Origin of the sequence: Pseudonocardia xishanensis (genome assembly GCF_039541715.1) — a bacterium.
Taxonomy (GTDB): Bacteria; Actinomycetota; Actinomycetes; order Mycobacteriales; family Pseudonocardiaceae; genus Pseudonocardia; species Pseudonocardia xishanensis.
Genome location: NZ_BAABGT010000075.1, coordinates 224,079 through 309,221, shown reverse-complemented (window position 1 = coordinate 309,221; position 85,143 = coordinate 224,079). Strand labels below are relative to the sequence as shown.

68 protein-coding genes and 1 riboswitch (1 of these 69 cut by a window edge) are annotated in these 85,143 nt (G+C 74.9%); of the genes, 34 read left to right on the top strand and 34 right to left on the bottom strand.

Going from position 1 to position 85,143, the window contains the following annotated elements:
- Nucleotides 1–103 precede the first annotated feature (103 nt).
- From ABD993_RS25010 to ABD993_RS24985, 6 genes are all read left to right on the top strand, one after another.
- The gene (locus ABD993_RS25010; RefSeq protein ID WP_345423243.1) at nucleotides 104–3,535 is read left to right on the top strand and encodes an ATP-binding cassette domain-containing protein; all 3,432 of its coding nucleotides are present in this window, start codon (nucleotides 104–106) and stop codon (nucleotides 3,533–3,535) included.
- Nucleotides 3,536–3,730: 195 nt separating this feature from the next.
- Complete coding sequence (locus ABD993_RS25005) at nucleotides 3,731–4,717, top strand: class I SAM-dependent methyltransferase (protein ID WP_345423240.1); 987 nt, start codon at nucleotides 3,731–3,733, stop codon at nucleotides 4,715–4,717.
- Between the two features lie 23 nt (nucleotides 4,718–4,740).
- Entirely contained in the window at nucleotides 4,741–5,901 is a 1,161-nt protein-coding gene (locus tag ABD993_RS25000; RefSeq protein ID WP_345423237.1) for an MFS transporter, read from the top strand.
- Between the two features lie 10 nt (nucleotides 5,902–5,911).
- A complete protein-coding gene (locus ABD993_RS24995) occupies nucleotides 5,912–6,952 on the top strand; it encodes a tartrate dehydrogenase (RefSeq protein ID WP_345423234.1) in 1,041 nt (346 codons plus the stop codon).
- Between the two features lie 29 nt (nucleotides 6,953–6,981).
- Nucleotides 6,982–8,355, top strand: a complete 1,374-nt coding sequence (locus tag ABD993_RS24990) for an MFS transporter (RefSeq protein ID WP_345423231.1) — start codon at nucleotides 6,982–6,984, stop codon at nucleotides 8,353–8,355.
- Nucleotides 8,356–8,414: 59 nt separating this feature from the next.
- Nucleotides 8,415–9,896, top strand: a complete 1,482-nt coding sequence (locus ABD993_RS24985; RefSeq protein WP_345423228.1) for an MFS transporter — start codon at nucleotides 8,415–8,417, stop codon at nucleotides 9,894–9,896.
- A gap of 13 nt (nucleotides 9,897–9,909) precedes the next feature.
- Here ABD993_RS24985 and ABD993_RS24980 read toward each other — a convergent pair whose 3' ends face one another.
- The 3 genes from ABD993_RS24980 to cobN all read right to left on the bottom strand — a co-directional run bounded on the left by ABD993_RS24980 (nucleotide 9,910) and on the right by cobN (nucleotide 14,568).
- Nucleotides 9,910–10,086: a hypothetical protein gene (locus ABD993_RS24980; protein WP_345423225.1), complete on the bottom strand. Its 177-nt coding sequence runs from the start codon at nucleotides 10,084–10,086 to the stop codon at nucleotides 9,910–9,912.
- Nucleotides 10,087–10,256: 170 nt separating this feature from the next.
- On the bottom strand, nucleotides 10,257–10,847 hold the full coding sequence (locus ABD993_RS24975) for a DUF4232 domain-containing protein (RefSeq protein ID WP_345423222.1): 591 nt from the start codon (nucleotides 10,845–10,847) through the stop codon (nucleotides 10,257–10,259).
- A 55-nt stretch (nucleotides 10,848–10,902) separates the two neighbouring features.
- A complete protein-coding gene (gene cobN, locus ABD993_RS24970) occupies nucleotides 10,903–14,568 on the bottom strand; it encodes a cobaltochelatase subunit CobN (RefSeq protein ID WP_345423219.1) in 3,666 nt (1,221 codons plus the stop codon).
- Between the two features lie 58 nt (nucleotides 14,569–14,626).
- A riboswitch (cobalamin riboswitch) is annotated at nucleotides 14,627–14,746 on the bottom strand.
- Nucleotides 14,747–14,878: 132 nt separating this feature from the next.
- Here cobN and ABD993_RS24965 point away from each other — a divergent pair.
- From ABD993_RS24965 to ABD993_RS24955, 3 genes are read left to right on the top strand one after another with little or no spacing between them, the layout of a single operon-like run.
- Nucleotides 14,879–16,138 (top strand): precorrin-3B synthase, encoded by a 1,260-nt coding sequence (locus ABD993_RS24965; protein WP_345423216.1) that lies wholly within the window; start codon nucleotides 14,879–14,881, stop codon nucleotides 16,136–16,138.
- Nucleotides 16,135–16,764 carry a precorrin-8X methylmutase gene (locus ABD993_RS24960; protein WP_345423213.1) on the top strand — a complete coding sequence of 210 codons (630 nt, stop codon included), beginning with the start codon at nucleotides 16,135–16,137 and terminating at the stop codon, nucleotides 16,762–16,764. Before ABD993_RS24965 ends, ABD993_RS24960 begins: the two co-directional genes overlap by 4 nt.
- A 1-nt stretch (nucleotide 16,765) precedes the next feature.
- Complete coding sequence (locus ABD993_RS24955; protein WP_345423210.1) at nucleotides 16,766–18,283, top strand: precorrin-2 C(20)-methyltransferase; 1,518 nt, start codon at nucleotides 16,766–16,768, stop codon at nucleotides 18,281–18,283.
- Here ABD993_RS24955 and ABD993_RS24950 read toward each other — a convergent pair.
- The 14 genes from ABD993_RS24950 to ABD993_RS24885 all read right to left on the bottom strand — a co-directional run bounded on the left by ABD993_RS24950 (nucleotide 18,280) and on the right by ABD993_RS24885 (nucleotide 33,007).
- Entirely contained in the window at nucleotides 18,280–18,990 is a 711-nt protein-coding gene (locus ABD993_RS24950; protein WP_345423207.1) for a cobalt-precorrin-6A reductase, read from the bottom strand. The genes ABD993_RS24955 and ABD993_RS24950 overlap by 4 nt on opposite strands.
- The gene (gene cobM / locus ABD993_RS24945; protein ID WP_345423204.1) at nucleotides 18,972–19,712 is read right to left on the bottom strand and encodes a precorrin-4 C(11)-methyltransferase; all 741 of its coding nucleotides are present in this window, start codon (nucleotides 19,710–19,712) and stop codon (nucleotides 18,972–18,974) included. The genes ABD993_RS24950 and cobM overlap by 19 nt, the downstream gene beginning before the upstream one ends.
- Nucleotides 19,709–20,941, bottom strand: a complete 1,233-nt coding sequence (cbiE, locus tag ABD993_RS24940) for a precorrin-6y C5,15-methyltransferase (decarboxylating) subunit CbiE (RefSeq protein ID WP_345423201.1) — start codon at nucleotides 20,939–20,941, stop codon at nucleotides 19,709–19,711. Before cbiE ends, cobM begins: the two co-directional genes overlap by 4 nt.
- Before the next feature lie 79 nt (nucleotides 20,942–21,020).
- The gene (locus ABD993_RS24935) at nucleotides 21,021–21,239 is read right to left on the bottom strand and encodes a hypothetical protein (protein ID WP_345423198.1); all 219 of its coding nucleotides are present in this window, start codon (nucleotides 21,237–21,239) and stop codon (nucleotides 21,021–21,023) included.
- A gap of 3 nt (nucleotides 21,240–21,242) precedes the next feature.
- Nucleotides 21,243–21,953 (bottom strand): ABC transporter ATP-binding protein, encoded by a 711-nt coding sequence (locus ABD993_RS24930; protein WP_345423195.1) that lies wholly within the window; start codon nucleotides 21,951–21,953, stop codon nucleotides 21,243–21,245.
- Entirely contained in the window at nucleotides 21,950–22,768 is an 819-nt protein-coding gene (locus tag ABD993_RS24925; RefSeq protein WP_345423192.1) for an ABC transporter permease, read from the bottom strand. The genes ABD993_RS24930 and ABD993_RS24925 overlap by 4 nt, the downstream gene beginning before the upstream one ends.
- Entirely contained in the window at nucleotides 22,765–23,766 is a 1,002-nt protein-coding gene (locus ABD993_RS24920) for an ABC transporter substrate-binding protein (protein WP_345423189.1), read from the bottom strand. The genes ABD993_RS24925 and ABD993_RS24920 overlap by 4 nt, the downstream gene beginning before the upstream one ends.
- Nucleotides 23,767–23,964: 198 nt before the next feature.
- The gene (locus ABD993_RS24915; protein WP_345423186.1) at nucleotides 23,965–25,098 is read right to left on the bottom strand and encodes a GAF domain-containing protein; all 1,134 of its coding nucleotides are present in this window, start codon (nucleotides 25,096–25,098) and stop codon (nucleotides 23,965–23,967) included.
- A 245-nt stretch (nucleotides 25,099–25,343) separates the two neighbouring features.
- Nucleotides 25,344–26,339 (bottom strand): Ldh family oxidoreductase, encoded by a 996-nt coding sequence (locus ABD993_RS24910; protein WP_345423183.1) that lies wholly within the window; start codon nucleotides 26,337–26,339, stop codon nucleotides 25,344–25,346.
- Between the two features lie 780 nt (nucleotides 26,340–27,119).
- On the bottom strand, nucleotides 27,120–28,277 hold the full coding sequence (locus ABD993_RS24905) for an ROK family protein (protein WP_345423180.1): 1,158 nt from the start codon (nucleotides 28,275–28,277) through the stop codon (nucleotides 27,120–27,122).
- Entirely contained in the window at nucleotides 28,274–29,722 is a 1,449-nt protein-coding gene (locus ABD993_RS24900) for a sugar ABC transporter permease (protein WP_345423177.1), read from the bottom strand. The genes ABD993_RS24905 and ABD993_RS24900 overlap by 4 nt, the downstream gene beginning before the upstream one ends.
- Nucleotides 29,719–30,495: an ATP-binding cassette domain-containing protein gene (locus ABD993_RS24895; protein ID WP_345423174.1), complete on the bottom strand. Its 777-nt coding sequence runs from the start codon at nucleotides 30,493–30,495 to the stop codon at nucleotides 29,719–29,721. Before ABD993_RS24895 ends, ABD993_RS24900 begins: the two co-directional genes overlap by 4 nt.
- A 64-nt stretch (nucleotides 30,496–30,559) precedes the next feature.
- Nucleotides 30,560–31,681 (bottom strand): sugar ABC transporter substrate-binding protein, encoded by a 1,122-nt coding sequence (locus ABD993_RS24890; protein ID WP_345423171.1) that lies wholly within the window; start codon nucleotides 31,679–31,681, stop codon nucleotides 30,560–30,562.
- A gap of 420 nt (nucleotides 31,682–32,101) precedes the next feature.
- Nucleotides 32,102–33,007 (bottom strand): EamA family transporter, encoded by a 906-nt coding sequence (locus ABD993_RS24885; RefSeq protein WP_345423169.1) that lies wholly within the window; start codon nucleotides 33,005–33,007, stop codon nucleotides 32,102–32,104.
- A 308-nt stretch (nucleotides 33,008–33,315) separates the two neighbouring features.
- Between ABD993_RS24885 and ABD993_RS24880 the strand changes: the two genes are divergently transcribed.
- Entirely contained in the window at nucleotides 33,316–33,498 is a 183-nt protein-coding gene (locus tag ABD993_RS24880; RefSeq protein WP_246393840.1) for a DUF7455 domain-containing protein, read from the top strand.
- Between the two features lie 202 nt (nucleotides 33,499–33,700).
- Here ABD993_RS24880 and ABD993_RS24875 read toward each other — a convergent pair whose 3' ends face one another.
- Complete coding sequence (locus ABD993_RS24875) at nucleotides 33,701–35,431, bottom strand: DEAD/DEAH box helicase (RefSeq protein ID WP_345423159.1); 1,731 nt, start codon at nucleotides 35,429–35,431, stop codon at nucleotides 33,701–33,703.
- A 123-nt stretch (nucleotides 35,432–35,554) separates the two neighbouring features.
- Between ABD993_RS24875 and ABD993_RS24870 the strand changes: the two genes are divergently transcribed.
- Nucleotides 35,555–37,138, top strand: coding sequence for a hypothetical protein (locus ABD993_RS24870; RefSeq protein ID WP_345423156.1), 1,584 nt, complete (start codon nucleotides 35,555–35,557; stop codon nucleotides 37,136–37,138).
- Here the strand turns inward: ABD993_RS24870 and ABD993_RS24865 are convergent.
- The 3 genes from ABD993_RS24865 to ABD993_RS24855 all read right to left on the bottom strand — a co-directional run bounded on the left by ABD993_RS24865 (nucleotide 37,122) and on the right by ABD993_RS24855 (nucleotide 39,350).
- On the bottom strand, nucleotides 37,122–37,571 hold the full coding sequence (locus tag ABD993_RS24865; protein WP_345423153.1) for a universal stress protein: 450 nt from the start codon (nucleotides 37,569–37,571) through the stop codon (nucleotides 37,122–37,124). The two genes, ABD993_RS24870 and ABD993_RS24865, sit on opposite strands and share 17 nt — an antisense overlap.
- Nucleotides 37,568–38,839, bottom strand: coding sequence for an MFS transporter (locus tag ABD993_RS24860; RefSeq protein WP_345423150.1), 1,272 nt, complete (start codon nucleotides 38,837–38,839; stop codon nucleotides 37,568–37,570). The genes ABD993_RS24865 and ABD993_RS24860 overlap by 4 nt, the downstream gene beginning before the upstream one ends.
- A 70-nt stretch (nucleotides 38,840–38,909) precedes the next feature.
- Complete coding sequence (locus tag ABD993_RS24855) at nucleotides 38,910–39,350, bottom strand: MarR family winged helix-turn-helix transcriptional regulator (RefSeq protein ID WP_345423147.1); 441 nt, start codon at nucleotides 39,348–39,350, stop codon at nucleotides 38,910–38,912.
- A 122-nt stretch (nucleotides 39,351–39,472) separates the two neighbouring features.
- Here ABD993_RS24855 and ABD993_RS24850 point away from each other — a divergent pair, with 122 nt between their 5' ends.
- The 11 genes from ABD993_RS24850 to ABD993_RS24800 all read left to right on the top strand — a co-directional run bounded on the left by ABD993_RS24850 (nucleotide 39,473) and on the right by ABD993_RS24800 (nucleotide 56,773).
- Nucleotides 39,473–39,925 (top strand): DUF6319 family protein, encoded by a 453-nt coding sequence (locus tag ABD993_RS24850; protein ID WP_345423144.1) that lies wholly within the window; start codon nucleotides 39,473–39,475, stop codon nucleotides 39,923–39,925.
- Complete coding sequence (locus ABD993_RS24845) at nucleotides 39,922–41,478, top strand: SDR family NAD(P)-dependent oxidoreductase (RefSeq protein ID WP_345423141.1); 1,557 nt, start codon at nucleotides 39,922–39,924, stop codon at nucleotides 41,476–41,478. Before ABD993_RS24850 ends, ABD993_RS24845 begins: the two co-directional genes overlap by 4 nt.
- Before the next feature lie 105 nt (nucleotides 41,479–41,583).
- Complete coding sequence (gene recC, locus ABD993_RS24840; RefSeq protein ID WP_345423137.1) at nucleotides 41,584–44,901, top strand: exodeoxyribonuclease V subunit gamma; 3,318 nt, start codon at nucleotides 41,584–41,586, stop codon at nucleotides 44,899–44,901.
- 13 nt (nucleotides 44,902–44,914) lie between these two features.
- Nucleotides 44,915–48,559 carry a UvrD-helicase domain-containing protein gene (locus tag ABD993_RS24835; RefSeq protein WP_345423135.1) on the top strand — a complete coding sequence of 1,215 codons (3,645 nt, stop codon included), beginning with the start codon at nucleotides 44,915–44,917 and terminating at the stop codon, nucleotides 48,557–48,559.
- Nucleotides 48,556–50,589, top strand: a complete 2,034-nt coding sequence (gene recD, locus ABD993_RS24830) for an exodeoxyribonuclease V subunit alpha (protein WP_345423133.1) — start codon at nucleotides 48,556–48,558, stop codon at nucleotides 50,587–50,589. Before ABD993_RS24835 ends, recD begins: the two co-directional genes overlap by 4 nt.
- 57 nt (nucleotides 50,590–50,646) lie before the next feature.
- The gene (locus ABD993_RS24825) at nucleotides 50,647–52,344 is read left to right on the top strand and encodes an NAD(P)/FAD-dependent oxidoreductase (protein ID WP_345423130.1); all 1,698 of its coding nucleotides are present in this window, start codon (nucleotides 50,647–50,649) and stop codon (nucleotides 52,342–52,344) included.
- The gene (locus tag ABD993_RS24820) at nucleotides 52,344–53,765 is read left to right on the top strand and encodes an ATP-binding protein (protein ID WP_345423128.1); all 1,422 of its coding nucleotides are present in this window, start codon (nucleotides 52,344–52,346) and stop codon (nucleotides 53,763–53,765) included. Before ABD993_RS24825 ends, ABD993_RS24820 begins: the two co-directional genes overlap by 1 nt.
- The gene (locus ABD993_RS24815; RefSeq protein ID WP_345423126.1) at nucleotides 53,762–54,094 is read left to right on the top strand and encodes a UBP-type zinc finger domain-containing protein; all 333 of its coding nucleotides are present in this window, start codon (nucleotides 53,762–53,764) and stop codon (nucleotides 54,092–54,094) included. The genes ABD993_RS24820 and ABD993_RS24815 overlap by 4 nt, the downstream gene beginning before the upstream one ends.
- Before the next feature lie 15 nt (nucleotides 54,095–54,109).
- A complete protein-coding gene (locus tag ABD993_RS24810) occupies nucleotides 54,110–54,601 on the top strand; it encodes an NUDIX hydrolase (RefSeq protein ID WP_345423335.1) in 492 nt (163 codons plus the stop codon).
- A gap of 189 nt (nucleotides 54,602–54,790) precedes the next feature.
- The gene (locus ABD993_RS24805; protein ID WP_345423123.1) at nucleotides 54,791–56,419 is read left to right on the top strand and encodes an MFS transporter; all 1,629 of its coding nucleotides are present in this window, start codon (nucleotides 54,791–54,793) and stop codon (nucleotides 56,417–56,419) included.
- 96 nt (nucleotides 56,420–56,515) lie between these two features.
- Nucleotides 56,516–56,773, top strand: coding sequence for a DUF7218 family protein (locus tag ABD993_RS24800; RefSeq protein ID WP_345423120.1), 258 nt, complete (start codon nucleotides 56,516–56,518; stop codon nucleotides 56,771–56,773).
- Between the two features lie 82 nt (nucleotides 56,774–56,855).
- Here ABD993_RS24800 and ABD993_RS24795 read toward each other — a convergent pair whose 3' ends face one another.
- A complete protein-coding gene (locus ABD993_RS24795; protein WP_345423117.1) occupies nucleotides 56,856–59,129 on the bottom strand; it encodes a molybdopterin-dependent oxidoreductase in 2,274 nt (757 codons plus the stop codon).
- Between the two features lie 81 nt (nucleotides 59,130–59,210).
- Between ABD993_RS24795 and ABD993_RS24790 the strand changes: the two genes are divergently transcribed.
- A complete protein-coding gene (locus ABD993_RS24790) occupies nucleotides 59,211–59,981 on the top strand; it encodes a 5-formyltetrahydrofolate cyclo-ligase (protein ID WP_345423114.1) in 771 nt (256 codons plus the stop codon).
- Complete coding sequence (locus ABD993_RS24785; protein ID WP_345423111.1) at nucleotides 59,978–60,481, top strand: O-acetyl-ADP-ribose deacetylase; 504 nt, start codon at nucleotides 59,978–59,980, stop codon at nucleotides 60,479–60,481. Before ABD993_RS24790 ends, ABD993_RS24785 begins: the two co-directional genes overlap by 4 nt.
- 63 nt (nucleotides 60,482–60,544) lie before the next feature.
- On the opposite strand, the gene ABD993_RS24780 is transcribed toward ABD993_RS24785, so the two are convergent.
- From ABD993_RS24780 to ABD993_RS24760, 5 genes are read right to left on the bottom strand one after another with little or no spacing between them, the layout of a single operon-like run.
- The gene (locus tag ABD993_RS24780) at nucleotides 60,545–61,576 is read right to left on the bottom strand and encodes a phosphotransferase family protein (protein WP_345423332.1); all 1,032 of its coding nucleotides are present in this window, start codon (nucleotides 61,574–61,576) and stop codon (nucleotides 60,545–60,547) included.
- A gap of 4 nt (nucleotides 61,577–61,580) precedes the next feature.
- Nucleotides 61,581–62,270, bottom strand: coding sequence for a TetR/AcrR family transcriptional regulator (locus ABD993_RS24775; protein ID WP_345423108.1), 690 nt, complete (start codon nucleotides 62,268–62,270; stop codon nucleotides 61,581–61,583).
- On the bottom strand, nucleotides 62,267–63,013 hold the full coding sequence (locus ABD993_RS24770) for an SDR family NAD(P)-dependent oxidoreductase (protein ID WP_345423105.1): 747 nt from the start codon (nucleotides 63,011–63,013) through the stop codon (nucleotides 62,267–62,269). The genes ABD993_RS24775 and ABD993_RS24770 overlap by 4 nt, the downstream gene beginning before the upstream one ends.
- Before the next feature lie 47 nt (nucleotides 63,014–63,060).
- Nucleotides 63,061–63,255 carry a hypothetical protein gene (locus ABD993_RS24765; RefSeq protein ID WP_345423104.1) on the bottom strand — a complete coding sequence of 65 codons (195 nt, stop codon included), beginning with the start codon at nucleotides 63,253–63,255 and terminating at the stop codon, nucleotides 63,061–63,063.
- 14 nt (nucleotides 63,256–63,269) lie between these two features.
- Nucleotides 63,270–63,830: a TetR family transcriptional regulator gene (locus ABD993_RS24760; RefSeq protein WP_345423102.1), complete on the bottom strand. Its 561-nt coding sequence runs from the start codon at nucleotides 63,828–63,830 to the stop codon at nucleotides 63,270–63,272.
- Between the two features lie 76 nt (nucleotides 63,831–63,906).
- On the opposite strand from ABD993_RS24760, the gene ABD993_RS24755 reads away from it, so the two are divergent.
- Complete coding sequence (locus ABD993_RS24755) at nucleotides 63,907–65,337, top strand: cytochrome P450 (protein ID WP_345423100.1); 1,431 nt, start codon at nucleotides 63,907–63,909, stop codon at nucleotides 65,335–65,337.
- Here the strand turns inward: ABD993_RS24755 and ABD993_RS24750 are convergent.
- Nucleotides 65,312–66,268: an Lrp/AsnC family transcriptional regulator gene (locus tag ABD993_RS24750; protein ID WP_345423098.1), complete on the bottom strand. Its 957-nt coding sequence runs from the start codon at nucleotides 66,266–66,268 to the stop codon at nucleotides 65,312–65,314. The two genes, ABD993_RS24755 and ABD993_RS24750, sit on opposite strands and share 26 nt — an antisense overlap.
- Before the next feature lie 80 nt (nucleotides 66,269–66,348).
- On the opposite strand from ABD993_RS24750, the gene ABD993_RS24745 reads away from it, so the two are divergent.
- The 3 genes from ABD993_RS24745 (at nucleotide 66,349) to ABD993_RS24735 (ending at nucleotide 71,087) form a co-directional block, all read left to right on the top strand.
- Entirely contained in the window at nucleotides 66,349–67,827 is a 1,479-nt protein-coding gene (locus ABD993_RS24745; RefSeq protein ID WP_345423096.1) for an MFS transporter, read from the top strand.
- A gap of 154 nt (nucleotides 67,828–67,981) precedes the next feature.
- Nucleotides 67,982–69,478, top strand: a complete 1,497-nt coding sequence (locus ABD993_RS24740; protein WP_345423094.1) for a deoxyguanosinetriphosphate triphosphohydrolase family protein — start codon at nucleotides 67,982–67,984, stop codon at nucleotides 69,476–69,478.
- A gap of 214 nt (nucleotides 69,479–69,692) precedes the next feature.
- Nucleotides 69,693–71,087, top strand: coding sequence for a xylulokinase (locus tag ABD993_RS24735; protein ID WP_425569130.1), 1,395 nt, complete (start codon nucleotides 69,693–69,695; stop codon nucleotides 71,085–71,087).
- Nucleotides 71,088–71,162: 75 nt separating this feature from the next.
- Here ABD993_RS24735 and ABD993_RS24730 read toward each other — a convergent pair whose 3' ends face one another.
- The 3 genes from ABD993_RS24730 to ABD993_RS24720 are packed head-to-tail and all read right to left on the bottom strand — an operon-like array spanning nucleotide 71,163 to nucleotide 77,825.
- Entirely contained in the window at nucleotides 71,163–75,605 is a 4,443-nt protein-coding gene (locus ABD993_RS24730; RefSeq protein ID WP_345423090.1) for a coiled-coil domain-containing protein, read from the bottom strand.
- Nucleotides 75,602–76,330: a hypothetical protein gene (locus tag ABD993_RS24725; protein ID WP_345423088.1), complete on the bottom strand. Its 729-nt coding sequence runs from the start codon at nucleotides 76,328–76,330 to the stop codon at nucleotides 75,602–75,604. Before ABD993_RS24725 ends, ABD993_RS24730 begins: the two co-directional genes overlap by 4 nt.
- Nucleotides 76,323–77,825, bottom strand: coding sequence for a hypothetical protein (locus tag ABD993_RS24720; protein ID WP_345423086.1), 1,503 nt, complete (start codon nucleotides 77,823–77,825; stop codon nucleotides 76,323–76,325). The genes ABD993_RS24725 and ABD993_RS24720 overlap by 8 nt, the downstream gene beginning before the upstream one ends.
- Nucleotides 77,826–78,079: 254 nt before the next feature.
- Here ABD993_RS24720 and ABD993_RS24715 point away from each other — a divergent pair, with 254 nt between their 5' ends.
- From ABD993_RS24715 to ABD993_RS24705, 3 genes are all read left to right on the top strand, one after another.
- Entirely contained in the window at nucleotides 78,080–78,364 is a 285-nt protein-coding gene (locus ABD993_RS24715) for a YggT family protein (RefSeq protein WP_345423084.1), read from the top strand.
- Nucleotides 78,365–78,445: 81 nt separating this feature from the next.
- Nucleotides 78,446–79,447, top strand: a complete 1,002-nt coding sequence (locus ABD993_RS24710; protein ID WP_345423082.1) for a pseudouridine synthase — start codon at nucleotides 78,446–78,448, stop codon at nucleotides 79,445–79,447.
- Nucleotides 79,448–79,676: 229 nt separating this feature from the next.
- Complete coding sequence (locus ABD993_RS24705; protein ID WP_345423080.1) at nucleotides 79,677–80,282, top strand: COG4315 family predicted lipoprotein; 606 nt, start codon at nucleotides 79,677–79,679, stop codon at nucleotides 80,280–80,282.
- Here ABD993_RS24705 and ABD993_RS24700 read toward each other — a convergent pair.
- Nucleotides 80,266–81,501, bottom strand: a complete 1,236-nt coding sequence (locus ABD993_RS24700) for a cytochrome P450 family protein (RefSeq protein ID WP_345423077.1) — start codon at nucleotides 81,499–81,501, stop codon at nucleotides 80,266–80,268. The genes ABD993_RS24705 and ABD993_RS24700 overlap by 17 nt on opposite strands.
- A gap of 24 nt (nucleotides 81,502–81,525) precedes the next feature.
- Here ABD993_RS24700 and ABD993_RS24695 point away from each other — a divergent pair, with 24 nt between their 5' ends.
- Nucleotides 81,526–81,789: a hypothetical protein gene (locus tag ABD993_RS24695; RefSeq protein WP_345423074.1), complete on the top strand. Its 264-nt coding sequence runs from the start codon at nucleotides 81,526–81,528 to the stop codon at nucleotides 81,787–81,789.
- A 36-nt stretch (nucleotides 81,790–81,825) separates the two neighbouring features.
- Here the strand turns inward: ABD993_RS24695 and ABD993_RS24690 are convergent, their stop codons facing one another.
- Entirely contained in the window at nucleotides 81,826–83,289 is a 1,464-nt protein-coding gene (locus ABD993_RS24690; RefSeq protein WP_345423071.1) for an ATP-binding protein, read from the bottom strand.
- A 377-nt stretch (nucleotides 83,290–83,666) separates the two neighbouring features.
- Nucleotides 83,667–84,287, bottom strand: coding sequence for an L-threonylcarbamoyladenylate synthase (locus ABD993_RS24685; RefSeq protein ID WP_345423068.1), 621 nt, complete (start codon nucleotides 84,285–84,287; stop codon nucleotides 83,667–83,669).
- 24 nt (nucleotides 84,288–84,311) lie between these two features.
- Between ABD993_RS24685 and ABD993_RS24680 the strand changes: the two genes are divergently transcribed.
- Complete coding sequence (locus ABD993_RS24680; protein WP_345423065.1) at nucleotides 84,312–84,815, top strand: mycothiol transferase; 504 nt, start codon at nucleotides 84,312–84,314, stop codon at nucleotides 84,813–84,815.
- Nucleotides 84,815–85,143, top strand: the 5' end (the start) of a protein-coding gene (locus ABD993_RS24675) for an SDR family NAD(P)-dependent oxidoreductase (protein ID WP_345423062.1). It continues 463 nt past the right edge of the window; the window shows 329 of its 792 coding nt (coding positions 1–329); it begins with the start codon at nucleotides 84,815–84,817; its stop codon lies beyond the right edge, outside the window. Before ABD993_RS24680 ends, ABD993_RS24675 begins: the two co-directional genes overlap by 1 nt.

Genomic DNA, 85,143 nt, shown 5'->3' with positions numbered 1-85,143 from the left:
CCGGGGCCCGCCGTCGTCCGTGCCCCTCGCCGGTGCGGAAAAGCGGAGGCGGCGGGTGATCCCCGGCGGCTACCGTCCTCACCGACTTCGGGAGGTGGGCGGCGTGCGGCCGTTGACGTGGCGACGGCTGGGCGGCGTGCCGACCGCGCTCGCGGTGTCCGCGGCGGTCGTGGCCGCCGCGGGCGAGGCGGTGGCCGCCACCGTCGTCGGACGGGTGGCGGCGGGCCCCACGGTCGAGCTCGTCGGCCTGCTCGCCGTACTGGTGCTCGGGGCGGCGGTGCTGGACACCGTCGGTCGCGTGGTGTTCTCCGGTGTCGTGGGGCGCGCGGAGGGTCGGCTGCGCGGTGACCTAGTCGACGCCGCGCTGGCCCAGCCCGTCGCGCGGCTGGAGGACCAGGCCGTCGGCGAGCTGCTGGACCGGGTGGACGACGACGCCCGCGAGATCGGCACCCTGTTCCGCCGGATCGGCTGGGAGAGCGCCGCCGCGGTGCTGCGCTCGGCCGCGGCGTGGATCGCCGCCGGGGTGCTCTTCTGGCCGGCCTGGATCGCGTTCCCGCTGGTCGCGGTGCTCACGGTGACGGTGGCCCGGCCGCTGACCGCCCGGATCGCACGCTGCACGGTCGCCGAGGAGGAGGCCTGGTCGGAGCACGCGGCGCAGCTGGAGGAGGCCGTCGCCGGGCAGGACGACATCCGGACCTCCCTGGGCCAGCCGCACGTCGTGCGCGGGTACGCCGCGCGGGCGGCCGTGGTGATGGCGCGGGTGAGGGCCACCCGCGTGGCCACGACCGCGGTCACGTTCCGCACGGGACTGGTGACCCACGGCCTGCTCGGGGCGGTGCTGCTCGGCGGGGTGTGGCTGGTGTCGGGCTCGGGGGCCGCAGGCGTCGCCGGGCTCGTCGCGCTGTGGCTGCTGGCCTCGGCGTTCGTGGCGCAGGTCGACGAGATCGCCAACCAGCTGCCGGAGATCCAGGCCGGGCTGGGCGCCCTCACCCGGGTCTCGACCCTGCTCACCGCCCCGCGCGAGCCCGCGGACGGCGACCCGGTCCCCGCAGGCCCACTGGCTGTGTCGCTGACGGGCCTGACCGCCGGGTACGAGGGCGGGTTCCGCCTCGCGGGCGTCTCGCTGACCGTGCCCGCCGGGACCACGTGCGCGCTCGTGGGCCGCACCGGATCCGGCAAGTCGACGGTTGCGAAGGTCCTCTCCCGGGCCGTGGAACCGCCGCCGGGCCAGGTCCGGCTGGGCGGTCGGGACGTGACGCACCTGCAGCTCGGCGCGGTGCGTCGGGCGGTGGGGGTGGTCACCCAGCGCACGGAGCTGCTGTCCGCCACGCTCGCCGAGAACGTCGCCCTCCACCAGCCCGTGCCCCGCGCCGCGATCGAGGCGGCCTTCACCGCGCTGGGTCTGGACGACTGGGTGGCCGCCCTCCCCGCGGGCCTGGACACCCGGCTCGGCTCCGGCGGCACGACGCTGTCGGCGGGCGAGCAGCAGCTCGTCGCGTTCGCGCGGCTGCTGGTCCGCGACGTCGGGCTCGTGGTGCTGGACGAGGCGACCGCCCGGATGGACCCGCGGACCGAGGAACGGGTCACCCGCGCGACCCGCTCGCTGCTGGCGGGGCGCACCGGGATCGTGATCGCCCACCGCCTCTCGACGGTCCGGCACGCGGACTCCGTCGCGGTGCTGGAGGACGGGGTCCTGGTCCAGTCGGGCCCCCGAGCGCAGGTCGAGCGGGAGCCGGGGCTGTTCGCGGAGCTGCTGGCCGCGGGCACCGACCCCACCTCCGCGGACCCCGACCACACTCCGACCCTGCTCCGCGCGGGTCGCCGGGCCACCCCGCCGAGCCGCACCGTGCCGAGCACCACTCCCCCGCTGCGCCGGGCGGTGCCGCGGCTGGTGTTCGCCCACCCGCGCTGGGGTCTGGCCGGGGCCGCCCTGTTCACCCTCGCCGTGGCGTGCGGCGCCACCGGCGTGGCCACCGGCGCGCTGTGGGGCTCGGTCGCGGGCGCGTTGCAGGCGGGCGGGTCGCCCTGGCCCGCCGCCGTCGCACTGACCGTGGTCCTGCTGTCGTTCCCGTTGTGGATCGCGCTGGCCTACCGCACGTACACGCTGTGGTGGACCGCTGTCACGCTGCGGCTGCGGCTCGCGGTGCTCCGCGGCCAGACCATGTCCCGCAGGCCCGCCCGCACGCCCACGGGCGAGGTCGTCGCGCGCGCGCTGGACTCCGAGCGCATGGTGATCTACCTGGACAACTGGGTGGACGTGACGATGGCCGCCATCATGGTCGGGCTCGCCGGGCTCGCGGCGTGGGACGTCCGGGCCGCGCTGGTCGTGGCCGGGATGCTCGGGCTCTGCATGGCGGCCGCGTCGCTCGGCGCGCCGTTCGTCGGGCGGGCCGGACGGGCCGCCGCGGACGCCCGCGGCCGGTTCGGCGCGGAGCTCGCCTCCGTGCTGGAGGCGGTGCGCACGATCAAGCTGGCCGCCGCCACCGACGCGGTCCGCGCCCACCTCGCGGCCGTCGACGGCACCCGGGTCCGGATGATCATCCGCGAGCAGCGCCTGCAGACCCTGTTCGAGGGCCTGCCCGGCGTGCTCGTGCAGGGCGGCATCGTGCTGACCTGGACCCTGCACCTGGCCGGGGTCTGGGACCTGGCGACCGCCCTGCTGGTCAGCACGGTCCTCGCGGGGTCCGGGTACTTCGGCCAGGTCGGCGCCACCGTCGTCACCGAGGCACCGGCCACTCGGCGCTGGCTGGCGGACGTCGGCGCGCTGGCCGCGCCCGCGGACCCGACGCGGCTGCCCGAGGGTGTCGACCTGACCGCCGGGACGGCGCCGGCGGCCGACCCCGCGCCGCCCGCCCCGCTGGAGCGGCTGGTGTGCGAGAAGCTCGCCGCGATCCACGACGACGGGACGATCGGCGTCGAGGCCGTGGACCTGGAGATCGGGGCGGGGGAGCTCGTCCTGGTCACCGGCGAGGTGGGGTCGGGCAAGTCCAGCCTGCTGGCCGCGCTCGCGGGACTGGTGAGCACCGAGGGCGTGGTGCGCTGGAACGGCGAGGTGGTGGCGGAGACCGACCTGCGCCCTGGGCGGGTGGCGTACGTCGCGCAGGTGCCGCGGGTGCTGTCCGGCACGTTCACCGACAACATCACGCTCAGCAGGCCCGCCGGCGGGCTCGCCGAGGCGGTCGAGGCCGCCCGGCTGACCCACGACGTCGCCGTCGCGGGCGGGGCGGACACCGCGGTCGGACACCGGGGCATCCGGCTCTCCGGCGGGCAGGTGCAGCGGCTGGCGATGGCCAGGGCGCTGGCCACCGGCGCCTCGCTGGTCATCGCGGACGACGTGTCCTCCGCACTCGACGCGCGCACCGAGCTCGAGCTCTGGTCGGCCCTACGGACGCGCGGCACCACGGTGCTCGGGGCGAGCACCACCCGGGTCGCCCTGGAGCGGGCGGACCGCGTGGTGGTGGTGGAGGCGGGCCGGATCGTCGACGAGGGCCCGTGGCCCACCCTGGCCCCCCGCTGGTCCCACCTGGCAGGCTGAGCCGCCGGGAGCGCCGTCGCGCCGGGTTCGCGGACTGGCACGACCGATCCCCGCGATCCCGGCGGGCACCGAGCCTGCGGCTCACCCCGTGGCGGCGACGGCACGCGCCATGCGTCGGGTGCGGCGGTGGACCCCACCGGCTCCGGGCCCCGCGAGCTGCTCCGCGTCTGCGGGCGGGGCCCGTAGGGTGCCCCCATGACCGCCGCGCCCGCCCGTCGCCGCCGGGGGCCGGAGCTGGAGGCGGCCATCCGGCGCGCGGTGCTCGCGCCGGTGATCCGGCACGGGCCCGCCGGGGTCACGATGGAGGCGGTCGCGGCCGAGGCGGGCACGAGTGCTCGCGGCCGTGCGCCCGAGCCCGGAGGAGACACCATGATCGAGACCGCCCCCGGCAACGACGCCCAGCTCGCCGCCTGGGACGGCGCCCAGGGCACCGTCTGGGCCACCCACGCCGCGGTCCTCGAGCGGACCGCCGCCGGCTACGACCCCGCGTTCCTCGACGCGGCCCGGCTCGGCCCGGGACGGCACGTCCTCGACGTCGGGTGCGGGACGGGCGCCACCGTCCGCGCCGCCGCCGAACGGTGTCCGGGCGGGACCGTGCTCGGGGTCGACCTGTCCGCCGCGATGCTCGCCCGGGCCCGGCGGGACGCCCCGCCCGGCACCACGTTCCTGCAGGCCGACGCCCAGATCCACCCGTTCCCCGACGCCGCGTTCGACCGCGTGCTGAGCCGGACCGGCGCGATGTTCTTCGCCGATCCGGACGCCGCCTTCGCGAACCTGGCCCGGGCGCTGCGACCCGGCGGCCGGATGACGCTGCTGACCTGGCAGGCGTACGCGGAGAACCCGTGGCTGCGGGAGCTCGCGCGGGCGATGAGCGGCGCCGAGCCGCCCGTCCCGCCGCCGGGGCCAGGCCCGTTCGGGCTGTCCGACCCCGACCGGATCCACACGCTGCTGACCGGCGCCGGGCTCGTCGACGTCCGGATCACCGGGCTGCGGGCCCCGCACGTCCTCGGCCGCGACCCGGCCGAGGCGGAGGCCGTCGTCACGGACCTGATGGGGTGGCTGCGCCCCGCGGACCGCCCCCTCGACGACCTGCGGGACCTGCTGCGCGCCCGCACCGGGCCGGACGGCGTCGCGTTCGGTTCGGCCGCCTGGCTCGTCACCGCCGACCGGCCCGCGGCGTAGTCCGCGCCGTACGCTGGCCGCCGATGGCCAGCACGGAGCAACGGGCACGGGTCGCGGTCGCGGCGGTCTTCCTCACCAACGGGGCGGTCTTCGCGAACCTGCTGCCCCGCTACCCGGAGATCAAGGACTCCCTGGCGCTGAGCAACGCCGAGCTGGGCACGGCGGTCGCCGCGTTCCCGTTCGGCGCCCTGCTGGCGGGCCTGACGGCGTCCGCGCTGGTCCGTCGGTTCCGCTCGTCCCGCGTGGCGAGCATCGGGATGGTCGCGGTCGCGGTCGGCATCCTGCTGGCGGGCCTCGCCCCGAACGCCGCGCTGCTCGCCGCGGCGCTGTTCCTCGCGGGGGCCTGCGACGCCGTCGTCGACGTGGCGCAGAACGCCCACGCCCTGCGCGTCCAGCGCCGGTACGGGCGGTCGATCCTCAACTCCTTCCACGCCACCTGGAGCGCGGGCGCGGTGCTCGGCGGGCTGATGGGATCGGCCGCCGCCGGGCTGGCGATCCCGCTGCCGCTGCACCTCGGGATCTCGGCGGCGCTGTTCGTCGTGGTCGCGCTGGTCGCCCTGCGGTTCCTGCTACCCGGGCCGGAGGAGGCGGATCGCGAGGCCGCCGAGCCGATCCGGTTCCGCTCCCGCGCCGCGGGCCGCGCGGGGCTGGTCCTGCTGGTCCTGGGCGTGATCGCCTCGGCGGGCGCGCTGATCGAGGACTCCGGGGCCTCCTGGGGCGCGGTCTACCTGACCGGACTGGGCGCGGCGGCCGGGCTCGCCGGGCTCGGCTTCGTGGCCCTGCAGGCGATGGAGTTCCTCGGCAGGCTGATCGGCGACCGGGTGGTCGACCGGCTCGGCCAGCGCGCGACGGCCCGCGGCGGCGCCGCGATCGTGGTGGCGGGCATGGGCCTGTCCCTGGCGTTCCCGTCCGTCCCGCTGACGATCGTGGGGTTCGGGCTGGCCGGGTTCGGCGTCGCGACGCTCATCCCCGCCGCGATGCACGCCGCCGACGAGCTGCCCGGCCTCCCGCCCGGGATGGGCCTGACCGTGGTGAGCTGGCTGCTGCGGATCGGGTTCCTGGTCTCGCCCCCGGTCGTCGGGCTGGTCGCGGACGCCACCACCCTGCGCATCGGCCTGCTGATCGTGCCGCTCGCGGGCCTGGTCGTCCTGCTCGGGGCGGCCGCCCTGCCCCGCCGACCGTAGGGTCGGACCCATGAGCACGACCCACCGCATCGCCCTGATCCCCGGAGACGGCATCGGGCAGGAGGTGATCCCGCCCGCCACCGCGGTGCTCGACGCCGTCGGGCGGCGGCACGGGATCTCCTTCGCCTACGACTCCTTCGACTGGTCCTGCGAGCGCTACGCCGCCGAGGGCGCCATGATGCCCGCGGACGGCCTCGACCGGATCGCCGCGCACGACGCGATCCTGCTCGGCGCCGTCGGCTGGCCGGGCGTCCCGGACCACGTCTCGCTCTGGGGCCTGCTCATCCCCATCCGCCGCCGCTTCGCCCAGTACGTCAACCTCCGCCCGATCGCCGTGTTCGACGGCGTGCGCTCCCCCCTGCGCGCGGCCGACGGCGTGGACCTCGTGGTCGTCCGGGAGAACTCGGAGGGCGAGTACTCCGAGGTCGGCGGCCGGGTCGGGAACGACCTCGCCCTGCAGGAGGCCGTGTTCACCCGCACCGGCGTCTCCCGGATCGCGGACTACGCCTTCACCCTCGCCGAGCAACGCCGCCACCACGTCGTCTCCGCCACCAAGTCCAACGGGATCATCCACTCGATGCCCTTCTGGGACGAGGTCGTCGCCGAGCGGGCGGCGCTGCATCCCGGCGTCGAGTGGCGCAGCGAGCACATCGACGCCCTCGCGGCGAAGCTCGTGCTGGACCCTCAGGGCTTCGACGTGATCGTCGCGTCCAACCTGTTCGGCGACATCCTGTCCGACCTCGCCGCGGCCGTCGCGGGCTCCATCGGGATCGCGCCGTCCGGCAACCTCAACCCCGAGCGCGCGTTCCCGTCGATGTTCGAGCCGGTGCACGGCTCGGCCCCGGACATCGCGGGCAGGGACCTCGCGAACCCGTTGGGCGCCATCTGGTCCGCGGCCATGCTGCTGGAGCACCTCGGCCACCCCGAGGCCGCGGCGGAGGTCACCGCCGCCATGCGCGCCCAGCTGGCGGGGGGCAGCCGCACGCGGGACCTCGGCGGGGACGCGGGGACCGCCCGGTTCACCACCGAGCTGCTGGCCCGCTTGACCTGAACCCCGGTCGAGGTCGCATGCTCTGGTCCATGAGCGTGCGCGAGGACCTGTTCGGGCGGTCCCGGCGGTCGGTGACCGTCGGGATCCTGCTGTTGATCAGCCTCATCGCCTTCGAGCAGATGGGCGTGGGCACCGCCATGCCCGCCGTCGTCGCCGACCTCGCCCGGGTGGAGGACTACGCCTGGCCGTTCGTCGCCTTCATCGCGACGACGGTCGTCGGCACCGTCCTCGGCGGCCGCTGGTGCGACGTCCGCGGCCCCCGCCTGGCCCTGCTGGTCGCCCCGGCGGTCTTCGGCGCCGGGCTGCTGGTGGCGGGCACCGCGGACACGTTCGCCCAGCTCCTGGTCGGGCGGCTGCTGCAGGGCCTCGGCGCGGGCGCCCAGGGCGTCGCGGTCTACGTGCTGATCGCGCAGGTCTACGCGGAGCGGTCCCGGCCCGCGGTGTTCGGGCTGGTCTCGTCGGCGTGGGTGGTGCCGTCGCTGGTCGGGCCGCCGGTCGCGGGCGTGGTGACCGAGCAGCTGTCCTGGCACTGGGTCTTCCTCGGGCTGCTGCCGCTGGTCGCGGTCGCGGTGCTGCTGGTGCTCCCGGCGGTCCGCGGGCTCACGCCGCCCGCCGAGAGCCTGCCCCGGCGCGGGCTCGTGCCCGCCGCGGTCGCCGCGGCACTCGGGGTCGCCGGGCTGAGCTGGGCCGGGCAGCACACGGACGTCCCGGGGGCGGTGACCGCGGTCGTCTCGCTGGCCGTGCTCGTCCCCGCGCTGCGCAGGTTGGTGCCGCCCGGGACGTTCGCGGCGCGGCGGGGCATCGCCGCCGTCGTCGCCGGGCGGGGGTTGATCGCGGGCGCCTTCTTCACCACCACCGCGTTCCTGCCGCTGATGCTCACCGCCACCCACGGCTGGTCGCTGTCCGCGGCGGGAGTGCCGCTGATCGCGGGCTCGCTGGGCTGGTCGTCCGCCGCGGCCTGGCAGGGCAGGCGCCCGGAGCTGTCCCGGCCGCGGCTGCTGCGGATCGGCATGCTCGGCGTCGCCGCGGGGGCCGCGGGGCTGCTTCTGGTCGCGCCCGCCTGGGGTGTGGCGTGGCTGGCGCTGCCGTTCTGGCTGGTCGCGGGCGTCGGGATGGGGCTGGGGTTCTCGTCGCTGTCCGCCCTGCTGCTCGCCGAGTCCGCGGCCGCATCGACGGTCGGCTCCGCAGGCTCCGCCTCCGCCCAAGTCGGCTACCACTCGTCCGCCGCGCAGCTGGCCGACCAGCTCGCCCAGGCGACGTTCGTGGGTCTCGGTGGCGCGCTCCTCGCCCTGCTCACCACGCCCGCCGTCGCCCTCACGGTGCTGCTCGTCGTGCTCGTGGCGATGGCCCTCTGCGGGGCCTGGATCGCGCCCCGGACCGGATCACGCGAGGTCGTTGCATGAACTAACGATTGCGTGGGTACACGGAGCCGTCAGTGCCGTGTCGGCTCCCTGGAGGACCCATGACCCTCGCGCCCGGCGGCGTCCGCAGTCTCATCCCCGCCCGCATCGACCGCCTCCCGTGGTCGCCGTTCCACACGAGGATGGTGATCGCGCTCGGCGTCGCCTGGATCCTCGACGGGCTCGAGATCACCGTCGCCAGCTCGATCACCGACCTGCTGACCACACCGGACACCCTCGGCCTGTCGTCGGCCGCCGCGGGCGCGATCGCGTCGGTCTACCTGGCCGGTGAGGTCGTCGGCGCGCTGTTCTTCGGCAGGCTCAGCGACAAGCTCGGCCGCCGGAACCTGTTCATGATCACGCTCGCCGTCTACATGGTCGGCAGCGGCCTGACCGCGCTGACCCTCGGCGCGGGCCCCGGCCGGCTCGCCTTCCTGTACCTGACCCGCTTCGTCGCGGGCATGGGCATCGGCGGCGAGTACGCCGCGATCAACTCCGCGATCGACGAGCTCGTCCCGGCGAGGTACCGCGGCCGCGTCGACATCGCCGTCAACGGCACCTACTGGGCGGGCTCGGTGATCGGCACCCTGGGCACCCTGCTGCTGCTCGACGTCGTCGAGGTCGGCATCGCCTGGCGGATCGGCTTCCTCATCGGCCCGGTCCTCGGGCTGGTCATCCTGGTCGTGCGGCGACACCTGCCCGAGAGCCCGCGCTGGCAGATCATGAACGGCAGGGAGCGCGAGGCGGAGGAGTCGATCTCCTTCATCGAGCACGAGGTCGAGTCCGGCGGCCGGACGCTGCCGTCGGTCGACGACTCGAAGGCCATCGAGCTGCGGCCCACGACCGACATCGGCTACTTCCGGCTGCTGCGCGTGCTGTTCCGCGAGTACCCCACCCGCTCGGTCCTCGGCGCCTCGCTGATGATCACGCAGTCCTTCCTCTACAACGCGATCTTCTTCACCTACACCCTCGTGCTGGGCAAGTTCTTCGGCGTCCCGTCGGAGTCCACGCCGATCTACCTGATCGCCTTCGCCGTGGGGAACCTGGTGGGCCCCCTGGCGCTGGGGCACCTGTTCGACACCGTCGGCCGCAAGAAGATGATCTCCGGGACCTACGTGCTCTCCGGGCTCCTGCTACTGGTCAGCGCTTGGCTGTTCGAGGCGGGGGTGTTCACCGCGGTCACCCAGACCATCGCGTGGGCGGTGATCTTCTTCTTCGCCTCGGCGGGCGCGAGCTCGGCCTACCTCACGGTCAGCGAGATGTTCCCGCTCGAGGTACGCGCCAAGGCGATCGCGGTGTTCTTCGCGATCGCGCAGTGCTTCGGCGCGCTCGGCCCGGTGATCTACGGCGCCCTCATCGGCGACGGCTCGGAGCCGACCCGGCTGTTCTGGGGCTACGTCCTCGGCGCCGCCGTCATGGTGGTCGGCGGCATCGTGGCGTGGTTCTTCGCCGTCGACGCCGAGGGCCGCTCGCTGGAGGACGTCGCCAGCCCGCTGTCCGCCCGCCCCGCCCACGTCCGCGCCCAGGGCTCGGCGGAGCCGTGATCCGCGGCCGCCCTCAGTGGCGGGCGGCCAGCGCGTCGTCGAGCAGCCGGTCGTAGGCGTCCCCGAGGTCGGTGAGGGCGCCGACGGTGTCGCCCCGGAACACCGGCCCGTGCATCAGCCCCAGCGCCGTCGGTCGCAGGTCGGCCGCACCGCCGGACCGGTCCCCCGGGGTCAGGGCCGTGGCGCGCACCTTCGCCTCGGTGGACAGGGCGGGCCCGACGACGTCGGACTCCGTCGTCGCGGGCGCCGTGCCGAAAGCGGTGAACAGGTCCCCGCACAGCAGCGTGCCGCTCGTCTCCTCCTACAGCAGTCCGGACTCCCACGCTTGCGGAACGTGGGAGGTTCCGACCCCCGGGCCCTCTAGCCCTCCGCCCCCGCTCCCACCGGGCCGAGGAACGTGCCGGGGTGGGTCGCGCCGTCCTGGCGCAGCACCGCGCCGCCCGGCCAGGGGAGCTCGGCGGAGCGGGTCTCGTCCGGCGGGGTGACGAGCATCCCGGTCGGGGTCCAGCCCGACCCGTCCTGCGGGGGCAGCCAGGTGATCACCGTGTGCGCCGCGGCGCCCGCGGCGAGCCGGACGGTCGTGGGCTGCTCGGCCGCGCGCGGCAGCGAGTAGGTCGGCCCGAACGTGGGGTCCGCGGGTCCCTTGAGGTCGACCCCACCGAAGCCCGTCATCGTGCACGGCGCCTTCGAGGTGTTGGTCCAGACGATCGTGGTGTGCCGCTGCCCGGCCTCCCCCGTCGTCCGCCCGACCGAGGCCTCCAGCGTGTCGAGGGTGCACTTCGGCGCGGCCTGCGAGACCGGCGAGGACGGCGAGGTCGCCACGCTCGTCGGGGCGGGCGGCGTGGCGCTCACCGACGCGACGGACGGCGGCGGCGTGGCCGCCCCGGAGCAACCGGCCAGGACCAGGGCCCCGGCGAGGACCGCGGCGGCACGCAACGAACGAGCGATCATGGAGCCAGGCTGGACCCTCGGGCGGCCCGGCGCCATCCCGGCCGCCCGATCGTGGTCACTCCTGCTCGAGATCGCCCTCGGTCTCCAGATAGGCCTGGCGCAGCGCGTCGAGCGTGGCCTGCTCCGGGGCCTCCCACAGCTTCCGCTCGACGGCTTCGAGGAGCCGCTCCGCCATGCCGTGCAGAGCCCACGGGTTCGACTCGGACAGGAACTTGCGGTTGTCCGGGTCCAGCACGTAGGTCTCGGTGAGCGTCTCGTACTGCCAGTCCGCGACGACACCGGTCGTCGCGTCCCAGCCGAACAGGTAGTCCACCGTGGCGGCCATCTCGAAGGCGCCCTTGTACCCGTGGCGGCGCATCGCCTCGATCCAGCGCGGGTTCACCACGCGGGCACGGAAGACGCGGGCGGTCTCCTCGTGCAGCGTCCGGGTCTTGACGGACTCGGGCCGGGTCGAGTCCCCGATGTAGGCCTCGGGCGCGGTGCCGGTCAGCGCGCGCACGGTCGCGACCATCCCGCCGTGGTACTGGTAGTAGTCGTCCGAGTCGGCGATGTCGTGCTCGCGGGTGTCGGTGTTCTTGGCCGCCACCGCGATCCGCCGGTAGGCCGTCTCCATGTCGTCCCGGGCGGGGGCGCCGTCGAGGCCGCGGCCGTAGGCGTAGCCGCCCCAGGTCGTGTAGACCTCGGCGAGGTCCGCGTCGTCTCGCCAGTTCCTCGAGTCGACGAGCTGCAGCAGGCCCGCGCCGTAGGTCCCCGGCTTGGAGCCGAAGATCCGGGTGGTGGCGCGGCGCCGGTCCCCCGTGCGCTGTTCGTCGGCGAGCACATGGGCCTTGACGAAGTTCTGCTCGGCGGGCTCGTCCAGGTCGCTGACCATCTGGACCGCGTCGTCGAGCAGCGCCAGGACGTGCGGGAACGCGTCCCGGAAGAAGCCGGAGATGCGCACGGTGACGTCGATCCGGGGCCTGCCCAGCTCGTCGAGGTCGATCACCTCGAGCCGGGTGACGCGCCGGGACATCTCGTCCCACACGGGCCGGACGCCGAGCAGCGCGAAGACCTCCGCGACGTCGTCCCCGCTGGTCCGCATGGCGGAGGTGCCCCAGACGCTGAGCCCGACGGACCGCGGGTACTCGCCGTCGTGGTCGCGCCGGTAGCGGTCCACGAGCGACTCGGCCATCGCCTGCCCGGTCTCCCAGGCGAGCTTCGACGGCACCGCCTTCGGGTCGACGGAGTAGAAGTTCCGCCCGGTCGGCAGCACGTTGATCAGCCCGCGCAGCGGCGACCCCGACGGCCCGGCGGGGATGAACCCGCCGTCGAGCGCGTGCAGCACCCGGTCGATCTCGTGCGCCGTCTCCGCCAGCCGCGGCACCACCTCGACCGCCGCGAACCGCAGGATCCGCTCGACGGTCTCGGCGGACGGTCCGCTCGGCACGCCCCCGTGTCCGCCTCGCGCATCGGAGGTGGGGGACTCGCGCGTCGTGAGTGGCCCGCGAGTCCCCCACTCCCCGCCCTCGAGCCGGACATCCACGATCCCCGCGGCCGCGTCCGGGTCCCAGCCCGCGGCCTCCATGTCGGCGACCAGCCCGTGGGCCAGGGCCTCGACCTCGTCGACCGTCACCCGCGCCTCGGAGCCGTCCTCGACCAGGCCCAACGCCTCGCGCAGCCCCGGCACGCTCTGCTCGCCGCCCCACATCTGCCGGGCGCGGAGCATCGCCAGCACCAGGTCCACGCGCACCGAGCCCTCGGGAGCCGCGGCGAGCACGTGCAGGCCGTCCCGGATCTGGACGTCCTTGATCTCGCAGAGCCAGCCGTCGACGTGCAGCAGGAAGTCGTCGAACTCGGCCTCGTGCGGGCGCTCCTCCAGGCCGAGGTCGTGGTCGAGCTTCGCGGCCTGCATCAGCGTCCAGATCTGCTGGCGGATCGCGGGCAGCTTGGCGGGGTCGAGGGCGGAGACGTTGGCGTGCTCGTCGAGCAGCTGCTCCAGCCGGGAGATGTCGCCGTAGGTCTCCGCGCGGGCCATCGGCGGGATCAGGTGGTCGACGAGCGTGGCGTGCGCCCGGCGCTTGGCCTGCGTGCCCTCGCCGGGGTCGTTGACCAGGAAGGGGTAGATCAGCGGGAGGTCGCCGAGCGCCGCGTCCACCCCGCAGCTCGCGGACATCCCGAGGGTCTTGCCCGGGAGCCACTCCAGGTTCCCGTGCTTGCCGATGTGGACGATCGCGTGGGCGCCGAAGCTCTCCGCCACCCACCGGTACGCGGCCAGGTAGTGGTGCGACGGCGGCAGGTCGGGATCGTGGTAGATCGCGACCGGGTTCTCCCCGAAGCCGCGGGGCGGCTGCACCATCAGCGTGACGTTCCCGCTGCGCAGCGCCGCGACGACGATGTCCCCGTTCTGGACGTACTGCTCACCGGGCGGCGGGCCCCAGTGCTCGGTCACGGCGTCGCGGAGGTCCTGGGGCAGGGTGTCGAACCAGGCCCGGTACTGCTCGGCCGAGATGCGGATCGGGTTGCCCGCCAGCTTCTCCTCGGTCAGCCAGTCCGGGTCCTGTCCGCCCGCCTCGATCAGGGCGTGGATCAGCGCGTCGCCGTCGCCTGCGGCGACCCCGGGGAGGTCACCGGCGTCGTACCCGGCCTCGGCCATGGCCCTCAGCAGCGCGACGGTCGACGCCGGCGTGTCCAGCCCGACGGCGTTCCCGATCCGCGCGTGCTTCGTCGGGTAGGCGCTCAACATGAGCACGATCTTCTTGTCCGCGTTGGGGATCCGGCGCAGCTCGGCGTGCCGCACCGCGATCCCGGCGACCCGCGCGGCCCGCTCGGGGTCCGGGACGTAGGTGGAGAGCCCGTCCGCGTCGATCTCCTTGAAGGAGAACGGGACGGTGATCAGCCTGCCGTCGAACTCGGGGACGGCGACCTGGGTGGCGACGTCCAGCGGGGAGAGCCCGTCGTCGTTGGACTCCCAGGTGGCGCGGCTCGAGGTCAGGCACAGGCCCTGCAGGATCGGGACGTCCAGCGCGGCGAGCTCGGTGACGTCCCACTCCTCGTCCTCGCCGCCCGCCTGCGCGGTGGCGGGCTTGGTGCCGCCCGCGGCGAGCACGGTGACGATCATGGCGTCGGCGGCCCTGAGGGTCTCCAGCAGCGCGGCCGGGGCCTGGCGCAGGGAGGCGCAGAAGATCGGCAGCGGGGTGGCGCCCTTCGCCTCGATGGCCTGGCAGAGCGCCTCGATGTACGCGACGTTCCCGGCGATCTGCTGGGCGCGGTAGTACAGCACCGCGACCGTCGGGCCCGGCCGGTCGGCCGACTCCCGTTCCAGCACTCCCCATTCGGGCAGGGCGATCGGGGGCGCGAAACCCTCGCCGGTGAGCAGCACCGTGTCGGAGAGGAACGCGTGCAGCTGGCGGAGGTTCTCCGTGCCGCCCTGCGCGAAGTAGGTGTGCGCCTCGGCCGCGACGCCCGCCGGGACGCTGGAGAGCTCCATCATCTCGGCGTCCGGGGCCATCTCGCCGCCCAACGCGACCAGCGGGGTCTCGCCGGCCCGCAGCAGGTCGAGCCCGTCCTCCCAGTACCGGTAGCCGCCGAGCACCCGCACCACCACGACGTCCGCCTCCGCCGCCATGGCGGGCAGGTCCGCGAGCAGCACGCGGTTGGGGTTGGCCAGGACGAAGTCCGCACCGGAGGCCCTGGCGGACAACAGGTCCGTGTCCGACGTCGACAACAGCAGGACACGGGTCATCGAGATTCCCCTCCTCGGGATCCTCGTCCCGGGTCAGACGTGCAGGTCGGCGTGCGGGCAGTGTCCTGGCTCCCGGATCGTCGCTCGCCCCGGCCTTCCGGGTCTCCCCGTGGCCTGTGGCGGGGTCTGCTCCCCGGTGACAGTGGCGGGACCGCGCCGGACTCGCACCGGCTTCCTGGCCCACTCGCCGTTCTTCGGTTGTGGGGCCCACTCTCCGCAACCGGGTGGGTCCGCGTCAACCGGGCCGGTGCGCGTCTCGACGGGCGGGAGGCGCCACCGCGGACCCGCCCGCCATGCCTACAGTGTCGCGGTGACCGCCCCCCGCACCCGCGCCGACGCCTGCCCCGGCGTCCTCGCCCCGCACGACGCGGCGGACGGCGCACTGGCCCGTGTGCGGCTGCCGGGCGGCGTGGTCACGGCCGCCCAGCTGCGGGTGCTCGCCGGGTGCGCCGAGGACCTCGGAGACGGCGCGGTGCACCTCACCTCGCGAGGGAACCTGCAGCTCAGGGGCCTGGACCGGGCGGACCCGCGGCTCGGGTCGCGGCTCGTCTCGGCGGGTCTGCTGCCGTCGACCACCCACGAGCGGGTGCGCAACATCGTGGCCTCTCCGCTGTCCGGTGTGGACGGTGGAGTGGCGGACGTCCGGGGCCTCGCCGCCGTGGTCGACGCCCTGCTCTGCGCCACCCCGGAGCTGTCCGCCCTCCCCGGCCGCTTCCTCGTCGCCCTCGACGACGGGCGCGGGGACGTCGCCGCCGAGGAACCCGATCTGTGCTGGTTCGCGACGGCCGCGGACCGGGGATCCCTGCTGGTCGCGGGCGTGCCGACGGGTCTGGGGTGCGCACCGCGGGACGCGCCGTCCCTCCTCGTCGCGGCCGCTGAGGCGTTCCTCACGCTGCGCACCGAGGACACCGGGTGCACGAGCGCCTGGCGCGCCGCCGAGATCGACGACGCCCCGGCCCGCATCGCCGCCGCCCTCGCCCGGATTGGCACTCCCTCGGACGGTGATCCACACCTCGGGAGCGCGGCGGTCGCTCAGCGACCGCTCCGTTCCACGGGAGTGGATCTCGTGGGGGTGCTGGGGGGCCGCGCGGTCGGGGTGGCTCCGGTGCTCGGCGAGCTGTCCGCCGCCCAGCTGCGGGCGCTGGCGCACTCCGCGCCCGAGGTGCTCGTCACCCCCTGGCGCACCCTGCTCCTGCCCGACCCCGAACCCGGCGCCGCGGACCGGCTGCGCGCGGCGGGCCTGGTGACCGAACCCGGCGACCCGGCTCTGCAGATCAGCGCCTGCGCCGGGCGGCCGGGCTGCGCGAAGTCCCTCGCCGACGTGCGCGGGGACGTGCGTGCGCTCCTCGCCGACCTCCGCCACGACACCCGCGGACCCGCCGACAGCTCGGACAGCGCCGACACCGGCTCCCGGGGCGTCACGACCGCCCGCGCCCACGTCGTCGGCTGTGGGCGGCGGTGCGGGGCGCCGCACGGCCCGCACCGCGACGTCGTGGCCCGACCCGACGGCACCTACGAGATCGACGGCCTGCAGGCCGGCCTCCGAGCACTCCTGGAGAGTCCCGCATGACCAGCGACTACATCCGCGACGGCGCGGAGATCTACCGGCGCAGCTTCGCCACGATCCGAGCGGAGGCGGACCTGTCCGGGTTCCCGGCGGACGTCGGGTACGTGGCCGTCCGGATGATCCACGCCTGCGGCCAGGTCGACCTGACCCGCGACATCGCCTACTCCCCCGGCGTCGTCACCGCCGCCCGCGACGCCCTGCGCGCGGGCGCCCCGATCCTGTGCGACGCCATGATGGTCGCCTCCGGCGTCACGCGGTCGCGGCTGCCGAAGGACAACGAGGTCGTCTGCACGCTGCGGGAGCCGGAGGTCCCGGGAATCGCGTCGGCCCTCGGGAACACGCGCTCGGCGGCGGCGATGGAGCTCTGGGGCGACCGGCTCGCGGGCGCCGTCGTCGCGATCGGCAACGCCCCCACGGCTCTGTTCCACCTCCTCGACATGATCGACGCAGGCGCCCCGCGCCCCGCCGCGGTCATCGGGATCCCGGTGGGGTTCATCGGCGCCGCGGAGTCCAAGGCGGCGCTCGCCGCCCGCACCGACCTCGAGTACCTGGTGGTGCACGGCCGTCGCGGCGGCTCGGCGATCACCGCTGCCGCGCTGAACGCGCTGGCCACCGAGCAGGAGATCTGAGATGGCGGGCACCCTGTACGGCGTCGGGCTGGGCCCCGGCGACCCGGAGCTGGTCACGATCAAGGCGGCCCGGTTGATCGGCGCCGCGGACGTCGTCGCCTACCACTCCGCGCGGCACGGCCGCTCCATCGCGCGCGGGATCGCCGAGCCGTACCTGCGCGGTGACCAGATCGAGGAGCAGCTCGTCTACCCGGTCACCACCGAGACCGTGGACGACTACCAGCGCGCGATCGACGTGTTCTACGCCGAGGCCGCCGAGCGGCTGGCCGTGCACCTCGCGGCGGGCCGGGACGTCGTGCTGCTCGCCGAGGGCGACCCGCTCTTCTACGGCTCGTACATGCACATGCACAAGCGGCTCTCGGGCCGGTTCCGGGCCGAGGTCGTCCCGGGGGTGACGTCCGTGAGCGGCGCCGCCGCCGCGCTCGGCCAGCCGCTCGTCGAGCGGGACGAGATCCTCACCGTGCTGCCCGGCACCCTGCCCCGCGAGGTGCTGGCGGAGCGGTTGCGCGCCACGGACTCCGCCGCCGTCATGAAGCTCGGCCGGACCTTCGGGAACGTCCGCGGCGCCTTCGCGGACGCGGGCAAGCTCGACCGCGCGCAGTTCGTGGAGCGGGCGACGATGGCGGGGCAGCGCACCGGCGCCCTCGCGGACGTCGACCCGGAGTCGGTGCCGTACTTCTCGCTCGCGATCCTGCCGGGCGAGGTCGCGGCGAGCGTGCCGGAGGAGGTGCTCGACGCCCCCCGTGCCGCCGAGGAGGCGGTGCGGCTGCGCGGGAGCGGCGGCGTGACGGTCGTCGGGACCGGGCCCGCGGGGCGGGACTGGTTGACCCCGCAGACCGCGGCCGCGCTCGCCGCCGCGGACGATCTCGTCGGGTACGGGCCGTACCTGGACCGGGTGCCGCCGAACCCGCGGCAGACGCGGCACGCGAGCGACAACCGCGTCGAGGCCGACCGGGCCGCGCACGCCCTGGACCTGGCCGCCTCCGGGCGCGAGGTCGTGGTGGTGAGCGCCGGTGACCCAGGGGTGTTCGCGATGGCGACCGCGGTGTTGGAGGTCGCGTCGCAGCCGAAGTACCTCGAGGTGCCGGTGCTGGTCCTGCCGGGGCTGACCGCCGCCCAGGCCGTCGCGGCGTCGGTGGGCGCACCGCTGGGGCACGACTTCGCGATGATCTCGCTGTCGGACCGGCTCAAGCCGTGGGAGACCGTCGTCGACCGGCTGGTCCACGCGGCACTGGCGGACCTGGCGATCGCGATCTACAACCCGCGGTCGAAGGCCCGGCCGTGGCAGGTCGGCGCGGCGCGGGACGCGCTGCTGGAGCACCGCGCCCCCGAGACCCCCGTCGTGCTGGGGCGAGACGTCGGCGGGGCGGGTGAGCGGATCACCGTCACGACCCTGGGCGAGCTGGATCCCGAGCTGGTGGACATGCGCACCCTGGTGATCATCGGCTCCTCGACGACCAGGGTCGTCGTCCGGGGCGGCGTCCCCACCGTCTTCACCCCGCGGCACTACGGCGGCTAGCCGAGAGCCGCCGCCTCCTCCGGCGTGCGAACCACCGGGACACCCGGCGGCAGCGGGGGGCGGTCCACCATGATCACCGGCACCCCCAGCTCGCGGGCCGCCGTGAGCTTCGCGCCCGTCGGGCCGCCGGAGTCCTTGGTCACCAGCAGGTCGATCGCGTGCTCGCGCAGGAGTGCCCGCTCCCCTTCGACGGTGAACGGCCCACGGTCTAGCAGGGACAGCATCCGGTGCGGCACAGGCGGATCGGGCGGGTCCACCGAGCGGACGAGGAACCACGGGTCCAGCCCGGCGAACGTCGCGAGGTCCTGGCGACCCGTCGTCAGGAAGACGCGGGAGCCGAGACGCGGCACCAGGTCCGCGGCGGCAGGCAGCGACGGCACCCGGATCCAGCGATCGCCCGGGACCGACGACCAGCCCGGCCGCCGCAGGATCACGAGCGGCACGCCGGTGGCCGCACAGGCCTCGGCCGCGTGCGCGGTCATCCGCGCCGCGAAGGGGTGCGTCGCGTCGACGACGTGGGTGATCCGCTCCGCACGGAGGTAGTCGACCAGCCCGTCGATCCCGCCGAAGCCGCCGACCCGCACCTCCCCGGGCGGGAGCACCGGCGCGCGCACGCGGCCCGCGAGGGAGGACACCGCGCCGGGCAGCAACCCGGCCAGTGCGCGGGCGTCCGACGTGCCGCCGAGGATCAGGACCCGCCGCGGCACCGGGTGTCCGAGTAGAGGTGGCTGTCCGGGAACTGCTCCGCGGCCAGCGCCCGCCCCACGATCACCACCGCGGTGCGCTGGATGCCCGCCTCGTGCACCGCGTGGGCGATGTCGTCCAGCCGCCCGCGCAGCACGATCTCGTGCTCGCGGCTCGCGTACGCCACCACCGCGGCGGGGCAGTCCGAGCCGTGGATCGGCACGAGCTCCTTCACCACCTCGTCGATCCGGTGCACGGCCAGGTGCAGCACGACCGTGCCGGTCGCCGTCTCCAGCGACTCCCCCGACGGCATCGGGGTGGCTCGCGCCGCGATCCGGGTCAGCGTGACGGTCTGGGCGACCGTCGGCACCGTCAGCTCGCGCTTCAGCGCGGCCGCGGCGGCGGCGTAGGCGGGCACCCCCGGCGTGACGTCGTACGGCACACCCGCCGCGTCCAGCCGCCGCATCTGCTCGGCCATCGCCGAGAACACGGACGGGTCCCCGCTGGCCAGCCGCGCGACGTCCAGCCCGTGCTCGTGGGCCCGCACCATCTCCTCGACGATCTCGGCGAGCGTCATCAGCGCCGTGTCGACCGTCCGCGCGTCCGGCGGGCAGATCTCCAGCATCTCCCGCGGCACCAGCGACCCCGCGTAGAGGCACACCGGCGAGGCCGCGATCAGGTCGCGCGCCCGGATGGTGAGCAGGTCCACCGCGCCCGGACCCGCCCCGATGAAGTGCACGGTCACTTCGAGGCACTCCAGATCGTCACCGACATGCCGGGGCGCCAGCCGAGGAACCCGCCGACCGGCTCGGCCCGCGAGACCTGCAGGCGCACCAGCGACCCACCGAACCGCCGCTGCGCCACGGCCAGCGCGGACTCCGACTCCACCGTCACCCCGTTCGCGACCATCCGACCGCCCGGAGGCAGTGCGGCCCAACAGGTGTCCAGCACACCCTCGCGGGTGATCCCGCCGCCGACGAAGATCGCGTCCGGTGCGGGCAGGTCGGCGAGCGCCTCGGGCGCCGGGCCCGCGACGACCCGCAGCGCGGGCACACCCAGGGAGCCTGCGTTGCGCACGATCCGTTGGGCCCGAACGGGATCGGACTCGACGGCCACCGCCCAGCAGGAGGGGTGCGCGCGCATCCACTCGATCCCGATGCTGCCCGCGCCCGCCCCGACGTCCCACAGCGTCTCGCCCGGGCGGGGGGCCAGGTGGGCGAGGGTGACGGCCCGGACCTCGCGCTTGGTGAGCTGGCCGTCGTGCTCGTAGGCCTCGTCCGGCAGGCCGGTGACCTCGCCGAACACCCGCGCGCCGGGGACGGCGACGCACTCGACCGCGACGACGTTGAGCGCGTCCCCCTCGGGGTGCAGCCAGTCCCGCGCGATCCCGGAGTGGAGCCGCTCGCCCGGCCCGCCGAGCTGCTCGAGGACGGTGAGCCTGCTGGGGCCGAAGCCGTCCGCGGTGAGCTGCGCGGCGATCTGCGCGGGCGAGGTGGCACCCGCGGAGAGCACGAGGACCCGACGCCCGGGCGCGACCACGCGCCGCAGCCGCTCGACGGGCCTGCCCACGACGCTGACCACGTCCACGTCCTCGGTCGGCCAGCCCAGCCGCGCGCACGCGAGCGTGGTCGACGACGGGTGCGCGATCACGTGCATGTGCCGCGCGCCGACGGTGCGGGCCAGCGTGGCCCCGAGGCCGAAGAACATGGGATCACCGGACGCGAGCGCGCACAGCCTGCGCCCCGCGTACCGGGCCAGCAGCCCGGGCAGGGCGGGGACGAGCGGCGACGGCCACGCGACCAGCTCGGCGGAGACCTTGCCCGCCACCAGGTCGAGCTGGCGGGGGCCGCCCAGGATCACCTCGGCCGCGGCCAGGGTCTCCTGCGCGTTGCCCGCGAGCCCCGACCAGCCGTCCGCACCGATCCCGACCACGACCACCGCCGGGCCCGCCTGCTCGCTGGAACCACCGCTCACGTTTCCACCTCTCGACGACCGCGCACGACCCTACGTGGTCGGGCGTCCCCCGAGGGGGTGAGTGCGGCCACCGAAAAGGTCATTCCGGGCGCAGGTGATCGTAGTTCTTGGGCCGCAGCCGCATCGCGTGGACCACCCGGTCCCCCTCGACCACCACCTCCAGCAGGTCCCGCGCGGCGTCCACACCGATCACCAGGGTCCGCTCACCCTGCGGCACGGTGCGCAGCGGCGCGGCGAGCACGGAGCGGATGGTCGCCTCCGGGATCCCGTGCTTGAGCGCACCGCTGGTGATCAGCACGGCTCACCGCGAGCGCAGGACCGCGAGCAGCTCGGCCTCGGCCGCCGCGAACCCCGGGTCCGTGATCGTCTCCAGGCTGCGCGGCCTCGGCAGGTCGACCGCGAGGTCCGCGCGGACCGTCGCGGGCCGCGGCGAGAGGACGACTACCCGGTCGGACAGGAAGACGGCCTCCCGGACGTCGTGCGTGATGAGCAGGACGGTCCAGCCGAAGCGGGCGCGCACCTCCTCGAGCCACTCCTGCATCGCGGTGCGGGTCAGCGAGTCCAGGGCCCCGAAGGGCTCGTCGAGCAGCAGCACCTCGCGATCCTGCACGACGGTGCGCAGCAGCGCGGCGCGCTGGCGCATCCCGCCGGAGATCTCCTCGGGGCGGGCGTGCTCGAACCCCCGCAGGCCGAAGGGCTCGAACAGCTCCAGCGCGCGGGCGCGGGCCTCGCGCCGCCGCATCCCGCCGACCTCGAGACCGAGGGAGGTGTTGTCCAGGACGCTGCGCCAGGGGAACAGCAGGTCCTTCTGCGGCATGTAGGCGACGCTGCCGGTGGCGACCTCGCCCGCGTCCGGCACGAGCAGGCCCGCGAGCACCCCGAAGAGCGTGGACTTGCCCGATCCGCTGGGCCCGAGGACCGAGACGAACTCCCCCGGGGCCACGTCGAGGGACACGCCGTCGAGCACGCGGAGGTCGCCGAAGGACACCTCCAGGTCGCGGACGGCGATCATCGCCGGACCCAGGGCGCGACGAGCCGCTGCACCAGGAAGGTCAGGGCGAACAACGCGAGCGTGACCAGCGCCGACACCCCCACCGCGGCCAGCACGAGATCGGTGCGGAAGGAGTTCTTCTGCTGGTTCATGTAGATCCCGAGCCCGGACCGCGCGCCGACGTACTCGGCGAAGATCGCCCCGGTCACGGCGTAGGTGATCGCGATCCGCAGCGCCGTGAAGAAGGACGGCATGGCCCCCGGCAGCCGGACGTAGCGGAACTCCGCCCACCGGCTCGCGCCCATACTGCGCAACAGGTTCGACGCCTCCCGGTCGGTCCGGGCGAACCCCTCCACCAGCCCGACGGCGACGGGGAAGAACGTCACCAACGCGATGACCAGCACCTTCGGCAACAGCCCGAAGCCGAACCAGAGGATCATCAGCGGGGCGATCGCGATGATCGGCAGCGTCTGCGAGGCGACCATCAGGGGCAGCAGCGCGCGGCGCAGCCACGGCGAGAAGTCCACGACGACGGCCAGCACCCACGCCACCGCGAGCGACACCCCGAACCCGACCGCGGTCACCTGCAGGGTCGGGAGGGTGTTGTCCCACAACGCCTCCCGGTTCGCCCAGCCCTGCTCCACCACTCGCAGCGGCGAGGGCAGGACCTGCGGGGCGAGGGCGAACAGCGACGCCGCCAGCTGCCACGCGGCGAGCAGGACGGCGACCACGACGACCGGGGGCAGCACGCGTCGGGCGGCGGTGGGCCGCACCACGACCTCCCGCCGGACGGCCGTCCGCGCGGCGGTCCCGGGGCGTTCGGCCGCGCGGGTCATGCGGGGGGCGCCAGGTACTCGTCGGTGAACCAGGTCGAGAAGTCCGGACGCGTGGTGACCGGCTTCCCGGCGCCGTCGACCACCGCGCCCGAGTCGACGAGGAACCCGGAGAAGCCCTGCCAGCGATCCAGGGTCTGGGTGCCCACGCGGCCGCGGTCGTCCTTCAGGTACTGCGCGGCGAGCATCGCCTGGCTGCGCGTGACGAGCGTGGGCTCGGTGAAGGTGCCGGGGTTGGCGTCCTGCAGCAGCTGTGCGGCGCGGGCGGGGTCGTCCGCGGCGAGCTGGTAGCCGCGCTGCGCGGCCTGGACGAACCTCGCCGCGAGGTCGGGGTGCCCGGCCAGCCAGGGCGAGTTGCCGATGAGCAGGACGTTGTAGGCGTCGGGGAAGCCGTAGTCGGTGTAGCGGAAGGTCTTGAGCGGCTCGTTGCGCAGCTCGGCCTCGATGCCCTCCCAGGCCACGAACGGCTCGGTGAAGTCGACCTGCCCGGCGTAGAGGGCTTCGTAGGCGCTGGTCCCGAGCGTGACGGACTGGAAGTCCCCCCGGCCGCCCGCGTCCCGGATGACCTGGCGCATCTTCGGTTCCTCGCCCGGGCCGCCGAAGCCGCCGTAGGTCTTGCCGTCGAGGTCGCGCGGGGAGGTGATGTCGGCGCGGTCGGCCTTCACCGCGACCTCGGTCGCCCAGTGCTGCAGCACCGCCATGACGCTGGTGATGTCCGCGCCCGCAGCCTTGGAGAAGGTGAACGAGTCCTGGAACGAGATCCCGAACTCGGCGGCGCCGGAGCTGACGAGGGTGTCCGGCGAGGTGCTGTTGTACGGCAGGAACTCGACGTCCAGTCCCGCGTCGCGGAACCAGCCCTCCTGCTGGGCGACGTAGAGCCCCGTGTGGTTGGTGTTGGGGGTCCAGTCCAGGGCGATGCGGATCTTCTGGGTGTCGGCCTGGGCGCTGCAGCCTGCGAGGACCAGGACGGCACTGATCAGGACTGTCACGAGAGCACGCACGACGTTTCCTCCCTACGCCGGTGCTAACCGGGTCAGGTGCGAACGGTCGACGGCCGGTCCTGCCGCCCTCTCAGCCTCGGTACGTGAGTGCTCCCGCGGGTCGGGCGAAACCCTACGTGCCGCGGCGGCGCGATGCCATGCGGCCTCCCTCACCCCGTCCGGCCTCGACCAGACGTGATCATCAGACCCCGAGGACGGTCAGCCGATGTCGGCGCGACGGTGCCGGGCCCGGCCCTCGGACGGGGGCGGCGGGCTCTGCGGATCGGGCTCGGGGCGGCGCCTGCGGCAGGCGAGCGGCTGTCCGTGCAGGTCATGGGGCTGCGGCTGGGGTGCGCGGTCGAGCCGGTCCCCTGCTGGGGCGGGGTCGAAGTCCGGCCTCGCGGCGCCGCGGGGATCGGCGGCGGTTCGCGGGTCCACAGGAGTACGCGGGTCGAGGGGGCCGCGGAGGTCGGGCCGAGGGTCCGCAGGGGCGGGCCGGGCGGACACCCCGCGCAGCTCCGCGGGGTGTCGCGGATCGGGTGCGGAGCGGCGGCCTGCCGACGGCGCGGCGCCGGGGCGGGGGCCCGGGACCCGGCCGTGCGGCGCCTCCTCCTGCGCCCCGCGCGGCGTGGGGATCCCGGGCGTGACCCGCCGCAGGGCAGTCGTCGGGGCCTCCTGCACGTCCGTACGCTCCAGCACCGTGCGGGCCGCCTCGGTGATCGGGGTCCCGGTGTTGCGCGCCATGCTGTCGAGGAAGCGGGCGGCCTCCTCGGGATCGGTCCGGTACCGCTCCGCGAGCATCCCGACCGCGTACGCGACCGGCATCGACGCCTCGTGCTCGGCCGTCAGCCGCGCGACCGTGCCGGTCAGCCTGCGCAGCGCGCAGACATCGCTCAGTCGGGCCGACAGCACGTCGGCGAGCCCGGCGAGGGCGTCGACGTGCCCGTCCCCGACCGGCCGACCGGGGTGGCCGAACAGCTGCAGCCCGCCGACGGGTTCGCCGTTCACCCGCAGCGGGACGACGACGGAGCAGGTCAGCCCGGTGTCCGCGGCCGCGGCGGCGAGCTCCGGCGGCCCGATCCGGGTGAGGTCGGGTGTGACCATCGCGCGTCCGGACCGGACGGCACCCTGCACCGGCCCGGTACCCGCCCGCAGCTCCATCTCACCGAGCCACCCGGGATCCGGGCCCGACGCGGTGACGCCGGCGAGCTGGGTGTCCGGCAGGTCCACCAGGACGATCGCGGCCGCGGGTACACCGAGCGTGCCGGGGAGCGTGGAGCAGATCCGCTGCAACAGCGGCCCGAGATCGGCACCCGCGACGGCCGTACGACCGATCTCCGCCGTCAACCCCATGATTCCGGGATCGTCAGGATGCACCGAACCACCTCCGCCGCGCCGTACAACGGCGGGTAGTCAACCACCGCCCACCCGCGTCCTCGTGCGGACGATCATCGGCTGAGCCGAACGGAGCAGCCCCGGGATCGCACGTTTCGTGCTGTCAGCGCTGCTTGATCGCGAATGAGGTGTCGTCAGGGCGGTCGACACCGCGCTGCGCGCACCCTACTGATCGGTACCCCGGGGGCTGGTCGGTCACCTCGTCAGAGCGCGGTGACCTCGGCCCAGGTCCCCGGGTCGACGGGGACGCCGTCGGCGAGGTTCGCCGCACGCGTCGCACGGGCCCGGTCGCCCGGGATCTGGACGCCGGACGAGCCAGGGGCGGGAGCGAGGCCGCGCAGCTCGTCGAGGAACGGGGTGAGCGCCGTACCCCCGCCGAACGCCGCCGGGTCGAACGCGATCAGCAGGTCGCCCTTCGTCACCGGGTCGGTCGTGTCGAGCGTGCCGCGTACGTCGCGGCCCAGCGCCGTGCCGGTCAGCGACGCGACCAGCAGCTCCAGGGCCAGCGACAACGCGTAGCCCTTGGGCCCGCCGACCGGCGAGATCGCACCGTCGAGGGCTGCGGTGGCGTCGGTGGTGGGGCGGCCCTCGGCGTCGACCGCGGCGCCGTCCGGCAGCGGGGCCCCGCGCTGGGCGTGGTCCAGGACCTTGCCGCGCGAGATCTGCCCGGTGGCCATGTCGAGGACGACGGGCTCGCCGCCCGTCGGTACCGCGGCGGCGATCGGGTTGGTGCCGAGCATCGCAGGCGCGGCCCCCCAGGGATGGACGAGCGCCTCGCTGGTGGTGGTCGCGACGCCGCAGAGACCCGCCGCCGCCAACCGTTCGACGTACGGCGCGAGCATCCCGAGATGACCCGCCCGGCGGATCGCCGCGACCGCGATGCCGGTCTCGGCCACCCGCTCGAGCAGCGCGTCGACCGCGCGGTGCGCGACGGGCGGCCCCAGCCCGGTGTGCCCGTCGACGACGAGCACCGACGACGTGGACCAGCGCAGCTCGGGTTCCGCGCCAGGCGCGCACACCCCGTTGCGGATCCGCCCGGCCAGGACCGGCAGCCGCCGGATGCCGTGCGAGGCGTGCCCGCGGAGATCCCCCTCGAGCAGCATCGCCGCCTGCTCGCGCGCGGGCCGCTCCGGCGCGCCGAGCGCGGAGAGCACCCGGATCGTGACGGCGAGATGATCGTCGGCGGGCACCCGGAGCACGGCCGGACCCTACCGGCCCGACCATGACGACCGGTTCCGCGCGCTCGGCAGTCTTGACGATCCCGCCGCCCTCCGTGGGGACCCGCGCCCTCCGGTGGCCTCACTCCGGGGGTGGCTCGGGTGGCGCTCCGGGGGCTGCGCAGGCTCCTCGGGACTGGGGCGCCCCCGGTGTGGAGGAACTGCGCCCTCCGGGGGGCCTCACTCCGGAGGTGGTCGCCACCGCCGACCTTTCGGCCCCGGAGGGCAGCACGGTCTCCACCCGGGCCACCGGCTTGCTGTCGTCGGGCGGTGGCGGTGGGGTGCGGGGCGGCGGCCCGGGCGGAGCCCGTGCCGGGCTGCGCCGCCGAAACGACGGAGGTGGCTCGGGGGTGGCGCCTCGGGGTCTGCGCAGGCCTGCGGGATCGGCACCCGTGGTCTGGGCCCGCGGTACCGGAGAGCGGAGGCGGTGAGGTCGGATTCGGGGCGCGGTGAGGTCGGGCGCGGGGAGGTCGGGCGCGGTGAGGCAGGGCACGACGAGGCACGGCATGCCGGGGCTCCTCTCCGACGAGTGCGTCGATGCTCAGCCGTTCCGTGTTCGCCAGGGTGGTGTCGCCTCGGTGGCCCCCGGAGGGCGCAGTCCCTCACCAAGGACCAGCGCCCACCTGTCGAGCGAGCGCTCCCGGGAGTGCGCCAGCTCATGATCGCCGGTTGTGTGCTCTCACCGCTGCCCGGGCAACGCTGAGCGCACACAACCGGCGATCTTGCCGCGCCGACAGCACGAAACGCGCGACCGGCAGGAGCTCAGACCATCCCCAACACCGGCTCGAACGCCAGCTCCGCGGCACCGACGAGCTTCCCGTCCCGCCCCAGCGGCGAGACCTCGATCCGCGTCCCCCCACCGGCTCGGGAGACCAGACTCCGGGAATGCACCTCGTCGCGCACCCGATCGACCAACGCGTCGGGCAGGACGGCGAAGAGGTCCCCCAACACCACCATCTCCGGGGCGAGCAGGTTCACCGCCGTGACCAGGCCCGTGACCAGCCAGTCCCCCACCTCGGTGAGCAGGTCGATCCGGGACAGGCCGCGGAGCTCGGCGACCAGGACCCCGCGCGGGGTGTCCTCCGGGAGCCCCAGCGCACGGCAGAGCGCGGGCTCGCCGACCTCGGTCTCCCAGCAGCCCTGCTCGCCGCAGAAGCACGCCCGCCCGCCCGGCTTGACGATCATGTGCCCGATCTCGCCGACGTACCCGGTGCTCCCCCGCCACGGCATCCCGCCGACGATCACACCCCCGCCGACCCCCACGTCCGCGGACAGGTACAGCAGGTCCGAGACGTCCCGGGCCGCGCCGCGGACGTGCTCGGCGAGGGCGCCCAAGTCGCCGTCGTTGCCCACGGTCACCGGGCTGCCGAGGACCGCGGAGAGCCGGGCGCCGAGCGCGACCTCGCGCCAGCCGAGGTTGGGCGCCTCGTGGACGAGCCCGTCGGCGCGGCGGACGACGCCCGGCACCGACAGGCCCACCGACTGCTCGCGCACCGCCAGCTCGTCTCGCAGCAGCTGCGCGGACTCGGCGACGTGCGTGATCACCTCACCCGGCAGCCGGGTGGTGCGGTGCAGGTTCCAGCTGTGGCGGCCCAGGATCTGGCCGCCGATCCCGACCATCGCCATGGACACCTGGTCCACTCGGACGTCCACGGCCAACACGACCGCCGCGGACGCCTCGGGCAGTACCAGCAGCGACGGCCGCCCCGCACCCGAGCGCTGCGCGGGGACGGCCTCGGTCACCACCCCGGACTCGGCGAGCCCGTCGACGACCGCCTTGATCGTGCTGCGGTTGAGCCCCAGCTCGGTGGCCAGGGTCGCGCGGGTGCACGGCCCGTCCACGTGCAGCCTGCGCAGCAGCGCGGTGCGGTTGTGGCGACGGGCGTCGTCCGGCCGGGTCCCCGAGGTCGGAGCGGTCACCTGCCGGCGGCCGCCGACTTCCGACGGGACAGCACGTCCACCCCGGCAGCCAGCAGCAGGACCAGGCCGGTGATCACGAACACCACCGCCGCGGGCTGCTTGAGCAGACCCAGCCCGTTCTCGACGGTCGCGAGCACCGCGCCGCCGATCACCGCGTTGGACACCCGTCCCCGGCCGCCGAACAGCGACGTCCCGCCGATCACGGCCGCGCCGACCGCGAACAGCAGCGTGTTGCCGCCACCGGCCGCGGGCGAGACCGACCCGACCTTCGACGAGTAGACGATCGCGCCGATCGCCGCGAAGGCGGAGCTGATCACGAACACCGCCGCCCGGATCTTCACGACGTCGATGCCCGCCCGACGAGCCGCCTCGCGGTTGCCGCCGACGGCGTAGACGTGCCGCCCGAACCGCGTCCGGTCGAGGACGTAGGTCCCCAGCACCATGAGGACGAGGACGATCGGCACGACATAAGGAATACCCGAGATGCTGATCACCCCGGGACTCCGGTCCTGGGTGAGCAGGAACGTGGCCACCGCCCCGAGCACGACGACGGCGCCCACCTTCATCAGCACCAGCCCCGTCGGCTGCGCCACGAGCCCTTTGCTGAGCCGGTTGCGCTGCTGCGTCAGAGCGACGAGCGCGTACCCGCCCGCGGCCACGACGAACAGCAGCCAGGAGCCGAGGGTCGACAGGTTGCCGTTGGCCACCGCGTTGATCACCGGGTCGCGCAGGCCGAGCGTGCCGCCGTCCCCGATGAGCTGCAGGATCACGCCCTGCCAGGCGATGAACAGCGCCAGCGTGACGACGAAGCTCGGCATCCCGGTCCGCGCCACCAGGAACCCGGTGAGGCAGCCGACCGCGATGCCGACGCAGACCGCGAGCAGCATCTCGATCCACGGGTTCGCGGGCGTGCCTATCAACAACAGCAGGGCCCCCAAGGCGGCTCCCACCGTCCCCGGCCAGACCTTCACCCACGCCGCGAGCGCCGCGCAGATCAGCAGCCCCACGATGAAGAGCACGAACACGAAGCCGCCCATTGCCCCGAGCAGGTTCCCGCCGCTCACCAGGTGCAGCGCCATCAGCGCCGCCGCGAGGCCGGACGCGGTGCCCGCGGCGAGGTCGATCTCGCCGGTGAGCAGCACGAACACCAGGCCCATCGCGATGATGGTCCGGCCTGCGCCCTGCTGCAGCAGGTTCGCCAGGTTCAGCAGGCTGGGGAAGGTGCCGCCGGAGTCGAGGAGGGTGAACAGCACGAACAGCGCGGCCAGGCCGAGCAGTGCGGGCAGCGAGCCGAGCTCGCCGTTGCGGATGCCCTGGACGTAGGCGCGCAGCGCCTCGCTCGTGGTCCGGGCGGTGGTGTCGATGCCGAAGTCGGCGGAGCGGTTCCCCGGGTTCGCCTTCTCGGCGGCGGACTTCTCGGCTGCGGGCTTCTCTGGAGCGGTCACGCGCCCACGACCCCTTCCGGACGGGCGAGGCCCAGGTCCCCGGACCGGCCTGCGGTGATGAGCTCGACGACCTGGGAGTGCGTGACGTCGCGGGTGGGCACCTCGGCCACCATCCGGCCGAGGTAGAGGGTGGCGATCCGGTCGGCGACCTCGAAGACGTCCGCCATGTTGTGGCTGATCAGGACCACGCCGATGCCCTGTTCGGCGAGCCTGCGCACCAGGTCGAGCACCTGCCGGGTCTGGGCGACGCCCAGAGCCGCGGTGGGCTCGTCCAGCAGCACGACCCGGGAGTCCCAGAGCACCGCCTTGGCGATCGCGACGGTCTGCCGCTGCCCGCCGGAGAGCGACGCCACCGGGGTCCGCACGGAGGTGACCGTGCGGACCGACAGCGAGGCCAGGGTGCGCCGGGCGGCCTGCTCCATGTCCGCCTCGTCGAGCAGCCACGGCTTGCCGCGCTCCCGGCCGAGGAACATGTTCTGGACGATGTCGAGGTTGTCGGCCAGTGCGAGGTCCTGGTAGACGACCTCGATCCCGTGCTTCGCGGCGTCGGCGGGCGAGGTCATCGCCGTCGGCTCGCCGTCGAAGTAGATCTCGCCGCCGTCGATCGGGTGGATCCCGGCGACGCACTTGACCAGCGTCGACTTCCCCGCGCCGTTGTCGCCGACGAGGGCGGTCACCTCACCGGCGCGGACGGTGAGGTCGACGTCGTGCAGCACCTGGACCGCGCCGAAGCTCTTCGACACCTTCCGGAGCTGGAGGATGGGTTCGGACATGGGCCCCTCCAGGGGCGGGCGCGCGGCCTCCGAGGGTGGAAGGCCGCGCGCCCGGGATCGGGTGTTACTTGATGCCGGCCGCGTCGCAGGCGGCCTGCGTGGCGGCCACGCAGATCTCGCTCGCCTTGACGTAGCCCGCGTCCGTGACGACCTTGACGTTGTCCTTGGTCACCAGCTGCGGGGTGAGCAGCACGGACTTGACCTGGCGGTTGCCCTTCGGGTCGTCCACCTTCTGCGTGGCGGTCGAGTCCGCCGAGGCGGTGTCGCCCTTGGCGAGCGCGGCGGCCAGCTTGGCCGTGGCGTCCGCCTCCTCCTGGATCGGCTTGAACACCGTCATGTACTGGTCGCCGCGCAGGATGGCCTGCAGGCCGTCCGCCGTGGCGTCCTGGCCGGTGACCGCGACCTTGCCGTTGAGCCCGTACTTGGTGAGCACGGTCACCACGGCGCCCGCGAGGCCGTCGTTGGCCGCCACCACGCCGTTGACCTGCCCGCCGTTGCCGGTGAGCAGCTGCTCGAAGGTCGTGCCGCCGACCTGGTTGTCCCACTTGTCGATCTTCTGGGTGGCGACCAGCTTCAGCGCCCCGGAGTCGTACATCGGCTTCAGCACGGTCTGCTGGCCGTTGTAGAACAGCGTGGCGTTGTTGTCGGTCGGGGCGCCCTCGATCTCGATGACCTGCGCGCCCTGCTGCCCGGTGAGCGCCTGGGCCAGCCCCTGGCCCTGCAGCGCGCCGACCTTCACGTTGTCGAACGACACGTAGTAGTCGCTGGTGCCGCCGAGGTTGAGCCGGTCGTAGTCGATGACCGGGATGCCCTGGGCCTTCGCCTTGGCGGCGACGGCCGAGCCGCCGTCGCTGCTGATCGACGCGATGACCAGCACCTTCACCCCGGACGAGATCATCCCGTCGGCGAGGGTGGAGAACTTCTGCTCGTCGCCCTGCGCGTTCTGGATGTCCGGGTCCAGCCCGGCCGCGCGCATGGCCTTGTCGAGCATGGGCTTGTCGAAGCCCTCCCAGCGGGCCGAGCTGTCGGTCTCGGGCAGGATGACCCCGACCTTCACCCCGCCGCTCGTGCTCCCCGCGGTCGGCGCGGTGCCGCCGCTCGATCCGCCCGAGCTGTTCGCCCCGCATCCGGTCAGGGTGAGGGCGAGCCCCAGCCCGACCGCGACCGCAGCCTTCTGAATACGCATCCGCTCTCCCACGTCACTGTGGCCCGACGCGTTGAGCGCCGGATGAATGTTGTGGGCGACAACGTATGTCCCGGATCGCTGTGAGGTGAAGCATTCTGGATCGTGAAAGTTGCGGGACGATCATCACGATTCAGTCACGGAGCCGAGGGTTTGTTGCGAGCCCCGGCACCGGAAGCGCTTCTGACGGTCGCTCGGCCCGGCCGTGACCCGTCCGGTCACTGCGCCACTCGGCCGCGCGCCGAGCGGGTGAGCCTGGCCGGTGACTCCCGCGAACCCCGCGCCCGCGGCCTCCCCGGCGGGAGTGGGCCGCTCGGGGGAGTGCGCGCGGCCGCACTCGACCCCCGCGATGAACACGTTGCGAGCAGGCTCCACCCACCCGGGCGATCATCACTCGACCGCGTCGAGGTCGATCACTCAGCGTCACTCGGGCGGGTGGTGACCCTCCGTGACCTCGTTTCGGCGGACCGGGGTGCGGGCGACCTCCGGTGGCACGTCGCCGTCCCGGGTGCGCAGCAGCACGGCGACGACCACGAGCGCGATCCCGACCCCCTCGGCGGGCCCCGGGAGCTGCGCCAGCAGGAGCAGCCCGATCACGGTCGCGGTGGCCGGCAGCAGGGCCAGGAGCACGGCGAACCGGGCCCGCCCGACCCGGCGGAGCACCACCTGGTCCAGGCCGTACGGGACCACGCTGGACAGCACCCCGACCCCGACGGCGAGCAGTAGCACCCCCGGGTCGGCGAGCGGTGTGAGCCCCGCCGCACCCCGGAGGAACAGCACCGGGGAGCACAGCACGGCGGCCACGGTGAAGCCCACCGCCATGTCCTCGGCTCCGTTCCCGGCCGTCGCGACCCGCTTGCCGAGCACGATGTACGCGGCCCACATCGCCGCGGCCGCGAGCGCCCACAACACCCCCGACGGACTACCTGACCAGCGCACATCCGCGATGAGCGCCACCCCGCCGGCGGCCAGGACCACCGCCGCGACGTCCCGCGGGCGGCGGCTCGCCACGGCCGCCACCGCGACCGGCCCGCAGAACTCCAGCGCGACCGCCGTGCCGAGCGGGAGCCGGGCGATGGCCTCGTAGAACGCCGCGTTCATCAGGGCCGTGGCCACCCCGAACGGGACCGACCGACGCAGCCGTCGGTGACTCCATGCGATCTTCGGGGGGCGTACGGCCAGAAGGAGCAACACCCCTGCGCCCAAGATCCGTAACACCGCGACCGCGGCAGGCGACAACCGGTCGAACAGGCCGACCGCGAGGGCCGCCCCGACGTACATCGAGGCACCCCCGACGACGAAGAGGACGGGCGCCGGGACCCGGCGCATCACCTCTCCATACACGACTGCGCTCCGTAGTCGACAGGACCCGACTGTTTACACACGACACCTTGCGGTGTCACAAGGGGCACCGCATCATTCACTCGTAGTCAACTGAATCCGTGTTCGTCATCGGACCGCCACCAACGCGACGGTCACTCGTCCCACAGGGGTCGAAACGTGATTGTCGTCGCGACACGGGACGGGAACACGTGCAGGGGTGTCGAACGTCTGCAAGAGTGGGCGCACCGCGCGAGCGGTCGTCACAGCTAGCGGCACCGGGGACACCCGGTGTCAGACGGAGGGAGACCGCAGCTATGCAGCCTGGAACCCTGACCCGGCCCGAGTTGACCCTCGCCGACCGCTGTGACCGCTGTGGAGCGGCCGCAAAGGTTCGCGCCGTACTTCCGCGCGGTGGCGAGCTCCTGTTCTGCGGGCACCACGCCCGTGCCCACGCGGACAAGCTGCGTGAGCTCGAGGTGGACGTGCAGCAGGGCTGACGGGCCCCGGCCACTCCCCTGGCCGGATTCGAGAGCTTCATCGAGAGGGCGGGCGCCGGGAGGCGCCCGCCCTCTCGTGTGTCCGGGCCCCCGCTCCCACCGCACGAAAGTGCCGTTCGTGCAGGTCCAGGGGCTCACGCACAAAAGTGCCGTTTGTGCGGACCTACCGCACGAAAGTGCCGTTCGTGCAGGTCCGGGGGGGCTACCGCCAGCTGCGGATCGTCGCGATCCGCTCCTCCAGCTGCTCGATGCTCGCCATCGCAGTGGGCGGGCCGCCGCACTGCTTGCGGAGCTCGTTGTGGATCATGCCGTGCGGCTTCTTGGTGCGGTGGTTCTGCAGCGCGACCAGCGTGTTCAGCTCCTTGCGGAGCTTCTGGATGCGTTCGCGGACCGACATCTCGCGCGGCGCCTCGGGCACCGGGGGCGGGGTGGCGCGGGCGGCCGCGCCGGAGCGCGGGGAGCCCCGGTCCACCCAGTCCTGCTGGCGCTGCTGCAGCAGCGACCTGACCTGGTCCGGCTCCAGCAGGCCGGGCAGCCCGATGTAGTCCTCCTCGTCCGCGGAGAAGGAGGCACCGTCGTAGATGAGCTGGTCCAGCTCGGCGTCCGCGTGCAGGGCCGTGAAGGACTTCTCGTCCTCGCCCGGCTCGTCCTCCTGCCGGTTGGCGAGCATCAGCTCCTGGTCGTTCCACTCCTCCTTGGGCCGGTGCGGGGCTCCGAGGACGTGGTCGCGCTGCGCCTCCAGCTCGCTGGCCAGCCCCAGCAGCACGGGGACCGACGGCACGAACACCGACGCCGTCTCCCCCTGTCGCCGCGACCGCACGAACCGGCCGATGGCCTGCGCGAAGTACAGCGGGGTGGCGGCCGAGGTGGCGTAGACGCCCACGGCCAGCCGCGGCACGTCCACCCCCTCGGACACCATCCGGACCGCCACCATCCAGCGTTCCCTCGACTTCGAGAAGGCCTCGATCCGGTCCGACGAGCCGTGCTCGTCCGAGAGGATCAGCGCGGGCGGCGTCCCGGTGATCGTGGTGAGCAGGGCGGCGTACGCCCGGGCCGCGGTCTGGTCGGTGGCGATGACCAGCCCGCCCGCGTCGTCCATGCCGCCGTTGCGGTGGGCGGAGAGCCGCTTGTCGGCCGCGGCGAGCACGGCGGGCATCCACTCCCCCGCCGGGTCCAGCGCGGTGCGCCAGGCCATTCCCGTCTGTTCCTTGGTCATCGGCTCGCCGAGCCGGGCGCTGATCTCCTCGCCCGCGCTGGTGCGCCAGCTGGACGTGCCGGAGTAGGCCAGGAAGACCACCGGACGCACCACGCTGTCCGCGAGCGCGTCCGCGTAGCCGTAGGAGTGGTCCGAGCGGGACCGCAGTGCCCCCTCGGCGTCTCGCTGGTACTCGACGAACGGGATCGGGTTGTCGTCCGACCGGAAGGGCGTCCCGGTCAGCGCCAGGCGGCGCTCCGCGGGCTCGAACGCCAGCGCGATGCCCTCGCCCCAGGACTTCGCGTCCCCGGCGTGGTGGATCTCGTCCAGGATCACCAGCGTGCGCCGGTTCTCGGTGCGCGCGCGGTGTCGGGCCGGGTGGGTGGCCACACCGGCGTAGGTGATCGCGATCCCGTGGTAGTCCCGGGAGGTGCCGCCGAAGGAGGTGCGGAAGTCCGGGTCCAGCGCGATCCCGACGGCCGCCGCGGCCTGCGCCCACTGGTACTTCAGGTGCTCGGTCGGGGTGACGACCGTGATCGCCTCGATCGTCCGGTCCGCCAGCAGCTCGGCGGCCACACGCAGCGCGAAGGTGGTCTTCCCCGCGCCCGGGGTCGCGACCGCGAGGAAGTCCTGCGGCTTGGCGGCGAGGTACCGGGCGAGCGCCGACCGCTGCCAGGCACGCAGCGGGCGGGACGCCGGCGACAGTCCCTGAATCGGTACGGATTCCGCTTGCGTCACACGTCTCCCTGATGCCGATCCTCGTCCGAGGGCCGCCGATCAGGGTATCCGGCCCTCCGCCGTCGGCCTCCCGTGACCCGCCGCCTGCCGGCGCCGCCGGGACCTACCTGGGACGATCGCGGGGTGACCAGTCGCGCGGACGACGCCGCCCTCCCCCTCGACGAGCTCCTCGTCGACGGTTCGCTCGGATCCCGCGAGCGGCTGCTGCCCGTCGGACCCGCCGCCCGGGCGGCGTGGGCGGCGCTGCGCTCCCCCGCGGTCGCCGTCGGCCGTGCCGCCGGGCTGGCCGCCGACCTGGGCCGCATCACCCTCGGTGCCCGCCCCGCGGTCGCACGGGGGGACGATCCCCGCCACGCCGACGACGTCTGGGCGGACGACCCGCTGCTCTCCCGCCTGCTGCGGGCCCACCGCAGCGCCCGCGACACCGCGCTCGAGCTGGTCGACGACCTCGCGTCCGGGGCGGGTGGGTTCGACGACGCCGACGCCGACCGGCTGCGTTTCGCCGTCACCCGGCTGGCGGACCTGCTCGCCCCCGGAACGAACCCGTTCCTGCAGCCCAAGGCCCTGCGCGAGACCGCGCAGACCGGCGGGGTGAGCGCGGTCCGCACGCTGCGCGCCCTCGTCGAGGACCTGCGGTCCTCCCCCCGGGTGCCCGAGGGCAGGCCGCGGACGGTGGCCGGTGTCGACACGGCGACCGCGCCCGGCGCCGTCGTGCTGCGGACCCCGCGGTTCGAGCTGATCCAGTACCTGCCGACCACCGAGCGGGTGGACGAGGTCCCCGTGCTGGTCGTCCCGGGGTTCGTCAACCGCTTCCACCTGGTGGACCTGGCGCCGGACCACAGCCTGGTCCGACGGCTGGTGGCCGAGGGGCGCCAGGTGTTCGCCCTGTCCTGGGCCCCGGCGGAGGGCGGCCTGGAGCAGCACGCGGAGGCCCTGGCCGAGGCCGTGCGGGCCTGCACCCGGATCTGCCGGACCGACCGCGTCGTGCTGTTCGGACTGTCGACGGGCGGGCTGCTCGCCTCCGCCGTCGCCGCCCGCATCGACGGTGTCGCGGGCCTGGTGCTCGCGGGCACCACGCTGGGCCGCACGGGCCCCGCGGGGCGGGGTCCGGTGTCGGGCGACTCGCTGGTCGAGCTGCACGCGCTGCTCTGCCCGGAGGAGCTCGTCTGGCCCGCGTGGGAGCGCCGCTACCTGGACGCGCCGGGGTCGGTCGACCCGCTGCGGGCCTGGAACGTCGACGTGCGGGATGTCTCCGCCGCCCTGCACCGCGACCTCGGCCGCCTGCCGGAGCTGCGCGTGCTGGACGGCCCCGTCGACCCGGGCGCGGTGGCGGCCGAGGCGTACGTCGTCACCGGCACGACGGACCGGGTCGGCAGCTGGCAGGCGGTGTACCGGACCACCCAGCTGCTCGGCGGCAAGAGCCGGTTCGTGCTGGTCCCCGGCAGCACCGCGGCGGCGGTGGGCTACGACACGGCCTCGTTCCGCGTCGCCGACTCGGCCGTGTCGGCGGGCAACCCGGCGGACGCCGAGCGCTGGCGCGCGGCCTCGTCGGTCGTGCGCGGGGGCTGGTGGGCCGATCTGTCCGAGTGGCTCGGCGACCGCACCGGCGGGCGGGTCGACGCGCCCCCGGAGCTGGGTGGGCGGGGCTTCTACGCCCTCCACCCCGCCCCGGGGACCCATCTCCAGGGCACTACGGCACCACGGTGACCGGCCAGCGGCCCAGCTTCACCATCCGGGTCGCGACCGAGCCGTAGAGCCTGTGGCCCGCCTGGACGCTCGCCCCGACCAGCACCGCGTCCGCCCGCTCCCGTTCGGCGACCTGGGCCAGGATCGTGACCGGGTCGCCCGCCACCGACTCGAAGGCCGCGTCCACGCCGTGGTCGAGGGCGAGCCGCTCCACCTCGGTGCGCAGCTCCTCGAGCAGGGCGTCGGTCGCCGGGTCGACGACGGCGGTGGCCGCCAGGGGCATGGCCGTGGCGAAGGCCAGCGACGGGAGCCGGTCGGCGTACACCGCCACCACCCGGCCGCCCTGCCTGCGGGCCTGCCCGACGGCGTAGTGCAGGGCGTGCCAGGCGGTGTCCGACCCGTCGATCCCGACGACGATCGCCCGCGGCCCGTCGACGCCGTACTCGAAGCTCACCGCTGCACCCCGTGTCGCAGGGCGTCCTCGGCGAGGATCGCCTCCTCCTCGACCGCGGGGACCTCGGTGACAGCCTCCTCCGCCGCGGCGGAGGAGGCGGTCGCGTCGGCCTGCTCCAGGTCGCGGTGCACGGTCGTCAGCAACGCGACGCCCGCCAGCACGACCACCGCGGCGATCCAGAACGGCACGTGCACGTTCAGCCCGGCGGCCAGCAGCCCTGCGACGAACGGGGCGAGCCCGCCGCCGATGAACCGGACGAAGCCGTAGGTGGCGCTGGCGACGTTCCGCGGGACCGGCGAGATGCTCATGACCGCGGTCGTGACCAGCGTGTTGTTCAGCCCGACGAACGCGCCGGAGGCGATCACCGCGGCGATCACGGTGGGCACCGAGCCGGAGAACGTGCCGATCACCGCGAGGATGACCGCGATGCAGAGCAGCGAGCCGTAGAGCGTGCGGGCGGTGCCGAAGCGCCCCTTGAGCCAGGTCGCGCCGAACACCGCGAACAACGCCACGAGCAGGCCCCAGGCGAAGAAGACCGCCCCGAGCCGCAGCGCGGACAGGTTCATCAGGAACGGGGCGTACCCGAGCAGGGTGAAGAAGCCCCAGTTGTAGAGCAGCCCGACCAGGCTGGTGGTGCGCAGGCTGCGGTGCCTCAGCGCGGTCAGCGGCTCCGCGAGCCTGCTCTTCTCCGCGGGCGGTGGCGTCGTGTCGACGAACACGGCCGTGGCGACCAGCGCGACCAGCATCAGGACCGAGACCCCGAAGAACGGGCCGCGCCACGAGAGGGTGCCGAGGAGCCCGCCGAGCACCGGGCCGGTCGCGATGCCGATGCCCAACGCCGTCTCGTACAGCACGATCGCCCCGCCGAACCCGCCGCTGGCGGACCCGACGATCACGGCCAGACTGGTGGCGATGAACAGGGCGTTGCCGAGTCCCCAGCCCGCCCGGAACCCGACGATGCCGCCGATCCCGCCCGCGGCCCCCGCCGCCGCGGCGAAGACCACGATCAGCACCAGACCCGCGACCAGGGTGCGCTTGGGGCCGATGCGGCTGGACACCCAGCCGGTGACCAGCATCGCCAGCGCGGTGACCACGAGGTAGCTGGTGAACAGCAGCTCGACCTGGGTGTGGCCGGCGTCGAGCTGCTCGGCGAGGGCGGGCAGGATCGGGTCGACCAGGCCGATCCCCATGAAGGAGATCACACAGGCGAAGGCCACCGCCCAGACGGCCTTCGGTTGGCGGAACGTGCCTGCGGACGTGCTACTCACCGCTCTCCCTCGCTTCGCTCGGTCGGCGCTGCGCTCGGGCGCTGCGCTGATGGTTCGCTCGCAAGCTCGCTCACGGGAGGTTCCCCTCGGAGGTGGTGAGGGCGGCCAGGGCGCGCGTCGCGGCGAGCAGCGCGCGTCGGTCGTCGTCGGACAAGGTGGTGATGCGGTCGGCGACCAGGGCGGCGCGCCGGGCGTGCCGTTCGGTGATGTAGGCGCGGCCCTCGGGGGTGGCCGAGACGAGCGTGGCCCGCCCGTCCGCCGGATCCGGGGCCCGCCCCACGAGCCCGGCCGCCTCGAGCCGCCCGACGATCCCCGTCATCCCCGGCTGTGACGTGCGTTCCAGCGCGGCCAGCTCGGTGACCCGACGGGGCCCGTTGCGGTCCAGCTCGTCCAGGACGGACAGGGCGACGGTGTTCCACTCCGCGGTCCGCACCGACCGCCGGAGCCAGCTGGTCGTGCGCTCCAGCACCTCGGCGAGCTCGGCGACGTCCGCCGTGATCGTTCCGTTCACGCCGCCATTACATCACACACTTATATAAGTTTCCGATGTTCACCCGGTCCCGACAGGATCGAACACATGTTCTACAGTCACTCTTGAAGACCCGAGACCCGAGACGCGAGAAGAGGGAGTACGTGACCGCACCGACCCCGGACACCGCCGCCGCTCTGGACTCCGCCGTGCCCGCGGACACCGCCCGGCCCGCCGTCGCGGCGGACGGGACCCCCGTGACCTTCTCGGAGGCCGCCGCGACCGGTGAGCCCTCGCCCGAGAAGCGCAAGCGCGGGCGGCCGAAGGGCTCGACCTCGACCGCGCGCACCACCCGGGTCGTCGAGCTGACCCTCACGGTCAGCGGCAGCGCGGACGGCGAGTGGCAGGCCGAGCTCAAGCGCGGCGCGTCGTGGCTGGCCCGCGGCCTGCCGGTGTCGGTGGGCGCGGTGCTCAAAGCCGCCGCCGAGCTGCACCCGGAGATCAGCGGGCCGATCGAGGAGGTCGTCGCCGAGGCGCGTGCGGTCCGCGAGGCCAAGGTCGCCGAGCTGGAGGCCCAGCTGGAGCAGGCCAAGAAGGCCCTCGCCGAGCTCGAATGAGCGAGGTCACCACGCAGCGCGCGGACGAGGACGCGGTGAGCGGGATCGACCCGGCCGAGCTGGCCGTCGCCCTCAAGGTGCTCGCCCAGGTGGACGCGCTGGACCCCGAGCACCCGGACGCCGTCGCCGTCCGACGGGCCACCGCGCGCGTCTGGAAGTCGGTCAAGGCGCGGCGCAGGAGCGACCGCAGGCGGGCGGTGTCCGAGGCGGACGCCGCGGTGTTCGCCGCGACCGCCACCGCGGCCCCCGGACGGATCGACGACGAGACCGCGGGCATCCCGCTGGCCTCCGCCGCCGCCGGGGCGGTCGCGGGCACCCTGCTGCGCGCCCGCTCCTGCTACATGTGCAAGCAGCGCTACACCGTGGTGGACGCGTTCCACCACAACCTCTGTCCCTCGTGCGCGACCTCGAACCGCTCGCACCGAGACGCCCGCGCGGACCTCACCGGCCGCCGCGCGCTGCTCACCGGCGGCCGGGCGAAGATCGGGATGTACATCGCGCTGCGGCTGCTGCGAGACGGCGCGCACACCACGATCACCACCCGCTTCCCGCACGACGCCGTGCGCCGGTTCTCCGCGGTCCCGGACAGCGCCGACTGGCTGCACCGGCTGCGGGTCGTGGGCCTGGACCTGCGCGATCCCGCCCAGGTCGCCGCGCTGGCGGACGACGTCGCGGCGCAGGGCCCGCTGGACGTCCTGATCAACAACGCGGCGCAGACCGTGCGGCGCGCGGCCGGGTCGTACGCGGCGCTCGTCGAGGCCGAGCAGGAGCCGCTGCCCGCGGACACGGTCCCCGAGGTACTGGTGTTCTCGCACGCGAGCGACGCGCACCCGGCGGCGCTGGCCGGGGCGGTCCCGGCGCTCGGGGCAGTGGTGGCGACCGAGGAGGGCTCCGCGGTCGGGGTCCCGTCCGCCGCGGACCCGGCGGGCGTCCCGATCGCGGGTACGCCCGCCGAGCGGCTCGCCGCGCTGGCGATGACCGCCCGCAGCGCCTCGCCGGAGCGGATCGCGGCAGGCCTCGCGGTGGACGCGGGCGGGCTGCTGCCGGACACGGCGACGGTGAACAGCTGGGTGGCGAACGTCGAGGGCGTGGACCCGTTGGAGCTGCTCGAGGTCCAGCTCTGCAACCAGACGGCCCCGTTCATCCTGATCAGCAGGCTGCGGGCGATGTTGGCGGCGGGGGCGGCGCGCGCGGCGTCGCAGCGCTCGTACGTGGTGAACGTCAGCGCGATGGAGGGGGTGTTCGGGCGCGGGTACAAGGCGCCGGGGCACCCGCACACCAACATGGCGAAGGCCGCGCTGAACATGCTCACCCGCACGAGCGCGCAGGAGATGTTCGACGAGGACCGGATCCTGATGACCGCGGTGGACACGGGCTGGATCACCGACGAGCGCCCACACCACACCAAGCTCCGGCTCGCCGAGGAGGGCTTCCACGCCCCCCTCGACCTCGCCGACGGCGCCGCCCGGGTCTACGACCCCGTGGTCCGCGGCGAACGGGGCGAGGACCTCTACGGCGTCTTCCTCAAGGACTTCCACGTCTCGAGCTGGTGACCGGCCTCGGTCGCCGAGCCCCGACCACCCGAGTGACCCGGCGCCTGTGGACAACTCGGGAGGGGTGTCCCGGTCCTGTCGGAGCACGCGGCTAAGTTCACGATCGTGCTCCTGATCCACCGCGCCGAGCGGGCCGACGTGCTCGCCGCAGCCCTCGCCGAGGTCGTCGGCGGACCTGCGGCGGACCCGTTCGAGCCCGTGGTCGTCGCGGTCCCGGAGCGCGGCGTCGAGCGCTGGCTCCAGCACCGCCTCGCGCTGCGCCTCGGCACCACCACCAGCACCGACGGGGTGTGCGCGAACGTCCACTTCCCCTCCCCCGGCCAGATCCTCGCCGAGGCCGTGGACCAGGCGACCGGCACCGACCCGGACGCGGACCCCTGGCACCCCGCCCGCGCGGTCTGGCCCCTCCTCGAGGAGGTCGTCGCGGCCGTCGCGCACCCCGGCGCCACCTTCGCCGCCCTCGCCGCCCACCTCGGCGAGAGCTCCACCCGCACCTACGCCGTGGCCCGCAGGCTCTCGGACCTGTTCGCGAGCTACGCCGTGCACCGCCCGGACATGCTCCGCGCCTGGCACGCGGGCGAGGCTCACGACACCCCCGCGGACCTCCACTGGCAGGTCGAGCTGTGGCGCCGCCTCCGCGCCCGCATCGGCGTCCCCGGCCCGGCGGAGCGCCTCGCCGAGGCCGACCGCATCCTCCGCGCGGAGCCGCACCGCGCGGACCTCCCGCAGTCGCTGAGCGTCTTCGGCCCCACCCGGCTCGCGGCCGAACACCTCGCGGTCCTCGAGGCCCTGGCCGTGCACCGCGAGGTGCACCTCTGGCTCCCGCATCCCTCCCCCGCCCTCTGGGAGTCCCTGACGTGCGGCGGCGCGGCGATCCCGCGGGACGAGGACCGCTCCGCCGAGCTCGTCCGCAACCCACTGCTGGGCTCACTGGGGCGAGACGTCCGCGAGCTGCAGCTCCGCCTGCCCGCCGGCGCCGCGAGCGTCCACCACCCCGGTCCGCCTCCTCCGCCCACCCTGCTCGGCAGGCTCCAGGAGAACCTGCGCACCGACCGCGCCCCCGGCGGCGTCCTCCCCGAGCTGGACCCCGCGGACCGCAGCGTCGCGGTCCACGCCTGCCACGGGCCGGACCGCCAGGTCGAGGTGCTCCGCGAGATCGTGCTGGGCCTGCTCGCGGCGGACCCCACCCTCGAGCCGCGGGACGTCATCGTCATGTGCCCGGACATCGAGGCCTTCGCCCCGCTCATCTCCGCCTCCTTCGGCCTGGCCACCGACATCGAGGACGAGACCCACCCGGGGCACCGGCTGCGCGTCCGGCTGGCGGACCGCGCGCTGCGGCAGGCGAACCCGCTGCTGGGCACCGTGTCCGCGCTGCTGGAGCTGGCGGACTCGCGGGTCTCGTCGTCCCAGGTCCTGGACCTGGTGGGGTCGGGCCCGGTCCGCCGCCGCTTCCGCCTGGACGACGACGCGCTGGACCGCATCGGCGAGCTCGTCGTCCGCTCCGGCGTGCGCTGGGGGCTGGACGGCGACCACCGCCGCCCCTTCCGGCTGGACGGGTTCCCGCAGAACACCTGGGCGGCGGGCCTGGACCGGATGCTGCTCGGGGTGGCGATGGCGGAGCGGCCGGGCGAGCAGGGCTGGCTCGGCACCGCGCTCCCGCTGGACGACGTGGACTCGTCGGACGTCGACCTCGTCGGGTCGCTGGCCGAGATCCTCGACCGCCTCCGTACCGCGCTGGAGTCCCTCACCGGGCCCCAGCCGCTCACCGCCTGGGTGGACGCCCTGTCGGAGGGCCTGTCGGCGCTCACCGCGACCACCCTCACGGACGCCTGGCAGGACTCGCAGGCCCGCGCCGAGCTGGCCGAGGTGGTCCGGTCCGCCGGGCCGCAGGCGAGCACGGTGCCGCTGAGCCTGTCGGACGTGCGGGGCCTGCTCGCCGACCGGCTGCGCGGCCGCCCGAGCCGGGCGAACTTCCGCACCGGCACGCTGACCGTCGCCACCCTGGTGCCGATGCGCTCGGTCCCGCACCGGGTCGTCTGCCTGCTCGGGGTGGACGACGGTGTGTTCCCCCGCACCGGCGCGCCGGACGGGGACGACGTACTGGCCCGGGCCCCGCGGGTCGGCGAGCGGGACCCGCGCAGCGAGGACCGCCAGCTGCTGCTGGACGCGCTCACCGCGGCGACCGAACACCTCGTCGTCGTGCACTCGGGGATGAACGAGCGGACCGGGGCGCCCCGGCCGCCCGCGGTCCCCATCGGCGAGCTGCTCGACGCCGTGGACGCCACGGTCGCCACCGCGGACGGGCGACCGGCCGGCGAGGCGATCACCACGCGGCACCCGCTGCAGCCCTTCGACCCGCGGAACTTCCTGGTGCCCGCGCCGTTCAGCTTCGACCGCAACGGGTTGGACGGCGCCCGGGCCGCACAGGGCGAGCGCAGGCCCGTCCCGCCCTTCCTCGCCGGCCCGCTCGCCCCGGTCGCGGGATCGGACACCGTGGAGCTGGACGAGCTGGTCCGCTTCCTGGAACACCCCATGAAGGCGTTCCTGCGGCAGCGGGTGGGGATGGTGCCGCGCTCGGAGGACTCCGAGCCGGGGGACGCGCTCCCCGTCGCGCTGACCGGCCTGGACGAGTGGGCCGTCGGGGATCGGATGCTGCGGGACCGGCTCGCCGGGGCGGAGGCGGACCACACCGCCGCGGCCGAGTGGCGGCGCGGGGAGCTGCCGCCCGGTTCGCTGGGCGGGGCCGTGCTGACGAAGGTCGCCGCGGCCGTCGAGCCGCTGGTCGAGGCGAGCCGGGAGCTGCGCACGGGAGAGCCGGTGTCGCTGGACGTCGCCGCCGAGCTGCCGTCACCGGTGGAGTACGCCGGTGTGGAGGAGCAGGCGGGCGCCGCGGGGCTCCGGGTGGTGGGCACGGTCGCCGGGATCCACGGGCGCACGCTGGTCACGGTCGAGTACTCGCGGCTCTCGGCGAAGCACCGGCTGCGGGCCTGGGCCCGGCTGCTCGCGCTCACCGTGACCCGGCCCGGGACCGAGTGGCGCGCCGTCACCCTCGGCCGGGGGTCCGGCGGCTCGATGCGCTCGTCGCTGCGGCCGGTCGCGGTCGAGGAGGCGCGCGCGGCGCTCGCCGACCTGGTCGCGCTGCACCGGGCCGGACTGCGCGAGCCGCTGCCGCTCTCGCAGGGCTGCGCGCTGGCCTACGCGAAGGCGCGCAGGCTCACCACCGGCATCCGGGACGCCGAGGCCGCCGCCGAGCGGGAGTGGCGGTTCGAGGCCGAGGACGAGTCGGTCATCGCGGTGCTGGGCGCGAACCCCCGGTTCACGGACCTGCTGCGCGAGCGCACCGGGGACGAGTCCCGGTTCGGCTCCCTGGCCGACCGGATCTGGAGCCCCCTGCTGGACGCCGAGCACCTGGAGGCCCTGTGACCGAGGAGACGCGGTGACCCAGGCGCTGCTCACCACGCCGCAGTTCGCGGTCGACGGGCCGCTGCCCGAGGGCACCACGGTGCTCGAGGCCAGCGCGGGCACCGGGAAGACGTACACGATCGCCGCCCTGGCCACCCGGTACGTCGCCGAGGGGGTCGTGCTCCCGCGGCTGATGCTGGTCACCTTCGGCAGGGAGGCCACCCAGGAGCTGCGGGAACGGGTCCGGGAGCGGCTCGGGGAGACCGAGCGCGGGCTCGCGAGCGGGGTGCCGTCGGCGGACCCGGTGACCGCGCTGCTTCAGCGGGACCCCGCGCGCGTGCCCCTGTACCGCGCCCGGCTGCGCGCCGCGCTCGCCCAGTTCGACGCGGCCACCATCGCCACCACCCACCAGTTCTGCCAGCAGATGCTCGCCGGGCTGGGGGTGGCGGGCGACAGCGACCCGGACGCCGAGTTCGTCGAGCACACCGACGACCTGGTCACCGAGGTCGTGGACGACTTCTACGTGCGCAAGTACGCCGCCCGTGGGGCGGACGCGCCGCTGTTCAGCCGGGACGAGGCGCTGGCGCTGGCCCGCCGCGCGGTCGGGGACCCGCAGGCCCGGCTCGAGCCCGAGGGCGCCGCACCCGGGTCGGTCGCGCAGGTCCGGCACAGCTTCGCCCAGGCCGTCCGCGGCGAGGTGGACCGGCGCAAGCGCGCGCGGCGGCTGTTCAGCTACGACGACATGCTCACCCGGCTCGCGGGTGCCCTGCGGGACGAGGTGCGCGGGGACGCCGCCCGGGCCCGACTGCAGGACCGCTACGACGTGGTGCTGGTGGACGAGTTCCAGGACACCGACCCGATCCAGTGGGAGATCCTGGAGCGGGCCTTCCACGGCCACGTCACGCTCGTGCTGATCGGGGACCCGAAGCAGGCCATCTACGCGTTCCGCGGCGCGGACGTCGTGTCCTACCTGCAGGCGGTCCGCGAGGCCACGGTGCACACCCTCGGCACCAACTTCCGCACGGACGAGGCGCTGCTCGAGTCGCTGGACGGCGTGTTCGGCTCGGCGTCGGGCGAGGGGGTGGCGCTGGGCAGTGACCAGATCGTCGTCCGGCGGGTGGAGCCGCACCACACGGCGAGACGACTGAGCGTCGCAGCAGCGTCCCACTCGGACGAGCCGTTCCGGGTGCGGGTGGTCGACCGGGACCGGATCGGGCCGCTGACCGGGCGCAAGCTCGGCCGGGCGGCGAAGGCGCGCGAGGTCGTCGCGGAGGATGTCGCCGCCGACATCGCCGTCCTGCTGGACTCCGGTGCACGGATCGAGGACCGGGACCTGCGAGCCGGGGACGTCGCGGTGCTGGTCCGCACCAACGCGCAGGGCCTGCTCGTGCTACAGGCCCTGACCGCGGCCGGGGTGTCGGCGGTGCTCACCGGCACCACCAGCGTGTTCACCACCGAGGCGGCGGCCGAGTGGCTCACCCTGCTGGAGGCCGTCGAACAGCCGCAGCGGACCACCCGGCTGCGGGCGGCGGCGCTGACCTGCTTCGTCGGGCACACGGTCGAGGAGCTGTGCGGCGAGCGGGCCGAGGAGCTGATCGACGCGCTCGGCGCCGACCTGCGCGCCTGGCACACGGTGCTCGCCGAGCGGGGGGTCGCGGCGCTGCTCGAGGCCGTCACCACGCGGACCCGGCTGCCCGCGCGGCTGCTCGGGCTGCGGGAGGGCGACCGGCGGCTCACGGACGTCCGACACATCGGCCAGGTGCTGCACGGGGCCTCCCTGGAGCGCCATCTCGGGCCGTCGGCGCTGGTCGAGTGGCTGCGACACCGCATGGCGGACGCCGAGCGGGACACCACCACCGAGCGATCGCGCCGGCTGGAGTCGGACAAGGACGCGGTGCAGATCGTCACCGTGCACCGCAGCAAGGGCCTGGAGTTCCCGGTCGTCTACGTGCCGTTCGGCTGGGACCGCTGGGTCAACGAGAAGGCGGACGTGCTGCTGGCCCACGACGATCTCGGCACCCGCGTGCTGGACGTCGGCGGTCCGTTGGGTCCGGACCGGGGACCGCGGCTGCAGCGGCACCTGGAGGAGGAGTCCGGCGAGGACCTGCGGCTGATGTACGTCGCGCTGACCCGGGCGAAGTGCCAGGTGGTGGCCTGGTGGGCGCCGTCGACGACCACGCCGTCCTCGGCGTTGCACCGGTTGCTGATCGGCCGTCCCGCGGCGGGCACGGTCCCGTCCGCGGCCTACAGGGTCCCGTCGGACGCGGCGGCCCTGGAGCTGCTGCGCTCGGTCCCCGGGATCGCGGTGGAGACCCTGTCGGACCGCACCCCGGCGCCCCGTCCGGCGCCCGCCGAGGCGCCGCCGGAGCTCGCGGTCGCCCGGTTCGCCCGCACGCTGGACTCGGCCTGGCGCCGCACGTCCTACTCCGCCCTGACGGCCGAGGCGCACGGCAGCCACACCGCCTCCGGCGCGGACGCGGTCGCCGGCGTCGGCTCGGAGCCGGAGTCCGCGAGCAAGGACGACGAGGCCGAGCTGGAGGCACCCGAGGTCGACTCGGGCATCGGGGCGGACGTGCCCTCCCCGATGGCGGACCTCCCGCTGGGCACCGGGTTCGGCACGCTGGTGCACGCCGTGTTCGAGCACCTGGACCCCACCGCGCCGGACCTGGCCGCCGAGCTGCGGGCACGGGTGGACGAGGAGCTGGCCCGCCAGCCCGCCGAGATCGACCCCGCCGCGCTGGCGGCGGCGCTGGTCCCGGTCGTGGAGACGCCGCTGGGGCCGATCGCGGGCGGGCGGGCGCTGCGGGAGATCAGCCCCCGGGACCGGCTCGCCGAGCTGGACTTCGAGATGCCGCTCGCGGGTGGGGACACCCCGGCGGGCCGGGTCACCCTGGGCGACCTGGCGCCGGTCCTGCGCCGGTACCTCCCGGCGGACGACCCGCTGGTCGGCTACCCGGACCTGCTCGCCGCCCCCGGGCTCGCCGACCAGCCGCTGCGCGGGTATCTGACCGGCTCGATCGACGCCGTGCTGCGGGTGGACGGCCGCTACGTCGTGGTGGACTACAAGACGAACTGGCTGGGTCCGTCCGGGCCCGGCGGACGCGAACCGCTCACGGCCGCGCACTACGCCCCGCCGGTCCTGGCCGCGGCGATGCAGGCGGCGCACTATCCCCTGCAGTCCCTGCTCTACGCCGTGGCCCTGCACCGCTTCCTGCGCTGGCGGCTCGCGGACTACTCCCCCGCCCGGCACCTCGGCGGCACCCTCTACCTGTTCCTGCGCGGGATGTGCGGCCCGGACACCCCCCGGATCGACGGCACCCCCTGCGGCGTCTTCGGCTGGCGCCCACCCGCGGGCCTGGTCGAGGCCCTCTCCAGCCTCCTCGACGGCACTCCCCACGAGTCCGACACCCCAGCACCCGACTCCGACCCCCCGGCACCCGAGCCCGACACCCCCGCGCCCGAGTCGGGCGTGGAACCGTCGCGCAGTCCGGGGGCGGAGGACGACGATGCGGGTGGGGGCGCGGTCGACGCGCTGGATCTCGATCTCCCCGACCCGCCCGCCGAGTCCGCTCCGCGGCGGTCGGGGACTGCGGAGCCGCGGGGACGCAGGACCCCGCCGCCCGCACCCCCCGACGAGCCGGGGCTGTTCGACCTCGACGAGCTGGGAGGTGCCGGGTGACCGTCTCGGTGTCCACGAACCCCGCCGCCCCCGATCGCGACCCCTACGACCTGCGCACCGCCCGCACCGCCACCGGGCTGCTCGCGGCGTTCAACACCGCGGGCGTGCTCACGGCGGCGGACGTGCACGTCGCGACCCGGCTGGGGCGGCTCGGCGGGGACCCGGCCGGGGAGCCGGAGGAGGTGCTGCTCGCCGTCGCGCTGACCGTGCGCGCGATCCGCAACGGGTCCGTCTGCGTGGACCTCGCCGCGCTCGACCACACGGTGCTCGGCGAGGGCGAGGAGTCGGTGGACGTCGCGGCCCTCCCCTGGCCCGAACCCGCCGCCTGGCTCGCGGCGGTCGAGCGCAGCCCGCTCGTCGGCATCGGCACCGAGGTCCCGGCGGGCCGGCCGCTGCGGCTGGTCCCGGTCGGTGGCCCCCACGGACCCGCGCACGGCGCCGCGCCGGGAGCGGGCCACGGCGCCGGTCGCACCCTGCTGTATCTCGACCGCTACTGGGCCGAGGAGGAGCTGGTCCGCCGCGAGCTGCGGGACCGGGCCGCGGCCGAGCAGCCCGTCGTCGACCCGGTGCGGCTCGGCGCCGCCCTCGCCCGCCTGTTCGACCGATCCCCCACCGCGCCCGCCACACCCACAGGCCCCGCCACCGAGGACAACGCCGCCGAGGGCACCGACCTCCAGCGCCTCGCGGCGGCGGTCGCGGCGCTCCGCAGGGTCACCGTCCTCGCGGGCGGGCCCGGGACCGGGAAGACCACGACCGTCGCGCGGCTGATCGCGCTGCTCCACGACCTGCACGCGGGGCCCACCCCCCTGCGGGTCGCGCTCGTCGCGCCCACCGGGAAGGCGGCGGCGCGGCTGGGCGAGTCCGTCGGCCACCACACCGCCGAGCTGCCCGCCGAGGACCGCGCGCGGGTCGGCACGCCGAGTGCGTCCACGATCCACCGGCTGCTCGGTCGGCGGCCCGGCTCGTCGAGCAGGTTCCGGCACGACCGCGCGAACCGCCTCCCGCACGACGTCGTGGTCGTCGACGAGACCTCGATGGTCTCCCTCACCCTGATGGCCCGGCTGCTCGAGGCGGTCCGCCCGGACGCCCGGCTGGTCCTCGTGGGCGACCCGGACCAGCTCGCCTCCGTCGAGGCCGGCGCGGTGCTGGGCGATCTCGCGCGGGCGACCGGTACCCCGGAACCCGCCCTCGACCGGCAGCTCAGGAGCATCGGCGCGCTCGCGCCCGGCGACCCCCCGGTGATCCACGGCGTGGTCACCCTGACCCACACCTGGCGCTTCCGCGGCGGCATCGCCGCGTTCGCCGACGCCGTCCAGCGGGGGGCGGCGGACGAGGCCGTCGCGCTGCTCCGCGCCGGGCACGGGGACCTGCTCTTCGTCGAGTCGGACCTGGAGGTCCGCGAACCGGCGGGGCTGGAGGGGCTGCGGGCGGACGTCGTCGAGGCCTCCCGCGCGCTGATCGAGGCCGCCGCGGCCGGGCGCACGGCCGACGCGCTGACCGAGCTGGACCGGCACCGGCTGCTGTGCGCGCACCGCCGGGGTCCGTTCGGCGTCACCCGCTGGGCCCAGGAGGTGGAGCGCTGGCTCGCCGTCGCCCACCCCGGGTTCGACGAGCCCGCTCCCGGCGAACGGCCGAGCCCCTGGTGGCCGGGGCGTCCGTTGCTGGTCACGGGCAACGACTACGACCTGGGCCTCTACAACGGAGACACCGGCGTCGTGGTTCGGGAGCACGGCGTGCTGCGCGCGGTGTTCGGCCGCCCGGCCGCCCCGCAGTCCTTCGCCCCGGCCCGGGTGGGCGGGGTGCAGACGGTGCACGCGATGACCGTGCACCGTAGCCAGGGCAGCCAGTTCCAGCACGTCACCGTGGTGCTGCCGCCGCCGGAGTCCCCGCTGCTCACCCGCGAGCTTCTCTACACCGCGGTCACCCGCGCGCAGCAGGTCGTCCGCCTCGTCGGAGGCGAGGACGCGGTGCGCGCGGCGATCGCCCGCCCGGTCAGCCGGGCCAGCGGACTGCGAGAGCGCATGAGCTGACCGCTCTCAGCGAAACGTGCGTGCCTCCCCACCCCGACACACGGCAAGATGGTTCCCATGACGGACGCCCCCGCGTCATCCCCCAGCTCGCTCGTCCCCGCCAAGCCCGCGCTCGTCACCGTCGACGACGACCCCAGCGTGTCCCGCGCCGTGGCCCGCGACCTCCGCCGCCGCTACGGCGAGCGGTTCCGCATCGTGCGCGCCGAGTCCGGCCAGCAGGCCCTGGAGGCGCTGCGCGAGATGGCCCTGCGCGGCAACGACGTCGCCGTGCTGCTCGCCGACTACCGCATGCCCGGCATGAACGGGCTGGAGTTCCTCGAGCAGGCACTCGACCTCTACCCGGCCGCGCGCCGCGTGCTGCTCACCGCCTACGCGGACACGGACGCCGCGATCACCGCGATCAACGTCGTCGACCTCGACCACTACCTGCTCAAGCCGTGGGACCCGCCGGAGGAGAAGCTCTACCCGGTCGTCGACGCGATGATCGAGTCGTGGGAGCGCGCGGACCGGCGCGAGGTCTGCGAGACCCGCGTCGTCGGGCACCGCTGGTCGGCGCGGTCGCACGAGGTCCGGGACTTCCTGGCCCGCAACCAGGTCCCCTACCGCTGGTACGCGGCGGACGGCGCCGAGGGCGCCCGGCTGCTCGCGGCGGCGGGCGTGGACGACTCGCAGCTGCCCGTGGTGATCTCCCCGGCCGGGGAGTGCCTGGTCGCGCCGAACGAGATCGACCTGGCGGACCGGGTCGGCCTGGCCACCGTGCCCGCCACGGACTTCTACGACCTCATCGTGATCGGCGGCGGGCCCGCCGGCCTCGGCGCCGGGGTCTACGGCGCGTCCGAGGGCCTGCGCACGGTGCTGGTCGAGCGCACCGCGACCGGCGGGCAGGCCGGGCAGAGCTCGCGGATCGAGAACTACCTCGGCTTCCCCGACGGCGTGTCCGGCGCCCAGCTGACCGACCGCGCCCGCCGCCAGGCCGTGCGGCTCGGGGCGGAGGTGCTCACCGCGCGGGAGGTCGTCGGGCTGGAGGCCAACGGTGCCGCGCGGACCGTCCGGTTCGCCGACGGGAGCGCCATCCACGCCCACGCCGTCGTGCTGGCCACGGGCGTGACCTACCGGGAGCTGGACGCGCCCGGGCTGGCCGAGCTGGCGGGCCGCGGAGTGTTCTACGGCTCGGCGCTGACCGAGGCCGCGGGGTGTGCGGGCAGCGATGTCTACATCGTCGGGGGGGCCAACTCCGCAGGTCAGGCGGCCGTGTACTTCTCGCGGCACGCGCGCAGCGTCACGATGCTGGTGCGCGGGCCGAGCCTGCAGGCCTCGATGTCGCAGTACCTCATCGAGCAGATCGAGGACATCCCGGAGATCACCGTGCGCACCTGCGCGGAGGTCGTCGAGGCCACCGGCGGCGAGCACCTGGAGAAGCTCACGCTCCGGGACCGGAACACCGGTGAGACCGAGACCGTGGACGCCGGCTACCTCTTCGTGTTCATCGGCGCCAGCCCCCGCACGGACTGGCTCGGCGAGCGCATCCAGCGCGACCCGGCCGGGTTCGTGCTGGCCGGGCCGGACCTGATGTCCGACGGGCGGCGGCCCGCGGGATGGAACACCGACCGCGATCCGTTGCACCTGGAGACCAGCCTGCCGGGGGTGTTCGTCGCGGGGGATGCCCGCGCCGAGTCCGTCAAGCGGGTGGCCTCGGCCGTGGGCGACGGGGCGATGGCCGTGTCGCTCGTCCACCGGTACCTGGAGAGCCCCTGATGAGTGTCTGCGATCCCGAGGAACTCAAGACGCTGTTCCTCTTCGAGAAGCTGGACGACGCCCAGCTGGCCTCGCTGTGCGAGCAGGGCCGCATGGAGGAGTTCGCGCCGGGCCCGGTCTACACCGAGGGCGCCCCCGCGACCTGCTTCTACGTGCTCGTCCAGGGCACGGTCGTGCTCACCCGCCGGTCGGGCGAGGAGGACGTCGAGGTGGAGCGGACGTCGCAGCCGGGGGTCTACGCCGGGGCCTGGCACGCCTATCTCGGCGACCGCGTCCCGCAGACCTACAACAACTCGATGCGGGTCACCGCGCCGTCGCGGTTCTACGTGCTGGACGGGGAGAAGCTCTCCGTCCTCATGCGGGACTGGTTCCCGATGGCGCTGCACCTGCTCGAGGGGCTGTTCTTCGGGATCCAGAACACCCAGCAGGCGGTCAGCCAGCGGGAACGGCTGCTCGCGCTCGGCTCGCTGTCCGCGGGCCTGACCCACGAGCTGAACAACCCCGCGGCCGCGGCCGTGCGGGCCACCAGCACGCTGCGCGAACGGGTCGCCGGGATGCGGCACAAGCTGGGCATGATCGCGGCGGGCCCGTTCGAGCGCGTCGACCTCGAGACCCTGGTCAAGCTCCAGGAGGACGCGGCCGACCGGGTCGGCAAGGCGCCCGAGCTGGGCCCGCTGGAGACCGGGGACGCCGAGGACGAGATCGGCGAGTGGATCTCCGACCAGGGCATCGAGGGCGGCTGGGACATCGCGCCGAACTTCGTGGCCGCGGGGATCGACGTCGAGTGGCTCACCCAGGTGAAGGCGAGCGTGCCGCCGGACGTGCTCGAGGGTGCGGTGCGCTGGCTGAACTACACCGTCGAGACCGAGCTGCTGATGAACGAGATCGCGGACTCGACCACCCGGGTGTCCACGCTGGTCGGGGCGGCGAAGCAGTACTCGCAGATGGACCGGGCGCCGTACCAGACCGTGGACATCCACGAGCTGCTCAAGTCCACGATCATCATGCTGCACGGCAAGTTCGGAGACGGCGTCACGCTCGTCAAGGACTTCGACCGCACCCTGCCGAAGGTCGCGGTCTACGCCGCCGAGCTGAACCAGGTCTGGACGAACCTGATCGACAACGCCGTCCAGGCCATGGCCGGGCACGGCACGCTCACCGTACGCACCGGGCGGGAGGGCGACCGGCTGCTCGTCGAGATCGGCGACACCGGTCCCGGCATCCCGGAGGAGATCCGGTCGCGGATCTTCGAGCCGTTCTTCACCACGAAGGCCGTCGGCGAGGGGACCGGGCTCGGCCTGGACATCTCGTGGCGGATCGTCGTGAACCGCCATCACGGCGACCTGCGGGTGCTGTCGGAGCCAGGGAACACCCGCTTCCAGGTCCTGCTGCCGTTCGACGCCCTCGCGGAGGAATCGTGATCGACCCCGCCGTCCCCCCGTCCGGATCCGGCTGCGTCGAGTGCGACGCGTCGGCGGGCTGGTGGGTACACCTGCGCCGCTGCGCCACGTGCGGGCACGTGGGCTGCTGCGACTCCTCGCCGTCGCAGCACGCCACCGCGCACTTCCGGGAGACCGGGCACGCGGTCGTGCAGAGCTTCGAGCCGGGCGAGGACTGGTTCTGGGACTACCGCCGCGAGATCGGGCTCGAGGGGCCCGTCCTCGCCGCGCCGTCGTCGCACCCGGCCGACCAGCCGACCCCCGGGCCCGCGGGCCGGGTCCCGGCGGACTGGCGCGCGCACGTCCACTGAGACACTGACCCCGTGCTGACGAGTGCCGGGATCCTGCTCCACCGCGACCGTGACGGGACCGTCGAGGTGCTCCTCGGCCATATGGGCGGCCCGTTCTGGGCCCGCAAGGACGAGGCGGCCTGGTCGATCCCGAAGGGCGTGCTGGACGACGGCGAGGAGCCCGTCGCGGCCGCCCGCCGCGAGTTCACCGAGGAGCTGGGGTTCCCGCCGCCGGCGGGTGAGCTGCACGAGCTGGGGTCGGTCGTGCAGTCGGGTCGGCGCAAGACCGTCCTGGGGTACGCGTTGGCGGGCGACGTGCCCGCGGAGCTCGTCGCCGCCGTCGCCGGGCGGCCGGACGCGGGCGACTGGGTCGAGATCGAGTGGCCCCGCAACAGCGGCCGCGTGCTGCGGTTCCCGGAGATCGACCGGGCCGCGTGGTTCGACCTGGAGACCGCGCGGATCAAGCTGGTCAAGGGGCAGCGGCCCTTCCTGGACCGGCTGGAGGCGCTCGTTCTGAATCGATCGTGAGGCGTCTCACCAGGGACTGGTTGGCGATCAAGGCGGTCGGTCCGCCATGCTGGAGCCTCGGCGCACGCGGTCGTGCGTCTCCACCATCCGACCGCCCCGTCGCGCCCAGCGAGCGCGACCGTTCGACGGACCACCTCCCGGCAACCCGAACGCCGGCGCAGTGACCGGTCCGCCCGAGGAACCTCCCCGATGCCCGTCTTCCCCGCCGGGGCGCGTCCGCACGCGTCCGGCCGGTCCCGTCCGTCCCTCCCTCCGACCTTCACGCGGCTCCGCGTCGCCGTCACCGCCGTGTTCGCCTTCGCGGGCGCGGTGTTCGGCAGCTGGGCCGCCCGCATCCCCGACGTCACCGCCCAGGTCGGGGCCACCCACGCCACGCTGGGCGTCGCGCTGCTCTGCGTGTCGCTCGGCGCGCTCGCGTCCATGCAGCTCACCGGGGCGCTCGCCGCCCGCTTCGGCTCCGGCCGGGTGCTGATCGGTGGGGTGGTGGGGCTCTGCCTCGTCGTCCCGCTGCCCGGCCTGGCGACGTCGATCCCCGAGCTGTCGGCCGCCCTGCTGCTGTTCGGCGCGTTCACCGGCCTGGTGAACGTGGCGGTGAACAGCGCGGGCGTGGCCGTCGAGGCCCGCCGCCCCGACCGCCCCCTGCTGCCGTTCCTGCATGCCGCCTTCAGCCTCGGCGGGCTCGCGGGCGCGGCCGCGGGCGGGATCGCCTCCGCGCTCGGCCCGGTGCTGCCGCACCTGGTCGGGGTGGGGGTCGTCGGGCTCGCGGTGGCGCTCTGGACCCGCCCGGTCCTGACCACCCTGGGCCGTGAGCCCGCCGAGTCACGGCCCGCACCGGACGAGCAGCCCGCCGCGCCCCTGCGCGACCGCGGGCTGATCGTCCTGCTCGGCCTGATCGCCGGGTGTACCGCGTTCGGCGAGGGGGCGATCACCGACTGGGGCGCCCTGCACCTGCAGGAGACCCTCGGCGCGGCGCCCGCACTGGCCGCCGCGGGGTACTCCTGCTTCTCGCTCGCGATGGCGTGCGGCAGGCTCGTCGGCGGTGTGCTGCTGCGCCGGTGGGGCCGGACCCGGCTGCTCGGCGGCGGTGCGCTGCTCGCCGCCGCGGGCATGACGCCGGCGCTGCTCACATCGTCCGCCGAGCTCGCGCTGGCCGGGTTCGTGCTCGTCGGGCTGGGGCTGGCGAACCTGTTCCCGCTCGCGATCGCGCAGGCCGGGACCCGGTCCGGGGCCCGCGGGGTCGCGCTGGCCTCGACCGTCGGCTACACCGGGCTGCTGGGCGGCCCGCCCGCGATCGGCTTCCTCGCCGACCACGCGGGCCTGCCGACGGCGTTGGCGGCCGTCCCGGTGCTCGCGCTGGTCGCCGCGGTCCTGTCCCTGGTCGTGGCGCCGACCCGGCCGCGGATCACCCTGCCCGCCCTGATCCCGCTGCCCGGCCGCGCCGCCGGGTCGACCCTCGCCCGCATCCCGCTGCCCAGCCGGATCCCGCTGCCCGTCCTGGCTCCGGCGCTGCGTCGGATCGTGACGGTCCCGGCCGACCTGCAGCAGCGCCCGGGACGCTTCGGAGACACCACCCGCCGCGTCGTCCTCAAGCCGCTGCGCCCCGTGGTGCGGACGGGCCGACCGCTCATGGTCGACGCCCGCGTGCAACCGCTGCGGATCATCCGCACCCCGGGTTCGCGGGTCGCGGTCCCCGTCCGGCCGTCGATGCTGCGCGGCGCGACGCTGGTGGAGCGGTCGACCGGCGAGTGGGTGCGAGCCCCGCACAGAGAGCGGCACGCCCGCGGCGCCTCCCCGATCCTCGCCCCGGTCCCCGCCTGACCGACCGGAGCCGCCCCGGCCCGGGCACGACGCGCGCGATCGACACCGCACGAGGGACGAACGCGTAGGAACGGGGAGGATGGGTACCCCGTCGCCATGCCGAACTCGAGCATCAAGAACGAGAAGATGTACGAGGACCTCCGCGCCGACGGTGCGTCCAAGGAGAAGGCTGCTCGGATCTCCAACGCGGCCGCCGCCGAAGGTGAGCAGAAGGTCGGCGCTCGCGGCGGGAGGGCGGGCTCGTACGAGGACATGACCAAGGACGAGCTCTACGAGCGCGCCCGGAAGATCGGCATCGAGGGCCGCTCGGACATGTCCAAGGACGACCTGATCCAGGCCCTGCGCGACCACTGACCCCGGCCGTGTCGCGGCCACCGGTCCCCCGACACGCCCGGACGCCCGCTCGCCGCCACGAGAGCCCCGGTGGCGAGCGGGTTCACGCGAGCCGCGGCGGCTCGTGCGCCCGCACCACCGGCGCCTCCCCCGTGAACCGCTCGACCTGCACCGTCGTGAGCTGACCCGTGCATCCCTGGGCCAGCCGTGAGCTGCCGACGTCTCGCGTCAGCGCGTTCGGGTTCCCGTGCACACAGGTCGGGTCCTCGTCCGACGCCGGCGTGTACCAGGCCCCCGTCGGCAGCTGGACCACTCCGGCCCGGATCTCGTCGGTCACCCGCGCCGCGGCCAGGCAGGCCCCGCGCGGGCTCGTGAGCCTGACGACATCGCCTTCCGTGATGCCGCGCACCGACGCGTCTCCGGGGTGGATCCGCACGACCTCGCGCCCGTCGACCTTGCCGGCCCGGCTGGTCGCGCCGAAGTCCAGCTGGCTGTGCAGCCGGGTCGACGGCTGGTTGGCCACCAACCACAGCGGGAACTCCGCCGACGGCGGCTCCGAGGGCGGCAGCCACGCCGGGTGCCCCGGGCAGTCGTCGTAGCCGAAGGACGCGATCCGCGCCGAGCCGACCTGCACCCGTCCGCTCTCGGTGTGCAGCGCGGTACCCGAGCGCAGCGCGGCGAGCACCCCGCCGTCGTCCGGTCCCTCGGGCAGGAGGTGCTCCCCCGCCGCCCAGAACTCGTCGAACGTCGGCGCCGGGAACCCCTTGTTCGCCAACGCCTTCTCGGTCCGCCCCCAGAGGTGCTCCAGCCACTCGCGCGGAGTCCGCCCCTCGGTGAACCGCTCTCCGAACCCGAGCCGGTCGGCGAGCGCCGCGAAGATCGCATGGTCGTCCCGCGCCTGCCCGTACGGCGCCGCGACCGGCTTCATCGCCACGACCAGTGAGTCCGTGCCGCCCGCACCGATGTCCTCGCGCTCCAGCGTGGTCGTGGCCGGCAGGACGACGTCCGCGTGCCGGGCCGTCGCCGTCCAGACGGACTCGTGCACGACGAACGTGTCCACCCGCGCGAGCGCCCGCCGCAGCCGGGCGAGGTCCTGGTGGTGGTGGAACGGGTTCCCGCCGCACCAGTAGACGAGCGTGACCTCCGGGTAGGTCAGGTCGGACCCGTTGTAGGAGAACGCGGTCCCCGGGTTCAGCAGCATGTCCGCCACCCGCGCGACCGGGATGTACGAGCGCACCGGGTTCGGGCGCCGGGCCAGGGTCGGCACGGGGACGGCGTTGCGCGGGCGGCCGTAGTGCGCCAGCGAGCCGAGCCCGTAGCAGAACCCGCCGCCGGGCAGCCCGATCTGGCCGAGCATCGCGGCGAGGGCGAGCCCCGCCCAGACGGGCTGCTCTCCGTGCTCGGCGCGCTGCAGCGACTGGGAGACGGTGACCAGTGTGCGGCCGCGGGCGAGCCGCCGGGCCAGGGCCCGGATCTCGTCCGCCGGGATCCCGCAGATGCGCGAGGCCCACTCCGCGTCCCGCCCGCCGGGTCCCACCCCGGGACCGGCTCCCCGCAGGTAGGCCTCGTACGACTCCCACCCGTCGCAGTGGTCCCGCAGGAACGCCCGGTCGTGCAGGTCCTCCGCCCACAGAGTGTGCGCCAGCCCGATCATCAGTGCCGCGTCCGTCCCCGGCTCCGGGGCCAACCAGCGCGGCGACACCTCGGGCGGCAGGTCCGGGCGCAGCGGGCTGACCAGCACGAACTCCGCACCCCGCCGTCGAGCGGCGAGCATCGCGCCCCGCTCGACGTGCCGTGACACCCCACCCGGCCCGATCTGGCTGTTCTTGAGCGCCATCCCGCCGAAGGCGAGCACGGTGTCGGTGTGCGCGGCGACCTGCTCCCAGGTCACGACGGACCGGGTCACCTGGTCGAACGGACCCAGGACGTGCGGGATCAGCACCTCCGCCGCACCCCCGGAGTAGGTGTTGACGGACTGCGTGTAGCCCCCGGCCATCCCGAGGAACCGGTGGATCTGGCTCTGCGCGTGGTGGAACCGTCCCGCGCTCGCCCAGCCGTACGACCCGCCGTAGACCGCGGTCGGCCCGTGATCGGCGTACACCCGCCGCAGCTCGGCCGCCAGCCGGTCCAACACCTCGTCCCAGCCGACCTCGACGAACTCCTCCCGCCCGCGCCGGTCGGACGGCCCCGGCCCTCCCTCCCACCAGCCCCGACGCACGGCGGGCCGGGCGACCCGGGCCCGGTGGCGCAGGGCCGCCGGGACGTTCTGCAGGACCGGCGACGGATCGGGGTCGCGGGGATGCGGCGCGACCCGCAGCTCCCCGTCCTCCCAGCCGGCCGAGAACGCACCCCAGTGGGCGCTGTGCGAGACCGTCATGACCCCGACCCTACGGCCCTCGGAGCGAGACGCCAGAGCTGTCGGACGATGATCGAACGGCCGAACCGTTAGGCTCGCCGGATGGCACGGACCCCGCGGCGGCACGACCGCGACGCGGGCGGCGACCGCGCCCTCCTCGACGCCAAGGCCGCGCTGCGGGACGAGGTGTGGACGGCGCTGACCGAGGCGAAGGTCGCGCGCTTCCCGGGCGCCCGGCACCGCATCTCCAACTTCATCGGCGCCGAGAAGGCCGCCGAGCTGCTCCGCGGTCTTCCGGAGTGGACGGGGGCGCGGGCGGTGAAGTCCAATCCGGACTCCGCGCAGCTCCCGGTCCGCAGGCGGGCCCTGGAGGACGGCAAGACGCTCTACATGGCCGTGCCCAAGCTGGCCGAGGAGGACCCGTTCCTCCTGCTCGACCCGGACCACCTCACCGATCCCCCGCGCATGGCCGTGTCGATCACGAACGCCACGCGCAACGCCCGCCGGGTCGCCGTCGCCGACCTCGACCCGGTCGACCTCGTCGTGACGGGCTGTGTGGCGGTCGGCGAGGACGGCGCGCGGCTGGGCAAGGGCGGCGGGTTCGCCGACCTGGAGTTCGCGCTGGCGGGGGCGGCCGGGCTGATCTCGGCGGACACCGTCGTCGTGACGACCGTGCACGAGCTGCAGGTCCGGCCCCCGGGGGTGGTCCCGACGGCGGCGCACGACGTCCCCGTCGACCTCGTCGTCACTCCGGAGCGGGTGATCGACTGCCGCGGGCGAGGTGGGACGCGGCCGGTCGCGGGCATCCTCTGGGAGTCGTTGACCGACGCGAAGATCGCGGCGATCCCGCTGCTGAGGAGGATGCGCGCATGACCACCATCGAGCTCGTCCAGGGCGACATCACCCGCCAGGAGGTGGACGCCGTCGTCAACGCGGCGAACTCCGGTCTGCTCGGCGGGGGCGGGGTGGACGGGGCCATCCACCGCGCGGGCGGCCCGGCGATCCTGCGGGAGTGCCGGGAGCTGCGCCGCACCCGCTACCCGGACGGCCTGCCGACCGGTCAGGCCGTCGCGACCACCGCGGGAGACCTGCCCGCGCGGTGGGTGATCCACACCGTCGGCCCGGTGTACGCGAAGCGCGAGGACCGCTCCCACCTGCTGGCCTCGGCCTACCGGGAGTCGCTGCGGGTGGCGGACGAGGTCGGCGCCCGCAGTGTCGCCTTCCCGGCGGTCTCGGCGGGGATCTACGGCTGGCCGCTGGACGACGCCGCGCGGATCGCCGTCACCACGGTCCGGAACGCGGACACGCGGGTCGAGACCGCCCGCTTCGTCCTCTTCAGCCCCGAGATCCTGCAGGCCTTCACCGCCGTCTGACGCGAGACACGGCGGCCGTGGCGTCGGACTCGCGGGCCCTGGTGTCGGACTCGCGGGGTGGGGTCACGGGCGGACGGACCAGCTGCCCTCGGCGATCCGCCCGGCCGTGGTGAGCAGGGCGACGGCGCTGTCGTGCAGCCGCTGCCCCACCTCCTCCGGGGCCTCGCCCGCGCTCGCCCGCGCCCACGTCCCCTCCAGCACGATGCCCAGCTTGAAGCCGGCCAGCGCGGTGTACCAGTCGATCCGGGTCGCGTCGCGCCCACCGGCACGCACGTACTCGGCCACCAGCTCCGCGCGGGTGGGCAGCCCGCCCAGCCGGGCCAGCGGGCCGCCGACCTCGAGGGCGCGCGGCTCGTCCGGCCAGGTCACCATCAGCCAGCCGAGATCGAGCAGCGGGTCGCCCACCGTGCACATCTCCCAGTCCACGATGGCCGCGACCGCGGGCCGCTCGCGCGCCAGCATCACGTTGTTGAGGTGGAAGTCGCCGTGCATCACGCCGGGCTCGGCGTCCGGCGGGCGGTGCGCCTCCAGCCACTCGGCGATCCCGGCCACCTCGGGCAGCCCGCGAGCGTCCCACTCCGGGAAGTCCCGGTAGGACTCGAGCTGCCCGAGCCACTGCGGGACCTGCCGGGCGAGGAAGCTGCCCGGCTTGCGCAGCACGTCCAGGCCCTGCGCCGCGGGATCGACCGCGCCGAGCCGGGCGAGCGCGCGGGCCACGGCGAGGCCCTGCCCGTGCCGCAGGCCGGCGTCCGCGCGCTGGGCGGCGGTGACCTCCTCGCCGGGGTTGACGCCGTCGACCAGCTCCATCAGGTAGAACACGACGCCGAGCACGGACGTGTCGGTGCAGCCCGCGATCAGCCGCGGGTGCGGGACGTCCGTGCCCGCCAGTCCGGTCAGGACGGTGATCTCCCTGGTCAGGGTGCGGTCGGAGGTGGGGCGGGGATGCTCCGGCGGGCGGCGCAGGACGACCGGGCGACCGTCGAGCTCGATGCGCAGCACGATGTTCTGGGTGCCGCCCGCGAGCGCGGTGACCTCCCCGATCTCCGCCCCGATCCCCCGTTCCCGGACCCAGGCGGTGAGCGCGGCGAGATCGATCCCGCTAATGGTCGGCTCCGCGGACCTGGCCGCGCTCCGCGCGCAGCCGTCGGGTCTCCGGTGAGGTTCGCGCGCCCAGCAGACCCGCGGCCGCGTCGACGAGCTGGCTGATGAACAGCCGGTGGTCGCGACGCCCCGGCGCCCGGGCCCGCTGGGCGAGCTCGACGTCCACGAACCGGATCACGTGGAACCGGCGGTGCAGGACGACGGCGTCCGGGTCGAGCAGGGGCTCGAGGAGGGCCCGCCAGCGCGGAATGCTGCCGTCCTCGTCGGAGTACCCGAAGGGCTCGGTGACGGGTTCGGGCCGGGTCAGCAGGTCGGCGACGGTGCGCAGGTACCCGGCCCCGCTGACGCCCTGGTCCAGCTTCGCGGCGGGCGGGCGGATCAGAGCACCGGCGAGGGCGTGCAGGCGGTCGTGCTCCGAGCCCGCGAGCCCGCCCGCCTCGTACTCGTCCAGCAGGGCGTGCCGGGCGGACTCGATCTCCGGCGCGTGCCGCTCGATGAGCGCGCGGATCAGCCCGTCCCGGTCGGTGAACCAGTACTGGGCGGCGATCACGTTGCGCGCGCCCGCGGCCCGCCCGATCTCGCGCAGCGACACCGACTCGCTGCCGCGTTCGGCGAACAGCGCCTCGGCGGCGTCGAGCAGCCGGGAGCGCGTGTCCGGGCGGTTCTCCTGCTGGCCCGCGGTGCTCACGCGGGGCTCCAGACCGCGCCCCCGTCGACCTTGAGGATGGAGCCGGTCGTGTAGCTCGACTCGGGGCCGGTCAGGTAGCGGACGGCGCCGACGATCTCCTCGGCCTCCCCCACCCGGCCCGCGGGCGTGGCGGCGGCCCGGTCGAACATGTCCTGGCCCCAGGCCTTGCTGATGTCCGTGCGGAACATGCCCGGCATGACGCCGTTGACCCGCACCGTGGGCCCGAACGCCCGGGCCAGGCCGAGGGTCATCGCGTTGAGCCCGGCCTTGGCCGTGGCGTACGGCAGCTCACCCGGCGCGGGTGCGACGGCCGCGACGCTGCTGACGTTGACGATCTGACCGCCCGCCCCCGCCGCCATCGCCTCGCCCGCCCGCACCGCCAACCGGAAGGGCCCCTTGAGGTTCACCCCGATCACCTTGTCGAACAGCTCCTCGCCGACCTCGCCGAGGCTCGGGTAGAGCGGGGACATGCCGGCGTTGTTGACCAGTACGTCGATCCGACCCCAGGTGTCGAGGACGCGGTCCATGAGGGCGTCACAGTCCGCCCAGTGGCCCACGTGACAGCCGATCCCGAGCGCCTCGACGCCGAACTCCGCGGCGAGCTCCTTCGCCAGCTCCTCGCAGGCCGGAGCCTTGCGGCTGGCGACGACGACGCGGAACCCCCGAGCCGCGAGGTCCCGGCAGATCTCCCGGCCCATGCCCCGGCTGCCGCCGGTCACCACGGCCACCCTGCCGTCCCCCATGCGAGCCTCCTCGATCAATGCGATTGCATCAAGCTAGTGGGGGCCACTCATCGTGTCGAGCCGCGTTCCCGCCATTCCCGGTCCGCCTCGTCCGCGGCCTCGGTGCGCTCCTTCGCGATCTCCAGGGCGCGCGCGGCGGTGGCCCGGTCGGGGTAGGGGCCGAGGCGGTCGGCGGACCGGCAGCCGTCCGGACCCTCCACCGTGTTGTGCTTGAGACAGTAGAACCATTGCTCGTCGCTCATGGATGGAGAGACTGTCAAAGACCGGGCCCGCGCGCGATCCTCACGACGGCGGTGGCGACCTGTTCGGCGATCCGCTCCGGCGGGGCGAGGGGCAGCACGATGTGGCTGACCGTCAGCCGGGCCGCGGTCTCGGCGGCCAGCCCGACCGACTCCGCGTCCAGCTCGGGCCACTGTCTCCGCAGGTAGCCCGCCGCCCGGTCCCGGGCCGCGACGACGATCTCCTCCGCGCCGCTGCCGAACACGGCCTGGTCGCCGGTCAGCAGGGCCTTGAGCAGCGAGTCGTCCGCGGCCCGGCGCAGCGCCGCGGCCACGGCGGCGACCCAGGCGGCGTGCAGGTCCCGCTCCCGCGCCAGGGCGGCCTCGATGCCGTCCAGGAACCGCTCGGTGGCACGCAGGACCAGCGCCGACGCGACGCCCTGCCGGTCGCCGAACTCGCTGTAGAGCGTCTGCCTGCTGACGCCGAGCCTGGCCGCCAGCTCGGGCATGCCGAACCGGCCGCCGACGAAGAGCTCGGCGGCGACGTCGAGCGCGTCCGCCCGGAGCTGGGCACGGGCGCGCCGGGCCATGGGACGCATGGCGCGATCCTGGACTCCACCCGAAGTTCCGTCAACTCTCTGGACACTTCTCGCAGATCTGTCTACCTTCGGCCGCATGGCCATCGTCGACCGGGTGCGGTCCGTCCCCCGGCGCGCCCGCGAGCGGTACTCGTCCGTGCTCGCCCTCCCGGCACCCGGCGGGCTGGACCGGGCACTGCTGCGGGAGCGCCCCGCCTCGCCCTACGGCCCGGTGCCCGAGGGCACGCGGGAGATCCCCGGCGACTACGGGCCGCGGGGCGTCGGGCACACGCTGGGGTACGTCCGGTTCGGCCACGAGATCACCCGCAGCCGGACCGCGCGCTACGGGCCGGTCTGGTGGTGGGGCGGGCCGCTCGGCCGGTCCGTGGTCGTGACGGGGCCTGCCGCCACGCGCGAGGTGCTGGTCAACGCGGACAAGGCCTTCTCGCAGGAGGGCTGGCGGACGCTCATCGACCGCTTCTTCCATCGTGGACTCATGCTGCTCGACGGCGGCGAGCACCGCGCCCATCGCCGGATCATGCAGGAGGCGTTCACCGCGCCGCGGATCGCAGCCTACGTGGACCAGGCGGCGCCGGTCGTGCGCGCCGCGGTGCGGGAGTGGTCCGGGCACATGCGGCTCTACCCGGCGTTGAAGCGGATGACGCTGGACGTGGCCGCACGCGTGTTCATGGACGCCGGACCGCAGGCTCCCGAGATCAACAGCGCTTTCGTGGCGTGTGTGCGGGGAGCCAACGCGTTCGTGCGGTACCCGCTGCCCGGGACCCGCTGGCGGAAGGGGCTCGCGGGGCGGGCGGTGCTGGAGCGGTGGTTCATCGAGGCGTTGCCCGCCAAGCGGAACGGGACGGGCGACGAACTGTTCACCGCGCTGTGCCACGCCACGACGCCGGAGGGCGACCGGTTCTCCGACGCGGACGTCGTGAACCACATGATCTTCCTGATGATGGCGGCGCACGACACGTCGACGACCACGGCCGCGTCGGCCGCCCACCACCTGGGGCTGCACCCGCAGTGGCAGGAGAAGGCGCGGGCCGAGTCGCTCGCGCTGGGTGACGAGCCGCTCGGCGTCGAGCAGCTGAGGTCACTGACCACACTGGACCACATCGTGTCCGAGGCGCTGCGGCTGGACGCCCCCGTCCCCGTCGTCATGCGGACGGCGGTGAAGGACACCACGGTGGCCGGCTACCACGTCCCGGCGGGCACCCGGGTGACCGTGGCGCAGGCGGTCAACCACTACGACCCCGCGTGCTGGGAGGACCCGGAGCGGTTCGACCCGGACCGCTTCGCCGTGCCGCTGAAGGACCGGGACGCGTTCGTGCCCTTCGGCGGCGGCGCGCACAAGTGCATCGGGATGTACTTCGGGCGCTACGAGGTGCTCACGATCCTGCACGAGATGCTGCGCGCGCACCGGTGGACCTCGACCCCGGGCGTGCGGTGGGACAACACGTCCCTGCCCGTGCCGATCGGAGGCATCCCGGTGACCGTCACGGATGGGCTCCGGCCCGCTTGACCGTCCGCATGATCGGGCTGGTCTCGACGTCGCCGACGGTCGGCAGCGACCCGATCCGCTCGGTCAGGTAGCGGAACAGGTCGGCCTCGTCCCGACAGACGACGGACACGGTGAGGTTGGCGCGCCCGGTGGTCGCCGCGCAGAAGGCGACCTCCGGGTGCGCCGCGATCGCCCGGCCCGCCTCGAGCAGGTGCGCGGGCGGCACGGTCAGCCACATCCGGGTGTGGGCGTGGAAGCCGAGCAGGTGGTCGTCGACGTCGAGGTCGAAGAACAGCAGGCCCGCCGCCCGCAGCGCCTCGATCCGCCGGGCCACCGTGGACTCCGACCAGCCGGTGGCCGCGGCGAGCTCGGCGTAGGGGGCGCGGCCGTCGCGGCGCAGCACGCGCAGCAGCGGGCGGTCGGCCGTGGTGATCCCGGCGGCGGGCTCGGTGCGGAAGGTCGGCCGCAGCGCCTCGACCCGCTGCGGCTCCAGGACGTCGAGGGCGTGGAAGACGTCCGGGCCGCCGCCGAAGACGTGCAGGATGCTGTGCGCGGTGACGGTCTGGATCTGGGCGGTGCGCTGCAGGCGCTGCAGGATCAGCTCGTCCCGCTCCTGCGCGGACCAGGCCTGCACGCTCGCGCTGATCTCGGTGCCGCCGGAGAGCAGCTGGACCCAGCGGGTGTCCTCGCGCAGCGCCAGCGCATTCGCCACCTCGGCCGCGGTGCCCGGGCGGCAGCGCATCCGGATGATCCACTGGGCACCGGAACCCGGGCCGGCCCCGGTGACAGCCCCGACCAGGCGCACCCGGTCCGCCTCGCGCATCCGGGCCCACCGCCGCGCGACGGTCCGGTCCGACACCCCGAGCACCTCGCCGACCCGGGTCAGCGGGGCCCGCCCGTCGAGGGCGAGCGCGTGCATGATCCGTCGGTCGAGGAGGTCGAGTTCCAGCATCACACGTCTCCTGGTGTCGGATTCCTGCATTCTGCTCGATCCAGTGACGCGTCCGCGCGGTGTGGGCCGATCCTCGTCGCATGACTTCTCGCTGGTGGCCGCTCGTGGCCATCTGTCTCGGATCCTTCATGCTGCTGCTGGACGTCACGATCGTGACCGTCGCCCTGCCGGACATGGCCGCCGACCTGCAGGCCTCGTTCAGCTCGCTGCAGTGGGTGCTGGACGTCTACGCGCTGGTCCTCGCCGCGCTGCTGCTCGGTGCCGGTTCGCTGGCGGACATCGTCGGGCGGCGGCGGGCCTACGTCGCGGGTCTGGTGCTGTTCGCGCTCGGCTCGCTGGCCTGCGGGCTGGCGCCGACGGCCGGGGTGCTGATCACCGCGCGCGGGCTGCAGGGGATCGGCGGCGCGCTGATGTTCGCCACGACCACGGCCATGCTCAACGCGACCTACTCCGGCCGCGACCGGGGCGTCGCGTTCGGGGTGTGGGGCGCGGTGAACGGGGCGGGCTCGGCGCTCGGTCCGCTGGTCGGCGGCCTGCTCACCGAGCACGCGGGATGGCGGTGGATCTTCCTGGTGAACCTGCCGGTGACGGTGCTGACCGTCGCGCTGACGCTCGCGGTCTGCGCCGAGACCCGGCGCCCCGGGGTGCGGCTCGACGTCTCGGGCATCCTGTCCTTCACCGTGTTCGCGGGGTCGCTGACCTACGCGCTGATCCTCGCCGGATCGGGCTGGACGGCGCCGGTGTGGGCGTTCGTGGCGCTCGCGGCCGTCGCGCTGGTCGTGTTCCTGGCGATCGAGCGGCGGGTGGAGCACCCGCTGCTGGCGCTGCGGCTGTTCCGCTCCGCCTCCTTCGCCGCGACGATCACCGCAGGCCTCGTGCTGATGGCCGCCGCCTTCGCGATGCTCGCCTACACCTCGGTGTGGATGCAGGGCGTGCTCGGGCTGACGCCGATCGAGGCGGGCGTCGCGCTGCTGCCGATGGCGGTGTGCTCGTTCCTGGTGTCGGCGGTCGCGGGCCGGGCGCTGCAGGGGATCTCTCCACGATGGACGGTCGGGTTCGGGCTGTTGTCGGTCGGCGCGGGTTCGGGGCTGCAGGGCATGGTCCGCGGCGACTCGACGGCGTGGGTGCTGGTCCCGGGGCTGGCCCTGGTGGGGATCGGGGTCGGCCTGGCCATCCCGACGCTCACCGCCGCCGCGATGTCCGCCGCTCCCCCGCAGCTGGGCGGCATGGTCGCGGGCACGCTGAATACCGCCCGCCAGCTGGGCTACGCGCTCGGCGTGGCGGTCCTCGGCCTGGTCTTCCGCTCCGCGCTGTCCGCCGAGGTCTCCGACGACGGCCTGGTCGAGGCGATCGTCGCCGGCCGGGCCCCGCGCACGGGCCTGGTCCAGGAGGCGGTCGCCGCGGGCCTCCGGGACGGCTACCTGGTCGCGGGAGCGGCGGGGATCCTGGGCGGCCTCCTCGTCCTCGCCCTGGTCCGCCCGACCACCCCCACCCTCCGCGACCCCGACCCCACAACGCCGGAGTCCACCCCCCTGCCCCCGGGAGTCCGACACCCCTGACCCCCGAGTCCGACACCCTCCACCCGCGAGTCCCCCGTTTCCGACACCCGAGTCGGACAGCCATCGCCCGGCCCCCGGACGCGTCGGACGCCGGGAGCCCGGGGCCGCCGGAGCCGGGCTCGGGAAGATCGGTCGACGCACTAGCCTTCCGCGCATGGGTGACGCGCGGGAGGAGCGGGCGAGCGGGGCCGCCGAGACCGGGGCCGGGATCGCGGGCTCGCCGTTCCGGGTCGACCGCGACCGGATCGCGGCGTCGCCGTTCTTCGCCCGCCTCGCCGGCGTCACGCAGGTGGTGAGCCCCAACGGCTCCGGGCTGCTGCTGCACAACCGGCTCACGCACTCGTTGCAGGTCGCGCAGGTGGCCCGCGCGATCGCGGAGCGGCTGCGGGCCGAGTTCGGGCCCGAGGTGGAGACGCTCGGCGGGTGCGACCCCGACGTCGTCGAGGCGGCGGCGCTGGCCCACGATCTCGGCCACCCGCCGTTCGGGCACCTGGGTGAGCAGGTGTTGGACAGGCTGGCCCGCGACCGTCTCGGCCTGACCGACGGCTTCGAGGGCAACGCCCAGAGCTTCCGGATCGTCACCACGATCGACCTGCACGGCCCCGGCCGCACCGGGCTGGGGCTGACGACGGCGGTGCGCGCGGCCGTCCTCAAGTACCCGTGGACACGGCACTCCTACCCGAACCCGCACCCGAGCACCGCCGACCTGCCTCCGCGCGGCGGCGGCCCGCTGCCCGGCACCGACGGCTCCGCGAAGTTCTCCGCCTACCGCACCGAGCTCGGTGAGCTGCAGGCCGCGCGGACGCCGTTCCCGGTCGGATCGTGGCAGCAGACGATCGAGGCGTCCGTGATGGACACCGCCGACGACATCGCCTACGCCATCCACGACGTCGAGGACTTCCACCGGGTCGGAGTCTTGCAGCAGGCCGGGGTCGCGGCCGAGCTGCGCGGGTGGGAGCGGTCGCGGAGCCGAGCATCGGAGTGGTCGGAGGGCCCGTCCGGCGGACCGGGCTCGGCGCTCGAGCGGCTGCGACTCCGCATGGCCGAGCGGGACGGCTGGATCTACACCGACGACGCGTTCGCCGCCGCCGTCGTCCGGGTGCGGTCGGAGCTGGTGGACGGGCTGCTGGCGGTGCCGTTCGACGGGTCGATGGCGGCCGAGCGGGCCGTCGCGGAGTTCTCGGCGCGCTGGACCGCCCGGCTGGTCGGCGGGATCCGGGTGCTCGCCCGTCCGCCGGTGCGGGCCGCGCACGTCGTGCTCGGCGAGGCGCAGTGGCACGAGGTCGCGGTGCTCAAGTTCGTGCACCAGCAGTTCGTGCTGCGCCGCGCCGACCTGGCCTCCCACCAGCGCGGACAGGCCACCGTCGTGACCGGGCTGGTCGGGGCGCTGCACGAGTGGCTCGCCGACGCCCGCTCCCCCCACGCCCCCGCCCTCCCGCCGCGGCTGCACGACCTGGTCGAGCTCGCCCGCGGCGAGTTCACGGCGCTCGCCGACGAGGACGTGGTCAAGGCCGCGGACGTCGCCGACCTGGCGCGGGGTCGCGCGGTGGTGGACTACGTCGCCTCGCTGACCGACGCCCAGGCAGGCGCCCTGCTCGACGTCCTCACCGGCCGGAGCGCCAGGCTGTGGACCGACGCGATGGCGCTGTGAGCGAGCCGCCGCTCCGGGCGGGGCGCGCCGCAGGCTCTCCCTGATCGCCCGGGTCGTGCCGGCTCATGAGCCTCGGTGTCGGACTCGTGGGCCTCGGTGTCGGACTCGCGGGTGCTGGTGACGGACCCCGCTGCCGCAGCATCCGTTCGATGCGGCAGGCCGCGCCCGTGATCAGCACTCGTTCCACGGGCCCGATCCTGGCAGGGTGGTCGGCATGCTCGTCGCCGGCGTCGACTCGTCCACCCAGGCCTGCAAGATCGTGATCCGGGACGCGGAGTCCGGCGAGCTCGTCCGGTCCGGCCGGGCGAGCCATCCGGACGGGACCGAGGTCGAGCCGAAGCACTGGTGGGAGGCGTTGCAGCGGGCCGTCGACGAGGCGGGCGGGCTCGACGACGTCGCCGCCCTCAGCGTCGCCGGGCAGCAGCACGGGATGGTGTGTCTGGACTCCTCCGGCGAGGTCGTCCGGCCCGCGCTGCTGTGGAACGACACCCGCTCGGCCCCCGCGGCGGCCGCGCTGGTCGCGGAGATCGGGGCTCGGGCCTGGGCGGACGCGACCGGCACCGTGCCCGTCGCGTCGATCACGGTGACCAAGCTGCGGTGGCTCGCCGAGCACGAGCCCGCGAACGCGGCCCGGGTCGCCGCCGTCTGCCTGCCGCACGACTGGCTGACCTGGAAGCTGCGCGGCACCGGCTCGCTGGACGACCTGGTCACCGACCGTTCGGACGCCTCCGGCACCGGCTACTACGACGCCGCCACCGGCGAGTACCGCCGCGACCTGCTGCGGCTCGGGCTGGGGCGCGACGACGTCGTGCTCCCCCGGGTGCTCGGTCCCGCCGAGTCCGTGGACGGGCCGGGGTACCGGCTCGGCCCGGGCGCAGGCGACAACGCGGGCGCGGCGCTCGGGCTCGGCGCGGGGGACGACGTGATCGTCTCGCTGGGCACGTCCGGGGTGGTCTCGGCGCGGGGCGAGCGGCAGGGCGACGATCCCTCCGGCACCATCGCCGGGTTCGCCGACGCGACCGGGGCGTTCCTGCCGATCGTCGTCACGCTGAACGCCGCCCGGGTGCTCGACGCCGCGTGCCGGCTGTTGGGCGTCGACCACGAGGAGCTCTCCCGGCTGGCCCTGTCCGCCCCGCCCGGCGCCGAGGGCCTCACGCTGGTCCCGTACCTGGAGGGCGAGCGCACCCCCAACCTCCCGGACTCGACCGGCGCCGTCCACGGCCTGACTCTGGGGAACGGCACCCCGGACAACCTCGCGCGCGCGGCGGTCGAGGGGATGCTGTCCGGGCAGAAGGTCGGGATCGATGCGCTCGCGGACGTCGGCGTCCGGCCCGCGGCGGTGCGGCTGATCGGCGGGGCGGCGCGCTCGGAGGCCGTCCGGCGGATCGCGCCGACCGTGTTCGGGGTGCCGGTCGTGGTCCCGGAGCCCGGCGAGTACGTGGCCGACGGCGCCGCCCGGCAGGCCGCCTGGGTGGCGCTCGGCGGGGACCAGCCCCCGGCCTGGGAGGGCGGGGCCGCGGAGCGGTTCGAGGGTTCGCCCAGCGCAGGGCTGGAGGAGCGGTACCGGGAGGCGGCGGAGCGCTACCTCCCGCGCCTCGACCGCGGGTGAGGCGCCCCACCCGCATGATCCACGCCTCGGGAGCGAGACGGTCGCCCGTCGACCGCCCCGCTCCCCGAGAGTGGATCAGAGGAGGGTGAGGACCGGGTCGTCGCGGTGGAGGCGGGTGGTGGCGATCGCGCCGGACGGGTCCTCGTCCGCCTGGATGCGCTCGGCGACCCGGACGTACTCGCGGCCGCGGTTGGCGGCGTTGCGCATCCGGACGATGTTGGGGAAGCGGCCGACCGCCTTCATGTCCCCGACGCCCGTCAGGAAGATCAGCTGTACCCCGTTCGCCGCCGCGACCTTCCGCTGCAGGTCGAGGAACACCACGTAGTTGGCCTTGCCCAACGGGTTGTCCAACGGGAGTGCCCCGAGGCCCGGCAGGTCCCGACCCCGGCTGGTGGCCCGGAGCTTGGCGACCATGCAGAAGAGCAGCAGCGAGATGGTGACCTTCTCGCCGCCGGACCACTTGCGCATCCGCTCGACCGACACGCGTTCCACGGCGAGCGCGGTGGAGGGCTTCAGCACCCGGGCCCGCCAGTTCCCGTCCCCGACGACCGCGTTCGTGGCCTGCCACAACAGCTCCTGGCCGCGCGGCACCTCGGCCCCGCGGGAGGTGAGGACGTCCACGAGCCGGGCGCAGCGGTCCCGGACCACGGCGTCCGCCGTCTCGACCGCCGCCCGCGGCCCGACGTCCAGGAACCGGTGCCCGGCCCATGCGCCCAGGTTCTCCGGGAGCTCGGACAGGGACTGTGCGCGGGCGAGCGAGCGCAGGGCCTGCCGCACCATCCCGGTCATCGCCGTGACCACGACCGACTTGTGCTTCTCCAGGTCCTCCAGCTCGCCCCGCAGGTTCACGGCGAACTTCTCCAGGTCCGACGCCAGCGCGGCGGCGCCGCCCGCGAGCTCGCCTGCCACGTCCTCGACCCGGAAGCGGTCCCGCACGGCGGGCTTGACCTCGGCGAACCGGTCCGAGGTCGACCACACGACGATCTCGCGCGCGACCTTCTCCAGTGCCGCCCGACCGCGCCGCACCGCCGCCGCGGTGGCCTCCACCCGCTCCCGGACGGCGGCGACCTCCTCGGTGGCCTCGGCCACCGTGATGTCCCCGGCCGCCTCCGCGGGCTCGATCCCGAGCAGCTGCCCCTGGTGGGCCAGGTCGCGGGCCCGCTCGTGGGCCTCGGCCCGCAGCCCCCGCGCGCGCTCGTGCTCCAGCCGGGCGCGCTCGGTGGCCTCCCGCTCGGCGGCGGCCCGCTCGTCCGCCTCGGCGGCCATGCCGAGGGCGCCTGCCGCATCCGTGGGCGCGGGCTCTCCGCCGGTGAGGCTCCCGTCCGCGGCGATGGTCAGGCTCGCGAGGTCCGCCGCCGGGAGGGCGGCCGTCTCCGGGTGGCGCGCGGCCTCGGCCTCGGCGGCGCGCACGGCGGACCGCGCCTCGCCCACCGCCTCGTCCGCGGCCTCGGCCGCCTCCTCCGCACGGGCCAGCGCGGCGGCGCGCGCCTCGGCGTCCCCGCTCTCCGGCCCGTCCGCCAGGGCGGTCGCGGCGCTGCGCACGGCCGCGGGCAGGGCGCCGACCTGTTCGGTCGGTCCGACGAGCCCGCGACGGGCCTCGTCCAGCGCGGCGGCCAACGCGGAGTCGGACACCTCGCGGCGGTACGCCGCCTGGGCGCTCTCCCACGCCCGCCTGCCCTCCGCAGGGGCGACGACCTCGGCCGCCTCGACGGCCGCGGCCGGGACGGTCAGCGCCGCGCGCGCCTCGGAGTGCGCGAGCTCGGCCCGGCGCAGGGCGTTGCCCTGCTCCTCGACCTCGCGTGCCTGCCTGCGCGCGGCCTCCTCCTCGCGTTCGCCGCGGTCGATCTCGGCACGGACGGCCTCGACCTCGGCGGGCAGCGCCGCGGCCCGGAGCCGGATCTCCTCCGCCGCCGCGAGCCGGTCGGCGAGCCCCGCCAGCACCGCCCCGGCGACGTCCGCGGCCCGCCGCACCTCCTCCGCGGCCTCGCGGAGGCGTTCGGTCTCGTGCTCCCGCTCGACCAGCTCGGCCCGGTCCGCCGCGACCTGCTCCAGGTCCGCGGCCACCCGAGCGAGGATCTCCTCGGCCGCGCCGCGCTCGCGGTCGAGGGCCTCCAGCGTGCCGGGCGGGCAGTCCCGCCGCAGCGCGCGGACGCGGCGGCGGAGATCGTCGTCGGTGTCCCGGAGGACGGCGAGCTCGGAGTCCGCGCCCGCCCTCCCGGCCCCGGCCCGTTCCCGGGCGGCGGTCTCGGCGCCGCCCGCGGCCTGGTCGGTCAGCGCGGCGGCGGGCGGCACGAGCTCGAACCCGGGCTCGTCCGCGGGACCGCGACCGGCCGTCCGTTCCGTCGGGACCGAGGTCCGCACCACCGCGTCCAGGTCCTCGACCGTGGCCAGGACCAGCGCGGTGGTGGGGCGCAGGCCCGCCTCCGCCAGCGCCGCCCGCGCGCCGGGCAGGTCCGCGGCGCGATGGACCAGCAGGCCCGAGGCCAGCGCGGGCGCGGTGCGCAGGACCGCCGCGTGCGCCCGCTGGGGCACGGCGTCGGCCAGGTACTGCCAGCCCGTGGCGACGGGGATGCCCGCCTCCTCGACGACCTCGCGCGCCCGCGCCAGGTCGAGGGTCGGCGGGAGCAGACCGGTCGCGGCGAGGGCGGCCAGCGCGCGCTCGTCCTCGGCGCCCTCGACGGCCAGCTCCACCCGGCGCCGCTCGGTCCGCGCGATCGACGCGGTGAGCAGCTCCTCCAGGTCGCCCGCCTCGGCGACCGGATCGATCTCGTCCCCCCCGCTCAGCGTGCGCAGGCGGTCCTCCGCGGCCAGCTCGGTGGCGCGGCCGCGCAGGTCGGCGGCTCGTTCCCCCGCGGCCCGGGCGGTCTCGGCGGCGGTGCGCCGCTCGGCGGCGAGCTCGTCCTCCGCCGCGCGCAGCTCCTCCCGACGCTCCCTGGCCGTCGCCCGCTCCTCCGCCAGCCGGACCAGCTCCTCGGCCGCCGCGGCACCCGCCGACCGGTGCCGGTCGAGGGCCGCGGGGACCTCCTCCGCGGCCTCGACGTGCCCGGCCGCGCGGGCCGCCGCGACCGCCGCCTCCAGGTCCGCCAGCCGGGAGCGGGCGCCCTCCACCTCCGCGGTCAACCGGCCCACGACGGTCCGCGCGCCGCTCGCCCGCTGCCGCCCGGCCTCGGCGGCGGCACCCGCGGCGTCCCGCCGTTCCCGCAGCTCGGCGGCCTGCTCCGCCTGTTCGGCGAGCGCGAGGTCCAGGCTGCGGGCGTAGCGCGCGGCCGCGTCCTCCGCCGCGCGCCGCAGCGGTTCGGCGTCCAGCTCGGCGGCGGCCTGCTGCTCCTCCAGCGACCGGACGCGCGCCTGGGTCTCCCGCAGCCGCAGCAGGTCCCCGACGGCGCGCCGGGCCGCCCGCCGCTCCCGGGCCTCGGTCTGTGTCCGTTGCCGCCGGTCGAGCTCGGCCTCGGCGGCGAGCAGCGTGTACCGGGCGGCGAGCCCGCGCAGCACCCGGCCGCGGGACTCCGCGTCCGCCGCCGCCGTCCGCAGGTCGGTGAGCCGGGCGGACAGGACCTCCTGCGCGTCCGCGTGGGTGGCCTCCGCCGCCTGGGCGGCCGCGCCGGCCGCGGCGATCCGCCCGGCGAGCCCGCTCGCCCGCGCCCGCACCGACTCCTCGGCCTCGACCGCGGCGTCCAGCGCCGCCCGCCCCTCGGCCAGCGCCTGCAGCCGCGGCACCGCCTCCGTGGCGAACGCGAGGTCGGCGAGCAGCTGGGGCCGCTCGGCCAGCCCGGCCCGGACCTTCTCCAGGATCTGCGAGACCTGCGCGGGCACCTCGGGATCCACGATGAGCTCGAGCAGGTACTGCACGAACTGGTCCGCGTTGCGGAACTGGAACTGGCCCTCGATGCCGCCCTCGGTGGCGTTCATCTGCAGCAACGCGGTGAAGATCGCGGGATCGAGGCCGCGCTCGTCCAGCACCTGCCGCCACTTGTCCTGCCGCTCGGTGACGACGACGCCCGCCCCGGGCACCGCGTCCCAGGCCCGCAGCGCGGTGACGAAGTCCTTTTGCGTGAAGCGCTGCTCCCCCGCCGCGAACGGCAGCAGGTCCAGCTCGGCCCGCCCGGCCACGTGCTCGAACAGGTACCAGCGCGCGCCGAGCCGGTCGTGGTCCCGGTTGGGGTCCGCGGGCTGGGCGCGGTCCGCCCACTCGTACACCGCGCCCGTCACCAGCCGCCGCCCGTCCGGCCCCGACCACTCGACGACGACGTGCCCCGTGTCCGCGCCCAGCACGTAGTCCTCGAGGTGCTTGCCGGTGGCCGCGGTGGCCAGGAAGTCCCGCCGCGCGGGCCGGATCAGGGCGCAGATCAGCGACAGCACCGTGGACTTGCCGCCACCGTTGCGCAGCCAGAGGATCGAGTCGACCGGCTTGTCCTCGCGGTCCCGGAAATCCAGCTCGACGTCGAGGAACCGGGCCGCCTGCGGCCCCATCCGGTCGATCCGGACGCGGTTCATCTGCCACATCACGGGGACGCTCATGCCGCCTCCGTGCCCTGGGACCGCAGCGCGCGCAGCGCGTCCAGCGCCGCGCCGCCCGCCGAGTCCCCGACGAGCAGCCGGAACCGGTCCGTGAGGTGGTAGACGTCCGGGCCGAGCGTGCCCGCCTCGCGCGCCGCGCCCTGGTCGACCAGCCAGCCGAGGGCGTCCTCGATGGCCTTGAGGGTGCAGCCGCGACCGCGCCGCCCGGTCTGGGTGGTGATCAGCTGGGGCATGTCCGCGTAGGCCTCGGCGGCGGCGCGGGCGCGCTCCTCCGGCGAGCCCTCGCCACCCTCCTGGCCCTTGAGGGTGTCGATGGCCGAGCGCAGGAACTCGTCGATCTTCACGACGTCGACGAGCTTGGTCTCCGGGTCGTCGAAGTCCACGTCCTGGGGGTAGGCGTAGGCCGCGATGCCGATCAGGACCAGGCCGAACACCAGCCGCTCGCCCTGGTCCATGGTGCGCAGGTCCGCCAGCCGCGTGGCGAACGGGCCGCCGGGCTCCGGGGCCAGCACGATGCCGGAGCGGGGCGTGCCCAGCACCTCGAGGCCGAGCCCCTCGGCCATGGTGTCCACGACGTCCCGGAACCGCAGCTCGGTGCGGTAGCGGTCCAGCAGCGCCCGGTACTCGCTGCCCTCCACGGGCCGCGACCGCCGCTCCAGCCCGAACGCCACGAGCTCGGCGGCCGCCCTGACCTGCGTCAGGTCGGCGGCGACGTGCTCAACCATCGACCGTCACCTCCACCCTCGAGCCGACCTCCGGCTCGACCTCGCCGACCGCCCGGTCCGGCCCCACGAACAGGTCCCGGCCGCGGGCCAGCCGGTGGTCCAGGACCGCGCCGTCGTCCCGCGCGACCAGACCCGCGGCGAGCTCGACCGACGAGTCGCTCTCCTCGGCGTCCGCGGCCGGGTCGGGCGCGAACGCCCAGAGCGCCGTGAGCAGCACCAGCTCGGCCACCTCGTCCGACCCACAGTTCGTGAGCAGCTCCGAGAGCCGGGTCGGGGTCGCGCGCGCCGGGGCCAGGACCCCACGAGCCGCCTCGACGACGGCGGCCGGGTAGCGCTGCACGTCCTCCTCCTCGACCTCCTCCAGGCCCGCGTCCTCCGGAACCGGCTCGACCGTCTCGCGCTGCCGCGGCGGCGCCCACAGCTGGTCCACCAGGTCGTCGAACCGGACGAGCCGGGGGACGCTGACCCCCAGCGCCCGGTCGGCGAAGGCCGTACCGACCCGTTCGGCCTGCTCGCGGGGCAGCTCCAGCACCGGCCGCAGGACCTCCTCGCCCAAGGCGAGCATCCGCAGCCGCCGACGCCGCGCCAACCGCTGCCTGACCTGCGCGGACAGGAACACCTCGCGCGCCCCGACCAGCCGACGTCCGAGATCCAGGTGTACCTGTCGGACGCGCTGGAGCAGGTCGACGATCCGGCCCGAGGTGATGCGCACGTCCGCCGAGGTCTCGGTGTCCAGACCGCCCTGGACGTGCTCGAGGAACCGGTCGTCCTCCGCGATCCGCTCCTCGACGTGCCGCCGGGCGACCGCCAGCCGGTCCGGCACGTCCACCAGCCAGTCGTGCGAGCCGACGTCCCGACGGGTGGCGTCGAGCAGCTCGGCGAGCGTGGCGGCGATGCCGACCGACGTGCGCTCGGCCTGCGCGGCGGTGCGGGCGGCGGCGTCGAACCGGCGGTCGTCCAGCTGGCGCTGCAGCACGTGGGCCAGGGCGCGGTCGGCGTCCTCGATGTCCACGTCCAGCCCGTGCAGGAAGAGGGTGATCGCCTGGTCCGACGCCGTGAGCACCGGCCCGTACTCGGCCTCGCGCAGCGCCAGCAACCGGAAGCTGTACGGCTCGCGCACGACGTCCGCGCCGGAGAGGTCCGCGAACCAGTAGGTGAACCGGCGATGCTCGTGGGCCTCGTTGAGCAGCCCCTTGAGCACCAGCTGGGCGACGTCTCGGGCCTGGCCCGCCAGCTCCGGGCACATCCGGGCGGCGAGGCCGGTCAGGTCGTCCGCCACCTCCTCGATCGTCGCCTCGCGCGCGAACCCCATCGACCCGACGACGAGGTCCACGGCGGCGAGGGCGAGCTGGCGGAGGTCGAACGCCTCATCCGCGACGCCCGCGTGCGCGGCGTTGCGGACCAGGCGGGCGATGGGGTCGGTGAGCGCGAGCGCGCGCCAGCGGGCCCGGGCGGTCGCGTCCGCCGCGGGCGACACCACAGCGCCGGCCGTCATACCCCGACCTTAGGAGGGGACACCGACAGGCTCCGCTCAGGGCCGACTCCTCGTTCCGCAAGCTCCTCTCAGGGCCGACTCCTCGTTCCGCAAGCTGCTCTCAGGGCCGACTCCTCGTTCCGCAGGCTCCTCTCAGGGCCGACTCCTCGTTCCGCAAGCTGCTCTCAGGGCCGACTCCTCGTTCCGCAGGCTCCTCTCAGCCCCCTCTCACCCGGGAAAGGGACACTCGGGGAGGAAACCGGAAGGAGACCGCCGTGATCGCCTCACTCCTGGGCCTGCTGCTCGTGCTGTTCCAGCTGGTCCTGTTCGCGCGTGTGATCGTCGACTGGATCGGGGCGCTCTCCCCCGGCAGCGGCGGCAGCGCGATGTACCAGGCCCGACGGATCACCCACGCCGTCACCGAGCCCGTGATCGCGCCCGTGCGGCGGGTGGTCAAGCCCGTCGACCTCGGCGGGATCAGCCTCGACCTCGCGTTCATCATCGTGTTCGTCGCCGTCCTGGTCCTGCGCACCGCGATCGTCCCGCTGATCCCGTTCTAGAGGGCCCGCACCACCAGCACCCGGACCACCCTCCTCCCCTCCTCCGGCCGGTCGGGCTGCCGGCGGACGTATCGTCACGGGGTGCGAAGGAGACGGCCCGCGCCGCTGCCGCAGCGCCACGGGCTCGATCCGGTCCGGCTGCGCACCCCGGACTCCGGTCCGTGGGCCACGCTGCGCGAGCACCTCGTCGAGCGGCTGCCCCGGGTGCCGCCCGAGCGGGTCGCCGAGATGCTCGCCGAAGGCAGGATCGTCGACGAGAACGGCCCACTCACCGTGGATTCCCCGTTCCTTCCGGCATCCTTCGTGTGGTTTCACCGGGATCTGCCGCAGGAGGTGCCGGTCCCGTTCGACATCGGGATCGTCTACCGGGACGCGGACATCGTCGTCGCGGACAAGCCCCACTTCCTGGCCACGATCCCGCGTGGACGCCACGTGCTGGAGACCGCGCTCGTGCGGCTGCGGCGGGACCTGGCCCTGCCGCTGCTCGCCCCGGCCCACCGCCTGGACCGGGTGACCGCCGGGGTGGTGCTGTTCGTCGCGCGACCGGAGCTGCGCGGGCGCTACCAGACGCTGTTCCGGGACCGGCGGGTCCGCAAGACCTACGAGGCCGTCGCGGGCTACCGCCCGGACCTGGAGCTGCCGCGCGTCGTGCGCAGCCGGATCGTCAAGGAGCGCGGGGTGATCCGCGCCTACGAGGAGCCCGGCGAGCCGAACGCCGAGACGCACGTCGAGCTGGTCGCGCAGGCCGGGGGCCGCGGCTACTACCGCCTGCGCCCGCACACCGGCCGCACCCACCAGCTGCGGTTGCACCTGGCCGGGCTGGGCATCCCGATCGTCGGGGACGACTTCTACCCGGACCTGCACGAGACCCCGCTGGACGACTTCCGCACCCCGCTGCAGCTCCTGGCCCGCACGCTGGAGTTCACCGACCCGCTCACCGGCGAGCCCCGCCGGTTCGACAGCGCCCTGCGGCTGGCGGCATGGCCGGGCCCGGACGACCGCGCGGAGGCGGACGGCGACCGGGCAGATGCGCTCAGTGACGAGCCGAACGGCGGCGTGTCGGCGTCGCCTCCTCGATTCTGAGGACGACGTGCGCCGTTCGGTCGAAGATCACGGGGTGTCCGCAGCAGCGGTCTGCCGCTCGGCGCGTCGGCCGCGTCGCAGGCCGTGACCACCTCTCAGTGAGACGACGTCCGGCGCCTCCGCCTTCGTAGGGTCCTCTCGTGCGGGTCCCGGCCCGGCGCACGCCCCCCGCCGCCGTGGACGGGGCCCGCATGATCGCTCCCCGCGAACAACTCCAAGGACACCCACGATGACGCTCCCCCGTCACCTCGGGGTCGCCGCGCTCACCGGCGCGGCCGCCCTCACCCTGCTCCTGTCCGGCTGCGGCGCCACCGGTTTCGTCGACGCACGGGACGCCGCACCCGTCGGCAGCACCGCGGGCACCACCGTCGCCCCGACCGGCGGGCTGGGCACGGGGGTCACGGCCGTCGGCACGGTCGTGACCACCGACGGCTTCACCGTCTACCGCTTCGCGAAGGACGGGACCGCGCCGTCCGAGCCGACCTGCCTCGCCGAGTGCGCGGCCCAGTGGCCGCCGGTGCACGGCGACGGACAGCCCGCGCTGCAGGGCATCCCGTCCGGCCTGGTGGGCACCGTCGGCAGACCGGACGGCACCCAGCAGCTGACGCTCAACGGCTGGCCGCTCTACCGCTACGCCGGTGACACCCGCCCCGGCGACGCGAAGGGCGAGGGCGTGGCCGGGGCCTGGGCGGCCATGGGCGCCAACGGCTCCCCCGCCTCGAACGGTCCCGCGGCCAGCCCGGCCGCGGCCCCGAGCGCGGTGCCCGCGGGTTCCGCCGCGGCGGTGCACAACGGCTCCAGCGCCCACGCGGGCGCGGTCACCGAGGGTCGGTAGGCGGCTCCGCCGCACGACAGCGGACCGGCAGTCGGGTCGCGCCGTGGATCAGGGTGCTCTCCCGCCAGGTGAGCGACTCCGGCTCCGCGGCGAGGCTCATCTCCGGGAACCGGGTGAGCAGCGTGCGGAACGCGATCTCGCCCTCCAACCGGGCCAGCGGCGCCCCCAGGCAGTGGTGGATGCCGTACCCGAAGGCCAGGTGTCCCCGCGTGTCCCGGGTGACGTCGAGCTCGGTGGGCCGCTCGTAGCGCTCCGGGTCCCGGTTCGCCCCGATCAACGACACGAGCACGACCTGCCCCTCGGGGACCACCGTGCCCCCGATCTCCACCGGCTCGGTGGTGAAGCGCATGGTGGCCAGGTTGACCGGGCCGTCGTAGCGCAGGAACTCCTCGACGGCGTTCGGCACCAGCGAGGGGTCCGCCCGCAGCGCGGCCAGCTGGTCCGGGTGCCGCAGCAGGGCGAGCATGCCGTTGGCGATCAGGTTGACCGTGGTCTCGTGCCCGGCGACGAGCAGCAGGAACGCCATCGAGATCACCTCGGCGTGGGACAGCGAGTCCCCGTCCTCGGACGCCCGCACGATCGCCGAGAGCATGTCCTCGCCGGGATGCGCGGCCTTGTCCGCCACCAGGTCCGAGAGGAACTGCGCCATCGCGGTCGCCGCCTCGGTGCGGGTCTGCGGGTCGCCCGCCGAGAGCAGCGTGTTCGACCAGCCGCGGAAGTCCTCGCGGCGCTCCGGCGGCACGCCGAGCAGCTCGCTGATCACGGTCATCGGCAGCGGGAAGGCGAACGCGTCGAGCAGGTCGACCTCGTCTCCCGTCATCGCGTCCGCGAGCTCCTCCGCGACCGCGGTGATCCGCGGCCGCATCTCGGCGATCGCCCGGACGGTGAACGCCCTGCTCACGAGCTTGCGCAGGCGGGTGTGGTCCGGCGGGTCCATGTTGAGCATGTGCACCACGAGCGAGTCCGCGAAGTGGGCCCGGTTCGCGGGCGTGATGCCCTGCTTCTCGAGCAGCGTGGTGAACGTGGCGCCGGACTTGGACAGCCGCGGGTCGTTCAGGGCGGGCCGGGCGTCGGCGTAGCGCGTCACCAGCCAGACCGTGAGACCCATCGGGGTGACCACCCGGGAGACCGGGGCCTCCTCGCGGAGTCGCTGGTACAGGCCGTCGGGATCGGCGAAGAAGGCGGTGTCGAGGGCGCGGGGCGGCGTGGTGGTCGTCACGCATCCGACGGTAGTCCCGGCGCGTTGGAGTCGGCAGGGAGCTGGAAGGTCCACGTCTCGCTCACCCGGGTCGCGCTCTGGATCCTCGAGCTCGGGGTGCTGGACCTCGACCACGCCACGGAGGTCGCGGGCACCGGCGGCGAGCACGCCTACCTCGATCCGGAGACCGTCACCGCGGAGACCCCGCTGGGCCGCTACCAGGGCGTCACGGACCAGGTCCGGATGTCCCGCACTCCCGGCCGCTACTCCCCCGTGCTGCTGCCGCGGGGCAGCGGCGAGCTGCAGTAGAACGGTCCGGCGCGGTCAGTGGTGCGCTGGCACCCGTCAGCGCGGGTCGTCCTTCCAGAGGCCCTCGCCGGTCCAGGGGTCGCGCTCGTCGAGCCGCTCCAGGACCGGGCCGGGGACGGGGCCCTCGGGCGCGTCCTGGAAGGAGCGCTCCTCCGCCTCCTCCGGGTCCGCCGCGCGGTGCCTGCCCGCCTCCAGCCCGCGCTGGTAGGTCGACAGCCGGTACCGGACCTTCTCCGGGGCCCGCTCGGCGGGCATCTCCGTCTCCGCCGCCCGCCGCGCGCCACGCCGCAGCGGCGGGGTGACCATCTGCTTGCCGGGGCGGCGCTGCGGCAGGCCGCTCTCGGTCACCGGGAGCCCGTTCGGCTCGTCCACGCGGGCGGCCCGCTCGGCGGCCGCGCGCCACTCGTCGTCCCGGGTGCCGGACCAGCTCGACGATCCCGGGCTGCGCGGCGCGGACGCCGCGCCGCCGGTCAGCCAGCTGTCCGCGAGTCCGAACGAGCCGCCGTTGGTGTGCCCGTTGCCGTTGGTGTGCCCGTTGGTCCCGTTGACCGCGTGCCCGTTCGGCGCGGGATCGTCCTCCGTGCGGAACCACGCCGACGCGACGGCGGCGAAGATCGGGGTCCCCGCGAGGTCGTCCGTCGCGCGGGACGGGCCGGCGTCGAACGGGCCGAACAGCTCGTCGATCGACGCGGGCTCGGGGGCCGCGCCCTCGCGCACCGGCTCCCAGGTGTTCTCCCGGGGCGCGGGCACCGGCTCGGCCACCCGCGGCGGGCGCACCCCGGCGGCGGGCTCGACGAGCGCGCGCGGGAACCGGACCAGCGCGACCGTGCCGAACCCGGGCGTCGTGGGCCCCCCGAGCGGGGCCTGCAGCTCCACCCTGGCGCCCAGCCTGCGCGCCAGCCGGGCCGCGAGGTGCAGCCCGAGGCGCTCCGGCGGGACGGGGCCGGGGCCGCCGCCCGCGATCTCGTTCTCCAGCGCCGCGGCCTGCTGCCACGGCAGCTCGACCCCCTCGGCCTGCACCTCGATGGTCACGCCGCCGTCTCCCGCCCAGCGGCCGACCAGCTCGATCCGGCCGCTGCGCGGGGCGGTGCGCTCGGCGTGCGCGAGCAGCTCGGCGAGCACCTGCCCGGCGCCGACGGCCAGCCCGACGGGCAGCGCGGCGGACGGGGCGGGCGGCACCGAGACCCGGCGCGGCTCCTCGGCCCCGGCGGCGGTGTCCGCGAGGATCCGGCCGAACCCGGTGGGCACCGGGCCGCGCCGCTCGGGGGTGCCGCCGACGAGGGTCAGCACGCTCTCGCCGTCCCGCAGCAGGCGCCGCGCACCGGCCGCGATCTCGGCGCCTTCGCCGGAGTCCGGCCCGAGCCGCTCGGCGACCGCGAGCTGCCGCTCGGCGTGGCCGCAGATCCGCCGCGCCAGACCCGCGAGCAACGGGTCGGGCCTGCCCGCCGCGCTCCCCTCCGGCTCGTCGAGCCAGGAGGGGGACGAGAGGTCTCGCTCCACACTGTCCTCCGCTGGTCCGCTACCCCGATCCGGCCGGGTCGCCGCACGGCCCCGGTCCGCGTCGGCGTCGTGCCCGCCCCGCCCCGAGTCCGCCGGGGGAGCTGCGCGCCCGACATCTGAAGGTCGCTCGGGACATTACCGGGGAGATCCCCCGGACGAGGTCGCTCCGCCGGGCGTGCGATGACCGGTCGCCCTCGGGTGGACCGGCGGTGAACGGCAACCCGACACGCCGATCGGGTACGGAGCAATCCATCCGGCGCAGGAGCCGACACCGCGGCGGGAAGAAGAACAGGCGCGCCGACCGCCACGCTGCGGCGGTGCGCCCGGTCACAGAAGCTACGTCACACCGGGACGCCGAGTCCAGAGTCCGGAAGGACCTATTCGAACCGGGAGGGGTCACCCGCGCCCTTGCGGACGATCTCCGGCTCCGGCCCCGACAGGTCCACCACGGTCGTGGGCTCGGTGCCGCACTCGCCGGAGTCCACGACGCCGTCGACGGCGTGGTCGAGCGCCTCCTTGATCTCCCAGCCGATGGTGGGCGGCGCCTCCTCGTCCGGCAGCAGCAGGGTGGAGGACAGCAGCGGCTCCCCCAGCTCGGCGAGCAGCGCCTGGACCACGCGGTGGTCCGGGATCCGCACCCCGACGGTCTTCTTCTTCGGGTGCAGCAGCCGCCGCGGGACCTCCTTGGTCGCCGGGAGGATGAACGTGTACTGCCCCGGCGTGGCCGCCTTGACCGCGCGGAACACCGCGTTCGAGATCTGCACGAACTGGCCGAGCTGGGCGAAGTCCGCGCAGACCAGGGTGAAGTGGTGGCGGTCGTCCAGCCTGCGGATCGTGCGGATCCGGGCGAGCCCCTCCGCGTTGCCGATCGCGCAGCCCAGCGCGAAGCACGAGTCGGTGGGATAGGCGATCAGCCCGCCCCCGCGCACCAGGTCCACGACCTGCCCGATCACGCGACGCTGGGGGTTGTCCGGGTGGACGTCGAAGTAGCGGGCCATCCCGCGAGAGTAGCGTCTGGGCCCATGACTCCCGCCGAGCTCCTGACCGACTGTTTCGGCCGGATCGCCGAGGGTGTGCCCGCGGTCCTCGACGGCCTCGCCGACGACCAGCTGGCCCTCCGGATCGACGGTTCAGCCAACTCCGTCGCCTGGCTCGTCTGGCACCTCACCCGAGTGCAGGACGACCACGTGGCGGACGCCTTCGGCACCGAGCAGGTGTGGCTCGCCGACGGGTGGCACGAGCGCTTCGGCCTGCCGCTGGAGCCCGCCGACACCGGCTACGGGCACGGGTTCGACCAGGTCGCGGCGGTGCGGGCGAGCGGAACGCTGCTCGCCGGGTACCACGCCGCGGTCTTCGCCCGCACCAGGGAGCTGCTCGCCGACCTCACCCCCGAGCAGCTCGACGAGGTGATCGACGAGCGCTGGACCCCGCCGGTCACCCGCGGCGTCCGCCTCGTCTCCGTGTTCGACGACGACGCGAAGCATCTCGGTCAGGCAGAGTTCGTCCGCGGCCTCCTCCCCGGCTGATGGACCTGCGGCTGCGGGGCAGGCGCGCGATCGTGACCGGCGCGAGCCGCGGGATCGGGCTGGCGGTGGCCGAGGCCCTGGCCGCCGAGGGGGCGGACCTCGCGCTCGTGTCCCGGACGTCGTCGGCGGAGGCCGTCGAGCGGGTCGCCCGGCACGGCACCCGGGTCCTCCCGCTCGCCGCCGACACCACGGACGACGCCGCCGTCGGCGCCATGGTCGAGCGGGTCGTCGCCGAGCTGGGCGGGGTGGACGTGCTGGTCAACTCGGCCGCCGCGCCCGCCCGACCGGGGGCGCAGGTCGCGGCGTCGCGGACCACCGACGCGCTGAT

Coding starts and splice junctions, on each gene's coding strand:
- ABD993_RS25005 (WP_345423240.1), top strand. CDS start 3,731: ATGACCGCCGCGCCCGCCCGTCGCCGCCGGGGGCCGGAGCTGGAGGCG.
- ABD993_RS25000 (WP_345423237.1), top strand. CDS start 4,741: ATGGCCAGCACGGAGCAACGGGCACGGGTCGCGGTCGCGGCGGTCTTC.
- ABD993_RS24995 (WP_345423234.1), top strand. CDS start 5,912: ATGAGCACGACCCACCGCATCGCCCTGATCCCCGGAGACGGCATCGGG.
- ABD993_RS24990 (WP_345423231.1), top strand. CDS start 6,982: ATGAGCGTGCGCGAGGACCTGTTCGGGCGGTCCCGGCGGTCGGTGACC.
- ABD993_RS24985 (WP_345423228.1), top strand. CDS start 8,415: ATGACCCTCGCGCCCGGCGGCGTCCGCAGTCTCATCCCCGCCCGCATC.
- ABD993_RS24975 (WP_345423222.1), bottom strand. CDS start 10,847: ATGATCGCTCGTTCGTTGCGTGCCGCCGCGGTCCTCGCCGGGGCCCTG.
- cobN (WP_345423219.1), bottom strand. CDS start 14,568: ATGACCCGTGTCCTGCTGTTGTCGACGTCGGACACGGACCTGTTGTCC.
- ABD993_RS24960 (WP_345423213.1), top strand. CDS start 16,135: ATGACCAGCGACTACATCCGCGACGGCGCGGAGATCTACCGGCGCAGC.
- ABD993_RS24955 (WP_345423210.1), top strand. CDS start 16,766: ATGGCGGGCACCCTGTACGGCGTCGGGCTGGGCCCCGGCGACCCGGAG.
- ABD993_RS24930 (WP_345423195.1), bottom strand. CDS start 21,953: ATGATCGCCGTCCGCGACCTGGAGGTGTCCTTCGGCGACCTCCGCGTG.
- ABD993_RS24925 (WP_345423192.1), bottom strand. CDS start 22,768: ATGACCCGCGCGGCCGAACGCCCCGGGACCGCCGCGCGGACGGCCGTC.
- ABD993_RS24915 (WP_345423186.1), bottom strand. CDS start 25,098: ATGGGGTTGACGGCGGAGATCGGTCGTACGGCCGTCGCGGGTGCCGAT.
- ABD993_RS24895 (WP_345423174.1), bottom strand. CDS start 30,495: ATGTCCGAACCCATCCTCCAGCTCCGGAAGGTGTCGAAGAGCTTCGGC.
- ABD993_RS24890 (WP_345423171.1), bottom strand. CDS start 31,681: ATGCGTATTCAGAAGGCTGCGGTCGCGGTCGGGCTGGGGCTCGCCCTC.
- ABD993_RS24885 (WP_345423169.1), bottom strand. CDS start 33,007: ATGCGCCGGGTCCCGGCGCCCGTCCTCTTCGTCGTCGGGGGTGCCTCG.
- ABD993_RS24880 (WP_246393840.1), top strand. CDS start 33,316: ATGCAGCCTGGAACCCTGACCCGGCCCGAGTTGACCCTCGCCGACCGC.
- ABD993_RS24845 (WP_345423141.1), top strand. CDS start 39,922: ATGAGCGAGGTCACCACGCAGCGCGCGGACGAGGACGCGGTGAGCGGG.
- ABD993_RS24825 (WP_345423130.1), top strand. CDS start 50,647: ATGACGGACGCCCCCGCGTCATCCCCCAGCTCGCTCGTCCCCGCCAAG.
- ABD993_RS24820 (WP_345423128.1), top strand. CDS start 52,344: ATGAGTGTCTGCGATCCCGAGGAACTCAAGACGCTGTTCCTCTTCGAG.
- ABD993_RS24805 (WP_345423123.1), top strand. CDS start 54,791: ATGCCCGTCTTCCCCGCCGGGGCGCGTCCGCACGCGTCCGGCCGGTCC.
- ABD993_RS24800 (WP_345423120.1), top strand. CDS start 56,516: ATGCCGAACTCGAGCATCAAGAACGAGAAGATGTACGAGGACCTCCGC.
- ABD993_RS24795 (WP_345423117.1), bottom strand. CDS start 59,129: ATGACGGTCTCGCACAGCGCCCACTGGGGTGCGTTCTCGGCCGGCTGG.
- ABD993_RS24790 (WP_345423114.1), top strand. CDS start 59,211: ATGGCACGGACCCCGCGGCGGCACGACCGCGACGCGGGCGGCGACCGC.
- ABD993_RS24785 (WP_345423111.1), top strand. CDS start 59,978: ATGACCACCATCGAGCTCGTCCAGGGCGACATCACCCGCCAGGAGGTG.
- ABD993_RS24770 (WP_345423105.1), bottom strand. CDS start 63,013: ATGGGGGACGGCAGGGTGGCCGTGGTGACCGGCGGCAGCCGGGGCATG.
- ABD993_RS24765 (WP_345423104.1), bottom strand. CDS start 63,255: ATGAGCGACGAGCAATGGTTCTACTGTCTCAAGCACAACACGGTGGAG.
- ABD993_RS24760 (WP_345423102.1), bottom strand. CDS start 63,830: ATGCGTCCCATGGCCCGGCGCGCCCGTGCCCAGCTCCGGGCGGACGCG.
- ABD993_RS24755 (WP_345423100.1), top strand. CDS start 63,907: ATGGCCATCGTCGACCGGGTGCGGTCCGTCCCCCGGCGCGCCCGCGAG.
- ABD993_RS24750 (WP_345423098.1), bottom strand. CDS start 66,268: ATGCTGGAACTCGACCTCCTCGACCGACGGATCATGCACGCGCTCGCC.
- ABD993_RS24745 (WP_345423096.1), top strand. CDS start 66,349: ATGACTTCTCGCTGGTGGCCGCTCGTGGCCATCTGTCTCGGATCCTTC.
- ABD993_RS24740 (WP_345423094.1), top strand. CDS start 67,982: ATGGGTGACGCGCGGGAGGAGCGGGCGAGCGGGGCCGCCGAGACCGGG.
- ABD993_RS24735 (WP_425569130.1), top strand. CDS start 69,693: ATGCTCGTCGCCGGCGTCGACTCGTCCACCCAGGCCTGCAAGATCGTG.
- ABD993_RS24730 (WP_345423090.1), bottom strand. CDS start 75,605: ATGAGCGTCCCCGTGATGTGGCAGATGAACCGCGTCCGGATCGACCGG.
- ABD993_RS24725 (WP_345423088.1), bottom strand. CDS start 76,330: ATGGTTGAGCACGTCGCCGCCGACCTGACGCAGGTCAGGGCGGCCGCC.
- ABD993_RS24720 (WP_345423086.1), bottom strand. CDS start 77,825: ATGACGGCCGGCGCTGTGGTGTCGCCCGCGGCGGACGCGACCGCCCGG.
- ABD993_RS24705 (WP_345423080.1), top strand. CDS start 79,677: ATGACGCTCCCCCGTCACCTCGGGGTCGCCGCGCTCACCGGCGCGGCC.
- ABD993_RS24685 (WP_345423068.1), bottom strand. CDS start 84,287: ATGGCCCGCTACTTCGACGTCCACCCGGACAACCCCCAGCGTCGCGTG.
- ABD993_RS24680 (WP_345423065.1), top strand. CDS start 84,312: ATGACTCCCGCCGAGCTCCTGACCGACTGTTTCGGCCGGATCGCCGAG.